Here is a 112,018-nt window from a genome sequence, read left to right on the forward strand (position 1 = left end):
TTGCGGACCACCACGTTGATGTGTTCTTTAGCCAGCGATTGAGTCGTCATGTCATACCTCCAGCGTTCTCGTCCTCGCACCGCCGGATCAGGTTGTTCGATCGTCTATTCCACCCTGAAAGTCTAGCACCGCGCGCTTAACCCTCCCGGACGGCGACTATGATGTTGGGGGGCCATGGCAGATAGCCTTCGGACAATACCTGACAAGCTTCGACAATTTGCCTAACCCACCACATCAATCAACTGCTCGCGCTGCGCCCCCGTCAGCATCGGACCGAAACCGGCACCGGCATTTTCCGCCATGTAACGCGGGTTGCCGGTGCCGGGGATCACGCAGGTCACCGCCGAATGCGTCAGCAGGAACTTGAGCGCCAGTTGCGCCCAGCTGTTGACCCCCACTTGCGCGGCCCAACCCGGTAGTGGTTTGCCCTTCAAACGGGCGAGCAAATCACCGCCGCCGAAGGGACGATTGCAGATCACCGCCACGCCCCGCTCGCGACACAGCGGCAAGATACGTTTCTCGACGCCGCGATCGTCCAGGGCATAGTTGATCTGCAAAAAGTCCAACGGCTCGGCCTTGAGCACCGCTTCCACCTCGTCATACGCCGACGCCGTGTAATGAGTGATGCCGATGTAACGAATGCGCCCTTCTTCCTTCCATTTACGCAGCGTAGGCAAATGGGTTTTCCAGTCCAGCAGGTTGTGAATCTGCATCAGGTCGATCCGGTCGGTCTGCAACAGTTTGAAGGACTGTTCCATCTGCGCGATGCCTTCTTCGCGGCCACGGGTCCACACCTTGGTGGCCAGGAAGGCCGGCGAGCGCGGCTCATGCACCGACAACAGTTCACCGGTGGTCTGCTCGGCGCGGCCGTACATGGGCGAACTGTCGATCACCTTCCCGCCCTTCTCGAACAACGCGCGCAGCACCGCAGGCAGTTGCTTGTAGTCCGGACTTGAAGGCTCGACATCAAAGCCGCGATACGTGCCCAACCCGACAATCGGTAGGAGTTCGGCGCTGGATGGAATGGCCCGGGTCAGCATGTTCTTGCCTCCTGTTTCGGTCGACGGCGTGGATGCTGCAAACGCTGGATCGAAGGTGAAAACCGCCGAAGCACCGGCAGCCAGTGTGAGTATTTTTCGACGCGAGTACCCATCAGTGTGGCTCATGGAATTGTCCTTCCACATTTTTGCTGTCAGCCCTTTGCGCCTGCTGCCTGGCCAGCCACACGCATAACCCGCCCCACAACCCGGCAAACGGCACGATCACCAGCGCCACCAGACCGAAACCCGCTCCCAGCGCCGTCAACCCGGCGGACAACCAGCCACTGGCGGCATCTCCACCGCGATACACCAAGGTCTCGATCACATTCTTGGCCTTGTACTTTTCTTCCCGGCTGACCACGGTCCACAGCACTTCCCGCGCTGGCCGCACGATGGCGAACTCGACCGCACGGCGCAGCCCCTGCGCCAGCGCCACGGTTGCCGGCACGGGCGCCAGGGCCATGGCAGCGAACGCCACGATCGTCGCCAATGGCAAGGCTGCCAGCGCCCCGCCGATGCCAATCAAGCGGATCAACGGCGCCGTCAACAGCAACTGAAAGACCAACGTCAGCGCCGACACGATCAAATCGACGACGGCGAAGAATTGCGTCCGGCTGGCCACATCAGCATAGCTACCAGCGACAATTCGTCCCTGTTCGAAATACAACAAGGTCGCTGCGCTGGTGTGCAACAGCATGAACAGCACCAGCCCCAGCAGATACGGCGAGCGCAGAATCAGGGTGATGCCGGCGAGCATGCCGCCGCCCATGCGCCGGTCCTCCAGCGACCGACGGCCGGATTGCGCTTCGGTACGGGACAGCAGCGCCCCGTAGCAGCGCACCGCAACTTCCAGCAGCACTGCGGCGGCGAGGGTCAATGCCACCGGGCCGAACCGGGTGGCCATGGTCGCCGCCAACAAAGGCCCGATGAAAGTGCCCAGCGTTCCTCCGGCCGCGACGAAGCCGAACAGCCGCCGCCCTTGTTCGCTGGAAAACCGATCCACCAACACGCTCCAGAAGATGGAGACGATGAACAGGTTGTAGATGCTGATCCAGACGAAAAACACCCGGCCGACCGCCACCGGCGCAACGTGGTTGGCAATCAACACGCCAAACACCAGCATAGACAAAGCGATCAACCGATAGATCAACGGCACGAAACGAGTGGCCGGCAACCGCGAAACCAATGCGCCAAACAACGGCACCATCAATAGCATCACCACGAAGGTCGCCGTGAACAGCCACTGCAACTTGTCGGCGCCGCCTTCCAGGCCCAAGGCATCGCGCAGCGGTCGCACCAGGTAATAGCTGGCCAGCACGCAGAAATGGAAGGCGAAACCCAGCCTCAGCGCCGCTCTTTCCGACGGCAGGACGTTGAGCCATTTCACAGCGATGGGCATTGGAGCCCTCCCGGTGCGTCGCGCAAGCGGTCTACTACACTCTGACAGCAATCAAGCGATCGCCGTCTTTCGGCCAGAGCCGTCAATGCCGCCCACTAAAGTTAGCCGAATGCCACGAATCCTGGTGTCAATCGTCGTCATCATCGCCGTCGTTTACCTGGCGCTCTGCGCTGCGCTGTTCGTGTTCCAGCGCGCACTCATTTACTTCCCGCAACCCCGCGCCATCGGCACCTCGGCAACGCTGCTCACGCTGTCGGTCGACGACGCGCAGGTGCTGGTGTCCGTCAGGCCGCACGAGGGGGCCAAAGCATTGATCTATTTCGGCGGAAATGCCGAGGACGTCTCCCGAAGCCTGCCTTCGTTTTCCGAAGCCTTTGCCGATCACGCCGTCTACTTGATGCACTACCGAGGCTACGGCGGCAGTTCCGGATCGCCTTCCGAGGAGATGATTTCGCGCGACGCCCTGACCTTGTTTGACTTGGTCTACGCCACCCATCCGCACATTACGGTGGTCGGTCGCAGCCTGGGCTCGGGGGTCGCCGTACGCCTCGCCAGCCAACGCCCGGCGGCGCGTCTGTTGCTGATCACGCCCTACAACAGTGTTGAAGAACTCGCTGCGCGACAATTCCCCATTTTCCCGGTGAAGTGGTTGCTCAAGGACACCTTTGCATCCTGGAAGTACGCCACCCACATCACGGTGCCGACGCTGTTGATCGCGGCGGAGCACGACGAAGTGATACCGCGTTCCAGCACCGAGCGGCTCTTCACACATTTCGCCAAAGGGGTGGCAACGCTGAAAGTCATACCGGGTACCGGGCACAACTCGATATCCGACAGCCCCGAGTACCTCAAGGTGCTGGGCGATGGGTTGTGAGTGGCCAGTAGCGGACTGTACTTTTCAAAACAGGTGGCGACGGGCGACTTCGGGCTAAGAATAAGCCCCAATCACCCACTTCACTTTTTCCAGCGCCTCCCGCAGTGCGCCCATCTCAGCCGACCCCAGCGCCAGGCGAATCGCATGCGGTACATGGGCAGAAGTGGCAAACGGCTCAGCGGTTGAAATCGCGACTTTTTCCCGCAGCAAGGCCGCGGCGATCTGGTCGGCCCTCGCATCTTCAGACAAAGGCAGCCAAAGAAAATACGACGACGGGTGGCGAATACATGGAAGGCCCGCCAGCACTTCTGCGGCCATGATTTGCCTGGCCTGCGCATCCTGGCGTTTTTCCGCTTCCAGTTGCATGACGGTGCCATCGTCGAGCCACGTGCTCGCGATGGCCGTCAGCACGCCTGGGGTATTCCAGGTGGTCGCCCTGATCGTGCGCTCCAGCGCGGGCACTTTTTCGATCGGGGCGGCGACGAAACCTACACGCAGCCCAGTGGCCACACTCTTGGAAAGCCCTGAAACGTAGACGGTCCGTTCGGGGGCGAGTTGCGCTATCGGTGCCGGCGGGTTCTCGGCAAGGAAGGCATAGGCGGCGTCCTCGATGATCAGCAAGTCATGCTTGCGCGCGATGGTCACCAGCAAATCGCGCTGATGGGCACTCATGACCCACCCCAGTGGATTGTGCAGCGTCGGCATCGAGTACACCGCCCGCACGCGGCGATTCCGGCACAGGCTGTCCAGCGCCTCCAGATCAGGTCCTTGTTCGGTCACGGGAATAGGCACGATTTCAAGGTGCAAGGCTTCGGCCAGCACGATGAAGCCTGAATAGGTCAGTGCATCCGCTGCAATCACATCACCGGGTTGCAGCAGCGCCATCATCGTCACGGCCAGCCCATGCTGGGCGCCACTGACCATCAACACTTGCTCGGCCTCCACCGTCAGGCCTCGGGCGAGCAGATGACGCGCCACCGAGGCGCGCTCATGCAGGCGCCCGGCGTGTGGCTGGTAGCGCAACAGGGATTCCAGATCACCGCCCGAGGCGAGCTGACGCAGCGCATTTCGCAAGAGTTCTGCCTGCCCTGGCAGGGACGGATAGTTAAAGTTGAGGTCGGTCATGCCCACGGCCACGCTTTTCTGGTCGATGCCCAAGCCCGGCGGCAACGACGTTTCCCGCACGAACGTGCCTCGCCCTGTCTCGCCGCTGACCAGCCCCATGGCTTCGAGCTCTGCATAGACGCGACTGGCGGTTACCAGCGCCAGCCCTTCTTTCGCCGCCAATTGCCGATGCGTCGGCAAACGCGTGCCCGGCAACAATCGGCCTGAGCGGATGTCAGCCGCCAAAGCATCCACTAATGACTTGTATCGTGAGCGAGGCATGTCGAGATGTATCCATGACAATTTTTTGATTGTAGTGATCGTCGCTCATACGATGGATCTCTGCAAATTCAGAGTGCCTTGAAATGGAACGGACCCTGCAAAACCCAATGACGGAAAAGACCGCGAGCGGATGGCTCAACGGGTTCATCGGCGTGCTGATTTTCAGCGGCTCGCTGCCGGCCACCCGGTTGGCCGTGCTGGAATTCGACCCGGTGTTCCTGACCGTTGCCCGAGCGGCGATTGCCGGGCTCCTGGCGCTTTGCATGCTGGTGCTGTTTAAAGAAAAACGCCCCGCCAAGCATCAGCTTATGCCTTTGGCGATCGTGGCAATGGGCGTTGTGGTGGGGTTTCCGCTGCTGACGGCGTTGGCGTTGCAGTACGTGACGTCGGCGCATTCTATCGTCTTCGTTGGTTTGTTACCGCTCGCCACTGCGGTGTTTGGTGTGTTGCGCGGCGGGGAACGACCACGGCCGGTGTTCTGGTTTTTCTCGGTGCTGGGCAGCACGTTGGTGGTGGGGTTTGCGCTCTCTCAGGGCCTGACCGCTTCGCCGACCGGCGACATCCTCATGCTGCTGGCCATCCTCGCCTGCGGGCTGGGTTATGCCGAAGGGGCGAAGCTTTCAAGAACCCTGGGCGGCTGGCAGGTGATTTCCTGGGCGCTGCTGCTGTCGCTGCCCGTCATGGTCCCGCTGACCTGGTTCATGGCTCCGGCTTCGTTCTCGGGAATTTCTACGTCGGCGTGGTTCAGCCTGGCGTACGTATCGATCTTCAGCATGCTGATCGGTTTTGTGTTCTGGTACCGCGGGCTGGCCCAAGGGGGGATTGCCGCCGTCGGCCAGTTGCAACTGCTGCAGCCGTTTTTTGGTTTGGCGCTGGCGGCCACGCTGCTTCACGAGCACGTCAGCATCGGCATGCTGGGGGTTACCGTCGCGGTGATCCTTTGCGTGGCCGGGGCACGAAAGTTTTCGAAGTGAGTGAGCGCGACAAGCGTTGCTGCCAGTTTCCGCCACTGGCGCGCTGGCATTCTTCTTTAGCCCGCTGGCCAGCGACTGCTCATTGGCGGACGCGCTGATCCCAGCGCAAATATGTCTCTTTCGTCCGTGAACCTTGTATTGAAGTGCCAGTCATAGCCGAGCCGTGAATTCCACTTGCCCGCTCAGAGCTATTCATCCATGCGCCAACCCCGCCTGTCTTTTCGCGTTGCCTCGCTCTGTTTCATTCCTTTGCTTTCCCTGTTCGCCAACCCCGCCCACGCCGGTGCCGAAAGGCAGTTGGTGGAAGCCATCAACGACTACCGCGCTCATCCCGATCGCTGCTTGGGGCGCGCGGGGCGAGCGTTAACGCCGCTGGCATTGAAGTCGAACCTGGCCTTACCGATCGGCTATGGCGGCGGTTTGCGCGATCGATTGAAGGCATCGGGCTATCAGGCGGTGACCGTGCGCACGATTCGCGTGGTCGGTGCGCAGGATGCCGATGAGGCCTTCGACATGCTCCAGAGCGATTACTGCGGGGCATTGCTCGATACTCAATATGCCGACATTGGCGTCAGCCGCGCCCGGAGTGAGTGGCAGGTGGTGCTGGCGCAGCCCGTGCTGGACAGTCGCGCGGGTGATACGCGAGCCGTCAGCAAAGCGTTGCTGGCCCAGGTCAATGCGGCACGTTCAAAACCGCGCCTTTGCGGTCGTCAGCGCTTCGCCGCCGCACGACCATTGGCCTGGAACGCAGCCTTGGGCACGGCGGCGCAAGGGCACAGCAAAGCGATGGCCTACGGCAACTACTTCGCCCACAAGGACCCCGACGGTGACATGCCCGCGGACCGGGCCAGAGCCGCAGGTTTCCGTGGCCGGCAGATCGGCGAGAACATCGCCGCCGGCCAGGGCTCACCGAGCAAGGCAATGTCGAGCTGGCTGGCCAGCCCCGGGCATTGCGCCAACCTGATGAACCCGATGTTTACTCAGATGGGTGCAGCCTATGCCACTGACGCACGCAGTGATCGAGGCGTTTATTGGACGATGCTGTTTGGCGCGCCTTGAGTGATTGCGCGGCGTCTTATTTAGGGCGCCGCACCGCCCTCACCTTTGCACTGCCTCCGCCGCCGCAGAAAAACTGATCGCCGCCATCCGATTCAAGCCCCGACACCCCGACGCCGGCCGGCAACTTCACACTCTCCAGCACCTCGCCAGTGGTCGAATCGATATGGCGTAACTCACTCTCGTCTTCTTCCCAGGTGCCATGCCACAGCTGGCCCTCGACCCAGGTCACCCCAGTGACAAAGCGGTTGGATTCAAGGGTGCGCAAAATCGCGCCGGTCTCGGGATCGATCTGATGGATCTTGCGATCCCGATATTCGCCGACCCACAACGTTCCCTCCGCCCACGTCAGCCCTGAGTCACTCTCGCCAGGCGCCGGGATTGTCGCGAGTACACGGCCGGTCTGCGGGTCAATTTTCTGAATGCGATTCTCGGCGATCTGGAACAGGTGCTGGCCGTCGAAGGCGGTGCCGGCATGGGCGGCGACATCGATTGAACGCAGTGTCTTGCCGCTCGCCGGGTCCAGGGCATTGAGTTTGTCGCCGGTGGCAAACCACACGTGCTGACCGTCCCAAGTGACGCCATGCACCTTGTCGACACCGGCAAAGGGTCCATATTCACGGAGGATTTGAGCTGCTGACTGTTTCATGTTGGCATTCCTCGTTACGGGTGTGTGGCGTTCATCCTAGTCACCCGGCAGTGGCCCCGGGAGTAACAAGGTCGTCGCGAAACCCGGCAGCGGCGGAGTCATCCAGCGCCGTGCCCGACCGCGACCGAACGACTGCACCTTGCCCGCGCGGGCCAGTTCGTCGAGTGCCCGTTGCACCGTGCGCTGGCTGGCACCGAGGGCCAGGGCCAGGGCCGAACTGGACCACGACTCACCGTCAACGAGGAACGCGAACACCTGCGCGTGTTTCTCTTCGACGTGTTGCGCCAGCACCACCACGTCAGAGGCAACCAGCGCCACCAGGGCAAACCCGCGTTTGGTTGCAATCACGCCGGCCAAGGGTTTCAACGCCGCACGCAGTCGCCCGATTTCGACTCGCAACCGTGCGCGAAGGGACTCGTCGGCGTGCTTCAAACGAAAGGCCCGGGCAACCAGCGCTTCCCTCGACACGTCGGCCGGCCATGCTTCGGCCAGTGCCCGCGCGAGGGTGAACAAGACCGGGCGTGAGGCGAGGGAAACCGACATGCCAGCGCCACGCACGACGTAGCGACAGGCGTCGACGACCAGCGACGTGGATGCGAGCAACGCTTCCACCTCCTCCAGCAACAGTGGCCGCTCTTCGCCATGGGCAAGCAAACGCGCGACGGGCGTGTTCAGGACAAGGGCTGCGTTTTCCACCTCGGCCGTCAGCGCAGGAATATCGGCGTCGCGCGCGGCATGCTCGGCCCTCATGAGTGCAGACCGCGCCTTGTTCGTCTCAAGTCGTCGCATCGCGATCCCTGCCACGACCAGTTCGTGAGCAGTGCGCAAGGCCGGCGGCAAAGGCGCGGGATCAAGCTCGGCGAGCAGCACGTCGGCCTCTTCAAGATGCCCGATCAGCAGCAAACGCCGAATCTGCAGATACCGCGCGTGAGCGGCGTTCACCCGATCGCCATGTGCCTCAAGCGTCACCCGCGCCGCCTCAAGTGCCTTCACCGGCCAGCCCAGTTCCCGGGAGGCCAGCGCGATCTCGGCCTCGGCGACCACACACCGCGCCCGAGCCAAGGCCTCCTTCGGTCCAAAGGCACGCGCCGCCCTCTGCACCAGCGCCTTGGCTCGCACCAGATCGCCGAGTTGCGCCATCGCAATCCCGCGCAACGCCAGCGCCGGCGCATCGTCGCGCAACGCGACCCGGTTCAGCGCACCGAGCGGATCACCCGCCGCCAGCGCCTGCGCTGCGGCCGTGATCAGCGAGTCCATCGCAATCCCGCCACCGTTGTCACTCCCACCGTCGGATGTTCGCTGTTGAGTCTATCTCACGACGCACAAGTACGAAGGAAGCCGCCTCCGCAAATCTTTAAGCAGGGATCGGTTGTTCTTATCGGTGATTTAAAACGGTTGCTCAGCCTGAGGAACGGCGCGCTTTGGCTTGTACAGCAAAACCACACACTCGCTGACGAAGGCGCCAGCCACCGCCAACGCCATGTCTTTCTGTGAATCCCAGGGATCGTTCTGCGCACCGACAAAGGCACGCGCGGTGTCGTCGCCGAGGAAGGCGCCACCAATCCATTCCACGATTTCGTAAATGGCCGACGTCGACAGAATGATGTTCAACGCCATAAACACCAACCAGAAACCCCGCAACGGAGTCAGGCGCAGCAACACTTCGCGAATGGGATAAGCCATCAACAGCCCGTAACTCAAATGAACCAGCCGATCAAAATGATTGCGCTGCCACCCCAGCGCTTTATCGAGGCTGATCCCGGTCAAGGCGGAACACCATTGGTCGTACGGCACCTTGGCATAGGTGTAGTGAGAACCCAGTTCGTGAATGCACAGGAAAACGAATACCAGGCTGATGGAAACCGCTGACAGGCGAAACCGGCCAGAGACGGCCACCAATGTGCCCACCAGTAACAGCACCAACAGGTTTTCCAGTGCCCAATCCACTCGACTGTGGGGTGAATACCCTGACACCACGACGATCAACACAAACAGCATCAGCAGCGTCAGGTCGTATCGCCGGTGCACGTTGGGGTGCATGGTTTGAGTTCCTCAATCGGAGAATGACGACGGCTCCGGAGTCCTTCTACATGGATCAACTCATCGCGAGTCCGGTTCAGGCACACCGACAAAAGGCTGCCTTCACAACGTCATAGTCCAGCCGTCGCAAAGAGGTCCGAACGAACAACAAAAAACCAGGCCTGAAAATACTCAGAGCCCCCCGTGGCTCCCGGTCTTTCTCAAATGTATAAGGGCCACACGACGCCCGTCCGGCGCCAATCGCTCCTCGACCCCGTACGGTACAAACCCGAGCTGCGGATACAGCAGCAACCCCGCCGTATTCTCGTTGAAGCATGAAAGCTGCACCTCACATGCCCGATGACGTTCGAACGCCAACTCCACCATCGTCTGCACCAAAAACTTCGCGACCCCTTTTCCCCGAGCCTTGGGCGACACGATCACATTGCCGATCGCGCAAATGCCATCGCGCTCGAACCTGTAAAAGTTAGCAAAGCCCATCACAGAACCGTCCGCCTCAACCACCGTTGAGTCGGAACGTTGAGCAATCGAAGCCTGCAGTTGATCTGCCGTCAGCGGGTACTGCGCCTTCGGGAACATAAAAAACAGCTCTTGGGGATTTTGAGGAAAATCGCAAATCGTCAGGACATCTTCAGCGCTTACGGGGCGGTAGGTGAGGTGCATGGTCTGGATCCATCCAAATGTCGGGATGACAGATTACTTTTTGCAGAGGATGGATAAAAGTTTCCTTTTCAGCTTCACCACAGCTTAGGTCCGGCTTTTGCGACCAATGGTGCAAAGACTCGGCAAGTCCCGTTTTCCAGAGCGAAAACCGTCTATTCCGCCAGTCTTCGCCACTCGATCAGATGCGGATCATCGACAACCCAGTACATCACAAACAATTGCTTACAAATTAGAAATTCATTAAATCCGATCTTGTACTACCGAGTGTTAGTTTGTGCGCTTTATCGGGCCATGAGATGCCAAAGCCGTAATGATGCGCATCAAACTTCCTAGCGTTCGTGCCCTCGGTGCATACCTTTCACTCTCTTGCCTGTTTGCGGCTGCATGGTTCGTTAATCCTGCCAATACGCATTCCTCCTTTGCCCTGTTAAGTCCAGTGATGGCAGTGGCTGGCCAAGTCGCCAAGCCCATTTATACCAGCCGCTTCGCCTCGTCCGGGCTGGTGGATTTCGTGCATTCCTCGGCAGTGACCGCCCTGCCCGACGGCAGCCTGATGACGGTCTGGTTCGCCGGCTCCCGCGAAGGCGCAGCCGATGTGCAGGTGCGCTCTGCCCGGTTCGACTCGAAAACCGGCGAGTGGGGGGCAGAAAAGGTATTGGCGACGCGGGATTCGACCCAACAGGGCACGCGAAAATACATTCGCAAGCTGGGCAATCCGGTGGTTGCCCTCGCGCCGGATAATCGCCTGTGGCTGTTCTACGTGTCGGTGTCCATGGGTGGCTGGGCCGGCAGCGCGGTCAATGTGATGGTGTCAGATGACTTCGGTGAAAGCTGGTCCGCCCCGCGGCAGTTGATCACTTCACCCTTTCTGAACATCAGCACTCTGGTCCGGTCGGCACCGGTGTTTCATGCCGACGGTTCCATCGGCTTGCCGGTCTATCACGAGTTCCTGGGCAAGTTTGCCGAGTACCTCTACTTGAGCGCAGACGGCGATGTGATCGACAAATTCCGCATCAGCCACGGCAAAAACTCATTGCAACCCACGGTGGTTCCACTGGACGGCCAGCGCGGCATCGCCTTGCTGCGCTATGCCGGCGACACCCACCACCGTGTGCTGGCGTCCCGCACCGAGGACGCCGGTCAAACCTGGAGCGAGCCTTATCCGCTCGATCCCTCGAACCCGAACTCTTCGTTGGCCGCCGTCGCGACGCCCGAACACGGATTGCTGGTGGCGCTCAACGACCTGCAGGAGGGGCGCTTCAAGCTGAGCCTGTATGGCACCGACGCAAAAATGGACGATTGGCGCTCGTTGCGGGACCTGGACAAGTCCCCTGACCCCGAAGGTGCTCCGTTTTCGCCCGAGGCCTACAAGGAAATCATCGGCAAAGAGTTTCGCGGTTCCAGCGGCGCGCTTCGCCAACCGCTGGAGGCACAGTTCCTGGACAACCTCGACAACCGTGTCTGTAAAAGCCAAGGGTGTGAATTTGAATATGAATACCCGTACTTCATCCGCAGCCCCGACGGGATGTATCACTTGGTTTATTCCTGGAACAACACCTTCATCAAGCACGTCACCTTCAACGATGCCTGGCTCAACGAGCGTCGCAAATGATCAGTCTGTGGCAAGCCCATGTCAGCTTCGCAATGATCATCTTCCTGATGCTGCCTTCTTTCGGCTTGCACAGGAGCTGGCGGATCGCCCTGTTGGCCGCATTGCTGGCCGTCAGCTTCATAGCGTTGGACGGGTTATCGTTGGCCGCCTATTTGCGCAGCTACATTGATGACCTGGCGATCACCTCCATGGTGTTCATGGCGTGGGGCTGCTTGCGTCGGCTGGATGTCTTGCCACCTGCGCGGGGTAAAACCGGGGTATTGATCCTCTTCGCCGCGATGGCCGTGGTGCTGTACCCAGCAACCCTGGGCATGAGTGATCTGGACCCCTATCGGTTTGGCTACAGCCCGCGCGTCATGTTGATCTTCCTCGGCGTGCTGACCCTGGGCCTGTTTTACCTGCGCAACGGCCTGGCCGTCGTGATGCTGGCCAGCGCGACCCTGGCCTTCATTGCCGGGATCAAACCTTCGCAAAACTATTGGGATTACCTGGTTGATCCGCTGCTGGGCCTGTATTGCTGCGTGGCACTGCTGATGCTTGCCGTACGCTGGACGTATGGCCGGGCAACCAAGCGCCGCGGTGCAGCGTCCGGTTCCGTTTGAGATTTAACGACTTTATTAACAGGGGAACAGGGATGGGTTGGCTGCACTCGAGACGTTTACATTATTGGCTGGGCGCGACAGCGATTACGTTCGCGCTGTTTGCTGTGCTTCGTGTCATGTTCTTTTTCGGCTATTCCGGTTTCGACGCCAACGCCCTCATCGACAAAAATGACGTCATGGAAACCCTGGGGATCGGCTTTCGTTTCGATCTGCGCCTGGCCATCCTGGCGATGTTGCCGTTGGCGTTGCTGGCCTGGATTCCGCGCTGGAACCTGATCAACAGCCGCCTGCTTCGCCGGATCGCCCGCGTGTATCTGGTCGCTGCACTGAGCGTCCTGCTGCTGATTTACATCATCGACTTTGGCCATTACGCCTACCTGGGCGTGAGGATCAACGCCACCGTGCTGCGCTTCATCGAGGATGCGCAAATATCCCGTGACATGGTCTGGCAGACCTACCCGGTGATCTGGATTTCACTGGGCTGGCTGGCAACAGTCGCGCTGGTGACACTGGCCTTGGTGCGCCTGGAACGCGTGACGCTGGACCGCCCCCGCAAAGTCATACGCCGACTCTCTGCGGTGTTGGGTGGCGCGGTGATGGTCGTGGTGGTGCTGCTGGGCATTTTAGGTCGTGTCGAAAACATGAACCTTGAAAACCCGGTCCCGTTGCGCTGGAGCGATGCGTTCTTCTCGGGCAATAACCAGATCGCTGCGTTGGGCCTGAACCCGGTGTTGTTCCTCTACGACACGGTCAAGGTCGGCCAGTCGCGCTATGACGAAGCGCAAGTGCGCGAACACTACGCGGTGATGGCCAACTACCTGGGCGTGGACAAGCCCGACCCGCAAACCCTTGATTTCGTTCGTCACCAGGCGCCACAAACTTACAAAATACCGGGCTCCCGGCCGCCGAACGTGATGTTCGTCATGCTCGAATCGCTGGGCACCAGCGCCGTCGGGGCCTACGGCAACCCGATCAATCCGACGCCCAATATCGATCGTCTGGCCACGCAGAGCTGGTTTTTCGAGCACTTCTATGTGCCGGTGACGGGGACCGCAAAAACCGTCTGGGCCAGCATCAGCGGTGTGCCTGACGTCACCCGCCAGGAAACCGCGACGCGCAATCCGTTGATCACCAAGCAAAACACACTGATCAATGCGTTCACCGGTTACGAGAAGATCTACACCATCGGCGGCAACTCCGGCTGGGCCAACATGAATGCCTTGATCCGCCAAAGCATCGATGGCGTTCGCTTGTTCGAAGAGCGGGACTGGAAGTCCCCGGTGGTGGATGTCTGGGGGATTTCCGACCTGGACCTGTTCAAGGAAACCGACCAGATCCTGCAAGCACTGCCCAAGGACAAACCGTTCTTCGCCTATGTGCAGACGGCTGGCAACCATCGTCCCTTCACGATTCCCAAGACCAACGATGGCTTCGAGGTCAAGCACCCTACCCTGGCCGAAGTTCAGGCCGCAGGGTCGCGCAGTGTCGAGCAATACAACGCCGTGCGCTTGCTGGACTTCAATATCGGTCGCTTGATGGAAATCGCCAAGGCCGGCGGCTGGTACGACAACACCATTTTCGTGCTGTTTGGCGACCACAACACCCGCATCGCGCAGATTCCGTTCCTGGCACCGGCCTACGAGCAATTGGGCCTGGAAAGCAACGCGGTGCCGATGATCATCCACGCACCGGGTTTGCTCGGGACGCGCAAGGTCGAAGAAGCGGTCGGCCTGGTGGACTTGCTGCCCACGGTGGCGGGCATGGCCGGTCTTGAGTTCCGCAACAGTGGCATGGGCCGTGACATTCAGCAGCCCGCGCCTGAGGGTGAACGCGTGGTGCCGTTGGTGCTGCGTGAGGGAACATTCCCGCTGATTGCCGGCGTGACTCAACACTACATGGTGCAGATGGAGCATGACGGCAGCTCGCCAAGCCTCCATGACCTGGCCTCACCGACGCCGCTGGACAACGTCGCCGAACAAAACCCGGAAGAGTTCAAACGCCTGTCGCAACTGACCCGCGCCATGCACGAAACCTCAAGGTTGATGCTGTACCAAAACGTGCGCAAGTAACGGCTTTCCCGCGTCTATGCTGCAAATAGACGCGGGGCCTTCCCCCGCCCCCCCGTAAAAGACTCTGCCTATTACGCCCTAATACTCCCCCTATTAGCTGACTTCCCAACTGGGGTCTAACCTTATCCGAGCGTCGGCACCATAAGCCGGCCGGTCAAAACTGATAAGGAGATAGGAATGGGTCAGAAGCCTGACTAAACCTGCCGTAGGCCACCGTGCAGGCAACTCGATTGCCGCTGTTCAGAATTCCCGTGCGATCAAAAACAATCAGTTGATCAAACTGCTGGCCCTGCAGCCTGTGTCATTGGTTTCGCCCGTTGCTGTTTAACGCCCACGCCGGGCCGGATAGCCGGATGAATACGACCAAAGGTAGCTCACACATGGCAAACGAATCGAAATGCCCGTTCATTAGCGCCGCTGGCGGTGGCACGACAAACCGCGATTGGTGGCCGAACCAACTGAATCTGAAGATCCTCCATCAGCACTCCTCCCTGTCCGACCCCATGGACAAGGACTTCAATTACGCCGAAGCATTCAAGAGCCTGGACTTTGAAGCGGTCAAAAGCGACCTGACAGCGTTGATGACCGATTCCCAGGACTGGTGGCCGGCGGACTTCGGTCACTACGGGCCACTGTTCATTCGCATGGCCTGGCACTCCGCCGGTACGTACCGCACCGGTGACGGCCGTGGCGGCGCCGGTTCCGGCCAGCAACGCTTCGCGCCGCTCAACAGTTGGCCGGACAACGTCAGCCTCGACAAGGCACGTCGGCTGCTCTGGCCGATCAAGCAAAAATACGGCAACAAAATTTCCTGGGCCGACCTGATCGTCCTCACCGGCAACGTCGCACTGGAGTCCATGGGCTTCAAGACCTTCGGCTTTTCCGGCGGTCGTCCAGACGCTTGGGAACCGGATGAAGCCGTCTATTGGGGCTCGGAAAACAAGTGGCTGGGCGGCGACACCCGCTACGGCAAAAAAGACGAGCCCATGCAAGAACCCGGCGAAGGCCCACTTGTAGCTGAGCCAGGGGAAAACGAGGCTAGCCGCACTGAACAGGGGCGCAACCTGGAGAACCCGCTCGCTGCCGTGCAAATGGGCCTGATTTACGTCAACCCGGAAGGCCCGGAAGGCAACCCGGATCCGGTCGCTGCGGGCAAGGACATCCGCGAAACGTTCGGTCGCATGGCGATGAATGATGAAGAAACCGTGGCACTGATCGCCGGCGGCCACGCCTTCGGCAAGACCCACGGCGCCGGACCTGCCGACAATGTCGGCGCCGAGCCCGAAGCCGCTGGCCTCGAACAACAAGGCTTTGGCTGGAAGAACAGCTTCGGCACCGGTAAAGGACCGGACACCATCACCAGCGGCTTGGAAGTGACCTGGACCACCACGCCCACGAAATGGAGCAACAACTATCTGGAAAACCTGTTCGGCTTTGAGTGGGAACTGAGCAAAAGCCCGGCCGGTGCGAACCAGTGGATACCGAAAAACAACGCCGGTGCCGGCATCATTCCGGATGCTCACGACCCGTCCAAGCGGCGTAATCCGACCATGCTGACCACCGACCTGGCGCTGCGGTTCGACCCGATCTATGAACCGATTTCGCGGCGCTTCCTGGCCAATCCAGACCAGTTGGCCGACGCGTTCGCCCGCGCCTGGTTCAAGCTGATCCACCGTGACATGGGCCCCCTCTCCCGCTACCTCGGCCCGGAAATGCCGAGCGAAGAGCTGCTGTGGCAAGACCCGATTCCAGCGGTCGACCATGCCTTGGTCAACGACAGTGACGTCGCTGCGCTCAAGAGCAAAATCCTCGATTCTGGCCTGAGCGTCTCGCAGCTTGTATCAACGGCTTGGGCGGCGGCTTCGACCTTCCGGGGCTCCGACAAACGCGGCGGCGCCAACGGTGGGCGCCTGCGCCTGGCTCCACAGAAGTTCTGGCAGGCCAACCAGCCTGAGCAACTGGCGAGCGTGCTGGCGAAACTCGAGGGTATCCAAAGCGAGTTCAACAACAGCGGCAAGAAAATCTCGCTGGCTGACCTGATCGTGCTGGCCGGTAACGCCGGCGTCGAACAGGCGGCGAAAAATGCCGGTCAAACCGTGACGGTGCCTTTCTCACCTGGGCGGATGGATGCCTCCCAAGAGCAGACGGACGTGGAGTCTTTCGGCTTCCTCGAACCCATCGCCGATGGCTTCCGCAACTACCTCAAAGGCAAATACAGCGTCCCGGCCGAGCATCTGTTGATCGACAAGGCACAACTGCTGACACTCACCGCGCCAGAAATGACCGCGCTCATTGGCGGCATGCGTGTGTTGAACACCAACGTCGGACAAACCAGGCACGGTGTCTTCACCCAGCAACCGGAAGCGTTGACCAACGACTTCTTCAAAAACCTGCTGGACATGGGCGTGGAATGGAAACCGGTGTCGGAGGCTAATGAGGAGTTTGAAGGGCGCGATCGCAACACCGGCGAATTGAAATGGACCGGCACCCGCGTCGATCTCGTCTTCGGCTCGAATGCGCAGTTGCGAGCGTTGGCTGAAGTCTATGCAACCGCTGATGCGCAGGAGAAGTTCGTGAAAGACTTCGTCGCCGCGTGGGCCAAAGTGATGGACCTGGATCGCTTCGACCTCAGGTAACACCAGCGGTATCGCTGAAACTGCAACGCCTCCCACTGTGGAGGCGTTGTGCTTTTTGTGTCGATGCCCTTGCGGTCTGTCTCAACCCGTACAGGCGTACATTCCTACCGTCTTGCCGAGGGAATTTTTTAAACCGCACACAATCATTCGTTCATGAGTGACAGGAGAGGATCGCGAAAATGAGCGAGCGAATTTCGAGCTTCACCGATGAGCGTTATTGGGACGATAAAATCGCCACCAATGCCGAACAATTCCACGAAGCCGATCGGCTCGATATGGAAGCGTACAAACTGATTCAAGACGACCGAAGCCCCGAAGCATGGGCACGATTCACCGAGGCAAAGGCCAAGGCTGACGCGAAGCGGGCCGCTGCATTCCAGGACTGGGTGCGCCTGAAACGCATGATGACAAATGAGGTGAGCGATTGAGGATTCGATTGAAAGAACAGGAGGATTGTTCGCTTTCTTGATCGAAGTGGCGAGCAATCCCCTGATAGTTCATCCCATTTCGTTGATGTCGCCACGCCGAGCCATCCCGAAAAGATCACCCGCATTGTTCAGGATTTCAAAATCTTGATACTTGCGAAGGTTGATTCATCACGTGCCTGATCCAGCAAGCTCATCGGCCTTGCCAAGGGCAATGCCTGCGCAATCGATCTTGCTGTCACGAGGGGTTGCGATTCCGCCACCAAGCGCTCGTCGCTGGGTGGAATGCCGAAACACTCGCGATAGCACTTGGAAAAATGGGGTGTGGACACGAAGCCACAGACCACCGACAACTCTACGATGGAGATCGGCGTTTGCTTGAGCAACTGACGTGCGCGAATCAGGCGCAGTTTGAGGTAATACCGCGAAGGTGAAGAATGCAGGTATTTCTGAAACAACCGCTCAAGCTGGCGACGGGACAAGCCGACGTAATTCGCCAGTTCGTCCAGATCAATCGGCTCTTCCAGATTGGCCTCCATCAAGGCGACCACTTCCTGCAGCTTTGGTTGATGGGTACCGAGCATGTGCTTGAGGGGCACGCGTTGGTGATCCTGCTCGTTGCGGATTCGCTCGTAGACGAACATCTCGGAGATGGCCGCCGATAGCTCATGACCATGATCACGACTGATCAGGTGCAGCATCATGTCCATTGGCGCGGTTCCACCAGAGCTGGTGAAGCGATCTCGGTCGAGGGTGAATAAGCTGGAGCTGAGGTTCACTAGCGGAAAAGCTTCCTGCATGGCGGCCAGAAATTCCCAGTGCACACTGCAATCGAAGCCATCGAGCAGGCCCGCCTTGGCCAAGGCCCAACTACCAGTGCACACGCCTCCGATCCGCTTCGAACGTCGCGCCAGGGTTCGCAACCAGGTTACGTGCTCCCGGGTTACAGCGCCTTGAATGCCAATGCCACCGCAGACGATCACGGTATCAAGCATCGGTGCGTTAATGATCGAGGTGTCCGGAGTGATCGGCATGCCGTCGCTTGCCCAGACCTGCTCTCCCCCCGAACTCAGAGTATGCCAACGATAGAGCTCTTGACCGGTCAACTGATTGGCCATGCGTAGAGGCTCTACTGCTGACGCCAGGGAGATCAACGTGAATTGGTCCAGCAGCAAGAAACCGACAGTTTGGGGAGGAGCGGCCTTGAAGGTGTCGTATGCCATCGAAGATTATTCTCGCAGTGACGGTAATGGCCCGTGGCGCAGACGGCTTTTGCCGCCTCGCCACTGCTCGAGCACCTGATTACGCTGGAGAACGCTGCTATGCAGTTTCCGCCGACACCGCCCGCTGCGGCTGCCCATGGTGACGCGTGGTCACGAGGCCGATAAAGGAAATGGCTAACGCAAGACCGATGGTCGAAGAAACCTCCATACGGTGCTCGGGCGTCACCATCATCACCGCCAACGCGGCGCAGATGAACACGATGACCAACCAGGTGAGCCAGGGAAACAGCCACATCTTGAAGGTCAGCGTGACATTCTGCCGACGCAGAATCTTGCGCATGCGCAATTGCGACACGGCGATAACCAGATACACCAGCAAGGCGATGGCGCCGGAACTGGCGAGCAGGAACTGGAACAGTCCGGCAGGCATGAAATAGCTGAACAAGGTCACGCCGGCACCCAGTATGGTGCTGGCGATCACCGCAGCTCTCGGCACGCCCGCCGATGACGTCACCTTCAGCGGCTTCGGTGCATCACCGCGTTTGCCCAGCGAGAACAGCATGCGCGAGGAAATATAGATCGAGGAGTTCATGCAGCTGGCCACGGCAATCAAGACCACCACATCCACCAGTAACTTGGCGTGGGGAATGTTCATCAGTTCCAGCGCTCGCTGGTACGAGCCCACCGACGCCAGCAACGGATCGTTCCAGGGCACCACGGAAATGACCACGAAAATGGACAGCAGGTAGAACACCCCAATGCGCCAGATCACCGAACGTGTGGCTTTGGCGATGTTCTGCGCAGGATTGCTGGATTCGGCGGCGGCGATGGTCACCGCTTCTGTACCGATGAAGCTGAACATGATGGTGATGAACGCGCCTACGACCGCTGACAAGCCATTGGGCGCAAATCCACCATGCTCCTCCATGATTCGGCTCAACCCGCTGGCTTCGCGCTCGGGAATCCAACCCATCAACACCGCAAAACCAAGGCCGATAAAGCCGATGATCGCCACGACCTTGGCCATCGCAAACCAGAATTCGAACTCGCCGTATTTGGACACGCTGAACAGATTGGTCACGACCAACAGGATGATCGACAGCAAGGCAAACAACCAGGTATCGATCTGCGGGAACCATTGGTTCAATACATGCCCGGCCGCGAGCGCCTCGATGGGTATCACCAGCACCCAGAACCACCAATAGAGCCAGCCGATGGTGAAGCCTGCCCAACGCCCGATAGCCTGGTCGGCGTAGGTGGAAAACGACCCGGTGTCCGGGTTGGCAACCGCCATTTCGCCCAGCATGCGCATGACCAGAACGACCAAAAGGCCGGAAAACAGATAAGCCAGCAATACCGCCGGACCAGAGGCCGCAATGGCATGTCCGGAACCAACAAACAAACCTGCGCCGATAATCCCCGCGATAGAAAGCATAGTGACGTGACGCGGTTTGAAACCCTGCGCCAACTGACCGTTCGAAACTGTGGAGTTCGGGTTATTCATCGTTATTTTTTGTTCTCTGGTGATCGACGTTAGGGCGTACTGACTGAGGGTCAGGCGATCATCATTGCTTCCTGTTGCCGCTTCACGAACGCGGCGCACCTCAAACGCTCCTGAGTTTCTAGATCAGGCATCACGGCTGCACACGGCCATGAAGTGACGCGCCACCTTACGCGTCTTGCCTCCAGCGAAAATAGCCTGAGTGCGCCACTTGCGAGTCTGATTTCGACATGCCCAAGCGCGCATCCGCGGTGATGCAAGCGGGCAGATCATCCTGCGCGAAGGTCATCGCGATGGTTGGGCAACAGCGACCTGATTACGTCCCAGAGCCTTGGCTCGATACAGTGCTTTATCGGCATTGTTCATCAAGCTGTGCAGATCGTGAATACCGGCATCCGTCGACGCTACGCCGAGGCTGGCCGTTATGCAGTGAACAGGCTCGATCATCAATCCAGCAACAGTCTGGATGAGCTCTTCTGCAATCTTGACGGCGACCTCAATGGAGGTGTCCGGGAGCAGAATGGCGAATTCTTCCCCACCTAGCCGGCCGTGGATATCCGTGGCACGAAAGGATGAACTGATGACCACACCCATTTGGCGCAACACCTGATCTCCAACCTGATGGCCGTAGGTGTCGTTGATATGTTTGAAGTGATCCATGTCCAACATCACGGCGCACAACCCTGACCGGTTGATTTCACATTCGTTGTACAACTGCTGGGCATGCTCGAAAAAAGCTCGTCGACTCTTCAGGCCGGTCAACTCATCGGTTTGTGCTGCTCGGGTGGAAATGCTGTTCGCCTGTTCCATTTCTCGGGTTAGTCGAAAGGCGGTTTCCAGTGCTTCGGACATTTTTCGTGTCGCACGGGCAACAAATGATGCGAACACCAGCACCGAAAGTGCCATGCCGACTTGAATCGTGGACGGTTGAAACAGCAACCAGGCGGTGCACGGCAACAGAACCAACCCAATGGACACTAGTGTCATGTAGCGGTAGGCCGAGTAGCAGGAGACCGCGCTGACAGACATTCCGACGGTAAAAAGCATGACCAGCGCCTGCGACAAAAGATCGTCTGCTGGCATGACAACGAATGCGCCGCCTCCCCAGATACTGGCGGACAGCACGAGCGTGCTCCAGTACTTGCCTTCCCAGCGTTGAGGCGTACGTTCACTTTCGTCGCTGCGAAAATAGGCAACAAACATCGAGATGCGTAATAGCGTCGACCCGCTCAGTATGGCCAGCCACCAAAAAATAACGCTGTGTTCAAAACGATCCCAACACAGCCAGCACAGCATGATGGCAGCGAGGCAACTACCAAAAACCGCAGAAAATGATTGGCGAAACAGTTGATGCAATCGGTCAGTTCGCACCTGTTCGGCGATGAAAAACTCTTGGTCATTCCCAGAGCCTGGGCCATCCATGTGATCCACCTGATCATGACTCAGCCAAAAGAAACTATTGTGGCACCCTGCCACCAACGCGAACAACCCAATTACGCTCGTGGTCGCGAGCACGGCAGCGCACTCGCGATGAACGTAGCCTGATAGCAGCGGGGAACTTGTCTTCCGGCATTCCAGACTTAACCGCCAAATTGGGCTCAACACCTTCTTTTCCGACGCACAACCTGTTCTTGTGGAATTACTTCTTCATCTTTCACTCCTTGCTGCCGATGCCTCTAGCATAGGGCATAGGAGCAATACAAATGAGAAACAACCAACCGGTTACGCAGCGCGAGGTTGCCCTTGGACCTCAACAAAAACTCATCTCGACAACGGATGCACGGGGCGTCATCACATACTGCAACGACGCCTTCGTTGATATCAGCGGTTTCAACAAGTCCGACCTGATCGGCGCGCCTCAAAACATCGTTCGTCACCCTGATGTACCCTCCGCCATCTTTGCCCATATGTGGGGCGCGCTGAAGCAAGGCAAGCCGTGGATGGGCATCGTCAAGAATCGCTCCAGGAATGGCGACCACTACTGGGTCAACGCCTACGTCACGCCGATTTTCGAAGGGCGTGAGGTCGTTGGCTATGAATCGGTCAGGGTCAAGCCGACGGCCGAGCAGATCCGTCGCGCCGAAGCTCTCTATAAACGCATCAGCCTTGGAAAATCAGCCATCCCTGCTAGCGATCAATGGCAACCCGCCCTGCTCGCTTGGTTGCCTGTTGTCACGATCGGGTTGGTGGGGACGCTGGGTGGCATGTTCCTCGGCGCACCTGAGGCTTTCATTTTGGCCGTCGGGGTATCGATTCCGATCGGGTTGCTTGTGTCCCGCAGGCAAAACCGAGGGGCGCTGCATCTGCTGGAAATGGCTGAGGCCTCTACCTCCGACTCGTTACTGGCCAAAATGTACAGCGATGAACGCGGTGCTCAGGCACGCCTTGAAACGGCATTTGTCAGTCAGGCGTCCAGGCTCAAGACCTGCCTCACGCGGCTACAAGACACGGCAGAACAACTGACCAGTCTGGCGGGGAGATCCGATGGCCTCGCCGCCGATAGCTCTCGGGGACTGGACCGTCAACGGGTCGAGACCGAGCAGGTGTCGGCCGCAGTCAATCAAATGGCGGCCACCACGCAGGAGGTCGCCAGCCACGTCCAGCGTACTGCTGACGCCACTCAAGAGGCCAATGTGCTGACCGGACGTGGACGCGAAGTGGCCCGAGACACTCGAGAAGCCATTCAGCGCCTCTCCGTCGTGGTGGGCGAGACAGGGCTGACGGTGGCGCAGTTAGCCAAGGACAGCCATGAGATCGGGGCGGTGGTGGATGTCATCAAAGGCATTGCCGATCAGACTAACCTGCTCGCGCTCAACGCAGCCATCGAAGCCGCCCGCGCGGGCGACATGGGTCGAGGCTTCGCGGTAGTCGCGGATGAAGTGCGTCAGTTGGCCCAGCGCACGACTCAGTCCACGATCCAAATCCATAACCTGATTTCCAAGTTGCAGGTCTCATCCAGCAACGCGGTTAAAACCATGGAAAGCGGACATCGACAGGCCGAAGAAGGCGTGACGTGGGTGCTCGAGGCAGACAAGGCATTAGTCGGCATCAGTGAGGCCGTCGCGAACATCACGGACATGACTACTCAGATTGCCGCTGCGACTGAAGAGCAGACCGCCGTCGCCGAGGAGATCAGCCGCAATATCACGACCATTGCCAATCTGGCGGACCAAACATCTGAACAAGCCAGGCATTCGGCAGAGCTGAGCAAGGAGTTAACCCAGACCGCTAAAACCCAGTATTCATTGGTCGAGCGGTTTAACCGATAACCCATCAACTTTCGTAAAAAAGCCCGCGCCTGCGGGCTTTACATTTCAGGCGCCTGGGATGGCGGTCAAAAGGCTAAATGCCGGGTCAGTTGATCAACCGGCGGTGACGGTCATGCCGCCGTCGGCCATGACCACGGAGCCGACGATGAAGCTTGCGCGGTCCGAGGCGAGAAATGCCACAACTTCGGCGATTTCCTCTGGCTGTGCAGCACGACCGATGGGGGCGGCTTCACCGTGCCGGGCCAAGAAGCCAGGGCCGTCGTCAACCACGTCGTTGAGGATATTGGTCACCACGTCGCCGACACCGATGGCATTGACTCGAATGCCATGCTCAATCACCTCGAGCGCCAGCGTGCGGGTCAACTGGGCCAATGCGCCTTTGGAAGCGGTGTAAGCGGCAATGGTTGGGAATGCGAAATAGGATGCGTAAGAGGCGATGTTGACGATAGCTCCCGATTTGTTGGGCATCATCGCCTTGACCGCTTCGCGGCAATGCAGGAAGGCCGCGGTTGCGTTGACCGCCTGGATGCGCTCCCAGTCTGCGCGGGTCATGTCGATGACTAACTTATTGATGATGATCCCGGCGTTGTTGACCAGAATGTCCAGCCGGCCGAACTTCTCAACGGCCATACCGACTGCGCGCTTGGCGACGCCGTCTTCGGTGATGTCGGCTACCAGCGGCACTAACCCGGGGCGGGCGAGTTCTTCGACGCAGGGATTGCGGTCTTCAGCAATGACCTTGGCGCCACGCGCGTGCAGCAACAGTGCGATAGCCTTGCCGATGCCACTGGCGGCGCCGGTGACCAGCGCAACCTTGCCTTCGACTTCGTTGGGAATGCTGTGATTGATCTCAGTCATGGTGCTCTCCTGCCTTGCAAGCCGACGAGATATTCGGCGGCTCAGCGCCCGTGAGGCGCTGTCGTTATCGACGGCTTCACTGTCTCGCAATGGGCAGGGTTGGGCTTTCGCAGGCTTGCCGAAGCTGTCGGAGTTTTGCGCCAACGTTAAAGCCTCTGATGGAAGCGGAGGCTACGGTATTCTATCGACGCCAGCCCCCCATCTGAGGGTGTTTCGATGGAGCCTCCTGTGCACCAGCCCGAAAATGAAGTCCTGAAACCGAAGGATGCTCAGCGCATCACGGCCGAATCGATGCCGCATCATCTGCCGGGAACACCGCAGGTATATCCGCGGCTCCCGCAGATGCAGGATGTGATGGTGCAGTTGTTCAGCCATCACAGCACCGTCGAGCCGATACTGGTGCCCGCGGTGGTCGAGCCTCTGCTGGTATTGGTCCTGGCAGGAACGGCCAGGGTCGAGGAGCGCTCCCTCGGTGGGGAATGGAAAGCCGTCAATGTGCAGGCTGGCGACTTCTTTCTCACCAACACAAGCGAGCCTTACGAGATGCGTTGGCAGACTATGGGGTGCGACACCTTCGAAGTGATGCATCTGTATCTCGGCCTTCCACTGATCGATCGGGCTGTCCGTGATCTTCTGGGCGAGCACACCGATCCGGTGACCTTCCTCGAGATCTCCGGTGCCCAGGATGAGCGGGTAAATTTCATGCTTGATCAGTTGCGCTTCGAGCTAACCGAGGAGCGTACGCCCAGCCTGTTGTTCGTACACAGCCTGGCTCAGGCGCTGACCGTTCATCTGTTACGCCGTTATCTCGATCCGCAGAGCACTACCCGACGCAGCAACGCACTACAAGCCTACAAACTGCGCCGCGTCATCGATGCCATGAACGAGCGCCTGGCCGATGACTTCCGCCTTGCCCATTTGGCTCATATCGCCGATTTGAGCGAGTATCACTTCAGCAGGATGTTTAAACGTGCCACGGGGCTGTCACCATCGCAGTACTTCATCCGCCTGCGCATGAGTCGCGCCCGGCATCTACTGCTTGAGACCAATCGCAGCATTATTGATGTCGGATTGGAAGTCGGTTATTCCAGCCCCGGCCATTTCTCCCAGGTTTTTCGTCGGGAGGTGGGGGTCACGCCCAGCGCCTACCGCCAAGCGTGACATGCCCTACCGTTTCTGCGAGGCGCTCGCTCGAATCGAGTATCCCGCCTGCGCATGTAAGCCGCCCCGCCTGCTCAGCCCCTGCGCGATTAGTGGATCTTGAGGTTTGTCGCCAGAAAGTCCATGAAGGCTCTGACACGTGTGGGCAACTTTCCTCCCTGCCCTACGTAAACCGCATGCACTTCAGTCTTCGCGATGGGCATGAAGTCCTCTAAAACCGGGACAAGGCGCCCGTCCGCCAGATCGTGCTCGACCTGGCAAAACCCTACGCGCGCGAGGCCGAGCCCGAGGATTGCAAGTTCTCGTACTCCATTGCCGTCACTGGTCCGTGCATTGCCGGTAACGGACACCGGTGTTAACTGGCCGTCTGCGCTTGCGAAGCTCCACTCCATCATCGGTGGGCTGAAGGTGAACCCCAGACAGTTGTGGTCTACAAGCTCGGCTGGAGTTTTGGGTATGCCGCGTGCTGCAAGGTAGGCCGGCGATGCCACGATAAGACCTCTCGTCTCGCCCAAACGCCTGGCCACGAGATTGGAGCTTTTGAGCGGTCCGCTGCGGATGGCCACGTCAGCCCGTGCGCTGATCAGGTCGACGACTTCGTCGCTGAGGAAAACCTCCACCGATACTCCAGGGTGGTGCTGCAAGAACGTCTTCAATAGAGGCAGCAGAAACAGACGCCCGATATCGACATTGCAATTGACCCGCACTGTTCCCTGAGGTGCGGAGCTGGCTGCTGCCTCCTGCTCAGCCTCATCGACCGCCGCCAGGATAGTCAGGCTGCGCTCATAGAACGCGGCCCCTTCAGGCGTGAGCAACTGCCGCCTTGTTGAGCGATTGAGCAAACGCGTTCCCAAGCGGTTTTCCAGCCTTGAGACGAGCTTGCTGACCGCTGATGGGGTCATCGCACAGTTCTTGGCGGCAGCCGTGTAGCCGCCATCTTCAACGACCCTGACGAACACGTTCATTTCGGCGAAGCAGTTTATGTCCAACCGTCTCATATGAATTCAAGTCACAAGTTGTATGCCCCAGGACCGGCTATATCTGCCGCGTTGCCACTCATACTCTAATCCAGAGCCTGAAAGGCGGACGTGAAATTCAGCAAACGACATGCCACCACTTGGATACCAAGTTTGGAGGGTGAGATGAATAGCGAGATAAAACTGGTCCTGATTCACGGTGCTCAGGATGAAGAAGGACTGAACACTGCACTGCTGAAATGGGTTTCTGATGTTTTAGCGCAACGTGCTGAGTTCGCGCCTTGGTATATGGAACCTGCCAACCTCATAGCCAAGCCAGACAATAAGGCCGTGATGCAGCGACAGGAAAGTCTTCGCCATTTGGCCGAGGCTGATGCATTCCTGATCATTACATCGGAACTGACCAATGTTTATCACTCCGAGCTGAAGGCATTCATTGAGCAGGTTTCGATTCGCTGGCACGCAAAACCGGTGGCATTCGTCGGCTACGGCGGGGCGTCGGGTGGACGTTACGCGATTGATCAGCTTCGCCATGCACTGGCCGAGCAACACGCGGTACCCATCTGCAATTTCGTGTCCTTCCCTAATCCTTGGGCGCTAATCGATGAGGCCGGGGTTATACGTCAGCCTGATCAAGCCAGGCTTCCAATGGCTCGAATGCTGGTACAGCTGAACTGGTGGGCGAGAGCCCTGAAGGCTGCGCGACAACAGATGCCCTATGAACGGGTGAGCTAAGGCTCAGTGCAAAGGCGTGCCGCAGAAATAGGCAAAAGTTACGGAGTATTCGACTAACGGAAAGTTGTTGCCTGTCCTTAACCTTCTTTCCAGACCCGCTTCCTGGGCAAACAGAAGAGGAAACCAATCATGTTGAACATCAAAGACAAAGTCATCGCAATCACCGGCGCAAGCAGCGGTATCGGTGAGGCTACCGCGCGACTGCTGGCTAGCCAAGGCGCGAAAGTAGTGCTCGGCGCCCGTCGTACTGACCGACTTGAAAGGATTGCTGGCGATATCAATGCCTCCTCCGGCAGCGCTGAATTCCGTGCTCTGGACGTCACGGACCGAAAGGATGTCCAAGACTTCATCGACTTCGCCGTTACCCGGTTCGGTCGTGTTGATGTGCTGGTGAATAACGCTGGCGTGATGCCTCTTTCCAAACTTGAGGCACTCAAGGTGGATGAGTGGGACCGTATGATTGACGTAAACATTCGCGGAGTTCTGCATGGTATCGCAGCCACGTTGCCGCTGATGCAGCGTCAACGGGCTGGGCAGATCATCAATATTGCCTCTATTGGTGCCTATGCGGTGAGTCCGACTGCGGCCGTTTACTGCGCCACCAAGTACGCTGTCCGGGCCATCTCCGAAGGCCTTCGTCAAGAGGTTGGAGGCGATATTCGGGTTACCGTCATCGCTCCTGGTGTTACTGAGTCCGAGCTGGCCGAGAGCATCTCTGATGAGGGCGGTCGCGCCGAGATGAAAGAGTTTCGCAAGATCGCGATTTCGGCCGACGCCATCGCACGAGCGATTGCCTATGCCGTGGAACAACCTGCGGACGTGGATGTAAGCGAGCTGATCGTTCGGCCCACGGCGAGCCCATTCTGACGGAGTGCGCAATGGCGGCGCGGGCATACCTGCTGGCCTTTTTGTACTCGGAATGTAAGCCCCGCGTGCCCTGCCTCACCCTGATGCGACGAGACATCGAGGGATCGCGGGCACAAGATTGCGCGAGGCCAACATTCAGGCACACGTTCAAAACGTTGTGCGTTTTCACACAACCTGAACCATCGCCAGATTCACCCGCTTCAGACTCGAGCAGGTGACACGATGATTTTCACGTTGTGCTCCTTGTTGTTGACCAGCTCCTCGAAGCCCTGCCCCACAATCTGTTCCAACTGAATGCGCCCGGTCACCAGGGGTGTGATGTCCAGCCGGCCGTCAGCGATAAATGCAATCACATCAGCGAACTCACCGTTATAGGCCAGCGCGCCCAGCACTTGTTTTTCAGTAGCCACCAACTCGAAGAAGTTGAACTCGCTGGGCTCCTCAAAGATCCCCACCAGTACGCACTTGCCGGCCTTGCGGATTAGATCGATCGCCAGTTTGGCCGTGTGTTTATTACCGATGCATTCGAAGCTGACATCTGCCCCGAGCCCACCCGTCAGGCGCCGTACCTCAGCCAAGACATCGCACTCATTGGGATCGAGCACGTGGTTCGCTCCCACTTCCAGGGCCTTGGCCTTGCGTGCTGCAGACATTTCCAGAGCGATCACCTGAGCCGCACCGGCAGCCTTGGCGCACATGATGGTGCACAGGCCAATGGTGCCTGCACCGACCACCACCACATTCTGCTCGAGCAGGCTCCCGGCTTTTTTCACCGCATGCATGCCCACCGCCAGCGGCTCGATCAGTGCCCCGGCTTCGGCAGGAAAGTTTGCCGGCAATTTGTACAGCAGATTGGCCGGCACGTTGACCAGTTCGGCGAAGGCGCCATTGTTCATCAGCCCGGTGAAGGCCAGGTTCTCGCAGATGTTGTACAGCCCATGGGTGCAGTAGTAGCAGGTGCCGCAATGTTGGCAGGCATCGGCCGCCACCGGTTCGCCGACAGTGAAACCCTGGACATCGGCGCCGAGTTCGACGATCTCACCGCAAAACTCATGTCCGAGAATGCACTGGCCCTTGATCCCGGTCAGCGGGTGCGGCGCGTCGACCGGTATGAACACCGGCCCGGCCACGTACTCATGCAAATCGGAACCACAAATTCCGCACCATTGCACACGGATTTGCACCCAGCCGGCGGGCGGTGCTATTGGCAGCGGAACGTCTTCGACGCGGATATCGTTGCGGCCATGCCAGACCGCGGCGCGCATGGTTCGTACCGGATTAATTGAAAGACTCATAGCAAAATCTCCTTGAATTCGTTGGTCCTGGCACCCCGTGAGAGGCTGCCAGGAGAAGGCGTCAGTGCTGTTGCACAAAGTCCAGGATCAATCGGTTGACCTGCTCGGCCGCTTCCATCTGCACCATGTGCGCCTGACCTGGCAGGACCTCGACCTGGGCCTTCAGCCCGGCGCTGTGGTTCATCGGAATAATTGCATCGTCACTGCCCCAGATCAGCAATACCGGCTGCTGGCCTTCTTGCACCACATGGCGCAGATCCAGTTGTTGCCTGCCCTCGGTAAACAGGCCCGAAACCAGCATTCTCAATGCCGCGTCCACCCCTTCCAGGCGCTTGTACTTGAGCATGTCTTCGAGCATCTGCCGGTTGACCAGCTCGGGGTTGGAGAACAGTTGCACCAACTGTGGCTTGAGGGCATTGCGGTTGCTAGCCTCGACAAAGCCTTGCAGGTAATCACCGTTGATGTCCTCGCCCAGACCGGCGCTGCCGATCAAGGTCAGGGACCGTACCCGCTGCGGGGCCAGACGCGCAGTGTTCAGCGACACCGCGCCGCCCATGGAGTGACCCACCAGATGCGCTGCGGGAATCTCCAGGTGATCGAGCAATGCCAGCACCACGCCGCTCAGCTCATCCAGGTCTCCGCGCGCCAGCTGTTTGGTCGACTCGCCATGGCCCGGCAGGTCCAGCGCAATCACCCGGTGGCCGGCGGCTAATGCTTCGTGATTGAACATCCAGTTGTTCAGGTCACCGCCAAAGCCATGTACCAGCACCAACGGCAACCCACCTTCGCCGCGCTCGAAGTAACGGATCAATCGCCCGTCCAGCTCGACCTTTTGCGGTTTCGGCCCGCTGTCTTCTTCGGCACCGTCACCGGGTACGAACGCGGCTTGAAACTGCTCGACCACCGCATCGATCTCCGCCTCGCTGGCTTCGCCGTCGACCACGATGCCGAGCAACGCACCCACCGCGAGGGTTTCATCCTGGCGGGCGATCTGCCGGCGCAGCACCCCGGAAAACGGTGCCTCGACACTGCTGGAAATTTTGTCGGTTTCGACGTCCAGCACTTCGTCACCCTTGGCGATAACCTGGCCCTCCTCCTTGAGCCAGACATCGACCCGTCCCTCGGTCATGGACAGGCCCCACTTGGGCATGGTCAGGGTATGGAGCTGGCTCATGAACGCTTGCTCCACTCAATCAGCTTGAGCACGGCGCTTTCGATCTTCGCCGCGTCGGGAATATAGAGGTCCTCCAAGGCATCAGAGAACGGCACCGGCGTGTGCGGCGCGGTTACCATCTCGATCGGCGCCTTGAGCGAGGCGAAGGCTTTTTGCGCCACCAGGGCCGAGATGTCCGTGGCCATGGAACAGCGCGGGTTGGCTTCGTCGATCACCACCAGGCGCCCGGTCTTTTCCACGCTTTCGAGAATGCTGTCTTCGTCCAATGGGCTGGTGGTGCGCAGGTCGATCACCTCGCAGTCGATGCCGCGTGCGGCCAGATTGCGCGCGGCGTCCATCGCCGTGTTGACGGTGCGGCCATAGGAGACCAGCGTCACGTCCTTGCCATCACGCAAAAAGTTGGCTTCGCCGAAGGGAATGGTATAGAGCTCTTCCGGTACTTCACCCTGCATGCTGTAGAGCATTTTGTGTTCACAGAAGATCACCGGGTCATTGTCGCGGATGGCCTGGATCAACAGGCCTTTGGCGTCATAAGGCGACGACGGGCAAACCACTTTCAGCCCCGGAATGTGGGTCCACAACGAGGTCAGCATCTGCGAGTGCTGGGCGGCGGCCCGCAACCCGGCGCCGACCATCGTGCGGATCACCAGTGGCGTGGAGGCCTTGCCACCGAACATGTAGCGAAACTTGGCCGCCTGATTGAGGATCTGGTCCAGACAGCAACCGGCGAAGTCGACGAACATCAACTCACACACCGGGCGCACACCACAGGTCGCGGCGCCCACCGCAGCACCGACATAGCCCAATTCCGACAATGGTGTGTCCAGCACTCGCCCAGGGAATTGGTGATAGAGGCCCTTGGTCACGCCCAGCACCCCGCCCCAGGCGTCGTTTTCACCGGGGGCACCGGCACCGCCGGCGACGTCCTCACCCATGATGAACACGCTGGGGTCGCGGCGCATTTCCTGGGCCAGCGCTTCGTTGATTGCCTGCTGATAACTGATTTTTCTCGCCATGATGAAGGTCTCGATTCTTGTTATAGGGGGCGTGTTCAGGGATAGGAAACGTAGACGTCGGAGAGCAGATCGGCCGCGCTCGGTTTGGGGTCGGACTTGGCCTTGCGCACGGCGTTCTCGATCAGCAGGTCGACCTCGCTGTCGATCTGGTCCAACTGGCTGGCCTGCACCCGCCCGGCACGGAGAGTGCGCTCGCGAAACTGCATCAGGCAGTCGTTGTGCTCACGGAAATGCTTGACCTCGTCCGGCGCCCGATAGGTCTGGGCGTCGCCCTCAAAGTGACCGTAATAGCGAGTCAGCTTGACCTCGATCAGTGACGGCCCCTCCCCGGCCCGGGCTCGCTCCACGGCGGCACCGGCGGCTTCGTGAACGGCGAAGAAGTCGAAGCCGTCCACCGTGACCCCGGGCATGCCGAAACCGGCAGCGCGGTCGGCGATGTGATCGCAGGCCACCGACCAGTTGGAGGCCGTGGCTTCGGCATAACCGTTGTTCTCGGCAATGAACAGGCACGGCAGATTCCACACCGAGGCCATGTTCATCGCTTCGAAGACCGCCCCTTCGTTGGAGCCGCCGTCACCGAAAAACACCACCGCAACGCTGTCAGTCCCCTTCAGTTTGGCGGCCAGGGCCGCGCCTACGATCAGCGGCGCACCGGCCCCCACTATGCCGTTGGCACCGAGCATGCCCTTCTCGAAATCGGCGATGTGCATGGAGCCACCCTTGCCTTGGCAGACCCCGGTTTTCTTGCCGTAAATCTCGGCCATCATCCCGTACACATCGACGCCTTTGGCGATGCAGTGGCCGTGACCACGGTGGTTGGAGGCAATGCAATCGTCATCACCCAAGTGGGCCATGACCCCGGCGGCTGAAGCTTCTTCGCCGGCATACAGATGGACGAAACCGGGAATCTCGCCGGTAGCGAATTCCACGTGCAAGCGTTCTTCAAAAACGCGGATGGTGCGCATCACCTGGTAGGCATGCAGCAATTGATCAGCGGTCAGCTGTGTCGACATTTTTATTCTCCAGGGTGTCTTGAGGCTCAAGTTTCAAGGTGCAAGGTTCAGAGGGTGTTGCGGGTGTTCACGGCCGATGGCCAGAAGTCGCTGTTGCGCGGCATAGGCCAGGGCCGCATTGACGTCGATGCTCAGCGGACCGCCGGCATCGAGGGTGACTGTGGGCCGGTCATGGGCGTTGAATTCAATCTCGCGCTCGCCATCCAGCGCCAGGGTGCCGCTGGTCAGGCACAGACCGTGGGCGACGCCGGGTTCAAGGCTTGCGGCAGCGAGTACGCCGCAGCCTTGCAGCAGGCCGGGAGCCAGAGGCACCAGCAGCGCTTCTGGAGATTGCGCATCGAGGCGCATCCAGGCCCCGCCCGGAGCCTGACGTGACACGGGAAACCACAAGCCGCAAAGGGCCGAGATGCCAATGGACTGCGGTTCAGCGAAGGTCACAAAGACCTCGGCCAGATCAGATCCGCGACTGATGACCCGGGCGCCGACGAAGGGCAGCGAGGACACCGCCACGTCCACCAGGGCCATTTCGCACAGGCCACGACCCGGCTCGCGCACCAGCAAGCGTTTGTTGCGGCGCAAGGCGATCTCGGGCGGGATCCGCCCACTGACAAACAGCCCGCCGGCCAACCCGGCGCTGGTGGCTTCACGCAGTTCCGGAAAGGCGTTGTTGGTGCCAGTGGACAGGGTCAGCAGCGGAATGTCGCCGACTTCGGCGGCCACCGCCTTGTGAGTACCGTCACCGCCCAGCACGGCGATCAGGGCAACGCCGCGTTCGGCCATCCAGCGCGCCGCGTGACGGGTATCCTCGACACTTTGGCGCAGGGTCAGGTCGAGGAAATCAAGGGCCGGCCAGTGACTGCTGCGAGCCTGGCGACCGTGGCTGTTTTTCAGCACGGCGGCGGCGATGCCGGTCATGTCGGTGGGCATCAGCACCCGTTCGATGCCAGTGGCGCCAAAGGCAGCCAGCAAGCGCTGGATCACCGAGACCTTGTCGGTGCTGGAAAACAGCCCGGCGCTGGCGGTCAGGCGCCGCATGTCCCGACCGGATGCCGGGTTGGCGATGATGCCTACGGTCAGCGGCGCACGACTCATGACGCCACCGCGGGCAGAACAGGGAAAGGGGCTGGGCAGGACATCGGGCACCTCTTTTTATTTTTGGGTTGCCAGTCGGGCTGGTTACCAGAGCTAGAGCAAGGCCGATGCCAGATCCGCCAAAATACCTGCACAAGCCCGTCGTAGAGCGGTCCGGCGAGAACCCGAGGGTGGTCGAATCAAGCCCGAATGAGACGCGTCATGTCAGGCTGCACGAGGTGGCGGCGAGACCGTGAGACGTTGCGTCTCACCGCCAGCCCTCGGAGACCCGGCCCTTGTCGGCGACCAATGAACGGCGCTTAATAGCCGCACAACTAAAAGAAGATGGAACCGGAGGCCTTAATGCTTTCCGCACACTCGAAGGCGCATGTGGATTGCGTCAGCCGTGTTTTGAAAAATGCCGAACACCTGCCGCAGTTGCCTGTGCCGGGCTTGATACTCGACTCCTGGCGCCGCTCCATGGAGCAACACCATCTGGACCCTGGCTCATTGCAAGGGCCACGGATCCTTTCGCAGAACGTGCTGCAGGAATGCCGCGAGCGTTCCGAGTTGTTCTTGCGCATTGCCAGCGAAGAAGTCGCCCGCCTCCACGGTCGCGTGCGTGACGCTAACTACTGCGTGCTGCTGACCGATGCCCAGGGTCAGACCATCGACTATCGCGTGGAAACCTCCATCCGCAATGACTGCCGTAAAGCCGGCCTGTACTTGGGCACTTGCTGGTCAGAAGGCGAAGAAGGCACCTGTGGCGTGGCTGCGGTGCTGACAGCGAGAACACCGATCACGGTGCACAAACGCGATCACTTTCGCGCCGCGTTCATCGGCCTTACCTGCTCGGCCGCGCCGGTCTTCGACCCGCGAGGCGAATTGCTCGGAGTGCTCGACGTGTCCGCAGTGAGTTCCCCGGACGACCGCCGCTCCCAACATTTGATCCGGCAGATGGTGGTGCAAAGCGCACGGGAAATCGAACAGGCGTTTTTCATGAACAGCGCCCAGGGTTACTGGGTGCTGCGAGCCCACAACAGCCCCGGCTACGTCGACAGCCAACCCGATTACTTGCTCGCCTGGGATGATGACGGCCGTTTGCAGGCACTGAACCCGGCAGCAAGGCAGCTGCTGCTGCAAAGCTTTGGCCAACTGCCGGAACACATCGGCCAGGTGTTCGATCAGCAGTTGTTGCATCGGGCCAGCGACGAGTCGCTCTGCGTGCTTCACGGCCAAGGTGGCCACCCTGCGCTGCACGGACGGCTCCGCGGGCCACGTCGGGTGAAACGCAACCCATCGCGCTCGGTATTGACCCCCGCCGAGCTCGATCCGCGACTGGAAGAAAGCCTGCGCCTTGCAGTGCGGGTCAAAGACCGCAACCTGCCGGTGCTGATCCAGGGCGAGACCGGCTCCGGCAAAGAAGTCTTCGCCCGTCAGTTACATCAGGCCAGCCAGCGCCGTGAGCGTCCGTTCGTTGCAGTGAACTGCGCGGCGATCCCGGAGAACCTGATCGAAAGCGAATTATTTGGCTATGTCGCCGGTGCCTTCACGGGTGCCTCGAGCAAGGGCATGCAAGGTCTGCTGGAGCAGGCCGACGGCGGCACGCTGTTTCTCGATGAAATCGGCGACATGCCCCTGCCCTTGCAAACCCGCCTGCTGCGGGTTCTGGCCGAAGGTGAAGTGGCACCACTGGGCGCTTCACGGAGCAAAGCGATAGACCTTCAGGTCATCTGCGCCAGTCACCGCAATCTGGAAGCACTGGTCGCCGCGGGCGAATTTCGCGAAGACCTGTACTTTCGTTTGAGTGGAGCCCGCTTCCAGTTACCGCCGCTGCGCGAACGCAGTGACCGCTTGGCGCTGATCAACAGGATTCTCGATGAGGAATCGACGCTTTGCGCAGACCCCATGCACCTGGGAGGCGCGGCGCTGGAATGCCTGCTTGGCTACCGCTGGCCAGGTAACGTTCGCCAGTTACGCCACGTGCTGCGTTATGCCTGTGCGGTGTGCGATTCAAACCTGATTCAGGTCAGTCATTTGCCCGAGCAACTGCAAGGCCACAGGCTTAACGGCCCAAGTTTCAGCGACACCAACGATTGCGGCGCGAGCCCCGAACGCCAAGCACTGCTCGATGCCCTGGTGCGTCATCGCTGGAAACCCACCGCCGCCGCCAAGGCTTTGGGCATCTCTCGGGCAACGCTGTATCGGCGGGTGCATCAGCACGGTATAGAGATGCCGGGTAGAAGCCAGGTTGAATGAGCCTGAAAGCCAGCAGAAAGAACGATTAACTAACGTTTTTTGTGCGTTCTTCTAGCGATTTCCAAAGCCTTCTTTTCAACCCTTTTTTATGGTTCAGTGCCCCGCAACAACAGGCCTTCCAGCCGCACGCGCGCCCGATTTGAAGCCATGAACCCGAGCCCCCCAGACAATCACGAACCCCACCCCGACCAACACCACCATTGCCCATGGAAAAGAGGCGGCGCCCCACCTGTCCAACAACACTCCGCCCACGACACCACTCGCGGCAATCGCACTATTCCAGGCCACTACATTCAGCGACAACGCCACATCTGCCCCATCCCCCGCGGCATCCGCCAGCGCCGTTTGCAGCAACGTCGCCGCTCCGCCGAAGCTCACCCCCCAAACCGCTGCGCCGACATAGATCATCTCCGGCACGCGGCCCAAAAGGCCAAACATTACACACACCGCCGCAAACGCTGCCAGGCTCACCAACACCGTTTTGCGCAACGATACCTCAACCCTTTTGGCAGTCAGCCAAATCCCCACCAACGCCGCAATACCAAACACCAACAACACCACCTCCACCCGATCCGCCAACCCCGCCGGTGCCACGAAGGGTGCGATGTAGGTGTAGAGAATGTTGTGCGCCAGCATCCAGCTGATGACCACTGCCAGCACGGGTCGCACGCCTGGCGTGGTCATCACGGTACGCAATGACATGCGCTGGCTGGCGGCTTGAGGTGGGTAGTCCGGGACTTTCACCAGTACCCAGGCGATCAGCACCAGTGTGAGGACGGACATGATGCCGAAAGTGGTGCGCCAACCTACGAGAGCGCCCAGCCAGGTGCCGAGTGGTACACCCAGTGAAAGGGCAATCGGTGTGCCGACCATGGCCAGCGCTAGCGCCTTGCCTTGTTGATGGGGCGCGACCATACGCCTGGCGTAGCCGGCCAGCAGGCTCCAGGCCAGGCCAGCCGCGACGCCGGCAAAAAAGCGCGCCACCAGGATCACGCCGTAGTGCGATGACAACGCGGTGATGGAGTTGAACAGCAAGAAACCGACGATAGTCAGCAACAGCACATTACGGCGGCGCCAGCCGCGGGTGGCGATGGTCATGGGGATGACCGCCAGCACCGAGCCCAACGCATAAGCGGTGACCATCTGGCCAGCCATCGAAGGGGAAATTGCCAGGCCTTCGCTGATCAGCGGCAACAGGCCGGCGGGCAATGTTTCGGTGACGATGCAGATGAAGCCGGTCATGGCCAGCGCGAGCAACGCACCGATGGGCAGGCGGTCGGGCGCTGCCGATAATGTAATTGAGGGTGTCATGGGAGGCTCCTGAGTGAGGATTCAGATTTAAATACTGATCGATACAAATGTTGAGGGCTGCCCGTGTCCGTTGTCAACGACTTATGTATCGACTAGTATTTATCTCGTCATCCAGAGGAGCCTTGAAATGGCGCAAATGGGCCGCCCCCGCACCTTCGACCGCGACCACGCTGTGGAACAGGCCATGCATTTGTTTTGGCAACACGGCTACGACGCGACCTCGCTCGCACAGTTGAAAGCCGGACTGGGCAGCGGGATTTCCGCGCCAAGTTTTTACGCAGCGTTCGGTTCCAAGGAAGCGTTGTTTGATGAGTGTGTGCAGCGTTACCTGGCGACCTTCGCTCAGGTCACCGAATGTCTGTGGGACGAGAGTCTGCCGCCGCACCAGGCCATCGAGACTGCGCTACGCCAGTCGGCGCGCATGCAATGTGAGGACAGTCATCCCAAGGGCTGCATGGTGACCCTCGGTGTGATGAGCGCACCCAGCCCGGAGAATGCTCGGGTGGTCGATGCCCTGACCCAATCTCGCGCCCGGACGCACGCGGGGATTTTGGCGTGTGTCGAGCGGGGAGTCAGTGCCGGTCAGTTGCCGGGCAATACTCACGCGCCCGCGATGGCTGCGGTGTTCGACAGTTTCTTGCAGGGCATTTCCATCCTCGCTCGTGATAACACGCCGCATGAGGTCATTGATGCGGCCATTACCCAGATAATGTTGACGTGGGACATTGCAGCCTCCTGCTAGAAGCCAGCAGATGTAAACCATCATCAATACGACACAGCAGACGAAAAAAAGCCCCGCCACCGAATGCGGTGCGGGGCAAAAACTGGTTGGTTGCGGCCAACCAAAGGAGCACGGTGAGAAGCGTTTACGGGCCAGGATCAGATGCAATCCTGCGCGGCGCGTTCAAAACTTGAAGGCAGGAAGTTCGAGGCCAGCAAATGCCGTTCGTAGATGAACACCTTGCCGCCGTTCCCGGTCTTGTAGGCTTCCAGCACGTTATCCGCCGAGACTTTGCTCGGCACGACGATCCGGTAGCTGCGCTGGGTCTGCGAGACAGTCGGGTTCAACGCACTGCCCTGCAATTTCGGCACGACGCAGTCGGCGTATTGGGCCGGGGTCTTGCTGGTCTGCAAGGTCAGGGTCGGATCGTTCGGCGTGGAGGCACAACCGGCGAGCAAAGCGGCAAACACCATGGCGGGCGCGAATAAAGGGCGCATCGGTCTCATCCTGAAAATAAAAGGTTCGGTACAACAAGCAACGGGACTTCGTCACGAACGTCGTCATGGAGGCGATTTTCCGCCTGCTGCCGAGAAAGCAGAACTTGCGTTTCGTAATGTTCACTATTACTTCTAGCAATAGTTGCGCGCCGTACCGACGGATGCACACTCAATCACAACCAGAAAGATTGATGAGGATCTCTCCTTGAGAACATTTGACCTGATACGCGACGCCGTTTTGCCCGATTTCCGAGACCGGGTGGCCGAGTACCTGACCCAATACGAAACCGTACTGTTGTGCGAAAAAGCGCCCGACCGGGAGCTTGTACAGGCCACCGCCAATCAGTTACGCGGCTATTTGCGCGGGTTGAACACTACACGTGTATTGGGCATGGCGGATTGGGAGGAGCTGGATAGACGAGTGGTGAATACGTGGCTTTAGCCTCTGCACGCGCTCTTTGGACTCGACATCCAGGGGATGAATCGGCAATCGCATGTGCAGCAGCATTCTTATCAGCGCGGCAGCGAACAGGCAGGCGAAAACGATGGCGTCGATAATGACGGCGCTCAATGCGTGACCTGCCTCGTCATTGCTCGTATCAAAAGTACCGTCATCACTGCATGCAAGATAACCACTGGCCACAAGAGAATCCCGCTCGCGTCACCGGAGAAGCCAACGTAGGTGAGATACAACGCAACGGCTGCGTTATAGATCAACATGCCGAGCATGGGAGGGCCTGGCCAGCAGGTGACTGCCAGGGCAATGAGGGCAATGCCGGCCACGCGGACGATGACACCGGTCAGTTCGATGCCAAGCAGCAGATGCCCGACCAGAGACGGGACAAACAACAGCCCCACGCCAGTGGCGGCCTCGATAATCGCGGCGAAAACCAGCAGTCCTTTCATCATACGGACGCTCCAGTCCGGGCTGCGCAGCCACGTAACTGCACTACCCGGTGAACAGGTTAATCCGATTGCGACTAACGCTTAGTGCCTATCGTGATTAACCTTGGTGGAAAGTTCCAATCCAGCAGCAATACTCCACTCTGCTTAGAAACTATCCGAGTATAGCGTGGGGCAATAAGTCATGAACTTAACCGTCTCCGAACTTAAAGCATCTCGACTTTCGTCATTCAAACGATGCCTTCGCCAGCCATTACTGCACTTTTTAATCGCCGGTTTTGCACTCTTTGTGTTGTACGAAGGTTTGCACCGTTCCACCGTCGATCAAAATCCCCAACGCATCGAAATCACGCCTGAAGTTGTCCAACGTATCGCGATCTCGTGGCTGGCGCGATGGCAAAGACCGGCATCGGAGCAACAGTTGCAGGGCCTGATCGATGACTATGTGAAAGAGGAAATCCTCTATCGCGAAGCGCTGAAACTTGGCCTGGATAAAGACGACACCATCATTCGCCGCCGACTGGCGCAAAAGATGGATTTCCTCGCCGAAGATGTCGCGTCACTTCGCGAGCCTGCACCCGGTGAACTTGAGGCTTGGTATAACCAGCGTCAGGACGCGTATGCCCTGCCGCCATTGGCGACTTTCCGTCATTTATTTTTCGCCCCGGACAAACGCGGTGCTGATGCACAAACGCAGGCTCAGGCCGCGTTAAGTGGCCTGACTGATCAGAACAGTGGAGAAGGCGATGCCTTCATGTTTAAAAACACCTACTCAGAACAATCCCAGGATCAGGTGGCGCGGGTCTTTGGTTCAAAATTTGCCATTTCATTGTTCAAGCAAACACCCGGAAGTTGGGTAGGCCCTGTGGAGTCCGGTTTTGGCTGGCACCTGGTGTGGATTGATTCGCTGGCCAAACCACCACCACCGCCCTTCGAAACCGTGGCCCGGCAGCTCAAGTCCGATTGGTTGTCCGAGCAACGCAGCGCATCGAAACGCGCGAGTTTCGATGCACTGAAAGCACGCTATGACGTCGTGGTGATGATGCCGACGTCCACCAGCGGGATTGTCGCTGCTCAAACGGAGCGGCCGTGATGAAACACATGGTCTGGCTGTTGTTGCTCTGGTTCATGGGGCTGACGGCCATGGCCCATGAGTCCCGCCCTGCTTACCTGGAAATCAACGAAACGACCACCGGGCGCTATGACGTCATGTGGCGCACCCCGGTGCTTTCAGGCATGCGCTTGCCGATTGCGCTGAAGTTTGCCGACGGTGTGCGCACTGTCGTTGAGCCGGTTGAAAGCGAACTGAACGATTCACTGATCGAGCGCCGAATCATTGATGCGGGTCCCACGGGACTGGTTGGGCAACGCATTGAATTTATCGGCCTGCAAGCGAGCATCACCGATGTGCTGGTGCGTGTCTCGCGCCTGGACGGCAGCCTGACGACCACCCTCGTCCACCCCGCACAACCCTGGATAGACATCACTGGCACGCCGGGAATGCTCTCGGTGGCCGGTGCGTTTCTGGTCCATGGCATCCAGCACATCCTCGGGGGGGTCGATCACCTGTTGTTCGTCTTCGGCCTTCTGCTGCTGGTGAGTAACGGGTGGATGCTGGTGAAGACCATCACCGCGTTTACCCTCGCCCACTCCATCACGCTGGTGCTTGCTGCACTGGGCGCAGTGCGGCTTCCCGGCCCGCCTGTGGAAGCGACGATTGCACTGAGCATTCTGTTGCTAGCGGTGGAAATCGCCCGCAAGAATCGTGGTGAAACCAGCTTCACCATTCAATGGCCCTGGGTCGTGGCGTTCTTTTTTGGTCTGTTGCACGGCTTTGGTTTTGCGGGGGCGCTGGCGCAAATCGGCTTGCCCCGGCACGACCTGCCTTTGGCGCTGTTCACCTTCAACGTCGGCGTCGAGATCGGCCAACTGATGTTTGTCGCCGCCGCGCTGAGCCTTCGCGCACTGTTGCTGCATTGTCGATTGCCACGGTCCGCGCTTCTGTATGCCCAACCGGTTGCGTCCTACGGGTTGGGCACGCTGGCTGCCTTCTGGTTTTTCGAGAGAGTTTGGAGTTTCTGGACCTGAGTTGCCCCCTATCACTGCCGTATTCCCAAGAGGTGGAATATGAAACCCCATACACCCATCATCGTGCCGTCACTGTTAAGTAGCGCCGTGCTTGCTTTCAGCACACTAGCCTTGGCAGAGGGAATCCCTGATCGCGAGGTTTACTTTGGCCAGACGCACTCGCATACCTCCTGGTCGATTGATGCCTACCTGATCGGCAACCATCAGGTCGATCCCGAGCAGACGTATCAATACTCACTTGGGATGCCGGTCAGGCATCCGATGGGGGTTGAAGTGCAGCTCAAAGGCAGACCGCTGGATTTCCATGGCGTGACCGACCACTCGGAATACGTGGGCGTGATCGCCCTGGCCAATGATCCGAAATCGGACTTCAGCAAGCAGCCCATCGCGCAAAAGCTGATTGCCAAGACCCCGGAAGATTTCAACCGAGTGTTCAAATGGATCGCCGGCAGCTTGAGCCACCCGATCAAGGAGCTGATTGATCCGAAGGTGGCCGGCAACATCTGGCAGCAGAACATCGCCATCGCCGACAAGTACTACAAGCCCGGCAAGTTCACCACGTTCGTCGCCTATGAATGGACCTCGGCACCGAACAATCAAAACATGCACCGCAATATATTTTTCCGCGATTCGAAGAAGGTGCCGGACCTGCCCTTCACGGCCCTCGACTCGGACAAACCGGAGGATTTGTGGGGCTGGATGGACGATCAACGCAAAAAGGGCAATGAGGTGCTGGCGATCTCCCACAACGGCAACCTCAGCAACGGCCTGATGTTTCCGGTGGATGTTGATGATCGTGGTCGCCCCATCGATGCCGCCTGGGCCGAAACGCGGATGCGCAATGAATCCCTCACCGAAATTCATCAGGTCAAGGGCACCTCCGAAACCCACCCCGAACTGTCGCCAACCGACGAATTTGCCAATTATGAAATCATGAGTTTCCTGCTTGGTATCGACAACAGCACGTCGAAACTCAATGGCAGTTACATCAGGCAAGCCTGGCAGAACGGCATGGCCTTGCAGGAAGCCCGCGGATACAACCCCTACAAAATGGGCGTGGTCGGTGCCAGCGACTCGCACAACGGGGTGATTCCCTATTCGCAGAGCAACAACTTCGGCTCCCACGGGTTTACCGACAGCACCCCGGCGGCGCGTATTTCCGGCAAGGAAAACTCCGGCATGGTGGCCTTGCAAACCAGCACGTCGGGATTGGCCGGTGTCTGGGCGGAGGAAAACACCCGTGAATCGATCTTCGATGCCATGAAACGCAAGGAAGTCTATGGCACCAGCGGCGTGCGCATCCCCGTGCGCCTGTTTGGTGGCTGGGGTTTCGACAGCAGTGTCTGGAACGAAAAAGACTGGGTTCAAACCGCTTACGCCAAGGGCGTGCCCATGGGCGGCGACTTGCCGGCAAAACCGGGTAAAGCGGCGCCGTCCTTTGTAGTGTGGGCGGTCAAGGATGCAGACGACGGCAACCTCGACCGCATCCAGATCATCAAGGGCTGGACCAAAAACGGCCAGACCTTCGAGAAGATCTATGACGTCGTCTGGTCCGGTGATCGCCAACCGGACCAGGCGACCGGCAACGTACCGTCGGTGGGCTCGACAGTTGACGTTTCCAAGGCGACTTACACCAACACCATTGGTGCCACCGAGCTGAAAAAAGTCTGGGTCGATCCGGATTTCGATCCGGCGCAGCACGCGTTCTACTACGCCCGCGTGCTACAGATCCCGACACCGCGCTGGAGCACCTATGACGCGGCCAAGCTGCAAGTACCGCCGCCGGCGGATGTCTCGGCCACCGTCCAGGAACGCGCCTGGACCTCACCGATCTGGTACACGCCGAATGCTGAGGACAGCAAGTCCATCGCCGGCGGTAAAACCATCGATCAACTGAAAACCGAAGGGGCCAAAGCACTCACCAACGAGCAACTGCAAACCTACGTGGTGGGCAAAACCATCAAGGTGCGCAATACCGTCACCGGCCAGACGTTTGAGATCGTCTATGGCACCGACGGCCAACGTCTGGTCACCAGCGTCGACGGCAAGCCGCCTGCACAAGGGGAATACCTGAACATGCTGCATGCCGGCCAGTTTGGCGTTCCGGCCAAGTATGAAATCAAGGACGGCCATCTGCTGACAACACTCGGCGGCACGCCCTTCGAGGCCACGGTGTTCGAGCAAAACGGCAAATACGTGGCGGCTCGCAGCAACGAGTTTGGCTATGCGAATTATGAGGTCGAGGTGGTCAAGTAGTGTCGAGGCCAGCATCGATGCGCTGCATTCATCGATGCTGGCCGATTGACGAGCAATGGCAGTTGTTGCCCACAGGAACTACTGGTCCGCAGTGGATGCAACTGAAGATCGACAAGCCTCAGCCCATTGCCTGCAGCCATTTAAGTAAATCCATTTCCAGGCTGCCTGGCTTAGGAGCTGTGGGAGATAACAGGCAGTAGCGGGAGCCGTCTTCAACAAATCCCAATGGCGCGGCCAACACACCGCTCTGGATATCGTCGCGCACCAAGTGCCACGGGCCAATGGCTACTCCGAGGCCTGCGACAGCCGCCTGGATGCTGAAATAAAAGTGCTCAAAAGATTGCATGTCCATCTCAGGAATGGGCAGTCCTTTTGCGCCAGCCCACTCCTGCCAAGCGGTAGGCCGGCTAGTTGTCTGAAGCAATGGGGCCGAAGAGCGCAGACCTTTCCTGCTTTTGCCGAACCACTGATCTGCCTTTTCTGGCCTGCATACAGGGCCGACCTTCTCTGTGAATAGAGTCTCGGCATGATATCCGGGGGGGCGAGGAAAATCGTCCCGTCGAATGGCCAAATCTATGCCATGGTCGAATGAAAAGATGCCGCCGCCAGCCACTAAATGGATTTCTAACCCTCGATGATGTGTTTTGAAGTCGCTCCAACGAGGGATCAACCATCGCATTAAAAGCGTTGGCTCACAGGACAGGACAAGCTGACGAGCACGACGGGCATCGGTGCGTATCTCGCCAACTGCCTGGTTCATCAACCCAAGCCCTTCACTAACCGCTTTCGCCAGGTGTCTTCCGGCATCCGTCAAAAAAACCCTTCGGCTACGCCGCTCGAACAGGTCAACGCCCAAATCCTCTTCAAGCAAGCGCACTGCGCGGCTAATGGCACCCGGGGTCAGATGCAGTTCGTCAGCCGCTCGGGCGAAGTTTTCGAACCGTGCGGCTGATTCGAAGCAACGCAACGCAAGTAGAGAAGGCATGCGAGCCTTAGAAATTAGTGAATCGTAGTCACTATTTCCTTCAGAAATCATCGTTAGTACCAAGGTAAATGATCTGTAAATATCGCTCTCTATCACCACAATTCGAAGGGTACAGCATGAGCGAATGGATAGCCGTAATCACCATTACAATACTTGCATGCATCAGTCCAGGACCGGATTTCGCCATGGTTTGCCGCAACGGATTGCTATTGTCTCGACGAGCAGGCGTCCTCACAGCGGTGGGAATTGGTATGGGGGTGCTTGTCCACGTGTGCTATACGCTGCTCGGACTAGGGTTAGTGCTTCAACAAACGCCTTGGTTGTTCAATGCGCTGAAGCTGGCTGGAGCGGCGTATCTCGTCTACCTAGGCATCAAAATGCTTCGTTCCAAGCCGGCTATTGAACAGCTAGACGCACCGCCACCCGCCATGTCAGATCTGGCAGCTCTGCGTACGGGATTTCTCACGAACGCGTTGAATCCTAAAACATCGATCTTCATCGTTAGTGTGTTCATTGGTGTAGTACGGCCGGACACCGCCTTGACAGTGCAAATTGCATATGGACTGTTCATCGCTGGGGCGCACGCGGTGTGGTTCAGCCTCATCGCGCTGTGCTTCTCAGCCGGGAGGGTGCGCGAGAAATTGATGGCCGCACGACAATGGATTGACCGGATTTTTGGCGGCCTACTCGTGAGCTTCGCAATATTACTGACAATCGCTCAGCGTTCAGCTTGAGTTGAATGGGCCTTTGCGCAGGGATGGCGGGATGTGATTGTTATCGACGGCCGTCACGCGACACTCCAATGGCCCAGGCTGGCATTGCTCATGCGGATTGAGTACGCGCATCCACATCACTTGCAGACTCAGCTCTGATCTTGAACCAGAGGGAGTACATCGCTGGCAGGGTTCTCATCATGGGACTAGCCGCCAAGACCTCGCGCACCTGCGCGGCAATAGCGCGCAACCCTGTCCGCTCCGCGCCCATAACCCGAAAGGCCACCGGGTATGGCGCCCAAGCAACATCACGCAGAGCGCGAGCATCTCGCAGGTTAATTTTAGCCAGTGTGACCGGCAGTACTCCGGGCAACGGGCAATACCTCCCTCCCTTTTATCGCCTTTGAACCAGAAACTCATTTCAAGGACTTGTGCTTCCGATATTATGGTATACCATCATACGCACAGACACTCTTATCCCCAACGGAGCAGCCCATGAGTTTCGAAATTCGCAAGATCGTCAGCTATGTCGAAGAAACCTTTATCGAAGGCGGCAAGGCTACGGACAAGCCTGTGACCATGGTCGGGCTGGCCGTGGTGATGAAAAACCCTTGGTTGGGTCGCGGCTTTGTCGAAGACCTGAAGCCGGAAATTCGCGCCAACTGCTCTGACCTCGGTGCGCTGATGGTCGAGCGCCTGGTGGGCATCATCGGCGGCGCCGAGAAGATCGAGGCTTATGGCAAGGCCGCCGTAGTGGGCGCCGACGGTGAAATCGAGCACGCCTCCGCCGTGATCCATACCCTGCGCTTCGGCAACCATTACCGCGAAGCGGTGAAAGCCAAGAGTTACCTGAGCTTCACCAACAAGCGCGGCGGCCCGGGCACCTCGATTCAGATCCCGATGATGCACAAGGACGACGAAGGCCTGCGTTCGCACTACATCACCCTGGAAATGCAGATCGAAGACGCGCCGCGCGCCGATGAAATCGTCGTGGTTCTGGGTTGCGCCGATGGCGGCCGCCTGCACCCACGTATCGGCAACCGTTACATCGATCTCGAAGAGCTGGCCGCTGAAAACGCCCAGTAATCAAGGTCGGTAAGAACAACAAAAAGGCATGCAGGAGCGCTCCATGATTCGGCTCACCGCTGAACGCACCCCGGCTGGCACCAGTTACCTGGCGACCGGCCAAGGCCAGCCCGTGGTTTTGATCCACGGCGTGGGCCTGAACAAAGAAATGTGGGGCGGCCAGGTCGTTGGCCTGGCCACGAAGTACCGTGTGATTGCCTACGACATGCTGGGTCATGGCGCCAGCCCGCGCCCGGAAAGCGGCACGCCCCTGCTCGGCTATGCCGACCAGTTGCTTGAACTGCTCGACCACCTGCAACTGCCTCAGGCGACGGTGATCGGCTTTTCCATGGGCGGGCTGGTGGCACGGGCTTTTGCCTTGCATTACCCGCAACGCCTGCAAGGCCTGGTGGTGCTCAACAGCGTGTTCAATCGCAGCCCCGAACAGCGTGCCGGCGTTATCGCCCGCACTGCTCAAGCCGCCGAGCACGGACCGGACGCCAACGCCGAAGCCGCCCTGTCGCGCTGGTTCAGCCGTGAGTATCAGGCGGCCAACCCGGCGCAGATTGCGGCCTTGCGCCAAACCCTGGCAGACAATGACCCGCAGGGATACCTGACCACCTATGAGCTGTTTGCGACCCAGGACATGTACCGCGCTGACGATCTGGGCTGCATCCAAGTGCCGACGCTGATCGCCACCGGTGAACTGGACCCGGGCTCCACACCGGAAATGGCCGAGCAATTGGCCGCACGCATTCCCGGCGCGACAGTTGCCGTGCTCGCCGAGCAGCGGCATATGATGCCCGTAGAATCACCGCGCCTGGTCAACCAGCTGCTGCTGGAGTTTCTCGACACGGTGCACTCCCGACAAAATCAAATAAAGGGGATCGTTGCATGACACTCGCACGCTTCCAGATGTGCATCGGCGGTGAATGGGTCGATGCCCTCTCCGGCAAGACTTTTGAAAGTTTGAACCCCGCCCTGGCTCAAGCCTGGGCTGAATTACCCGATGCCGACGAAGCCGATGTCGAGCGCGCCGTGCAGGCTGCGCAGACGGCTTTCGACAGCCCGGCCTGGCGCGGTCTGACCGCCACCGCTCGCGGCAAACTGTTGCGCCGCCTCGGTGACCTGATCGCTGAAAACAAGGAGCATCTTGCGCAGCTGGAAAGCCGCGACAACGGCAAGCTGATTCGCGAAACCCGTGGTCAGGTCAGCTACTTGCCGGAGTTCTTCCACTACACCGCAGGCCTGGCGGACAAACTCGAAGGCGGCACCCTGCCCCTCGACAAGCCGGACCTGTTTGCCTACACCGTGCACGAAGCCATGGGCGTGGTCGCCGCGATCATTCCCTGGAACAGCCCGCTGTACCTGACCGCGATCAAACTTGCCCCGGCCCTGGCGGCGGGCAACACCATCGTGATCAAACCGTCGGAGCACGCCTCCGCCACCATTCTCGAACTGGCCCGTCTGGCGCTGGAAGCCGGCATCCCGCCGGGCGTGGTCAACGTCGTTACCGGCTACGGCCCAAGCACCGGCGCCGCCCTCACCCGCCATCCGCTGGTGCGCAAAATCGCCTTCACCGGCGGTGCTGCCACTGCCCGGCATGTGGTGCGTAGCAGCGCTGAAAACTTCGCCAAGTTGTCGCTGGAACTGGGCGGCAAATCACCCAACATTATCTTTGCCGATGCCGACCTCGACAGCGCGATCAACGGTGCGATTGCCGGGATCTATGCAGCATCAGGCCAGAGCTGCGTTTCCGGCTCGCGGTTGTTGGTGCAGGACGAAATCTACGATGAGTTCGTCGATCGTCTGGTCGAACGTGCCAAGCGCATCCGCATCGGTAACCCGCAGGAAGACAGCAGCGAAATGGGCCCCATGGCCACCGCACAGCAACTGGCTGTGGTCGAAGGCCTGGTCGCCGATGCCATCGCCGAAGGTGCGCGCCTGCGCCTGGGCGGCAAGCGTCCGCAAAATCTGGGCGATGGCTGGTTCTACGAGCCGACCCTGTTCGAATGCGACCGCAACTCCATGAAGATCATGCAGGAAGAAGTCTTCGGTCCGGTGGCCTCGGTCATCCGTTTCAAAGATGAAGCCGAAGCCCTGGCGATTGCCAACGACTCGCAGTTCGGCCTCGCCGCCGGTATCTGGACTCGTGATTTGGGCCGTGCCCATCGCCTGGCCCGGGACGTGCGCTCGGGGATTATCTGGGTCAATACCTACCGAGCCGTCTCGGCTATGGCGCCGATCGGCGGCTTCAAGAACAGCGGCTATGGACGCGAGAGCGGCATCGATTCGGTGCTGGCCTATACCGAACTGAAAACGGTGTGGATCAACCTCTCTCAGGCACCCATGCCTGACCCCTTCGTGATGCGCTAGGAGACCGCCGACATGATCGAACCCGGCATTTACAAAGACGTCATGAGCTCGTTCCCATCCGGGGTCACGGTGGTCACCACCCTGGACCCGGACGGTGGCATCGTCGGCATCACCGCCAGCGCCTTCAGTGCGCTGTCGATTGATCCGGCACTGGTGCTGTTCTGCCCCAACTACGCCTCGGACACGTACCCGATCCTGCGTGACAGCAAGCAGTTCGCGATTCACCTGCTATCGGCCGACCAGACTGCCGAAGCGTATGCGTTTGCGGGCAAAGGCAAGGACAAGGCCAAAGGCATCGACTGGCACCTCAGCGAGCTGGGCAACCCGCTGTTGCGCAAAGCCACGGCGATCATCGAGTGCGAACTGTGGCGTGAATACGACGGCGGCGATCACGCGATCATTGTCGGCGCGGTGAAGAACCTGATTCTGCCCGAGCAACCGGTCACGCCGATGATCTATCACAAAGGCAAGCTGGGCCCGCTGCCCACCCTGGCCTGATGTTTATCTTCAGGGCGCAGGTCCATGTGGGAGCGAGCCTGCTCGCGATGACGGCAGCACATTCAACATCAATGTGAGTGACACACCGCTATCGCGAGCAGGCTCACTCCCACATAGAGCGCCTCGACTTTCTTGGGAGCCGGCATGAACCCAGCAACCTCGCAACTGTTCCGCCAGCAAGCCTACATCGACGGCCAATGGCTGGATGCGCCCGATGGCGCCTGTCAGGACATTTTCAACCCGGCCACCGGCGAAAAGATCGGCCAAGTGCCGAACCTTGGCGCCGCAGAAGCTCGTCAAGCCATCGCCGCCGCCAACAAAGCCTGGCCGACCTGGCGTGCTCTGACCGCCAAGGAACGCAGCCAGACGCTGAAACGCTGGCACGCGCTGATGATTGAAAATGCCGATGCGCTGGCAGAAATCCTCACCCTCGAACAAGGCAAGCCACTGGCCGAAGCCAAGGGCGAAATCCTCTACGCGGCGAGTTTCATCGAGTGGTTCGCCGAAGAAGCCAAGCGCATCTACGGCGACACCATTCCCAGCCACAAAGGCGATGCACGCATTGTGGTCAGCAAGGAACCGATCGGCGTGGTTGCGGCCATCACCCCGTGGAATTTTCCGGCGGCGATGATCACCCGCAAGGCCGGCCCGGCGCTGGCGGCCGGTTGCCCGTGCATCGTCAAACCGGCACCGGAAACCCCGTTTTCGGCGCTGGCCATGGCCGCGTTGGCGGAACAGGCCGGGATTCCACCGGGCATTTTCAATGTGATCACCGGCGACGCCGTGGCCATCGGTGGCGAGCTGACCGCCAGCCCGCTGGTGCGCAAACTGTCGTTCACCGGTTCCACCGCCATAGGCAAGTTGCTGATGGCGCAGTGCGCACCAACGCTGAAAAAAGTCTCACTGGAACTGGGAGGCAACGCGCCCTTCATCGTGTTCGACGATGCTGATCTGGAGCGTGCCGTAGAAGGTGCGCTGATCGCCAAGTTTCGCAATGCCGGGCAAACCTGTGTCTGTGCCAATCGCTTCCTGGTGCAGAGCGGCATTCATGATGCTTTTGCCACGCGACTGGCCGAGCGCGTGGCGCAACTGAACGTCGGCAGTGGCTTCGAGGCAGGTGTCACTCAAGGTCCGCTGATTAACGAACGCGCGGTGGCCAAAGTCGAAGACCACGTTCAGGACGCCCTCTTCCAAGGCGCCCGACTGCTTTGCGGCGGCGAACGCCATGCGCTGGGACACGGCTTCTTCCAGCCAACCGTGCTGGCCGGCGTGACCGGTGACATGAAAGTCGCTCAAGAAGAAACCTTCGGCCCGCTGGCTGCCGTGTTCCGCTTCGACACCGAAGCCGAAGCTGTGCAGTTGGCCAACGACACCGAGTTCGGCCTTGCGGCTTACTGCTACACCCGCGATCTGGGGCGCGCCTGGCGCATGAGTGAAGCGCTGGAATACGGCATGGTCGGGATCAACGAAGGGCTGATTTCCACTGAAGTCGCGCCCTTTGGCGGGATCAAATCCTCGGGTCTCGGTCGTGAAGGATCCAAGTACGGCATCGAAGATTATCTGGAGCTCAAGTACACCTTGATGGGCGGGCTTGACGATTTTGGGAGCACACCGCGATGAGCAATGAAAAGTACGAAAAAGGCCTGAAAATCCGCACCCAGGTGCTGGGCGAAGCCTACGTGAACCGCTCCATCGAAAACGCCGACGACTTCACCCGGCCTCTTCAGGAGATGGTCACCGAGTACTGCTGGGGCCACGTCTGGGGCCGTGAGGGCTTGTCGCTTAAAGAACGCAGCATGATAAACTTGGCAATGATTTCGGCCCTCAACCGGCCTCACGAACTCAAGCTGCATGTACGCGGTGCCTTGCGTAACGGGCTGAGTCGTGAACAAATACGCGAAATTTTGCTTCAAGTCGGTATTTATTGCGGTGTCCCCGCTGCCGTAGACAGTTTCCGGCTCGCCCGTGAAGCCTTCGCCGAAGCCGAAGCCGATGCCGATGCCGAGGCCTCCAGTTAACCCTTGGCTGTTTTTGATGACCTGAGCACGATGATCCTGGATCGAAGTGCTCTTTTTGCATGGACAGCCACACTCAGAGCGGACCCCATGAAACGCCTGCCACTCGACGACAGCTTCAAGGTCAATCGCAACCCCGTTACCCTGCGCGAAATCGTGCTGGATAAGCTGCGAAGCGCCATCATGAATTTCCAGCTTTTGCCGGGAGATCGTCTGGTCGAACGCGATCTGTGCGATCGCCTGGGCGTCAGCCGCACGTCCGTACGCGAAGCCTTGCGTCACCTGGAATCCGAAGGCCTGGTGGAATTCGCCGACGCCAAAGGGCCCAGTGTCGCGATCATTACCCTGGCCGATGCCGTCGATATCTACGAACTGCGTTGTGTGCTCGAAGGCCTGATCGTCCAGTTGTTCACCCTGCGTGCCAAGGCCAAGGACATCAAGGCCCTGGAAAAAGCCCTCGAGGAAAACCGCAAGGCCCTCAAGGAAGGTGAACTGCAACAGGTGATCGATTCGGTTCAGGGTTTCTACGACGTCCTGCTCGAAGGCTCCGGCAATCATGTGGCGGCCACGCAGTTGCGTCAGTTGCAGGCACGGATCAGCTACCTGCGGGCGACGTCGGTGTCCCAGGAAAATCGCCGTGGCGCGAGCAATCAGGAAATGGAACGCATGGTCGAAGCGATCAAGAGCGGCGACCCTCTGGCCGCCCACCAGGCTTGCGTCGACCACGTCCGCGCCGCCGCAACCGTTGCACTCGATTACCTCAAGCGCAAACAGGAAGAGACCGGAAAAATCCCCGAGATCACCCTGCCCATCGCGCTCAAAGAACCTCGCATAGGTCGCTAACCATGTTCAGCCCGAGCTTTTGTCCAAAGTGCGGTGGCGGTGACCTCGGTCACCAGCTGCCACCGGGCGATACGCACGAGCGCCTGATGTGCCGCGGCTGCGGCTATATCCATTACGTCAATCCGAAAATCATCGCCGGCTGCATCATCGAGCAAGACGGCAAGTACCTGCTGTGCCAACGCGCGATCCCGCCGCGTCCCGGTACCTGGACGCTGCCGGCGGGTTTCATGGAAGGCGGCGAGACCACCGAGCAGGCGGCGCTGCGCGAAGTCTGGGAAGAGAGCGGCGTGCGCGCGGAAATTCTCTCGCCCTACTCGATCTTCAGCGTGCCGAAGATCAGCGAGGTGTACATCATCTTCCGCGCCATCGCGCTGGAGATCACCGGCCAATACGGCCCGGAAACCCTGGACTACAAATTCTTCGCGCCCGAGGACATTCCTTGGGACAGCATCTATTACCCGGCGATCCGGCAGATCCTCGAACGCTATATCGAGGAACGCCAGGCCGGGGTTTACGGCATCTACATCGGCAATGACGATACCGGCAAGATCCACTTCATCCGCTGACATCTCCTAGGGCGCCACGCCCTCGACAATGATCACCTCGGCCCGGGCCACGCCCGCGCGGTGCCGTTTCGCCTCTTGATATTGCTCACTGTGATAACAGGCCAGCGCCTGCTCGTAAGAATCGAACTCGATGACCACGCTGCGTTGTGGGGTCGGCCGACCTTCCATCGCTTCGCTGCGCCCGCCGCGTGCCAACAGCTTCCCGCCATATAAAGCGAACGCCGCCGGGGCGCGTTGGGTGTATTGGCTGTATTGATCGGGGTCGGTGACATCCACGTGAGCAATCCAGTACGCCTTCATAGTGACCTCTTGGTTCAGTTTGTATTATGGTATACCAATAAATATACCCACCCAACACTGAGAGTTCCAGCATGGCCTTCAACAGCATCGAAGAAATCATCGAAGATTACCGACAGGGCAAGATGGTGCTTCTGGTCGATGACGAGGACCGGGAAAACGAAGGCGATCTGCTGCTCGCCGCCGACCGTTGCACCGCCGAGGCCATCAGCTTCATGGCCCGCGAAGCCCGGGGCCTGATCTGCCTGACACTGACCGACGCGCACTGCCAGCGCCTCGGTCTGGAGCAGATGGTGCCGAGCAATGGCAGTGTGTTCAGCACCGCGTTCACTGTATCCATCGAGGCCGCCGTGGGCGTGACCACCGGTATTTCCGCCGCCGATCGGGCGCGTACCGTTAGCGCCGCCGTCGCTGCCAATGCAGGTCCCACGGACATTGTGCAGCCCGGCCATATCTTCCCGCTTCGCGCCAAGGAAGGCGGCGTGCTGACCCGCGCCGGCCACACCGAAGCCGGTTGCGACCTCGCGCGCCTGGCCGGCTTCACTCCCGCCTCGGTGATCGTCGAGGTAATGAACGACGACGGCACCATGGCCCGCCGCCCTGACCTGGAAGTCTTCGCGCGCAAGCACGGAATCAAGATCGGCACCATCGCCGACCTGATCCACTATCGCCTGAGCACCGAGCACACCGTGGTGCGCATCGGTGAACGCGAATTGCCCACGGTGCACGGGACGTTCCGGCTGATCACCTTTGAGGATCGCATTGAAGGTGGCGTCCACATGGCGATGGTCATGGGGGACATTCGTCGGGAAGAACCGACCTTGGTGCGGGTGCACGTGATCGACCCGCTGCGGGACCTGGTGGGCGCCGAATACAACGGCCCGTCCAACTGGACATTGTGGGCGGCGCTGCAACGAATCGCTGAAGAAGGCTGCGGCGTGGTGGTCGTACTGGCCAATCATGAGTCATCGCAAGCGCTGCTGGAACGCGTGCCCCAACTCACACAGCCGCCACGGCAATTCAACCGATCGCAATCGCGCATCTATTCTGAAGTAGGGACCGGTGCGCAGATTCTGCAGGATCTGGGCGTGGGCAAGTTGCGTCATCTCGGCCCACCGCTGAAATACGCAGGCTTGACCGGTTACGACCTGGAAGTGGTCGAGAGCATCCCGTTCACCGGATGAATCTGGAGCTTTCGGAGGGCTTTTGTGGCGAGGGAGCTTGCTCCCGTTGGAGCTGCGCAGCAGTCCTATTTTTTGGGGCCGCTTCGCAGCCCAGCGGGAGCAGGCTCCCTCGCCACAGGGCAAGCCCTCCACCACAAAAAACCGCTTTTTGGCTGATAGCCGGTAAGGCAAAGTGCTTGCACAAAGTTTGGAATACCATAATATGATATTCCATAGACCGGACGATCATAATCGACCAGATGGACCTACTGCTCCCGATAGGCGGGCATCAACAGCCCGCTCACAAACACAACAAATGAGGGCGTAAAAATGGTGTTGAACAAAGGTGTAACCGCAATGCTTTTTGCGGGTTTGTTGAGCATGACCAGTCAGGCGCTGATGGCGGCTGAAAGCGTCAACTTCGTCAGCTGGGGCGGCAGCACCCAGGATGCACAGAAGCAGGCCTGGGCCGATCCGTTCAGCAAGGCCAGCGGCATCACCGTGGTCCAGGATGGTCCTACCGACTACGGCAAACTCAAAGCCATGGTCGAAAGCGGCAACGTGCAATGGGACGTGGTCGACGTCGAAGCTGATTTCGCCCTGCGCGCGGCGGCTGAAGGCTTGCTCGAACCCCTCGATTTTTCGGTGATCCAGCGCGACAAAATCGACCCGCGTTTCGTCTCTGACCATGGCGTCGGCTCGTTCTACTTCTCCTTCGTCCTCGGTTACAACGAAGGCAAGCTCGGTGCCGGCAAACCTCAGGATTGGTCCGCGCTGTTCGACACCAAGACCTATCCCGGCAAACGCGCCCTCTACAAATGGCCAAGCCCCGGCGTACTCGAACTGGCTTTGCTGGCCGACGGCGTTGCCGCCGACAAGCTGTATCCGCTGGACCTGGATCGCGCCTTCAAGAAACTCGACACCATCAAGAAAGACATCGTCTGGTGGGGCGGCGGCGCGCAGTCCCAGCAGTTGCTGGCCTCGGGTGAAGCGAGCCTGGGGCAGTTCTGGAACGGCCGCATCTACGCCCTGCAACAGGATGGCGCGCCGGTGGGCGTGAGCTGGAAACAGAACCTGGTCATGGCCGACATTCTGGTCATCCCAAAAGGCTCGAAAAACAAGGCCGCAGCCATGAAGTTTTTGGCCCATGCCAGCAGCGCCAAAGGACAAGCTGACTTCTCCAACCTGACCGCCTATGCGCCGGTCAACGTCGACAGCGTAGCGCGCCTGGATAAGGTGCTCGCCCCCAACCTGCCGACTGCCTACGCAAAGGATCAAATCACTCTTGATTTCGCGTACTGGGCCAAAAACGGTCCGGCCATCGCGACACGGTGGAACGAATGGCTGGTCAAATGAAAATGACGGCAACAGCGTCCCGTCAACCTACTCCGACCGGGAGCGCAGCTGGCGCTACCGGGACGGTTTCCGGCAAGGCGGCTGTGATGAACCAATCCCCTTCCCTGGCACAGCGCTGGCGCGGTTCAAGCAACCTGATCCCCGCCCTGCTGTTTCTCGGCCTGTTCTTTCTGGCGCCGCTGATTGGTCTGCTGCTGCGGGGCGTACTGGAGCCGGTTCCGGGCCTGGGTAACTACGAACAACTGTTCGCCAACTCGGCTTACGCCCGGGTCTTGCTCAACACCTTCTCGGTGGCCGGGCTGGTGACCCTGTTCAGCCTTCTGTTGGGCTTTCCTCTGGCCTGGGCGATCACGCTGGTGCCTCGTGGCTGGGGCCGCTGGGTCCTCAACATTGTGCTGCTGTCGATGTGGACCAGCCTGCTGGCGCGGACCTACTCCTGGCTGGTGCTGTTGCAGGCGTCCGGTGTAATCAACAAAGCGCTGATGGCCATGGGCATCATCGATCAACCACTGGAAATGGTGCACAACCTGACCGGCGTGGTGATCGGCATGAGTTACATCATGATCCCGTTCATCGTGCTGCCGTTGCAGGCAACCATGCAGGCCATCGACCCGATGATTCTGCAGGCCGGTTCGATTTGCGGCGCCAGCCCCTGGACCAACTTCTTCCGGGTGTTCCTGCCGCTGTGCCGGCCAGGGCTGTTCTCCGGTGGCTTGATGGTGTTCGTGATGTCCCTCGGTTACTACGTGACCCCGGCGCTGCTGGGCGGCGCGCAGAACATGATGCTGCCCGAATTCATCATTCAGCAGGTGCAGTCGTTCCTCAATTGGGGACTGGCCAGCGCCGGCGCAGCCTTGCTGATCGTGATCACGCTGGTGTTGTTCTACTTCTACCTGAAGCTCCAGCCGGAATCCCCGGTTGGTGCCAGCAACGCGAGGTAAACCGTCATGCTCCTGACCCCCAATGCCATGAGCCGGCGCATGCGTTTCGGCCTGTATTTCACGACTGGTTTGATCGCACTGTTCCTGCTGTTGCCGATCGTGTTCATCGTGCTGCTGTCCTTCGGCTCCTCCCAGTGGCTGGTGTTTCCACCGCCGGGCTGGACGCTGAAATGGTACGGCCAGTTCTTCTCCAATCCCGATTGGATGAACGCCGCCATGGCCAGCCTCAAGGTAGCGGTGCTGACCACGATCTGCGCTGTCGCCCTGGGTTTGCCAACTGCTTTTGCCTTGGTGCGCGGGCGCTTTCCGGGACGGGAAATGCTCTACGGTCTGTTCACCCTGCCGATGATCGTGCCGCTGGTGATCATCGCCGTGGCGGTGTACGCGCTGTTTCTCAAACTCGGCTACACCGGGACGATGTTCGCTTTCGTGGTCAGCCACGTCATCGTGGCGTTGCCGTTCACCATCATCTCGATCATCAACTCGCTGAAGCTGTTCGATCAGTCGATCGAGGATGCCGCGGTGATCTGCGGCGCTTCGCGACTGCAAGCGGTGTTCAAGGTGACCTTTCCGGCGATTCGTCCGGGCATGGTCGCCGGTGCGCTGTTCGCGTTCCTGGTGTCGTGGGATGAAGTGGTGCTGAGCGTGATGATGGCCAGCCCGACCCTGCAAACCCTTCCCGTGAAAATGTGGACCACCCTGCGCCAGGACCTGACGCCCGTGATCGCCGTCGCTTCGACGCTGCTGATCGGCCTCTCGGTATTGGTCATGGTCATCGCCGCCGCCGTTCGCCGGCGCAATCAAATCAGCGCCTGAGCGCACAGGAGTACGACATGAGTGCCGTCATCAAAGATTCCGCGCAGCAGAACGACAAACCGCTGGTCAGCCTGCGCAACCTGAACAAGTACTACGGCGACTTCGCTGCCGTGGACGACATCTCGCTGGACATCAAGGACGGTGAATTCCTGACCTTCCTCGGCTCCAGCGGTTCTGGCAAAAGCACCACCCTGTCGATGCTCGCCGGGTTCGAAACCCCGAGCAGCGGCGAGATCCAGGTCAATGGCCAATCACTGGTCAACGTACCGCCGCACAAGCGTGACATCGGCATGGTGTTCCAGCGTTATTCGCTGTTCCCACATTTGTCGGTGCGCGAGAACATCGCGTTCCCCCTGGCCATCCGCAAACTGGCCGCCAGCGAGCGTGAGCGCCGGGTCGACGCCATGCTCAAACTGGTACAGCTTGAGCAATTTGCGCATCGCCGCCCTTCACAACTTTCCGGTGGTCAGCAGCAACGGGTGGCGATCGCTCGGGCGCTGGTTTATGAGCCACGCATTCTGTTGATGGACGAACCCCTCGGTGCCTTGGACAAAAAGCTGCGCGAAGACTTGCAAGATGAACTGCGCCAGCTGCATCGGCGTCTGGGCATCACCATCATCTACGTGACCCACGACCAGGAAGAAGCCATGCGTCTGTCTCAGCGCATCGCGATTTTCAGCCACGGCAAGATCGTTGGATTGGGCAGTGGTTTTGACCTTTATCAGAATCCGCCGAATGCTTTCGTTGCTTCGTTTCTGGGCAACTCCAACTTCCTCAAACTCAAGGCTCAGGGTAATGCGGTGGCTTCGTTTGAAGGTCAGCCTCTGTCGATTCGCCTGACCGCAGGGTTGCAGACCGATCAGGATGTTTTGCTGATGGTGCGGCCGGAGAAAGCGTTGGCCTTGAGCGTCGAGCAAGCCGCCCAGGAACCCTTGGCGGCGGGCTGGAATGAAGTGTCGGCCACGGTCGTTGAAGTGCTGTTTCTTGGCGAAAGCCAGACTTGCAGTGTGGTGACCTCGGGCGGCACATCGATGACCGTCAAGGCCCTCTCTGCCGCCGGTATGCCGCTCAAGGCTGGCGACCCGGTGCGAGTGCGCTGGGCGACGGCGGATGCGTGCGTGTACACCGAATGGGCGGAAAGCGATCTGAACAAGGCCGCTGGCGCGCATTAATGCAAAAGCCCACCCCGGTGGGTCCGGATTTGCGTATCACCCTCGGGTCACCACAGCGTCGGGCTGTGGTGACCTTTTTTTTGCCGAGCATTTTGGATCAAAGGAAGCTCACCTAAAATTCCCCGGCGACACTTCGTAAATAACGAATCATTGATAAGGAATAATCGATTTTTCTAAACCCTCATCCTCTCGCTAGCATGGCCCTGTCGGCTCCAGAATACGTCCAGCCAAGGATAACGACATGCAGCCCATAAGCATCGGCGAACCCTGGATGTGGGTCGCCTTCATCGTCTTCGTCGTCGCCATGCTGGCTTTGGATCTGTTTGTCTTCGGCGGGCGCAAGGCGCATCGGGTATCGTCGCGCGAGGCGACATGCTGGGTAATTGCCTGGTGCGCGCTGGCGCTGGTCTTTGCAGGATTGCTGCGCTGGTACTTGAATGACGAGCTCGGTCCCGAAATCGCCCAGCGCAAAATGCTGGAGTTCCTCACCGGTTACCTGATCGAACAGTCGCTGTCGATCGACAACATGTTCGTCTTCGTGATGATTTTCGGCTACTTCGCCGCGCCGCCGGAGTTGCAGCGCCGGATGTTGCTGTACGGTGTGCTCGGGGCAATCGTGATGCGGGGGGCGATGATTTTCGCCGGCGTGTGGCTGGTGTCGCAGTTCGCGTGGTTGCTGTATGTGTTCGGTGTGTTATTGATCATCACCGGGATCAAGATGTTGGCATTCGCGCATCAGCGGCCAGATCTCGAAAAAAACCCTATATTGCGCTGGATACGCGGCCATCTGCGTGTCACTGGTGAGTTTCATGGCGAACGTTTTTTTGTGGTGCAAGACGGTCGACTCTGGGCGACGCCATTGTTTCTGGTACTGGTGCTGATCGAAGCCAGCGACCTGATGTTCGCGATCGACAGCATCCCGGCGATCTTCGCTATCACCACCGATCCGTTCATTGTGTTCACATCGAACATCTTCGCGATCATGGGCCTGCGGGCGCTGTACTTCCTGCTGGCCGACATGGCTGACCGCTTTCACTTACTCAAATACGGCTTGGCGATCGTACTGGTGTTCATCGGCACCAAGATGACGCTGATGCCGTGGTTTCACCTGCCTGTTGAATGGTCGCTGGCGATTGTCGGCGGGGTCATTCTGACTTCGGTGCTGTTGAGCCTTATCATGCCCCCCAAGGAAGATCGAATGCGATCCCTGTAGGGTCAGTCCGTGTATCCCCACCGCGCAGCTCTGCTCTGCCGGGTTTGCCCGCGGGTAGCCAAGCAGTAATACAACGGACACGTCACCACCAGCCCCACCAGCCACGAAAGATCCGCACCCTCGACCAGGTTGGCGTAGGGCCCGACATACAACGAAGTATTGGCAAACGGCAACTGCACAAGGATGCCGATGAAGTACGCAACGATTGCATGCGGATTGAAACGCCCATAAATCCCGCCATCCGCCCGAAAGATCGATGCGATGTCGTAGCTGCCGCGCTTGATCACATAAAAGTCGATCAGGTTGATCGAAGCCCATGGCACCAGTACCAGCAACAGCGCCAGGATCAAGCCGATGAACTGCGTGATGAAATCCGCCGAAGCCCCCAACGCCACCAGGCAGCAGCCCACCAACACCACGCTGGACAACACCACCCGCAGCTTGATGCTCGGCGTCCATTGGCTGGCGAAGGTTTGGATCGAGGTAATAATCGACAGCACCGCGCCATACAGATTCAAGGCGTTGTGGCTGATGATATTGAGCAAAAACAGCACCATCAGAATCGGCCCCAGCCAACCGGTGGACTGTTTCACTGCATCCATCGCTTCAGTGCCTTCCGGCGTCGCCAGTACCGCCACCGCGCCGAAGGTGAACGACAGAATGGTGCCCAGGGTCGCGCCCAGATAAGTGGCCCAGAACGGCTTGGCAAGGCCGATATCCGCCGGCAGGTAACGTGAGTAATCAGAGACATAAGGCGAGAAACTGATCTGCCAGATGACCCCCAGCGACACCGTGGCCAGCCAGCCCGACAGGTTAAAACCGCCGCGACTGTAAAAGTCCGCCGGCAATTCATGGGCGAAGATGTAAAAAAAACCGGTGAGCAAGGCGCTGCCCATGACCCAGGTGCCGATGCGATTGAGGGTATGAATGAAGCGGTAACCGATCACTCCGATCGCAGTAGCACTGAGGGCGCCGATGATGATGCTCGCCGGCACCGGAACCGAAGGCACGATGCCGACAATCGATTTGCCGGCCAGCACGATGTTGGAGATGAAAAAACCGATGTAGATCAGCGCAGCGAAGAACACGATCAGCAGCGCACCATAACGGCCGAACTGACCACGGCTCTGCACCATTTGCGGAATTCCCATGCGCGGACCCTGGGCCGATGCGAGGGCAATCACCAAACCGCCGACCATATGCCCGAGGACAATCGCCAGCAGCCCCCAGAACAGGTCAAGGTGAAATACCTGAACCACCATCGCGCCGGTGACGATCGGCAACGGCGCAATATTGGTGCTGAACCATAGAGTGAACAGATCGCGGGCCTTCCCATGGCGTTCCGCGAGAGGGACGTAATCGACCGTGTGATTCTCGATCAACGGGTCTTGCCGGGACATCTGGGACATGTGCATGAACTCGAGTTTGTCTGATCTTATATTTGTATGAAGCCAAACCGGGGGCGCTCTTTGGCAACCCCGCAGATGCGCACCATATTATGGTATTCCAATATTTTCACAAGACTGATCCGTTGCTTGAAAGGCAAACTGATCCGCTTTTCCAAGGGCTTCCGGCTCTCAACCTTGCGTTAAAAGCCCCGTAAACATTAAGCCTTATCGCCGCAGGACGCGTTTATCGGCAAAGATAAAAAGCCCTTGCAAACTATGTATTACGGTATACCATCAGACCTATAAATTCATAAAAACCATGCCGCAGCGCCCGAGGACCCTCCAATGATCGATGCCGCCATCTACAAACAAGTCATGGGCTCGTTCCCGTCCGGGGTGACGGTGATCACCACGCTGGATGATGAGGGGCAAATTGTCGGCCTCACCGCCAGCGCGTTCAGCTCGCTGTCCATGGACCCGGCCCTGGTGCTGTTCTGCCCCAACTACAGCTCCGATTCCTATCCGGTACTGATCAAGAACAAACGCTTTGCCATTCACGTGCTTTCTGGCGGCCAGCAAAGCGAAGCCTATGCCTTCGCCCGTAAAGGCAAAGACAAAGCTCAAGGAATCGAATGGACGTTGAGCGAGCTGGGCAATCCGATTCTGGCCAACGCCACGGCCGTCATCGAATGTGAGCTATGGCGTGAATATGAAGGTGGCGACCACGCGATCATGGTTGGCGCCGTGAAGAACCTGATAGTGCCGCAGCACACCGCCGGTCCGCTGGTGTACTGCCACGGCAAAATGGGCGCCCTGCCCGTCCTCGCCTGAACCGACAGTCAATAACAAAGATCCGAGGTAAGCGTCATGAAGTTTTCCCTGTTCGTGCACATGGAACGTTGGGACGAAAGTGTCAGCCACCGCCAGTTGTTCGAAGACCTGACCGAACTGACCCTGATGGCCGAAGCCGGTGGTTTCAGCACCGTCTGGATCGGCGAACACCACGCCATGGAATACACCATCTCGCCAAGCCCGATGCCATTGCTGGCCTATCTGGCCGCCAAGACCACCACCATTCACCTTGGCGCCGGCACCATCATCGCGCCGTTCTGGCATCCGTTGCGGGTAGCTGGCGAGTGCGCGTTGCTGGACGTGATCAGTAACGGTCGCATGGAAGTCGGCCTGGCCCGTGGCGCCTACCAGGTGGAATTCGACCGTATGGCCGGCGGCATGCCCGCTTCCTCAGGCGGTCAAGCCCTGCGGGAAATGGTTCCGGTAGTGCGCGCCCTGTGGCAAGGCGACTATGCCCACGACGGTGATATCTGGAAATTCCCCACCTCCACCAGCGTGCCAAAGCCGATCCAGAAGCCCAACCCGCCGATGTGGATTGCCGCCCGCGACCCGGACTCGCACAACTTCGCCGTGGCCAACGGCTGCAACGTGATGGTCACGCCGCTGATGAAGGGCGACGAAGAAGTCCTCGACCTGAAGAACAAGTTCCAGGCCGCCCTCGACAACAACCCGGACGTACCGCGCCCGCAATTGATGGTGCTGCGTCACACCCACGTGCATGCGGCCGATGACCCGGAAGGCTGGAAAGTCGGGGCCAAGGCGATCTCGAAGTTCTACCGCACCTTCGATGCCTGGTTCGGCAACAAGGAAGTGCCGGTCAACGGCTTCCTGGCGCCGAGCCCGGAAGAGAAATTCGCCGCTCGCCCGGAGTTCGAACTCGAAAGCCTGCACAAAACCGCCATGATCGGCACGGCAGAGGAAATCATCCCGCGCATCAAGTACTACCAGGAACTGGGCGTCGATGAGTTCAGCTTCTGGTGCGATAACAGCTTGCCTCACGCCGAGAAGAAAAAATCCCTGGAGCTGTTCATCAAGCAGGTGGTGCCGGCGTTTCGCTAAGCTCGCCCGTCAGGCTTTGCGATAAAACCCAGTAAGCAAAACGCCGGCTCATGCCGGCGTTTTGCTGTCCGCACCAGATCTTAATGGTTGTAGACACGCTAATAGTGTTCGGCCGGTGGTATCCGCTGGAACACGTTTTCTATTTTGTGATGGGCTGGAAACGAAGGCAGCAATCGGCCTGCGTTGAAATGGCATCAGTAATTGAAGTCATGTCCTAACTCATTCTGCATCCACTCCAGAAATCTTCTCACCCGAGGGAAATTTGCATGGGCTCTGGGGAAAACCAGGTGGTGTGCAGTGATTGGGGCGCTCAACTCTTGCGCTACCTCGACTAACGTTCCACACGCTAGATAGTCCTGCGCCAGCAGCGTGCTTTCCAAGGCAAATCCAAGACCGTGGCTGGCTGCCTCCAGCGTCATGTAGGAGCGGTCAAAGCTAAGCGTGTAGGGTTTTTCCGGACGAGACAGCCCATGTTGGGCAAACAGCTGCGGCCACTTTATCAGCGTGGCCTCCGACAGGATCAGATTGCAGTCCAGTAAATCCGCGACCGCCAGGATGGGGCGTTTTTCCAAGAGTTTCGGGGACGCCAGCACGGCAATCTTTTCATTGCGGATCGTCCGTACTTCGTAGCTGGGCCAGTTGGGCATGCCGTGGCGAATGTCCACATCGATCTTGTCGCGACTGAAGTGCAGCGACTCGTAGGAGCACGAGAGGTTGAGCTGGATATCGGGATGACTCTGGCGAAATTGCTCCAGGCGCGGCATCAGCCACAACAGGCCGAAACTGGGCGACGAGTGCAGTCGCAGGCAATCGAGGCTGACATCGCTGGTGGCCCGTTCGGTGGCCACCGCCAGACTGTGCAGAATGCCGGAAACCTCAGTGAGATATTGCTCGCCGACCGGGGTCAATGTCACTCCCCTGGCCGTTCTGATAAACAACTGCCGCCCGATCATTGCCTCGAGTTTGGCCAACTGATGACTGACTGCCGAGGGCGTCAGGTCGAGCAGTTCGGCGGCGCGGGCAACGTTGCCAAAGCGTGCCGTCTGCTCAAAGGCCTGAATGGCTTTCAGTGGTGGAAGGATCGGAGGTGCATCGCCAGGTGAACTCATGATTATTGCTATTCCGCTGCAGGTGGCTTGTGCCGGGCGTTCAGCTATTCAAACATTGGAAGAGTTGGTTGGCGAGTGCTGAATTTTTTTCAGCATCGAGTGACATTCGCGTTATTGCTCAGGGTCAGCGTGGAGAACAAGCTGAGTCATCGGTTCTTCGAGGATCGACCCAATAAAAACAATCAGAGGTACTCTTCCATGCTTCTTCAAGGCAAAGTCGCGATCATCACCGGTGCAGCTTCCGCACGTGGTATCGGCCGCGCTACAGCGACCACCTTCGCGCAACAAGGCGCACGTGTGGTGATCCTCGATCTGGACGAATCCGCCGCACGGGATGCCGCCGCCTCCCTGGGTGAAGGTCATCTCGGCCTCGCCGCCAACGTCGCAGACGAATCCCAAGTGCAGCAGGCTGTCGCGAAAATCATCGAGCACTTCGGTCGCATCGACATCCTCGTCAATAACGCCGGCATCACCCAACCCCTCAAGACTCTGGACATTCGCCCTTCGGATTACGACAAGGTGTTGGACGTCAGCCTGCGCGGAACCTTGCTCATGTCCCAGGCGGTGATTCCGCTCATGCGCCAGCAGTCCGGCGGCAGCATCGTGTGCATGTCGTCGGTTTCCGCTCAACGCGGCGGCGGCATTTTCGGTGGCCCTCATTACAGCGCCGCCAAGGCCGGTGTGCTGGGCCTGGCCAAGGCCATGGCTCGGGAACTGGGGCCGGACAAGGTGCGCGTCAACTCCATCGCCCCCGGCCTGATTCACACCGACATCACCGGCGGCCTGATGCAGGATGAACGCCGCCACGCGATCATCGACGGCATCCCGCTGGGTCGTCTCGGCGAAGCACAGGATGTGGCCAATGCGGCGCTATTCCTGGCCAGCGACCTATCCTCATACCTGACCGGCATCACTCTGGATGTGAACGGCGGCATGCTGATTCACTGAGTACACCTGGGCGGGCCTGCAAGGCCCGTGCGGTTCTGGATCGATGACACAGCCAGGCTTGATTGCCTGGCGGTCAATAAAAACAAGAGATCAGACCATCATGACTACCCTGTCGCTCGAAGCGGTTTCGACCGTGCGCTCCAACGCCTACCGTAAAACCGCGTGGCGCCTGATGCCGTTCCTGATGCTGTGCTACCTATGCGCCTATCTCGATCGCGTCAACGTCGGCTTTGCCAAGCTGCAAATGATGAACGACCTGGCGCTCAGCGAAACGGTCTACGGGCTAGGCGCGGGCATGTTCTTCATCGGCTACTTCCTCTGCGAAGTTCCCAGCAACATCATCCTGCATAAGGTCGGGGCGCGAGTCTGGATCGCGCGCATCATGATCACCTGGGGCATCGTCTCCGCCCTGTTCGCCTTCGTCGAAACCGCGTGGCAATTCTATGTGTTGCGCTTTCTGCTCGGGATTGCCGAAGCCGGCCTGGCACCGGGTCTGCTGTTGTACCTGACCTATTGGTTCCCGTCTTACCGTCGTGCCCGCATGACTGTACTGTGGTTCATCGCGATTCCGTTGTCGGGGATGGTGGGCGGCCCGATCTCTGGTTGGATCATGACTCACTTCGCCGGTGTACACGGCTGGGCCGGGTGGCAGTGGATGTTCGTGCTGGAGGCTGTGCCCACCGTTGTGGTTGGACTGCTGGTGTTGAGCTATCTCAAGGATGGCGTGCATCAAGCCAGCTGGCTCAACGACGACGAAAAAGCGTTGATCACCCGCGAGCTGGCCGAGGATGACCAGAAGAAAGTAACGCATGCCTCTATTGGCGAATTCATCCGCGACCGTCGTCTCTGGTTACTGGCCGCCATCTACTTCTGTGTCGTGATGGGTCAGTACGCAATCACCTTTTGGTTACCTACCCTGGTGCGCAACGCAGGGGTATCCGACCCGATGAAAATCGGACTGCTGACCAGCCTGCCCTACCTCTGTGCAATTGCTGCCATGTTGTATGCCGGACGCAGTGGCGACAAACACCGCGAGCGCCGCTGGCACCTGATTGTTCCGATGATTGCCGGGGCCATCGGCCTGAGCCTCGCGGCCATGATGGGGGGCAATGTGATGCTCTCCATCCTGAGTCTTTGCCTGGCCGCTTCAGGAATCCTGTCCGCGACGTCGATGTTCTGGATGCTGCCCACCACGCTGCTCGGTGGGGTATCCGCTGCCGCCGGCATTGCGGCGGTCAACAGCTTCGCCAACCTCGCCGGCTTCTGCTCGCCCTACCTGATTGGCTGGATAACCACACTGACCGGTTCCAGCGCTATCGGCATGTATCTGATCACTGGCGTACTGCTCGCCGGAGCCACCCTGGTGCTGCGCATTCCCGCCGCCTTGGTCAATCGTTGATTTACGGAGTTTTCACCATGACGACTAATCCTTCATACGTTTCATCCAAGACCCTGGTGGAGCGCGCTCATAACATTCGCCACCACGCGCTGCGAATGGGGAAAGTTCAGGGACAAGGCTACGTCGGCCAGGCCCTCGGTGCCGCCGACCTGTTGGCAGTAACCTACTTCCATGCCCTGAGCTATCGGCCCGAAGATCCTGAATGGGAAGAGCGCGATCGCTTTTACCTGTCGATCGGTCACTACGCCATTGCGTTGTACGCGGCCTTGATCGAAGCCGAAATCATCCCGCTCGACGAGCTGGAAACCTACGGTGCGGACGACAGCCGCCTGCCGATGTCGGGCATGGCCGCCTACACGCCGGGCATGGAAATCACCGGTGGTTCACTGGGTCAGGGTCTTGGCATCGCGGTCGGTGCCTGCCTGGGCCTCAAGCGCAAAGGGTCGCCCTCCTTCGTCTACAACTTGCTGTCGGACGGCGAACTGAATGAAGGCTCAACCTGGGAAGCCGTGATGTCGGCGTCACACTGGAAGCTCGACAACCTGATCGCCATCGTCGACGTCAACAACCAGCAAGCCGACGGTTACTCCAGTGAAATCCTGTCCTTTGAACCCATCGTCGATCGCTGGCAAGCGTTCGGCTGGTTCACCCAGCGCATTGACGGCAATGATCTGGAGGCGCTGGTCAGCGCGTTCGATGCCGCCCGCAATCATCCTGGCACTCAGCCTCGGGTGATCATCTGCGACACCAAAATGGGCAAAGGCGTGCCCTTCCTCGAAACCCGGGAGAAGACCCACTTCATCCGCGTGGAAGAACACGAATGGGATCTGGCACTGAACAATCTTGAAGAAGGAAAAAACCAATGAGCAACGCCGCCAACACTCCGACTTCGGTTGCCGAACCGACCAAGAAACGCCTGACCACCTCAGCGATGATCGCTTCGATTGCCTCGGAAGGCCAAGCCACGAAATCCGCGCCTTTCGGTCATGCGCTCGCGGCGCTGGCAGAACAGCGTTCAGACATCGTCGGCCTGTCCGCCGACCTGTCCAAATACACCGACCTGCATATCTTCGCCAAAGCACATCCCGACCGTTTCTATCAAATGGGCATGGCCGAACAGTTGCTGATGAGTGCGGCCGCGGGTATGGCCCGCGAAGGCTTCGTGCCTTTCGCCACCACCTACGCGGTGTTCGCTTCGCGCCGCGCCTATGACTTCATCTGCATGGCGATTGCCGAAGAAAACCTCAACGTCAAAATCGTTTGTGGGTTGCCCGGCCTTACTACCGGTTACGGCCCAAGCCACCAGGCCACCGATGACCTGGCAATCTTCCGCGCCATGCCTAATCTGATGATCGTCGACCCGTGCGATGCCCTGGAAATTGAACAAGCCGTGCCCGCCATCGCCGCGCATCAGGGGCCGGTGTACATGCGCTTGCTGCGCGGCAATGTACCGCTGGTGCTGGACGAGTACGGCTATAAATTTGAGATCGGCAAGGCCAAGACCCTGCGCACCGGTAACGATGTGCTGATTATCTCCACCGGTCTGATGACCATGCGTGCACTGGAAGCAGCCAAAGAACTGCAAGCGGACGGCGTCGATGTCGCCGTATTGCACGTACCGACGATCAAACCACTGGATGAACAAACCATTCTTGCCGAGGCTAGGAAGTCAGGTCGACTGGTGGTCACCGCAGAAAACAGTTCGATAATTGGCGGTCTCGGTGAGGCCGTTGCCGGAGTGCTGCTGCGCAACGGAGTGACGCCAACCTTCAGGCAGATCGCCTTGCCCGATGCGTTCCTCGATGCCGGGGCGCTGCCGACGCTGCATGATCGTTACGGCATTTCAACTCAAGCCGTTTGTGCGCAAATCAAAGCCTGGCTTTAACGGGCGAGTACAAGGCACCTGGAAGCGGGTGCCATTCAACCTATAGGGCTCAGCAAAACAGCGCATAGGAAGAGCGATGGATAACGGTAGATGAAGAGCTTCTGCGCCTGTGTCTTTACTGACTGGAGGTAATCGCAAACAGATTTTTGCAAAAATAGGCATCTTCTCTTGGGATGACAGTCTGTCGAACTACATCCGCTCCCTGAAGCTGGGGAAAATGATGAAGTACGAATATGTGCCTGAGTTCCAGAGCACGCTCTATGCGCCAAAACCACTTGCCACCCTGGTTGGCGAGCGCTGAAACCTGTTGCGCCTGTCAGGCCCCGGAAGCCTGACGGGCTGTTTTTTTCCTGGAAGACGCTGCATCACGGCGGCCTGAAGTGGCTGCCACACCCTCATCGCGCAGACGATGCAACAACAATTGCGCATTGTCTGCACACGCCATGCCCTCGGGCTTACCCTCGATGCCTTTGATGACCAGCAGAAGTTGCGCTTTGTTCTGGGCCAACCGCTGCTGCAGGACTTCGATTTCCTCAACCTTTTGCTTGAGGCCACTGAGCAACTCTTCGTGCTGCCAACCACTCGCATTCATCGGCATCAATTGCCGAATTTCTTCCAATGAAAAGCCCGCCGCCTGCGCGCCGGTGATGATCTCCAGAACCCACTGGATGTCAGGTGCGTAATCTCGATAACCATTGGCTTTACGCTCGACCGACTTGATCAGGCCGCTCGCTTCGTAGAAGCGAATGCGTGAAGGCGCCAACCCGCTGATTTTCGCCAGTTCGCCTATTCTCATATTCCACCTCAAAAAGTCTATTGACCTTAAAGTTGACTTTAAACCTAAAGTCTTCGGGTGGCCAAGCGGCTCGAGCGCCACGTGTTGCTCAGCCGTCATGGAAATCATGGGGCAGACAGATCCAGAAACACGCGCCCTCTGAACCGCCTATTGGATGGGCTGCACTTTGTTCATTCAGGGCCTTGATCGAAACACGATTCGGTTTAGGCCTTCCTTCATTCAGGAGATGCGAACATGGGGTATGTCACTACGCGAGACGGTGTTGAGATCTTTTACAAAGACTGGGGGCCGCACGATGCCCAGGTAATCTTTTTCCATCATGGATGGCCACTGAGCGCGGACGATTGGGACGCGCAAATGCTCTTTTTCCTGGCCAACGGTTACCGGGTTGTTGCACACGACCGACGTGGTCACGGGCGCTCCAGTCAGGTGTGGGACGGACACGACATGGATCACTATGCTGACGACGTCGCGGCCGTGGTTGATCACCTCGGCGTACAAGGAGCAGTCCATGTCGGCCACTCCACCGGCGGGGGTGAAGTTGTTCATTACATCGCGCGACACGGCGAAGACCGAGTGTCGAAGGCCGCCATCATCAGTGCCGTCCCACCGCTGATGGTCCAGACCCCGAGTAATTCTGGCGGCCTGCCTAAGTCAGTTTTCGACGACTTGCAGGCACAACTGAAGGCCAACCGCGCACAGTTCTACCACGACGTTCCAGCGGGACCTTTTTACGGCTACAACCGGCCAGGTGCAAAATCCTCTGAGGGCATCATCCGGAACTGGTGGCGGCAAGGCATGATGGGCTGTGCAAAGGCACACTATGACGGGATCGTGGCTTTTTCTCAGACCGACTTCACCGAAGATTTGAAGAGCATCAAGATCCCCGTTCTGGTGATGCATGGTGATGATGACCAGATCGTGCCTTATGAAAATTCCGGGGTTCTGTCAGCCAAGCTTCTGCAAAACAGTACGCTGAAAATTTACCCTGGCTTCCCGCATGGAATGCCTACAACCAACGCCGATACGATTAACGCCGATCTGCTCGCTTTCGTTCGGAGCTAAACAATGGAGGGCGGGTAAAAATCCCGCCCTTACCCATTTCAAGGCCACTAGATCGACAGCGATTAAGCAATCGCTACAAACTTTCCATTACTGATATTTTTCAAGAACTGCATCCAGTTTGTCCTCCAATGGGTAGTACAGGTAGTAGCCAACGCTGCTGAACTGATTACCTTTCTGGAGAGACTTGTATGAACGCTAAACGATTTCTGGGCATTGTCAGTACTACGCTTGCTGCCTCCTGCTTGTTAGTCACATTGCCAGCTGCCTACGCCCAGTCAGATCTGCCCGACAGCATCAAGGTTCCTGACGGTTATAAGGTCGCGCTGGAAACCGTGGGCGTAGGCGAAATCACGTATGAGTGTCGCTCCAAAACAAACGCCACCGGCCAGACTGAATGGGCTTTCGTCGGGCCCAAAGCAGTACTAAATGATCGCAGCGGCAAACAGGTCGGCACCTACTTCGGACCGCCTGCCACCTGGCAAGCTAATGACGGGTCTAAAACTACCGGGACCCAACTGGCAGTTGCCCCCTCAGGTACTGGCGACCTCCCTTATCAGTTGGTCAAGGCTACCCCTGCGGAAGGCAATGGCGCGATGAGCGGTGTCAGTTATATCCAGCGGGTGGCCGTAAAAGGCGGCGTAGCGCCCACGACTGAATGCTCCACCGCTGACAAAGGCAAACGTGAGGTAGTGAAATATCAGGCTGACTATATTTTTTGGGCAACCAATTAAGCCAACTACCTGGAACAGGTTGTTATCGCACAAAGTCGTCTACTCTGCTCCGATGGAACTCCAGCCAATGGCTGGGAAATTTCTACCAGCTGGCGGCTGAAAACTTTGTCCCTACCTGAGCCCTGTTTTGACTATGAAGCCTGCCTGGCTGCTTGCTCCCGGGGCGAGCAGCAGGCACTGCGAGACTTGTATGAGCAGGAAAGTGCTCGACTTTTGGGGGTTGCCAAGCGAATCGCTCGCAATAACTCCTTGGCGGAAGACATTGTGCACGATGCCTTCATCAAAATATGGACCCGTGCCGCCAGTTTTGATCCGGCACGAGGCTCTGCCCGTGGCTGGATCTTCAGCGTGACGCGACATCTGGCGCTCAATTTCATGCGAGATAACGCCAGAGAGGTACAAGTCAGCGAGCAAAGTGAAATGGCACTGCAAGCTTTGTCATCCATGGAGACATCGTCAGAGAGTGTGGAGGCCTTCGATTTTCGAACCCGTTCAGGACGTATTTATTTATGCCTTGAACAACTGGAGCCGGTACGTCGCAACTGCATCCTTCATGCATATGTAGACGGCTATTCGCATTCTGAAATATCGCAGAAACTGGACGCACCGCTGGGGACCGTCAAAGCCTGGATCAAACGCAGTCTGGTTGTATTGCGGGAGTGCATGGGATGACCATAAGCCCGGAGGATGACCATCCCGAGAACATTGACGAACTGGCGAGTGAGTATGTATTAGGCACGTTGCCGGCTGAGCAACGCATCGAGATACAAAAGCGTCTCGCTCAGGAATTCGATTTGCGATCTGCTGTAGATGCGTGGGAACAGCGCTTGCTTACGTTGACCGAATTGGCTGAACCGCAGAATCCTACCCCGCTGCTCTGGAGGCGAATCGAGCGTAGCTTGAATAGCAATGACCGGCGAGCATCAGCAGTGGCAGCCGCCGCGAAGCCAACTTCATGGTGGAACCTTCTTCCCCTATGGCGTGGGCTCGCGGGATCAGGTCTTGTCGCAACGCTCTTGCTCGGATCAGTACTACTGACACGAACAGCTCCGGTAAATCCGACCACCTACCTGGTCGTTCTGGTGGCTCCACAAAGCCAGGCGCCCGGCTGGGTCATTCAGGCGAGCAACCCAAGGGAAATCCAACTGATACCCTTGGTGGTAGCGCAAGTCCCAACCGATAAAGCACTTGAGTTCTGGACCAAAGCGGACGGCTGGCAAGGACCGGTATCCCTTGGATTGGTCAAACCAGGGCAAACGCTTTCAGTCCCTCTGGATAAATTACCCCCGCTGGAACCCAACCAGCTCTTCGAATTGACTCTGGAAAGTCCAAATGGATCGCAGACCGGCAAACCCACGGGTCCGGTGCAGTTCATTGGCCGGGCCATTAAAGTGATCTGATCATGAGCGCCTTTGAAGGAAAAGGCCGCAGAGGCGGCATTCCCCTTCCCTCACCTCTCTACCTGAGTTCCCAATGAAGTCCTCTCTTTCCCCTAAACGGCCGTAGATGATCCCTTTGTCCGCCGCCCCTTGCATAGGCATAGGGGGTATACCTATCATTTGCGCAACATAGGTGGGGGGGTATCCAATGGGCCATATCGCTGCAAACAAAGACGATCTTCTCAAGCGTGTTAAACGCATCGCCGGACAAATTCAGGCCGTTGAACGGGCACTGGAGTCGGACCTCGATTGCGCAAAGACACTGCACCTTGTTGCTGCCACTCGCGGAGCCATCAACGGCTTAATGGAGGAAATCATCGAGGATCACGCGCGTGAGCATGTTGCGAACCCTGGGCTCAGTGAAGAAGAACGCAATACGGGCGTCGAAGAGCTTCTTGAAGCCATTCGCCGTTACTCCAAGTGAACACATCCCGGCACACACTCATGAACAGTACGAACATCAACTACACGCACGACCACGTGTTCCTTGGCTCAGCGCATGACGAAAACGCAAAGCGTACGCTTTGGGTAGTGGCTCTAACTGTTGTGATGATGGTTAGTGAAATCACCACCGGGTATATCACAGGCTCGATGGCGTTATTGGCCGATGGGTTTCACATGGCAACTCATGCCGGCGCATTGGGCATCGCGGCAGCCGCGTACGGATATGCTAAACGCCACGCCTCCAGCCAGCGTTACAGTTTCGGTACCGGCAAGGTTGGAGATTTGGGCGGGTTCGCTTCGGCGTTGATTCTCGGTATGGTTTCCCTGGGCATTGGCGTTGAGTCCGTCATGCGCCTCTTGCAGCCAACGGACGTTCAGTTCGGCATCGCTACGCTCATCGCAATTGCCGGTTTGATCGTCAACATCGTCAGTGCCCTGCTGCTGGGCCGCGGGCACAGTCATGGGCACGATCATGATGATCATGGCCATACCCATGCTCATCATGGAAACGACAACAACCTGAAATCGGCCTATGCCCACGTCATCGCAGACGCGCTGACTTCGGTACTGGCCATCGCTGCACTGCTCGCCGGTCGGTATCTGGGTTGGGTATGGCTGGACCCGGTCATGGGCATCGTCGGCGCCATCGTTATCGCGCGGTGGGCATGGACCTTGATGGGGGCCACCGCAGGTGTATTGCTGGATCAAACAGACGCCCACGTTGCCGAGGAAATCCGCGAACTGGTTGAAAAACCGGGGGATGCCACCATCACGGACTTGCACGTCTGGCGGGTTGGACCGCAAGCCCATGCCGCCATCGTCAGCGTCCTTGGTGAAGCCACTGCGAACGCCGACAGCATTCGTGAACGTCTCAAGCCGGTTCACGAGGTCAGCCATCTGACGGTCGAATTTCGACCTGCCTGATCAGGACCTCCCCCATTAACTCCAAAGGAAATTGCGATGCCTCCGGGGAAACGTGAACTGGCGCGAATTGAACGCCGGTTGATAACCGCGCTGACCGAAGCGTGCGAAACAGCAAAAGGTAAAATCAAAGGCTTTATCTGGCTCACCCACATTGCTGACCTGAACGCGTTGGCTGAAACCCTGAAGGTAATCTGGGTGTTCGAAACCCTGGCTGACAGAAAGCTCGCCCAAGTTGACGCGAAGGCTCACATCTTTGAGCTGACGGCCATCGCGTTGAATGAGGTCGGCATCGATCTGAACCTTTCAGATCGCAATGTCTGCCTTGACTCTGAAGAAGAATGCCAGCGTATCCATGGTGGTGATTGGCAGAAGCGCCTGGCTAGGGGTTATTGACGATGGCTAAAGAAATCGAAAATCCCTGCGTCTCGGTGTGCCAACTTAGGGGGGATCTGTGTGTGAGTTGTGGGCGGAGCAAGGAAGACATTAGAAAGTGGAAACGCATGAAGCGGCCTGAAAAAATGGCCGCGGTTCAAAGGGCGAATGTACGTATGAAAGGGCTGAGCTAAGCAGACCTCGGATCTAATTACACCGAAAGCCAGAAAAAGCTGATGTGGGATTAACTGGCAGGAAGGCGACTCTCTCAGCCCATATCCCAGTGTTCCAGGTCAGGCTCTGTATCAACTCTTGGCAGGATCTGGATGAAGTTTGCAATGCAGTTTGAGATAACCCTCCTTAGCTGGAATGACTGGATTCAAATTTGCAGTGTTCCCCTTACCAAGGCTTCCAGCCTGGGCAAAATACTCGCTTCGTCATTGCCCAAAATGGCAATCGAAGAACCCCGCAACCCTGCCGACGAAGCGGCAGCCGCGTCGCCGGCCAAGGCTACTGGGCACGTAACGCCCATTTGAAGGGCGCGCAGTCGCTTGAGCGCATCTTCCTGCAGTGGCGCCTGGACCAATAGCACCAGCGCGGCGGGCTGAATTGCTTCACATAGCAACGGCAGTTCTTCCAGAGGCTGGCCCGTGCCCAACACCTCGATGCGAAGCTGGTCGCTGCTCATCAACAAACCAGCACACAACAGCTCCAATTCGCGCGCATGGCCCGAGCCGTCTGCCAGCAGCACGCAAGCACCGTTGCTCTGGTTCATCTGCAGTCGCAATAACATCCGCGCACGCAAGAAGGCGTCAAGGAACAACCACTGGCTGCGTCGACCGAAATTATTACCGGATGCCAGGCTGCGCCAAACCGGCAGCAGAATAGCCTCCAGTGCAGTTGCTTTCGGATAGATCGTAAATAGTTGCCCGTGCAGGCGCTCCAGCTCAGCGCCGTCAAAAGCCTGCGTGGCACGATAAACGGCCTCTTGCCACTGGACCAGGGGAGCTTCCGCCGAGCCAGATACAGTGACATCGGGTGTGTCCTGCTGCCGGACGAGCAAAGCGCCTATCTTGCTGATGGGCAGGCCCCGGCTGGTCCAGAGCATGATGCTACGAATATGTTCGATGTCCTGTTGCGAATACAGGCGATGCCCTCCCACAGTGCGTACGGGTCGGATCAGCCCGTGGCGGCGCTCCCATGCCCGCAAGGTGATCGGGTTGACGCCAGTCAGGCTGGCGACTTCCCGCATGGGGAGCAATGCGTCGTCGGAGGTGGATTCGATGGGCTCGGTCATTGAAAGTCGTTGCATCCTGAGTGTGTCGGCATTCTAAACCAGGCATGACGCTTTTTAACCAGCACCAATCGATGTCCGACGGTCCTGCGTCCTGCCATCTAGGCATGGCTGTCGCTGGCGACTACGCTGTGGGGCAACCCCATGAATCACAATGAGCCCAGATCATGATTGACGCCAAACTCCTGCAACTTATGGTCGAAGCCTCCAATGACGGCATCGTCGTGGCCGAGCAGGAAGGCAATGACAGCATCCTCATCTATGCCAACCCTGCCTTCGAGCGCCTGACCGGCTACAGTTCAGACGAAATTCTCTACCAGGATTGCCGCTTCCTGCAGGCAGACGATCATGCCCAGGCCGGGCTGGAGGCAATCCGTGACGCCATCCGCCTCGGTCAGCCCTGCCGTCAGGTGCTGCGCAACTATCGCAAGGATGGCAGCCCGTTCTGGAACGAGCTGTCTATCACTCCCGTGCACAATGATGCCGACCAGTTGACCTACTACATTGGCATACAGCACGACGTCAGCGACAAGATTGCCGCTCTGGAAAGGATACAGTCACTTGAGATCGAAGTGGCCGAGCTTCGCAGTAAACTGGCAAGGCTTGGTGGCTAACGACGAGTAGCACTAAAACCTACACAAAAAGTGTACAAGAATATTGACTTGTACAATTTTCCCCGTAGGCTTCAAATAAATATGTACAGTTTTCTCGAATTGTACAACTTTACCTGGAGCCTGCCATGTCTGCATATCTCCACCATTTCGCGGATACGTTCGCAACGCTGAACGCTGATTGCCTGGACCGCCTGGGCGAGCTATACCGCAACGACGTTCAGTTTCGTGACCCGTTGCATCAGCTGGATGGCTTGCCCGCACTGCGCACGTACTTTGAAAAGCTGTACACCAACGTCCAGGATATCCGCTACGACCTCCTTGACGCGGATGAAACCGCCCCCGGGCAGGGTTATCTGCGCTGGATCCTGCATTTCCGTCATCCGCGCCTGTCCCGCGGTCAGCCGATCAGTCTGCATGGCTGCAGCCACCTGCGCTGGACGACACATGTCTACCTGCACCACGACTACTTCGATGCCGGCGCCCTGCTCTACGAGCACGTTCCCGTACTGGGCGGAGTGATTGGCTGGATCAAGGGCAGGCTCGCATGAGCCGCTGCTGGCTGACAGGCGCCAGCAGCGGCCTCGGTGCTGCCCTGGCTGAACGGCTGCTGGAGCAAGGCCATGAGGTGGCCTTGGGTGGCCGGCGGGCGGAGGCACTGATGCCGCTAGTGCTGCGCTACCCTGGGGCCCTGCTCACTACCGGCGACGTGACTGACCCACGACACGTCTCGGCTATCTGCGAAAACATCGAGCATGCCTGGGGCGCACTCGACCTGGTGATCCTGAACGCCGGTACCTGCGAATACCTTGTGCCGGGCAGGTTCGAAGCCGAGACCGTCGAGCGGATGATGCGCACCAACCTGCTGGGGGTCAGCTACTGCCTGCAGGCGGCCCTTCCACTGCTGCGCCGGGGGCATAGACCACATCTGGTAGTGATCGGCAGCTCGGTAACCTGGCTGGCGCTACCCCGGGCTGGAGCCTATGGCGCGTCCAAGGCGGCTCTGCGTTATCTGATCGAATCCCTGCGCCTGGATCTACATGCCGAAGGCATCGATGTAACGCTGGTCAGCCCCGGCTTCATCGACACCCCCCTGACTCAGCGCAACACCTTTGCCATGCCCCAACTCTGGACGGCCGACCGCGCCGCGCGGCATGTCGTCGCGCGCCTGACGCGACGACCGTTGGAGATCAACTTTCCACGCTTCTTCATTCTCATTCTGCGCTTGCTTGGCGCCCTGCCAGCGCGTTGGCGCCTGGCCCTGGGCCGTCGACTGGCGCGAACCGAAAAGGAATAGCGTCATATGCGTATCGCCATTATCGGCAGCGGGATCTCTGGGCTGACCTGTGCCTATCTGTTGTCACGTCGCAATGAGGTGACCGTGTTCGAAGCGGCTGATTGGATCGGCGGTCATACCCACACTGTCGACATAGAATGGCAAGGCCAGCGTTATGCAGTAGACACCGGTTTCATCGTATTCAACGACTGGACCTATCCCAACTTCATCCGCTTGATGGATCGCCTTGGAGTCGTCTCACGCCCCACCGAGATGAGCTTTTCCGTGAACGATCCGGAGAGCGGCCTGGAATACAACGGCAACAACCTGGACACCCTCTTCGCCCAGCGCGGCAATCTGCTGTCGCCGGGCTTCTGGGGTATGTTGCGCGATATCGTGCGCTTCAACCGCCAGGCGGTGGCCGACCTTGACGGCCACCGCATTGAGCCGGGCATGAGCCTTGGCGATTACCTGCACACGCGACGCTACGGGCAGCGTTTCATCCATCACTACATCGTCCCCATGGGCTCGGCCATCTGGTCGGTATCACGGGCCGATATGCTGCGCTTCCCGTTGCACTTCTTCGTCCGCTTTTTCCGTAACCATGGACTGCTCTCGATCAGCCAGCGACCACAATGGCGAGTGATCGAGGGTGGCTCGCGCAGCTATGTGGAGCCGTTGTGCAAGACCTTCAGCGAACGCATACGGCTCAGCTGCCCGGTGATGAGCGTCCGCCGGGACGACAACGGCGTGGTGATCACAAGTGCGGCAGGCCAGGAGCGTTTCGACAAGGTCGTATTCGCCTGCCATAGCGACCAGGCTTTGGCGCTGCTGGAGAAACCGACCGCCACCGAGCACGAGGTGCTAGGCGCCCTCAACTATGCCGCCAACGAAGTATTGCTTCACACCGACACCCGCCTGCTGCCCAGCCGGCGCAAGGCTTGGGCCAGCTGGAACTATCGCCTCGGTGGACCCGCGCACGCCCCGGCGGCCGTGACCTACAACATGAACATACTGCAAGGCCTCGACGCCCCGGTAACCTTCTGCATAAGCCTCAATCAGGGCGATTGCGTGGACCCGTCGCAGGTGCTGGCTCGCTTCGAATATGCACATCCTCAATACAGCCTTGCCGCCATGGCGGCCCAAGCGCGCCAGGGCGAGCTACAGGGAAACCAGCACAGCTACTTCTGCGGCGCTTATTGGGCAAACGGCTTCCATGAGGATGGCGTGGTCAGCGCACTGGACGTCGCTCAGAGATTCGGGGAGCGCCTGTGAACAGCAGCCTTTGCTACGGTTGGGTCATCCACCGGCGTCTGGCGCCGCGATTCCATGGGTTCCGTTATCGCATTGGCATGCTTTATCTGGATCTGGACGAACAGGATCTGCTGCTGGGCCTGTCTCCGTTACTCGGTGCTTCTCGCCTGGCGCCGTTGTGTTGGCGAGAAACCGATTACCTGCCAGCCTGGACTCGTCGCGGTATCCCCTTGAAGGAAGCGGTGCGCGAAGTGGTGGCCAAGGCCTTGGGCCAGGCGCCCTGCGGCACCATTCATTTGCTGACCCAGCCGCGCAGTTGGGGGATTTCATTCAATCCGGTCAGTTTCTATTTTTGCCACGACAGTGACGGTCTCCTGGCGGCGATTGTGCTGGAGGTACGCAACACCCCTTGGCGAGAACGTTTTCATTACGTGTTGCCTGTGCTGCCCGGGCAGCCCCGTCAGTTCTCGGTCACGAAGGCATTCCATGTCTCGCCATTCCTGCCAATGGATATGCAGTACCACATGCGCTTTTCCATTGATGAGGCGCACATGCGCATCCACATGGAAAACCGCCGCGAAGGACAAAAAGTGTTCGTGGCCGACCTGTCCCTGCACCGACAGCCGCTGGATGCCGCCGCACTACAGCGTCACGTACTGGCCTTCCCCTGGATGAGCCTGCGCACCCTCGGTGCGATTTATTGGCAAGCCATGCGCCTGTTACTCAAACGAACCCCGCTCTATGCCCACAAGACCAGTCAGAGCAGCCAAAACCTTCGCCATCACATCCACGAGGAGCCCAAGCATGTCCGATCCAACTCTGAGCGTTAGCAAATCGTGGGGCCTGGCGCCGTTATTCGGCGGCCTGGCCAGGAGCGCCGTGCTCACTCAGCTTCGCAACTTGCGCCAAGGCCGGCTGCGCCTGATCTACCAAGACCAGCAGTGGCTGTTTGGCGACGTCGGTAGCGCGCTGCACGCTGAGGTTGAGATCTTCGACGAGGCAGCTTGGGGGATGGTGGCTGCCAACGGCTCTATCGGTGCCGGCGAAGCTTACATCCATGGCTACTGGCGCAGTCCGGACCTGGCCGCGGTCACTCGCCTCTTCGTCGCCAATCTGGAAGTGCTCGACGCCCTTGAAGGCGGGTTGGCGCGCCTGGGCCGTCCGATCCTACGCCTGCTGCACTGGGTAAACCGCAACAGCCGGCGCGGCGCGCGACGCAACATTCTCGCCCATTACGATCTGGGCAATGCCTTGTTCGAGCGGCTGCTGGACCCGACCATGATGTACTCGGCAGCCATGTTCGACAGTCTGGAGCAGAGTCTGGAGCAGGCCCAACTGAACAAGCTCGAGCGTATCTGCGCCAAACTTGCGCTACGCCCCGATGACCACCTGCTCGAGATCGGTAGCGGATGGGGTAGCCTGGCGATCCATGCCGCTACCCACCACGGGTGCCGGGTGACCACCACCACGTTGTCCGAGGCGCAGTACGCCCATACCCTGCAGCGCGTCCAGGATCTTGGTCTGCAACACCGCATTACCGTCCTGCGCGAGGACTACCGTGACCTTGGCGGACGCTTTGACAAGCTGGTCTCTATCGAGATGATCGAAGCGGTCGGGCACCGCTATCTGCCTGTTTACTTTCAGCGCTGCGCGTCGCTGCTCAAGGATGACGGCTTGATGCTGCTGCAGGCCATCACCATCCGTGACCAGCGTTATGAACAGGCCCGGCGGTCGGTAGATTTCATTCAGCGCTATATCTTTCCCGGTGGTGCCCTGCCCTCCCTGAGCGTCATGCTGCAGACCGCCAGTAGCCATACCGCGTTGAACCTGGTGCACATGGAGGACTTCGGCCTGGACTATGCGCGGACTCTGCAGCACTGGCGGGACAACTTGCGTCAGTCGCGCACCGCCTTGACCGAGCTGGGCTATGACGACACCTTTCAACGCCTCTGGGAGTTCTACCTTTGTTACTGCCAGGGTGGTTTCGAGGAGCGTACTATCGGCGTCGCGCAACTGCTCTGGGCAGCTCCGGCCGCACGCCGCGCAGCGCTGCCGGGCGCCTGATTTGAGCCGGGCCTGGTTGATCGGCAACGCGCTATGGATGCAGGCCGCCTGGTGGGCTTGCGTACTGAGCGAGCGGCATCCTTGGCTGCTACTCCCCGTGGCGGCAGGCCTGTTGGTGCATGTGGCTGCTTGCCCACGACCAGGCGACGAAGCAATCACTCTGGCCTGTGTGGGGATGGCAGGCTGTTTACTGGACGCCAGCCTGGGTGCACTGGGAGTCTTCGATTTTGCCCAGCAACCCCTTCCCCTGTGGCTTGCCATGCTGTGGCTGGTACTGGCCAGTGGGCTTCGCCACAGCCTGGCGTGGGCTCGACGTCCCATCTGGTACGGGGCGCTACTGGGTCTGTGCGGTGGACCTCTGGCTTACATCGCCGGCGCAACGCAGGCCGGTGTAGGCCTGCCCTTGGGCACCCTTTGCACGGCCCTGCTACTTGCGGCGCTGTGGGCTGTATGGATGCCAATCATCCTGCGACTGGCTGCGTCCCGCTGATAAGCAACGGCCTGCGTGAATATCGCCTGCTTTGCCGGTTTTGTGGGTTTACGGAAGCGACTCCGGCTGACGGCGGAAGAACAGGATCACTTCTCCCAACTCGACTCCAAGCTTGCTCATACTCGAGCGATTTATCATCGTGTCTTCGTCCATCAGGTACATCCAGTCGTCCAGATCCACTTCCCAATGCCTGCCGTCAACCGGCAGGTCAAGGCGATAGCGCCAGCGCAGCGCGTTGCCAGCGACCTCGCCGCTAGCCTCACCGACTACATCGTCCGCACGACCACGCCAACGCCCGGCGCCGACCGGTTGCAGCGTCCAGACGCGCCGCTGACGCGTGCCATCGCTGTAGAGAAATCGCTCGTCGAGGATCAATTGCTGGCCCTCGACGCGGCTTTCAATCTGGACATGGAAACGCTTGACCACCTCGCCCGAGCGATTCTGGAACAGGCCCCAAGCCTGTACCGGCCGAGAGAAGAACGCCACGAGATCCAGCGTGGGTCGCTCCTTTGCGTAGTGCTCCACGCCAACGTTGTTACAGCTGACCAGCAACAGGCTAACGAGCACTACCAGTATTTGACGCATCCCAACCTCCTCACTCCGCCGGCCCGGCCATCCCCAGCAGTCGTTGACGCAGTTGCTTGTCCCGAGTGCGCGGATCAAGCCAGATATTGAAGAAGGCGCGGGCGAATGCAGGGTCGTCGACCCGATGGTGCAACTGGCCGTCGACGAAGAACGTGCAGCCTTTGCCGGGATGGTAGACCCCGGTGATGCGCATTCCGGGCCGAACATCGACGAAGGCTTCACGCATTTCATTGGACCAGCGCTGGAGGGTGGACTCCTCTAGACGAGCCTCTGCCATGCGCGCCATTTCAGTGAGGCTGGCCTCCACCAGCGTGTCCCGGGAAAAGACACGGTGATAAGTCAGTTCGAGGGCAAAGGGCTGATCCCAGGTCAGCGGCAACCCAGAGCTCCACAAACGCGCGGTGTATAGACTCACGCCGAACCAGGTAAAGTCGCCGCTGCCCACCAAACGCCTATCGGGCAGCGCGGGATGCCAATCCGCCCAGGCAGGTACGGCGAGTAACATCGCGAATAGCCAGCATATCGACAGGCGATGTACGAGAAAGCGTCTGGACTCAGCCACGTTCATCAACGTCTCGGCCTTTTTTAAAATTCTATACAAGATTAGCTCAATGTATAGTTTTTACGCCATCAGAGCAGATCGCGTACAACTTTTTACCCCAAGGGACGCGGTTGAGAACGCAGGCCCCGTTGGCAACCCACTGGAGGTCTCCAACTTTATGCGCTAGAGGTTTCTTTGATGATCGTCTTTATTGGGTCGTTTTAAGCCGGTCACGACAAGTAGAAATCGGTCATTTGCAGTCGTCAAAAGGCTGCAATAAGGCGTTCAATTCCGTTTGCGACAGATAGCAATCGGCCAGAAGCACTGGGTCAGCAAATCACCACCAATCGTGACAGCTATCTGTCACGTATTGACTTAATGCCAGAAAACACGCATTTTCTTTCGTAAGCGCTGAAAAACAACAGGAAGCAGCCTTGAGCCAGCCCATCAAACAACGCCTTGAAAGCAGTCTTTCAACCGCCGCCGCCTCTGGCCGGGCGATTGCTAACTATATGCTGGCCAACCTCTATGAACTGCCGTTCCAGACCGCCGCTGATATTGCCGCGAAATTGAACGTCAGTGAATCCAGTGTGGGGCGCTTCTGTCGCTCACTCGGATACAGCCACTTCAAAGACCTGAAAAACGACCTCAAGGTCGACCTGGGCGATGGCCCATGGCTGGTGGGCGATCGCTTGCAGGAGTTTCGCCATCAAGCCAGCCAGGGCCCGCAAGGCCTACCGCGCAGTTTCGAGTTGGAAGTCGCGGCCCTGGTTAAGGTTTACGAATATAGCCTCACCCCGACCTGGCACAACGTCAGCCAGCGCCTGGCCACCCGGCGCAAGGTGTTCGTCGCCGGGTTCCAGACAGAGCGTGGCATCGCGGCATCCATGGTGCATCTGCTGCAGTACCTGCGCGATGACACGCACTGGGTCGACGGTGCCGCCGGGCATTACGCCGACGTGTTACTCAGTGCTCCTGATGACAGTGCGCTGGTGGTGTTCGAAGCCCGCCGCTATTCGCGCCACGCCCTGACCCTGTGCCGCAAGGCCCGTGATGCCGGAATCCCTGTGACGCTGATTACCGACACCTTTTGCGACTGGGCCGAACAGAACGCCGATGAAGTGTTCCGCGTGCCCACCGAGTTCAACCTGTTCTGGGAATCGACAGCGGCGATGCTGTCGCTGGTCCACCTGCTGGTCAACGACGTCTGCAAACAGCTGGGTCCCGAGGTCGAAAAGCGTCTTGAAGCCATCGCGACCTTACACAACGAGTTCGTTGGATACACATCATCACCAAACTCAAAACAATAAAACGAGGTGCTAGATGAAACACGTCATTCGCTTTGCCGGTGTATGCGCAATGGTCCTGGCCGGGGCCACCAGCGCGCAGGCTGAAGTACTGAAGATCGCTACCGAAGGCGCTTATCCGCCGTTCAACTATGTTGACTCGGACAACAAGCTGCACGGTTTCGATGTGGATATTGCCAACGCGCTGTGCGAACGGATGAACGTGAAGTGCAGCATCGTCGCCCAGGACTGGGAAGGGATTATCCCGGCGCTGATGGCGAAGAAATACGATGCGGTCGTGGCTTCGATGATCGCCACCGATGAACGCAAGCAGAAAATCGATTTCACCCACCACTACTACCGCACCCCCCTGTCCGTGGCGGTATCCAAGGATTCGAACATCACCGACGCCCAGACGAACTTCAAGGGCCGCACGGTCGGTGCCCAGGCCTCCTCGACCCAGGCCATCTATGCCGAAGATCATTACGGCCCAGCCGGCGCCGACGTGAAGTTCTACCCTACCCTCGATGAAGCCAACAGTGACTTGGCAACTGGCCGGATCGACGGGGTGATTGCCGACAAATTCCCGCTGCTGGCCTGGGTCGAAAGCGCTGGCAAGGAGTGCTGCAAGATCATCGGCGACGTCAACGGCACCACCGCCGATGCCTCGATCGCCGTGCGCAAGGGTGACGATGTTCTGCGCGAACGCTTCAACAAGGCCCTGGATGAGATCATTGCCGACGGCACCTATAAGAAGATCTCCAGTCGCTACTTCGCCTTCGATATCTATTGATCCCCTGGCCCTCAGCCGCGCCTGAGGGTCATTCCTTGCCGACATGTTGCACCGCACCCACACACGGGCGCGGTGAGAGCGTGCGAGCGTAATTGACCGAGAGGGTTCGAGCATGTTCGAAAACCTGTCATTGCTATCCTTCGCCAGCGGCGGCTGGGGTTCAGCCTTGCTGGCCGGCGCTCTGGTGACCATTGTCCTGGCCCTGAGCTGCCTGCCGATTGGCCTGCCGCTGGGCCTGGGCCTGGCCTTGGCCGCCCGTTCCCGACGACGCTCGTTGCGCTCCATGAGCACGGTGTTTGCCACCGTGTTCCGCGGGCTACCCGAGCTGCTGACGCTGTTGATAATCTATTACGGCTGCCAGATCGGTGCGCAAAAACTGTTGGCCGCGATGGGCTACGAGGCCGAAGTCGCGATCAACCCCTTCGTCGCCGCTATGATCGCCTTCAGCCTGGTGTTCGCCGCGTTTTCCAGCCAGATCTGGCTGGGCGCTTTCAAAACCGTGCCCAAGGGCCAGTTCGAAGCTGCAGCCGCCCTGGGCCTGTCTCGACGCACAACCTTTACCAAGGTGGTACTGCCGCAATTGGTACGCATTGCTTTGCCGGGCCTGTCGAATAACTGGCTGTCGCTGCTCAAGGACACCTCGCTGGTGTCAACCATCTCCCTGGTCGACCTGATGCGCCAGACCAACCTGGCAGTCAGCGTCACCAAGGAACCAATGCTGTTCTACACAGTGGCCTGCTTTGGCTACCTGTTTTTCTCGGCCATTTCCGGCCGCCTGTTCCAGTTCCTGGAGAAGTATTTCAGCCGCCATCAACGGAGCGTTCGCCAATGAGCTTCGATGATTTGCAAAATCTGTTCCTCAGCCCTGACTTGTTGGAGCGTTACGGTCCCCGCTTCATCGAAGGTCTGTTGGTGACTGCCAAGCTGGTGGCCATTTCCTTCACCCTTGGCGCTCTGCTCGGCCTGCTGATCGCCTTGGGCCGGTTGTCGAGTAACCGCTTTATCAGCCGTTTTACCGGCGTCTATGTGTATTTCTTCCGCGGCTCGCCGCTGCTGGCACAGCTGTTCATGCTCTATTACGGCCTGGGCTCGTTCAAAGGCTTCTGGCAGGACGTGGGTTTGTGGTGGTTCTTCCGTGACGCTTGGTTCTGCACGCTGCTGGCCTTCACCCTGAACACCGCGGCCTATCAGGCCGAGATTTTGCGCGGCAGCATCCTGGCCGTGACCCAAGGCCAGCGCGAGGCCTCGAAAGCCCTCAGCCTGTCGCGCTGGACCACCTTTCGCAAAGTCATCTTGCCGCAATCCCTGCTGGTCGCCATTGGGCCGCTGGGCAATGAACTGATCCTGATGATCAAGGCCAGCGCCATTGCCTCGCTGGTGACCATCTACGACTTGATGGGAGTGACGAAGTTGGCCTTCTCGCGCAGTTTCGACTTCCAGATCTACCTCTGGGCCGCCGTGCTCTATCTGCTGATTGTGGAAGTCGTGCGGCGCAGCCTGAACGCGCTCGAGGGCCGCCTCGGCCGTCACCTTCAGTAAACCAATTTTCTCGGGGTGCCATGCGCGCCCCAGCATCAGGGATACACCATGCATTGCGAAACCATCGTTCTGGGCGCAGGGATTGTCGGCGTCAGTACCGCGCTCCAGTTACAGGCCCGTGGCCGTAAGGTCGTGCTCATCGACCGCCAGCAGCCGGGTAACGGTACCAGCCACGGCAACGCCGGGCTGATCGAGCGCGCCAGCGTAATTCCGTACGCGTTCCCGCGCCAACTGTCGACCCTGTTGCGCTATGCGGGCAACCAGCAGTCGGACGTGCGCTACAGCCTGAAATACCTGCCCAAGGCCAGTCCATGGCTGCTGCAGTACTGGCGGCACTCCGGGACCAAAGGCTTGGCCGCCGCAACCCGGGCCATGCTGCCGTTGGTGGAGCACTGCGTCAGCGAACACGACCTGCTCTCTGCACCGGCCGGCATGGATCACTTGATCCAGGCCAGTGGCTGGGTCGAGGCCTACAATTCTCCACTGGCGTTTGCCAAGGCCCAACGCGACGCTGCTGCGCTCATGGACTATGGCCTCAATTACGAAGTGCTCGACCACGACCAAATGCATGCCCGTCAACCGGGCTTGCACAGTTGCGTGGTCGGCGGCATTCACTGGCTTGACCCCAAGACCGTCAGCGACCCCGGCGGCCTGACACGCGGTTATGCCGAACTGTTCGTCAAACGCGGCGGCGTGTTCGTCCTTGGTGACGCCCTATCCTTGCGCCAGCGCGTGGGTAAATGGGAAGTGCAGAGCGAACAAGGCCTGGTGATTGCAGACGAAGCCGTGGTCGCCCTCGGCCCGCAAGCCCGGGGCATTTTCGAGCCACTAGGGTATGACATTCCACTGGCGATCAAGCGCGGTTATCACATGCACTATGCCGCCCTGCCTGGTACGCGCTTGCAACGACCGCTGCTTGACCCGGTGGGCGGTTATGTCCTGGCACCGATGGTCGGCGGCATTCGCCTGACCACCGGGATTGAGTTCGCCGACAGCCAGGACCCGGTCAACGAAATCCAGCTACGTCGCTGCGAAGAGCTGGCGCGCGCCTTTTACCCGCTGGGCGAACGCTTGGATGCCGAGCCTTGGCTGGGACGCCGTCCATGCTTGCCCGACATGTGCCCGGTGATCGGTCCGGCGCCACGACACAAAGGTTTATGGTTCAACTTCGGGCATGCCCACCATGGCCTGACCCTCGGCCCGGTCTGCGGCCGTCTGCTGGCCGAGTTGATGACCGGTGCCACCCCCTTTACCAACCCAGCCCCGTACAGCGCCGAGCGCTTTCACTGATTGCCGGAGACAAGACCATGCATGCCCTCTCTGCCCTTCTAAACACGCCGCTCGCCGCAAGCCCGGACACCCGTAAGGTGGTGGTTGATATCGCCGGCCTGAATAAGTTCTATGGCGCCTTCCATGTGCTGCAAAACATCGATCTGAAAGTGCGCGAAGGCGAGCGCATCGTGCTCTGTGGGCCTTCCGGCTCTGGAAAATCGACGCTGATCCGCTGCATCAACCGCCTGGAAATCGCCGAAAAAGGCCGCATTCTGGTCAACGACACCGACTTGGCCCAGACCAGCCGCGAGGCCGCCAAGGTCCGCAGTGAAATTGGCATGGTGTTCCAGCATTTCAATCTGTTCCCGCACATGAGCGTGCTCGATAACTGCACCCTGGCCCCGATTTCGGTGCGTGGTCTGAGCCGCAAGAAGGCCGAGGAACTGGCCCAGCACTTCCTGCAAAAAGTTGGTATCGCCAGCCAGGCCAGCAAGTACCCCAGCCAGCTCTCGGGGGGACAGCAACAGCGCGTGGCCATCGCCCGGGCGTTGTGCATGGAACCCAAAATCATGCTGTTTGACGAACCCACCTCGGCGCTTGATCCGGAGATGGTAAGCGAAGTGCTGGATGTGATGGTCAACCTGGCCGGCAGCGGTATGACCATGCTCTGCGTGACCCACGAAATGGGCTTTGCCCGGCAAGTGGCCGAGCGCGTGCTGTTTCTCGATGGCGGCCAGATCATTGAGGACGCGCCGCCTCAGGACTTCTTCAGCGCACCGAACAGCGCGCGGGCCAAGGCCTTTCTTGCGCAAATTTTACACTGAGGACACATAAGAGCACGGCTTGCCTTCGCTGGCTGTGCCGTCCCTACGCCAGGCGTAGGCGTTTATCAACACACTTGCGCGCACAGCAGTTTCTTTTAGACATCCGCCACTACTGATATCAGCAAAAGGAATATTCAATGACTAATATGCTGGCGAATAATGCCGCCCCGAAAACCTCTTCGGTTACCGTCTGTGATCAAGCGCAGACAGCGGCACTGCTAGATTTCAAAAAACTCGTTGACGCTATTGCCCAAGCCGCAACCGAGCTCGAAGCAGGTTCAATTCTCAGCCCTGAGCGCATGGTTGTACCCTTGGGTGACGGCGGTGTTTTGCTGAGCATGCCCGCCACCGCCAAGGACATCGGCATCCACAAGCTGGTTAACGTCCAGCCGGGGAATGTGCAGCGTCAGCTTCCCACGATCAACGGCATGGTAACTGTATGTGATGCCGTGACCGGACAAATAAAGTGCTTGCTCGACGGCCCAGAGGTCACGGGGCGTCGTACTGCGGCAGTAACTCTTTTAGCGATTCGGACGCTGTTGCAGCGTGAACCGGAACAGATCTTACTGTTCGGGACCGGCGCACAAGCACGTCATCACGTACAAGCTATCAATGCCCTGCACCCACAGTGCAAGCTGTGGGTCCGAGGAATTGACGCGCAAGCGACGGCAGACTTCTGCAACAAAAATCGAGACCTGCACGAGCATTTGCAACCGTGCGGCGACAGCATTCCCGACGTGGATGTGGTAATCACCGTAACCACCAGCACAGAACCGGTCTACAACGAGCCAGCCAAGCCTGGTCGATTGATTATTGGTGTAGGTGCATTCAAGCCAGAGATGGCGGAGCTTGGCAAAGTCACTTTAGACGGTAGCGTTCTCTATGCGGACGATACTGCCGGTGCGCAGCACGAAGCAGGCGACCTGCTGCGGGCAGGTGTGGATTGGTCTCAAGTCAGATCGCTGGCCGCAGCCATTCGCGGTCCAATCGACTCGTCACGACCCCTAGTATTTAAAAGCGTTGGTACCGCGGCTTGGGACCTGGCCGCTTCGCGGGTCGCGCTCCACTCCCTTGCCAGCCAATAGCCCGATTCGGGCGGTGCGGTCGGCGGGACGATGCCCTTGTTCGCGCCCATCGGCGCGGCGCACCCAATCGTTCTCGGCCACGCCGCGCCAGCACGTCCATGTCCCAGAGGCTGTAATTTTTTACGAGTTTTTTTGCGTGGCCGATTGCAGCCAGTCGTGGATATCAGCTATCGGCCGGCCAGAAGCAGCCATTCAGTACGTTTACGAAAGTAGGTCGATTCTGTAGTTCCAACCTTGTTTGAATTGACCGCAGGCCAGCAGCGATTACTACTCCTTTTCAAAACAATCTCACTATGGACCAAGGAACATGAACTCCCGACGGCCTGAAGCTCCTTCATTTGAGTTTTGGACCCGATCCGTCGTATTTCCAGCCGCTTTCCATCCGATAACTCACCGCGCGTAAAAATTACCGCGAGCTCCTAGTCATGGATTGATATCCATTGGGTATAGCAGCCTCAATCAAAACACATCAGTGACCACCGCCGGGTCGATTGCTGCTCTTAGTAATAGGCCGAGATCGTCCAAAAGCCGTCACTCGTGAGCCGCAGCTTTCGACCCAAAATTGACTTTCTGGTCCGAGCATAAAATTGAACTTCATCCGAAAACTACGCTTTGAATAATCCGCCCTTCTAAACCGCTTCCACATCATCGTTCGGCAACGAAGCAAACATTTCAGCGCGGCACACCTCAAGGATCTCATCCGCCAGCGCGGAATCATCCGGGCAGGCACGCGACAAAATAATCGCGCCGACAGCACGTGACAGCAGGTCGATCATTTTCTTTCTTCCCTCACCCGCCGCGGAGTCCGGCCCCGTCGGATATTTTTCCCCCAGCGTTTGGAGAGTGTGTTCGATCCCTTCGGCAAACGTCGCTTTCAAATCATCCGATTGACGCGCCGCGTCGCCACACAACGCGGCCATGGTGCAACCGCTGCCACGTCCGTCCCGATGTTCCCTCGTCACATAGACGTCGATGAAGCCGGGAACGTCGAGAGCTTTGGCGCCTGTCAGCGACTTGGCAAGACTGCAAGCAGAGGCTTCGGCCATCAGGTCGGCCTTCGAACCGAAATGCTTGTAGAAACCTCCATGGGTGAAACCGGCAGCCGCCATGAGATCCGACACACCGACGCCGTCAAAGCCACGCTCACGGAACAGCTCAGAGGCTGTCTCGACGATGTGCTCTCGATTGGCCTGCGCCTGGGCCTTGGTCACTCTCACGTGCAATACCTCATGTTCACTGGGAAATCATGCGGCCAAGCATACATAGATGCTGGTCATAATCAAAGCCGTTGACAGCTTAGATTAAGATCATCATCCTAATTGCACGCACCACCGACCTCCATCAACGGGCACGGAAGAAATACCAGATGACCGATCAGAATCTGTTCACCTCTTACACGCTTGGCGCCCTCACGCTGTCGAACCGCATCGTCCTGGCGCCGCTGACACGTAACCGCGCCGGTCAAGGCTTTGTCCCCAGCGAGTTCGCGGCCACTTATTACAGCCAACGTGCCAGCGCAGGCTTGCTGATCAGCGAAGCCACGCAGATTTCCCAACAGGGCCAGGGCTATCAGGACACCCCCGGGATCTACACGCAGGCGCAGATAGACGGCTGGCGCACAGTGACCGATGCCGTCCATGCCAAGGGCGGAAAAATCTTTCTGCAACTGTGGCATGTCGGCCGCGTGTCGCACGTTGATCTGCAAGAAAACGGCGCCGCACCCGTGGCCCCTTCTGCGCTGCGCGCCGCCACCAAAGTATTCGTCAACAACCGCTTTGAAGACGTCTCCGAGCCGCGCGCACTGGACATCAGCGAACTACCAGGGATCGTCTCCGATTTCTGCCAGGCCGCGGCAAACGCGCTCGATGCTGGGTTCGATGGTGTAGAGATTCACGGTGCAAACGGCTATTTGCTGGATCAATTCCTCAAGGACAGCGCCAATTTGCGTACCGATGCTTACGGCGGTTCGATTGAAAATCGAGCGCGTCTGTTGCTCGAAGTGACGGCGGCCGTCGTCAATGAAATCGGCGCGGATCGCACTGGTGTGCGCTTATCGCCGGTGTCGCCGGCCAATGGCGTTTCCAGCAGTGATCCGCAGGCGCAATTCGATTACGTCGTCGACCAACTCGACGCGCTCGGCGTGGTTTATCTACACGTGGTCGAAGGCGCGACCGGTGGCCCGCGTGACGTGGCGCCATTCGATTTCGGCGCCCTGCGCCAGCGCTTCAAAAATACCTACATCGCCAACAACGGCTATGACCTGAATCTGGCGACATCAAGGCTCGCCGAAGACCAAGCCGATCTGATCGCATTCGGTCGCCCGTTCATTGGCAATCCGGATCTGGTAGAGCGCCTCAAAAGTGGCGCGCCGTTGTCCGCCTTCAATCCCGCCACGCTCTATGGCGGCGGTGCAGCAGGCTACATCGACTACCCGACGTTGGCTGAATCGAACGCTACCGCAAGCTGAACAATCAGTGATCGCGCTTTCTGTTTCACACATCCTCAAAGAGAGATAACCCATGAGCACTCGCCCTGCTGTTCTCATCACTGGCGCCTCCACCGGCATTGGCGCCGTCTACGCCGAGCGCTTCGCGCAACGCGGACACGATCTGGTACTGGTCGCCCGAGACCAGGCACGTCTGGACGCACTTGCAGCCCGATTGCGCAGCGAACACGGCGTCGCCGTCGATATCATTCCGGCGGACCTGACCCAACTCGGCGATCTGACAACTGTTGAAACCCGCCTGCGCGACGACGCCCGTATCGGCATCATTGTCAATAACGCCGGTGCCGCGCTGTCCGGTAACTTTATCGACCAAAGCACCGACAGCGTTGCGCAACTGGTCGCCCTCAACACCACAGCGCTGGTGCGCTTGGCCAGCGCCATCGCCCCACGCCTGGCCAAAGCAGGCGAAGGCGCGATCATCAACATCGGTTCGGTGGTGGGTCTTGCTCCGGAGTTCGGCATGTCGGTCTATGGTGCAACCAAGGCGTTTGTGCTGTTTCTTTCCCAAGGCCTGAGCCTGGAACTTTCGCCTCAGGGCGTCTACGTGCAGGCCGTGCTGCCGGCGGCCACCCGCACGGAGATCTGGGATCGCTCCGGCGTCGACATCAACACCTTGAGCGAAATCATGGAAGTGGACGATCTGGTGGATGCCGCACTGGTCGGTTTCGATCGTCGCGAACCGGTGACGATCCCGCCGCTGCACGAAGCTGAACGCTGGGATGACCTGCAGAGCGCACGTCAGGGCTTGCTGGGGCAAATCCGCCAGGCTGCGGTTGCCCAGCGCTACCTAACCCAACAGTGATCTTTTGGTAGCGAGCATTCGCGCCGGATTTGATGCAGGCGCGTCAGGCTCGCTGTCCGGAGTAGAAATGAATCCAACGAAGACAAATACCCCCTCGGGTTCGCAGATGTCGTTCATCAACGCGGCGAACCTGTCGATCACGGTCAACGGCATTCCCTTCGCCTACCGCGATACCGGTCCCACAACCGGTGTGCCTCTCGTACTGTTCAACCATTGGGGCGCGGTGCTGGATAACTTCGATCCCGCGATCATCGATAGCCTGGCACAAACCAGGCGCGTCATTACCACCGACTATCGTGGTATTGGCGGCTCAGGTGCAACCGCACCACTGACGGTCGGCGAAATGGCTGACGATGCCATCCAACTGATGCATGCGCTGGGGTTCGACACCGTTGATATGCTCGGTTTTTCGCTCGGCGGTTTCGTTGCTCAAGACATCGCCCTGAAAGCGCCAGCATCCCAAGTTCTACCTGTTCTTTACTTCGACGCCCAACGGCCGTCGATCCGCCTCGCAGTATTTGCAACGCTTGAAAGCGCGGAAAAAAAATCGCGACAAAGGCCCGACGCCCTACGCTTTCCTGCGGCAGTTGAAAGCCATCACCGCGTGGGGCAATCAGGCACCGCAAGACCTCGAGCGCTTGCGGACGCCGACGCTGATCGTCAACGGCGACAACGACATCATGGTGCCCAGTGAAAACTCGCTGACACTGGCCAACCGCGTCCCGAACGCACAGTTGGTTATTTATGAAGATGCCGGGCACGGCGGAATTTTCCAGAACTACGCTGACTTCGTGGCCAAGGCACTGGCGTTCCTCGATGCCTGACAACGCGGCACATCAACGCCGAATACGTACCGCCCACCCTCCCTCCAACCGACAAGAGCCGCACCACGATGAAGGCATTTCTAATTGATCGCTATGGCAAGAACACTGGGCGCATTGGAGAAGTGCCCGTCCCTGAAGTGGGCGCCCACGACGTATTGATTGAGGTACACGCCAGCAGCGTCAACGTTCTGGATTCGAAGATCAGGAAAGGCGAATTCAAACTGATCCTGCCCTATGCATTTCCGCTGGTGCTGGGCAATGACCTGGCGGGCGTAGTGGTTCAGATTGGAGCACAGGTGACGGGGTTCAAGCCGGGAGACGAGGTCTACGCTCGCCCGCCTGAAGCGCGGATCGGAACGTTCGCCGAATTGATCGCAGTGGACGAAAACGCGGTCGCACGCAAACCCGCCAATACCACCATGGCACAAGCCGCGTCCCTCCCCTTGGTTGCACTGACCGCCTGGCAAGTGCTGGTCGAAACCGCCCAACTGAAAAAGGGCCAGAAAATACTGATCCACGCCGGCTCCGGCGGCGTCGGCACCCTTGCCATCCAGCTCGCCAAACACCTCGGCGCCTTTGTCGCGACCACCACCAGCACCGCGAATGTCGAATGGGTGAAGGCTCTCGGGGCCGATGCAGTGATCGATTACACACAGCAGAACTTCGAAAGTGTCTTGCACGACTATGACGTGGTGTTGAACAGCCTTGGCGCCGATGTACTGGAGAAGTCACTCAAGGTCCTCAAGCCCGGCGGCCAACTCATTTCCATCTCAGGTCCACCCACTGCACAGTTCGCGCAAGAGCAAAGGTTGTCCTGGCCATTGCAGCAAGTCATGCGCCTGTTGAGCCTTGGCATTCGTCGCAAAGCGCGCAAGCAGGATGTCAGCTATGCATTCGTGTTCATGCGGGCCAATGGTGCTCAACTGCAACAAATCACCGCGCTCGTTGAGGACGGCATCATCAAACCTGTGGTTGATCGCGCCTTCACCTTTGAATCAACGGCAGAGGCGTTGAAGTACGTCGAGCAGGGACGAGCCAAGGGCAAGGTCGTTGTTACGCTCAGATGACGACGCCACATATCGATGAGCTAACCGATTGGTCTGTACTGGCGCTTAAGGACTTCAATGAGCAACGCAGTACGGATACGCGCAAACTTCCCTCCAGGCGGATCTGCGACCGCTTTGCTCTGCTGGCGAGCCTCACTCAGTAGGCGCTCGTTATCTCTGTTTGCTCGTCGCCCTCCTGCGCAGTACTTAAATAAGTGCCTGATTCCGACACCCCTTGCCGGCAGACGACAGACGCTCCGAACTTGTTTTCTTAGTCTCCCCTGGACCGACGTTCAACGCTTCACGTCGGCTTAACCAGTCTTGCCACTGCACATCCCGCCATAGGCTCTAGCCGAGCGCACCAGGGATGGGTTCAAGGAGAATAAGAATAATGAATCCGGCTTTCACTTCATCAATCAATAACCTGCTCGATACCGTCACCGCGGGACAACAGCGCGTGCCAGGCGTAGTTGCAGCAATAACCGGGCGAGATGGTTTGCTCTACGAGGGTGCTTCAGGACAACGAACGCTCGGTCAAACTGATGCAATGACGACCGACAGTGTTTTCGCCATGTTTTCCACGACTAAAGCGATCACCGCCACGGCGGTGCTTCAGTTGGTCGAGGACGGCCGACTGGATCTCGATGCGCCTGCCAGGAACTATGTGCCGATGATCGGCGAACTTAAGGTGCTTGACGGGTTTGATACCGACGGCACCCCGCGGCTTCGCGCGCCCAAAAAACACATCACCACGCGGATGCTTCTGCTTCATACAGCAGGCCTGGGTTATGAATTCTTTAACGAAAACTACAACCGGCTAGTCCAGGAAGGACGCCAACCCAGCATCATCAGTGGATCGTTGGCGGCACTTATAACGCCCTTGCTGTTTGAGCCTGGTGAACAGTGGGAATACGGTTCCAACATGGATTGGGCCGGTCTGGTGGTCGAGGCCATTACCGGCAAACGTCTGGGTGAAGTCATGCGACAGCGTATTTTTGAGCCGCTGGGCATGACCGATACCGCCTTTAGCATGAGCGCATCGATGATCCAGCGACGGGCTGGAATGCATCAGCGTGAAGAAGATGGATCGCTGACCGCGGTCGAGGGCTCCCTCCTTCCAGAGGAACCAGAAGTGCACATGGGAGGCCATGGCCTGTTCTCGACAGTGAAGGATTATTGCCTGTTCATCCGGGCCTGGCTAAACGATGGACAGGGTGATCACGGACGAATTCTGAAGCCTGAGACGATTCGTTTCGCTGAAAAAAACGGGCTCGACAACCTGAAAATAAAAGCCCTTCCCTGCGTGATTCCGAGTATCTCCCACACTGCGGAATTCTTCCCTGGCATGCCAAAGTCATGGGCGTTGAGTTTCATGATCAACGAACAAGACGCACCCACCGGTCGTCCTGCGGGCTCTTTGGCGTGGGCTGGATTGGCCAATCTTTTCTATTGGATCGATCGCAAGAATGGCATCGGTGGTTTTTGGGCCACTCAGATATTGCCATTCATAGACCCTGTTTCGACCAATGGATATCTGGATTTCGAAACGGCGGCCTACCGCAATCTGACCACCTGAACCCGTACCTGATTCGATTCGCATGAGAGCCCCCCAAGGGCTCCAGGCGATGGCGCAAGAAAACTATCCCCTTCTCCGAAAACAACAAAAACAAAACAGGTGACTCATGGAGATCTCCACACGTACCCCTGCGCGCGCTCGATCCACAGAATGCGCATTTGGCACTTCAACAATCAGTGCCGGCCTCCTGCTGGCGACTCTGGCGGGCAACGCCGGAGCCGTCGATGTGGACGCCGGCGAATACGCCGCTGCGCTTCCAGCCGGCAGCAATATCGGCTTGCTTTACCTCCAGCATGCCGAACGGCGGTCACTTTACGGTAATGGTCACAAGGTTGCGATCAAAGCGGGACTCGACTCGGATATCGGCATATTGCGCGTCGCGAATTACCAGCAGTTGGGTGACTACACGATTAATACGCAGTTCCTGTTGCCATTCGGGCGCCTGGAAGGAACACGCGATAACGACTCGTTGGGACAAACCAATGGCGTGGGCGACTTGGTCCTGGCGTCCACTCTGTGGCTCGTGAATGATCCGGCGAAGAACCGATATTGGGGCATTGCGCCCTACCTGTTCGTGCCGACCGGTAACTATGACCGAAACGATGCACTCAACCTTGGCGAAAATCGTTGGAAGATGACGTTGCAGACAGGCTATGTGACCGGCCTCACTGAAAAGTTGTCTCTGGACCTCACCGCCGATGTAACCCTGTTTGGCAAAAATGATGACCTCACGAGTCAAGGCCTGACGTTGCGACAGAAGCCTCTATGGCAAGCCCAGTCCTACCTGAGATACGCCGTGACACCCAAGCTGTCGGTGCATGTCGGCGCGTCTCAACTCTGGGGTGGTGAGACGCGCGTTGACGGTCAGGATCTGAACGATGAACCCAACACCAGCAAGTACCGTGTCGGGGGATCGTACTGGTTGACCCCTACGTTCCAGACCCTGCTCAATTACGGCCAGGACGTATCGGTCGACAACGGCTTCAAGGAAAAGCAGCGGGTTAACCTACGGCTGTTGTGGGTGTTCTGACCCACAGCAAGTGGTTGGTTTCCTGGGCACCGAGAGCGTCTTGGACGTCACTCTCGGTGCCCTTTTCTGCCTCGCATCGCTAACGCAGTCGGCGCTGCAAGGTTTGGGAGGGTAATTCACTGAAACGCTTGCGATAGATTCCCGCAAATTCACCCAGGTTTAGATAACCCCACCGAAAGGCGATGGTGGAAACAGTCGTACCCGACTCCGGACCCGTTGCCAATAAATCGCGGCGCACACCCTGCAACCGCTGCTCGCGCAAGAACGCACCGGGCGTCATGCCGCGAAAACGCGAGAAGGCTCCACTCAATGCCCGCACACTGGTCCCGACGGCACTGGCAACCTCTGCCATCGTCGGCAGGCTCGCTGCGTTGGCACTCATGAACTCTTCAGCGGCCCTGACATAACGCGGTGCAATCCGGTTCATTGGACTATTGAAATCAAGCCCTGCTTGCTCGGCGCGGCCAGCCCACTCTCGCAATAAATGAACGCAAAGACTTTGCTCCAGGTGAGCCCCCATACGTCCTTCAGCCATGTGCTCGGAAGCCTCGGAAACACAACGAACCGTGTACTCCAGCAGGCTTAGCCAGCTAGAACCGACTCCGCCGATAATGCATTTATGTCTCCAGAACCGATCATCGGGCACGAACCCAAACCATTGCTGCGCCATCCGTTCCAGAACTGCATGAGGAATAGTCAGATTCAGTTGCAGGTGATCCGGGTCGAGGTCAATCCGGTAATCGACACGACTGCAATTGGCAATGAAGGATTGACCTACTGCCGTATCCTCAGTGACCGAACGTTGAGCCCAGTGCCGGGCATTGCCGCGAATGGTCGTCAGCAGTAATGCATTCCCCGACTCGGGCGAAAATTCATCGACGCTCACGGCGACTCCATAGGCAAAACGAGTCAGCGTCAACTCGCCAATCCTGGACGAATGCATGGTTGCGTGCGGCTTGATGGCATGCCCGATGGGGGCCACACGATAGGGCATGTAAACGCGATCCGACCAGTCGCTGATTTCATCCCAATCGGTTGAAAAAATTTTGTGCTGCTGACGTATCGGTTTGCCGCTGACATCGGTTAACAACGCATGGTCGAGACGCATGGAGACACCTGTTTTTATTATTTTAGGGTGAACCGCTGATCAGAGTAGCAACCTCAGGGCGATGGCAAGTAGGCCATCGCTTGCGACTCGCCCATCAGCAGCGGGCGATTGAGATCCGCACAGGCGCGCAAATAGTCGGCTACCAAGGTGATCCGCTTGAGCTTGCGCAGGTCCTCGCTGTAGTACATCCAGAACTGTCGAGTGACCTCCACCTGATCCGGTAGCACTTCGCACAGGCGCGGGTCGGGACCGGCGAGGAAGCAGGGCAGGATGGCCAGCGCGCGCCCTTCCAACGCCGCATGGTACTGGGAAACTACGCTGGTGCTGCGCAGGCGGCTGTGCGCGCCGGGCAGCAGGTCGTTCAGGTAGAGCAACTTGAAGCTGAAGGCCAGATCCTCGACATAGGTCACGAATGGGTGACCGGCCAGGTCCTCGCGACTGGCAATCGGCGAATGATTGGCCAGGTACTCCGGTGTCGCATACAGACGCAGACGGTAGTCGCACAGCCGCGAGCACACGTACGGACCGCGCTCAGGCCGCTCCAGGGTGATGGCGATGTCTGCCTCGCGCCGTGACAGGTTGACGAAGTGCGGGACCGGCAGGATGTCCACGGAGATATGCGGATAGTGGATGATGAAGTGGCTCATCTGCGTGGTGACGAAACAGGAGCCGAAAGCTTCGGTACAGCCAATACGCAGGTGCCCGGCGAGCCCCCCGGTGGTTCCGGAAACCTGCTCGCAGGCTGCCAGCAGCGTACTTTCCAGAGTTTCGGCGTGACTGACCAGGCGCTGCCCCTCGATGGTCATGACGAAGCCCGACGCTCGGGACTTCTCGAAAAGCAGCGCACCAAGGCTTTGCTCAAGGGCGCGGATGCGCCGCGACACCGTGGTGTAGTCCACTCCCAAACGGCGTGCTGCGCCACTCGCGGTATGAGCACGGGCGACTTCGAGAAAGAAGCGCATATCGTCCCAATTCACATGACTTTGGGTTGTGCGTTTTTGCATATTCATCAGGCTTTTCTGCCAATACATATTGGAAATTAGCCAACATATACTCGCATTCAGCCTGGTTTGACCAGCATCGTTTTTCAACCGAAAAGGCCCAATTTTCAATCAAGGCTGACGGCATGAATGCAGGGTAAAAACACTGTTTTCAAGCCGAAAACAGGCAGTTGTGCGACAGCGCAATCACTGCCACATTCGGACCCGTCGAGAGCTCATAGGCGGGTTCCCTGTCGGCACCTGACCGACGTCATTTCAACACCCCTTGCCTCCGGAAGATCGCCAGGGCAGATACGACTCCAGCAGCATTCAGGTGACGCTCCGCTTCGGGACGTCGCCCGGGTACCCGTACGCCTCTCAAAAGGCGACATACAACAACAATTAAAAGCGGAGCCTCATCATGACGACTGACCATCCGAACCACGCCCAGACCTGCGCCCAGGTCAGGGCCAATCCCAAGTTCCAGCGACTCACCCGCCAGCGCGCACTGCTGGCCTGGTCACTGAGCGCCGCGGTCCTCGCTGTCTATTACAGCTTCATCATGGTAGTGGCCTTCGCACCTGCCTGGCTGCACCTGCCGCTGTACGACGGCAGTCATCTCAGCCTCGGCATGCCAATCGGCGTGGCAATTATCCTGCTGTCCTGGCTGCTTACCGCCTGGTACGTGAACACCGCCAACACACGTTTCGACGCGCTCAGCGCGCAGATCCTCCAGGAGACCCGCGCATGAAACGCCTACTCGCCCTTCTCGCCCTCAGTCCCCTGCTGGCCAACGCCGCACCCATCACCGCAGAGAAGCAACCGCTCAATGTGCATGCCATCGGCATGTTCTTCATCTTCGTCCTCGCCACTTTGCTGATCACTTGGTGGGCGTCCCGTCGCACGCGCTCCGCTGCTGACTTCTACAGTGCCGGCGGCGGTATCACGGGCTTTCAGAATGGCCTGGCGATCGCCGGTGACTACATGTCGGCGGCCACTTTGCTGGGCCTCTCGAGCCTGGTGTTCGCCAAGGGCTATGACGGCTTCATCTATATCATTGGCTTCTTCGTCGGATGGCCCATCGTCACCTTCCTGATGGCCGAGCGCCTGCGCAACCTGGGCCGCTATACATTCGCCGACATCGTCTCCTTCCGCCTGGATCAAACTCGCGTGCGCAGCTTTGCCGCCCTTGGTTCGCTGACGGTGGTGTGTTGCTACCTGGTGGTACAGATGGTCGGTGCTGGCCAGTTGATCAAGCTGCTGTTCGGCCTCGACTATCGCACGGCGGTGGTGGTGGTCGGCCTGCTGATGCTGGTCTACGTGATCTTCGGCGGCATGCTCGCCACCACATGGGTGCAGATCACCAAGGCGGTCCTGCTGCTGGCGGGCGGCACGACCCTGATGCTGATGGCCCTGAGCCGTTTCGGCTTCAGCTTCGAGACGCTGGCTGCCCAAGCCGTGGCGGTGCATGCCAGCGGCGTGCAGATTATGGGCCCGGGCACCTTGCTGGCCGACCCGATCAACGCGGTGTCCCTGTCCCTCGGACTGGTCTTCGGCATCGCCGGCCTGCCGCACATTCTGATGCGCTTCTTCACCGTGCCCAACGCCAAGGAGGCGCGCAAATCGGTGCTATTCGCCACGGTGTTCATCGGCTTCTTCTTTCTGGTGGTCTGCATCCTGGGCTACACCGCCATCGTCATCGTCGGCACAGACCCGCAGTACTATGTCGACGGCAAGCTCGGCGGCACCATGATCGGCGGCGGCAACATGGTTGCCATGCATCTGGCTAAAGCGGTGGGCGGCAACCTGTTTCTAGGATTCCTCTCCGCCGTGGCCTTCGCCACCATTCTTGCAGTGGTGGCCGGCCTGGCCCTGGCCGGCGCCTCGGCCATCTCTCACGACCTTTATGCCTCAGTACTGAAGAAGGGCCAGGCCGACGAGAAGCAGGAAATGCGTGTATCGCGCATCGCCACTGTCGGTCTCGGTATCGTCGCGATTTCCCTCGGCATTCTGTTCGAGGGCCAGAACATCGCCTTCCTGGTCGGCCTGACGTTTGGCATAGCGGCCTCGGCGAATTTCCCGGTATTGATCATGGCCATGTACTGGGGTGGCCTGACCACCCGTGGCGCCCTCTATGGCGGTATGACTGGCCTGATCAGCGCCCTGGCCCTGGTCATCGGCTCTCCGTCGGTATGGGTCGGCGTATTGGGCCATGCCCAGGCAATCTTCCCCTACGACCAGCCGGCGCTGTTCTCCATGCCTTTGGCCTTCCTGGTCATCGTGGTGGCGTCCAAACTGGACCGTAGCGAGCGTGCCGACCGCGAGCGCGCTGCCTATGCCGATCAGTTCGTCCGCGCCCAGACTGGCCTGGGCGCTGCTATGGCCAGCAGTCACTAACGCTGCAGCTTCCCGGGGTCTATGCCCCGAGCGCGAGTTCGCCCCTTAGCGTCGCGCTCTTTTACTCCCGCCCTGCGCCGCCCGGCGCAGGGCACCTCCAACGAGTCTTCCCTCCACCGGCCCCGGCCAGTGCGGGAAAGGCTTGCTTATAACAACAAGAGGCATGCAATGAAACCCACCCTTTTTACCCTGCTCCTGGCAAGCAGCAGCGTTGCCACCCAGGTCCACGCGGACTTCCTCGCAGACAGTAAAGCCAGCCTGGAACTGCGCAACTTCTATTTCAACCGTGACTATCGCCAGGACAACGCCGCCCAATCCAAACAAGAGGAATGGGCGCAGGGGTTCCTGCTGCGCTACGAATCGGGATACACCGACGGGTTGATCGGTGTCGGCTTCGATGCCATCGGCCTGCTCGGCGTCAAGCTCGATTCCAGCCCTGATCGCGCAGGCTCCGGCCTGCTCAAACGTCACCGTGACACGAGCAAAGGGGCGCAGGACGAGTACGGCGAACTGGGCCTGACCGCCAAAGTGCGTGCCTCAAAAAGCACACTGAAACTCGGCACGCTGCTGCCGAAACTGCCGACGGTACTGGCCAACGATTCACGGCTGTTGCCACAAACCTTCAAGGGCGGTCAGTTGACGTCGCTGGAACTCGAAGGCCTGACCGTGGATGCCGGGCGACTGACGCAAGTCAATCAGCGCGACTCCTCGGACTACGAGGACATGGGCATCACCCGCACCGGCGCCAAGGGCATCACCACGCGTCATCTCGACAGCGACAGCTTCGATTTCGCCAGCCTGAACTACAAATGGACCAGCAACCTCGCCACCGGCTACAGCTACGGCCACCTCGACAACTTCTACAGCCAGCACCTGGTCAACCTGACCTACGTCTTGCCAGTCACCACCGGCCAGTCGCTGAAGACCGATCTGCGCTTCGCCCGCTCCACGGACGATGGCGGCAGCAATGTCGATAACAACGCCATCGGCGCGATGTTCACCTACAACCTCGGAGGGCATGCGGTGGGCCTGGGTTATCAAGGCATGAGCGGCGACACCGGCTACGCCTACGTCAACGGCACCGATGCCTTCCTGGTGAACTTCGTGCAGATCGGCGACTTCGCCAGCAAGGACGAACAGTCCTGGCAGGCGCGCTACGACTACAACTTTGCGGCCATCGGCATTCCGGGCCTTACCTTCATGACCCGCTACCTCACCGGTGACAACATCGATCTGGGCGGCAACCGCCCGGAAGGCAAGGAATGGGAACGTGATACCGACATTGGTTATGTCGTGCAAAGCGGGCCGCTGAAAAATGTCGGGGTGAAGTGGCGCAACGCGACGGTGCGCTCGACCCACTTCGGCAGCGACCTGGATGAAAACCGCCTGATCCTCAGCTATACCCTGGCGCTCTGGTAAATCCCCCCGCCAGACGGGGGCCGCTCGCATCGCCTGAGAGTGCGAGCGGCCCTCCATCCAACGCGCCACCTCTATGATTTTTTTGCACAACGCACCGGTTTTTATGAGCATTTTTAATTGATTTTTGCATGCATATACTGGGCTCAAGCGCCTGATCATGAACCGCGCCAGACCCAACAAAAACAAACAAGGGCATACACCGTGAAGACATCCATGCTTGCCGCCGTCTCCCCGCTCTCAGGTACCTGCACGCGTCTAGTACGCATTGCTGCCCGCAGCGAAGCCCCCCTCGCTGCCTGACCATCCCGTACCTGTACCCGCGCCGATCGTCACCACGATCGATGGAGACTCCAATGAACAGCAACTGCCAACCGTTCCTCGCCGCTCGAGACTTCCTGCTGGCCCACCGTACCGACTACGCCACTGCCGTGCGTGACTTCCGCTGGCCGCAACTGAACGAGTTCAACTGGGCACTGGATTACTTCGATGCCATGGCCGAGGACAATCACGCCAACGCCTTGTGGATCGTCGAAGAAGACGGCAGCGAACAGCGCTACAGCTTCCAGCAACTGGCCTCGCGCTCTAACCAGGTGGCCAACCACTTGCGTGCCCTCGGCGTGCGCCGCGGCGAGCGCATCCTGCTAATGCTCGGCAATGATGTCGCCTTGTGGGAAACCATGCTGGCCGCCTTCAAAATCGGCGCCGTGGTCATTCCCGCCACCGCCCTGCTGACCCCCGATGACCTGGGCGACCGCATCGAGCGCGGCCAGGTTCGTCACCTGGTGGTCGGCAGCGCCCATGTCGACAAGTTCGTCGGCCTGGGAGAAGGCTGCAGCCGCATCTGCGTCGGCCCGGCCCCCGCCGGCTGGACCCCGCACAGTGCCGCCAGCGAGTATTCCGAGCAGTTCGACGTCGAGGACCGCACGCTAGCCACCGACCCGATGCTGCTGTACTTCACCTCTGGCACTACCTCCAAGCCAAAGATGGTGCTGCACAGTCACCAGAGCTACCCGGTCGGCCACCTGTCAACCATGTACTGGATCGGCCTGCAGCCGGGTGACCTGCACTTGAACATCTCGTCACCGGGCTGGGCCAAACATGCCTGGAGCTGCCTCTTCGCACCATGGAACGCCGGCGCCTGCATCTTCATCCACAACGTCGCGCGCTTCAGCGCCCCGGCCCTGCTTGGCGCGCTGGAGCGCTATGGCGTCACTAGCCTGTGCGCCCCGCCCACCGTGTGGCGCATGCTGATTCAGGAGGATCTGGCCAGTTACAAGGAGCGCCTGAACCTTCGCGAACTGGTGGGTGCCGGTGAGCCACTGAACCCGGAGATCATCGAGCAGATCCTGCATGCCTGGGACTTGCCGCTGCGTGATGGTTTCGGTCAGTCGGAAACCACCGCTCTGGTCGGTAACACACCCGGCCAACTGCTCAAACCCGGCTCCATGGGCCGTCCTCTGCCGGGCTACAGGGTGACCATGCTTGACCCCGATGGCGTACCCGGCAACGAGGGAGAAGTAGCTCTGCCATTGGATGTGCGTCCGCTCGGCCTAATGTTGTGCTACGAGGACAGCCCGGAAAAAACCGCAGAAGTAATGCGCGACGGTTACTACCGCACCGGCGATACCGCACAGATCGATGAAGAGGGCTACATCACCTTCGTCGGCCGTGCCGACGATGTGTTCAAAGCCTCCGACTACCGCATCAGTCCCTTCGAGCTGGAAAGCGCACTGATCGAGCACCCGGCGGTGATGGAAGTGGCCGTGGTGCCAAGCCCGGACCCGCTACGCCTGGCCGTGCCCAAGGCGTTCCTGATCCTGGCCCATGACGAACCCGGCAGTGCTGAACTGGCCGGCAACATCCTCGCCTTCGCTCGCGAGCACCTGGCGCCCTACAAGCGGGTGCGGCGTATCGAATTCGTCAGCGAACTGCCCAAGACCATCTCAGGGAAGATTCGTCGGGTGGAATTGCGGCAAATGGAAGTGCAGCGCCGCCAGAGCGATGCACGCGGCGCGCAAGAGTACTTCGAAGAAGACTTCCCTCACCTCAAGGGCTGAACCCGGGCCGGTACGCCGGCCCTCCTGAATTCAAACGCGACCGCTCGGCCAATCAGGCCGAGGGGCCTCACTCGACTCAAAGAAAGTAGACAGGACCCGAAAATGACCTCCTCCAGCATTCCTAGCGTCAAGCTTCTCATCAACGGCGAATTCGTCGAATCGCGCAGCACCCAATGGCGCGACGTGATCAACCCGGCTACCCAGGAAGTCCTGGCCCGCGTGCCCTTCGCCACCGCCGAGGAAATGGACGCCGCCGTGGCCAGCGCCAAGGAAGCCTTCAAGACCTGGCGCAAGACTCCGATCGGCGCCCGCTCCCGGATCTTCTTCAAATACCAGCAACTGATCCGCGAGAACATCAAGGAACTGGCCGCTCTGCTCACCGCTGAACAGGGCAAAACCCTGCCGGATGCCGAAGGTGATGTGTTCCGCGGCCTGGAGGTGGTCGAGCACGCCGCCTCCATCGGCAATCTGCAGATGGGTGAGTTGGCCAACAACGTGGCCAATGGCGTCGACACCTACACCTTGATGCAGCCGCTGGGCGTGTGTGCCGGCATCACCCCGTTCAACTTCCCGGCGATGATCCCGCTGTGGATGTTCCCGATGGCCATCGCCACCGGCAACACCTTCATCCTCAAGCCATCCGAGCAAGACCCGCTGGTGACCATGCGCCTGGTCGAACTGGCCCTGGAAGCCGGTGTACCCAAGGGCGTGCTCAACGTCATCCACGGCGGCGTCGACGCGGTGAACCTGATCTGTGACCACCCGGACATCAAAGCCGTGTCCTTCGTTGGTTCGACCAAGGTCGGCACCCACGTCTATAACCGCGCGACCCAGAATGGCAAGCGTGCACAGTGCATGATGGGCGCGAAGAACCACGCCATCGTCCTGCCCGATGCCAACAAACAGCAGACGTTGAACAACCTGCTGGGCGCCTCCTTCGGCGCCGCCGGTCAGCGCTGCATGGCCCTGCCGGTGGTCATTCTGGTGGGTGAAGCGCAGACCTGGTTGCCGGACCTGATCGAGCGGACCAAAACCCTCAAGATCAATGGCGGCACCGAACCTGGCACCGACATCGGCCCGGTGATCTCCTGCGCGGCTCTGGATCGCGTCAACAGCCTGATCGCCAGCGGCATCGAAGAAGGCGCCAAGCTCGAATTGGATGGGCGCAACCCGAGTGTGCCTGGCTACCAGGACGGCAACTTCGTCGGCCCGACCATCTTCTCCGGCGTCACGGCACAAATGTCCGTGTACCGCGAAGAAATCTTCGGCCCGGTGCTGTGCGTCATGCATGCCGCCAACCTTAGCGAGGCGATCGAGATCATCAACGCCAACCCGAATGGCAACGGTACCGCCCTGTTCACCCGCTCCGGCGCTGCGGCCCGGCACTTCCAGGAAGAAATCGACGTCGGCCAGGTAGGCATCAACGTGCCGATCCCGGTACCGGTCCCGCTGTTTTCCTTCTCTGGTTCCCGCGCCTCCAAGCTGGGCGACCTGGGCCCCTACGGCAAGCAAGTGGTGACCTTCTACACCCAGACCAAGACGGTCACCCAGCGCTGGTTCGATGAAGACGACACCAGCGGTGCGGTCAACACCACCATCACCCTGAAATGACCTTTGCTGGCCGGCGCCCAGCGCCGGCCAGTCAGGGCGTACGTTTCGAGCGGCGGCTGTTCCATTCGCTATTTGCCAGCCACGACCAAAAGGAAGGCATGCAAGCCTTCGTCGACAAGCGCGTGCCGAATTTCCTGCACCGCTGATCCCCACTCGCAAAAGGTAGTCATCATGCATATCGGATTTCTCGGCCTCGGTAACATGGGCGGCCCAATGGCCCGCAACCTGCTCAAGGCTGGACACAGCCTGACCGTCTTCGATCCTTTCCCGCAGGCGGTCGCGACCCTGGTGGAGGCCGGTGCCAGCGCCGCTGACTCACCCGCCGCCGTGGCCAAAGCCAAGGTTGAGGTGATCATCACCATGTTGCCGACCGCCGACCATGTGAAGCAGGTCTATCGCGGCAAGGACGGCCTGTTGGCCAATATTGGCCAGGGCGTGCTGTTGATCGACAGTTCAACCATTGACCCGCTCAGTGCCCGCGAGGTGGCCAAATTCGCCCTTGCCCAAGGCAACCCGATGCTCGACGCGCCCGTATCCGGCGGCACCGGTGGCGCGACGGCAGGCACCCTGACCTTTATGGTCGGCGGCCCGGTCAGCGTATTCGACCAGGCCCTGCCAATCCTCTCGGCCATGGGCAGGAACATCGTGCACTGCGGCGCAGCAGGTAACGGCCAAGTGGCCAAGATCGCCAACAACATGCTGCTCGGCATCTCCATGGTTGGCGTCGCCGAGGCCATGGCCCTGGGTGTGGCCCTGGGCATGGACGCCAAGGTGCTGGCCGGTGTCATCGGCACCTCCACCGGTCGGTGCTGGAGCTCGGAGATCAACAATCCGTTCCCGGGCGTGCTGGAAAACGCTCCGGCCTCGCGTGGTTACAGTGGCGGCTTTGGTACCGACCTGATGCTCAAGGATCTCGGCCTCGCCACCGAAGCAGCAAAACATGTGCGTCAGCCGGTGGTGCTCGGTGCTGCCGCCCAGCAGCTGTACCAGACCTTCAGCCTGCAAGGTAATGGCGGCCTGGACTTCTCCGCCATCATCAAACTGTTCCGTGGGGAAGCAAAAGCATGAGCGAGCAGCAAGCCCCGGTGCTGGCCAGTGTGCGCAACCGCATCGGGCACCTGACGCTGAATCGACCAAGTGCGTTGAACACCCTGGACCTGCCCATGGTGACACTGTTGTGCCGGTACCTGTGGGTCTGGGAACAGGACCCGGAGATCGTCGCCGTGACCCTTCGTGGCGCCGGGGAAAAAGCCTTCTGTGCGGGTGGCGACATCCGCATGCTGTACGACAGTCACAAGGCCGGCGACAACCTGCACGAGCTGTTTCTCGAGGAAGAGTACGCCCTGGATGAGTACCTGCACGGCTATTCCAAACCGGTGCTGGCGCTGCTCGATGGTTTCGTCCTCGGCGGCGGCATGGGCCTGGCCCAGGCCGCCTCGTTACGGGTGATCACCGAGCGCACGCGGATGGGCATGCCGGAAGTCGGCATCGGCTTTTTCCCCGATGTCGGCGGCAGCTATTTCCTGCCGCGCCTTCCGGGTGAGCTGGGTATCTATCTGGGGGTCACAGGTTGCCAGGTACGTGCCGCCGATGCCCTCTATGCCAACTTGGCTGACTACTGCATGCCCAGTGAGCAAATGGCCGAACTGGATGCCGCCCTGGATCAATTGAACTGGACCGGTGCGCCCGACCAAGACCTGCAAAACCTGCTCGCCCGCATGTCCACCGAACGTATTGCGGGATCGGAACTCAAGGCCTATCGCCAGGTGATCGATGAATATTTTTCCCTGCCCGATGTGCCGGCCATTCTCACCGCCCTGCAGCGCGAGCAACGTCCCGAGCTGCGCGACTGGGCCGAGCAGACGGCCAAACTGCTCGACAGTCGTTCGCCACTGGCGATGGCCGTGACCCTGGAGTTGCTGCGTCGCGGCCGTTACCTGAGCCTGGCCGACTGCTTTGCCCTGGAGTTGCACCTGGACTATCAGTGGTTTGACAAAGGTGACCTGATCGAGGGCGTGCGCGCGTTGATCATCGACAAGGACAAAACCCCGCGCTGGAACCCTCCAACCCTGGCGGAACTGGCACCACCGCGGGTGCAATCCTTTTTCAGCGGCTTCCACCCGGCCTCTGCAAACCCTCTTCGCACCGCCTGATCGGCAGGAGACACCGCAATGCACGATATCGAATTGACCGAAGAACAACGCATGATCCGCGACATGGCGCGCGACTTTGCCCGCAGCGAAGTCGGCCCGCATGCCCAAGCCTGGGAGAAGGCCGGCTGGATCGATGACGCCGTGGTGGCGCAGATGGGTGAACTGGGCCTGCTGGGCATGGTAGTGCCGGACACTTGGGGTGGCAGTTACACCGACTATGTGGCCTACGCCCTGGCCGTGGAGGAAATCTCGGCCGGCGACGGTGCCCTCGGCGCATTGATGAGTATCCACAATTCAGTGGGCTGCGGCCCCCTGCTGAAATATGGCAGCCCGACTCAGCAAGACGACTGGTTGCCGCTTCTGGCCAGCGGCCAGGCCATAGGCTGCTTCTGCTTGACCGAGCCTCAGGCCGGCACCGAAGCACACAACCTGCGCACCCGCGCCGAGCTGCATGATGGGCAGTGGGTGCTCAACGGTGCCAAGCAGTTCGTCAGTAACGGCGAGCGCGCCAAGCTGGCCATCGTTTTCGCCGTCACCGATCCGGAACAGGGCAAGAAGGGGCTGTCGGCCTTCCTGGTACCGACCGACAACCCTGGTTTCGTGGTCGACCGCCGTGAGCACAAAATGGGGATCAAGGCCTCGGATACCTGCGCGGTGACCCTGGACAATTGCACGATCCCCGAGGCTAACCTGCTGGGCGAACGCGGCAAGGGCCTGGCCATTGCCCTGTCCAACCTGGAAGGTGGCCGCATTGGTATCGCCGCCCAGGCCTTGGGCATCGCCCGCGCCGCTTTCGAAGCCGCGCTGGGGTATGCCCGCGAACGCGTCCAATTCGGCAAGCCGATCATCGAACACCAAAGCGTATCCAACTTGCTCGCCGATATGCACACCCGGCTCAATGCCACCCGACTGCTGGTGCTGCATGCCGCACGCCTGAAAAGCGCCGGGCAACCGTGTCTATCAGAAGCCTCGCAGGCCAAGCTGTTCGCCTCGGAAATGGCCGAGCGCGTGTGTTCCAGCGCCATGCAGATCCATGGCGGCTACGGCTACCTGGAGGATTATCCGGTTGAGCGTTACTACCGCGATGCACGCATCACCCAGATCTACGAAGGCACCAGCGAGGTCCAACGCCTGTTGATCGCCCGCGAGCTGGCCCACTACGCGCTCTGAGTCCCCCGTCCGGACGCGCCTGCCGCGTCCGGCCGCCCTCTTTTCTGCCCCTCCTTGTGGAGTTGCCCATGCCCCGCTTGCGCAATATTCCCATCAACTGCCGACTGTGGTTGATCCTGCTGACGTCCATCCTGATGCTGCTGATTCTTGCCGGCATGATGCTCAAGCAGAGCTATGACAACTTGTATGCAGCCAAGGTGCTGAAAACCCGTCACGTGGTCGAGACGGCCAGCGGGATCCTGCGCCACTTCCAAAACCTGGAAGAACACGGGCTCAGTCGGGAACAGGCGCAGCAGCAGGCTATCGCGGTCATACGCGATCTGCGCTATGACCACGGGGACTACTTCTGGCTCGAAGACCTCGACACGCGCATGATCCTGCATCCCAATGCCAAGCTTGAAGGCAAGCGCATGACAGGCACCCTCGACCCTGATGGCAAGGCGCTGTTCGACGAGATGGTGGCCGTGGCAAAACGCGACGGCTCAGGCCTGGTGAGTTACCGCTGGCCCAAGCCGGGTTCCGACGCGCCAGTGGAGAAGGTTTCCTACGTCGAACTGTTCAAGCCCTGGGGCTGGATCGTCGGCTCGGGTATCTACATTGACGACGTGCAAGTCGAGTTCCGCCGCCAGCTGGTACACACCTTCGTCATCCTGATAATGATCACGCTGCTGCTCAGCGCGCTGATCCTGCTGATTGCCCGCAGCATCGCCTCGCCACTGGCGCAAGCGGTCGATGCCATGCAGAACATCGCCAGCGGCGATGCCGACCTGACCCGCAATCTGGACAGCCAGTGGCGCGACGAGCTCACTGCCCTCAACGTCCACTTCAACGTGTTCACCAACAAGCTACGCACGGTGATCGGCCAGTCTATGCAGACCGCAGGCAGCCTGGACCAGGCCTCGCAATCACTCGCTGAGATTGCCAGCGATAGCCAGCGCCACAGCCAACAACAGTCCCAGCAGATGGAGTTGGTGGCCACCGCCATTCACGAGGTTTCTTACGCCGTGCAGGAAGTGGCGAAGAACGCCGAACACGCCGCCAACGAAGTACGCCAGGCCGATGAGCAGGCACGCCAGGGTCAGCACAATATTGACAACAGCCTGAGCCAGATCGACCAGTTGTCCGAGACCATCGGCCAGGCTGTCGAGGTGATCCAGAGCCTGGCCCAGGAAAGCACCCAGATCGGCAGTGTGCTGGAAGTCATTCGCGCCATCGCCGAGCAGACCAACCTGTTGGCGCTGAATGCCGCCATTGAGGCGGCGCGCGCTGGCGAACAGGGCCGCGGCTTCGCCGTGGTAGCAGACGAAGTGCGCCTGCTGGCCCAGCGCACTCAGCAGTCCATCGCACAGATCCAAGGCATGATCGAGCGCCTGCAGGGCAACTCGGAAGCGGCGGTGAAGGTCATCAATACCAGCAGCCAAGCCGCTCAACAAACCGTGGAACAGGCCCGCCGAACCGGTGAAAGCCTGCACCAGATTCTCAGCGCGCTGCGCAATCTCACCGAACTGAACGCCTCGATCGCCAGCGCCACCCTGGAGCAGTCCCATGTGGTCGAGGACATCAACCAGAATGTCACCCGTGCAGCTTCGCTGGCCCACGAAAATGCCCAGGCAGCAGGCCGGTCCAACGAGGCCAGCCAGCAACTGGGCCAACTGGCGGGTCAGCTGAATCGGCTGTTGGGGCAGTTTCGCGTATGAAGGTGATGGCGCTACCTGTCGAACAAGGGCACCACTCGCGCTACCTGGAAACCCGCCACAAGGCTCTCGAGCTGTTCGCCAGGTGTGGCTTCAGCCGGGTAAGCATGCGCGACCTCGCCACTTATCTGGGGATCAATGTCGGCTCCATTTACAACCACATCGATAGCAAGGAAGCCCTGCTGTTCGAGCTGATCGAGGAACTCTACGAACAGTTGCTTCACGGCGCCAGCCTGGTGAATCGTCGCAAATCCGCACCGGCGGTACGACTGCATGGCCTGCTTGAGGCGCACCTCCTGCTACACGAGCGCATGGGGGCGCATTTCCGCCTGGCAGAGTACGACCTCCATTGCCTGAGCAGCGAACAGCATGCCTTGATCCTGACCCTGCGCCGACGCTACGAGGAGCACCTGGTGGAAACTATAGAGCAGCTCACCGGTAAACCGACCAATGCCACCCGGCGCGCCACCTTGAGCGGCATCGTGTCCCTCCTCAACCAACTGCCAGCCTGGGTTGGGGAGCCGCACGCAAGCAAGGGAGTACGCCGCAAGTTGCTGCATGACATGGTGATGAGTACCCTCCAGGGTGCGTTGCAGGCGACTCATACCTCAGGCTCTGAACTCTCGTCAAAGCCGGGCTAATGGCCGGACGCTGAACATTAATCTCATGCACAAAAAACGC

General features: G+C 59.3%; 110 protein-coding genes and 4 pseudogenes (1 of these 114 only partly in view). 81 read left to right on the forward strand and 33 right to left on the reverse strand.

All coding sequences use genetic code 11. The features are described from left to right. The 3 genes from ACQ4OB_RS02655 to ACQ4OB_RS02665 all read right to left on the reverse strand — a co-directional run. On the reverse strand, positions 1 to 50 hold the start of the coding sequence (locus ACQ4OB_RS02655; protein WP_074877212.1) for a nuclear transport factor 2 family protein. It extends 322 nt beyond the left edge of the window; 50 of the gene's 372 nt are visible here — the first part of the coding sequence; it begins with the start codon at positions 48 to 50; the stop codon falls past the left edge of the window. Between the two features lie 171 nt (positions 51 to 221). Beyond that, positions 222 to 1,166 (reverse strand): aldo/keto reductase, encoded by a 945-nt coding sequence (locus ACQ4OB_RS02660; protein WP_430955067.1) that lies wholly within the window; start codon positions 1,164 to 1,166, stop codon positions 222 to 224. Continuing rightward, positions 1,153 to 2,439 carry an NTP/NDP exchange transporter gene (locus ACQ4OB_RS02665; RefSeq protein WP_430955068.1) on the reverse strand — a complete coding sequence of 429 codons (1,287 nt, stop codon included), beginning with the start codon at positions 2,437 to 2,439 and terminating at the stop codon, positions 1,153 to 1,155. Before ACQ4OB_RS02665 ends, ACQ4OB_RS02660 begins: the two co-directional genes overlap by 14 nt. An 85-nt stretch (positions 2,440 to 2,524) precedes the next feature. Between ACQ4OB_RS02665 and ACQ4OB_RS02670 the strand changes: the two genes are divergently transcribed. Next, positions 2,525 to 3,313 (forward strand): alpha/beta hydrolase, encoded by a 789-nt coding sequence (locus ACQ4OB_RS02670; protein ID WP_430955069.1) that lies wholly within the window; start codon positions 2,525 to 2,527, stop codon positions 3,311 to 3,313. Between the two features lie 54 nt (positions 3,314 to 3,367). Here ACQ4OB_RS02670 and ACQ4OB_RS02675 read toward each other — a convergent pair whose 3' ends face one another. Then, positions 3,368 to 4,699, reverse strand: a complete 1,332-nt coding sequence (locus ACQ4OB_RS02675) for a PLP-dependent aminotransferase family protein (protein ID WP_430955070.1) — start codon at positions 4,697 to 4,699, stop codon at positions 3,368 to 3,370. A gap of 83 nt (positions 4,700 to 4,782) precedes the next feature. On the opposite strand from ACQ4OB_RS02675, the gene ACQ4OB_RS02680 reads away from it, so the two are divergent. Next, entirely contained in the window at positions 4,783 to 5,673 is an 891-nt protein-coding gene (locus ACQ4OB_RS02680) for a DMT family transporter (RefSeq protein ID WP_074877223.1), read from the forward strand. A gap of 198 nt (positions 5,674 to 5,871) precedes the next feature. Continuing rightward, positions 5,872 to 6,732 (forward strand): CAP domain-containing protein, encoded by an 861-nt coding sequence (locus ACQ4OB_RS02685; RefSeq protein WP_430955071.1) that lies wholly within the window; start codon positions 5,872 to 5,874, stop codon positions 6,730 to 6,732. A 16-nt stretch (positions 6,733 to 6,748) separates the two neighbouring features. Here ACQ4OB_RS02685 and ACQ4OB_RS02690 read toward each other — a convergent pair whose 3' ends face one another. From ACQ4OB_RS02690 to ACQ4OB_RS02705, 4 genes are all read right to left on the reverse strand, one after another. Then, positions 6,749 to 7,378, reverse strand: a complete 630-nt coding sequence (locus ACQ4OB_RS02690; RefSeq protein WP_074877226.1) for a Vgb family protein — start codon at positions 7,376 to 7,378, stop codon at positions 6,749 to 6,751. A 36-nt stretch (positions 7,379 to 7,414) separates the two neighbouring features. Continuing rightward, positions 7,415 to 8,635, reverse strand: coding sequence for a helix-turn-helix domain-containing protein (locus ACQ4OB_RS02695; RefSeq protein ID WP_430955072.1), 1,221 nt, complete (start codon positions 8,633 to 8,635; stop codon positions 7,415 to 7,417). A gap of 129 nt (positions 8,636 to 8,764) precedes the next feature. Beyond that, positions 8,765 to 9,418, reverse strand: coding sequence for a DUF2238 domain-containing protein (locus ACQ4OB_RS02700; protein ID WP_102614453.1), 654 nt, complete (start codon positions 9,416 to 9,418; stop codon positions 8,765 to 8,767). Positions 9,419 to 9,589: 171 nt separating this feature from the next. Beyond that, positions 9,590 to 10,081, reverse strand: coding sequence for a GNAT family N-acetyltransferase (locus ACQ4OB_RS02705; protein WP_430955073.1), 492 nt, complete (start codon positions 10,079 to 10,081; stop codon positions 9,590 to 9,592). A gap of 313 nt (positions 10,082 to 10,394) precedes the next feature. Between ACQ4OB_RS02705 and ACQ4OB_RS02710 the strand changes: the two genes are divergently transcribed. The 5 genes from ACQ4OB_RS02710 to ACQ4OB_RS02730 all read left to right on the forward strand — a co-directional run bounded on the left by ACQ4OB_RS02710 (position 10,395) and on the right by ACQ4OB_RS02730 (position 17,428). Further along, positions 10,395 to 11,693: a sialidase family protein gene (locus tag ACQ4OB_RS02710; protein ID WP_430955074.1), complete on the forward strand. Its 1,299-nt coding sequence runs from the start codon at positions 10,395 to 10,397 to the stop codon at positions 11,691 to 11,693. Continuing rightward, positions 11,690 to 12,295: a hypothetical protein gene (locus ACQ4OB_RS02715; RefSeq protein ID WP_074877231.1), complete on the forward strand. Its 606-nt coding sequence runs from the start codon at positions 11,690 to 11,692 to the stop codon at positions 12,293 to 12,295. Before ACQ4OB_RS02710 ends, ACQ4OB_RS02715 begins: the two co-directional genes overlap by 4 nt. 32 nt (positions 12,296 to 12,327) lie before the next feature. Then, positions 12,328 to 14,364 carry an LTA synthase family protein gene (locus ACQ4OB_RS02720; protein WP_430955075.1) on the forward strand — a complete coding sequence of 679 codons (2,037 nt, stop codon included), beginning with the start codon at positions 12,328 to 12,330 and terminating at the stop codon, positions 14,362 to 14,364. A gap of 380 nt (positions 14,365 to 14,744) precedes the next feature. Further along, positions 14,745 to 17,000 (forward strand): catalase/peroxidase HPI, encoded by a 2,256-nt coding sequence (gene katG / locus ACQ4OB_RS02725; RefSeq protein WP_074877234.1) that lies wholly within the window; start codon positions 14,745 to 14,747, stop codon positions 16,998 to 17,000. Positions 17,001 to 17,179: 179 nt separating this feature from the next. Next, positions 17,180 to 17,428 (forward strand): hypothetical protein, encoded by a 249-nt coding sequence (locus tag ACQ4OB_RS02730; protein WP_076030907.1) that lies wholly within the window; start codon positions 17,180 to 17,182, stop codon positions 17,426 to 17,428. 128 nt (positions 17,429 to 17,556) lie between these two features. Here the strand turns inward: ACQ4OB_RS02730 and ACQ4OB_RS02735 are convergent, their stop codons facing one another. The 3 genes from ACQ4OB_RS02735 to ACQ4OB_RS02745 all read right to left on the reverse strand — a co-directional run bounded on the left by ACQ4OB_RS02735 (position 17,557) and on the right by ACQ4OB_RS02745 (position 21,571). After that, a complete protein-coding gene (locus ACQ4OB_RS02735; RefSeq protein WP_430955076.1) occupies positions 17,557 to 18,648 on the reverse strand; it encodes a GlxA family transcriptional regulator in 1,092 nt (363 codons plus the stop codon). Between the two features lie 97 nt (positions 18,649 to 18,745). Then, positions 18,746 to 20,152: a GABA permease gene (gene gabP / locus ACQ4OB_RS02740; RefSeq protein ID WP_430955077.1), complete on the reverse strand. Its 1,407-nt coding sequence runs from the start codon at positions 20,150 to 20,152 to the stop codon at positions 18,746 to 18,748. A 282-nt stretch (positions 20,153 to 20,434) separates the two neighbouring features. Next, entirely contained in the window at positions 20,435 to 21,571 is a 1,137-nt protein-coding gene (locus ACQ4OB_RS02745; protein ID WP_430955078.1) for a diguanylate cyclase, read from the reverse strand. Positions 21,572 to 21,852: 281 nt separating this feature from the next. Here ACQ4OB_RS02745 and ACQ4OB_RS02750 point away from each other — a divergent pair. Further along, positions 21,853 to 22,119 (forward strand): annotated as a pseudogene (locus ACQ4OB_RS02750) (PAS domain-containing protein); the annotation flags it as partial. Between the two features lie 234 nt (positions 22,120 to 22,353). Then, positions 22,354 to 23,418, forward strand: coding sequence for a methyl-accepting chemotaxis protein (locus ACQ4OB_RS02755; RefSeq protein WP_418329261.1), 1,065 nt, complete (start codon positions 22,354 to 22,356; stop codon positions 23,416 to 23,418). A 93-nt stretch (positions 23,419 to 23,511) separates the two neighbouring features. On the opposite strand, the gene ACQ4OB_RS02760 is transcribed toward ACQ4OB_RS02755, so the two are convergent. Further along, positions 23,512 to 24,276, reverse strand: a complete 765-nt coding sequence (locus ACQ4OB_RS02760) for an SDR family NAD(P)-dependent oxidoreductase (protein ID WP_430955079.1) — start codon at positions 24,274 to 24,276, stop codon at positions 23,512 to 23,514. A 216-nt stretch (positions 24,277 to 24,492) separates the two neighbouring features. Here ACQ4OB_RS02760 and ACQ4OB_RS02765 point away from each other — a divergent pair, with 216 nt between their 5' ends. Further along, positions 24,493 to 25,437, forward strand: a complete 945-nt coding sequence (locus ACQ4OB_RS02765; RefSeq protein ID WP_102614461.1) for a helix-turn-helix domain-containing protein — start codon at positions 24,493 to 24,495, stop codon at positions 25,435 to 25,437. Between the two features lie 89 nt (positions 25,438 to 25,526). Here the strand turns inward: ACQ4OB_RS02765 and ACQ4OB_RS02770 are convergent, their stop codons facing one another. Further along, the gene (locus ACQ4OB_RS02770; protein ID WP_430955080.1) at positions 25,527 to 26,435 is read right to left on the reverse strand and encodes a LysR family transcriptional regulator; all 909 of its coding nucleotides are present in this window, start codon (positions 26,433 to 26,435) and stop codon (positions 25,527 to 25,529) included. A gap of 144 nt (positions 26,436 to 26,579) precedes the next feature. Here ACQ4OB_RS02770 and ACQ4OB_RS02775 point away from each other — a divergent pair, with 144 nt between their 5' ends. Together ACQ4OB_RS02775 and ACQ4OB_RS02780 are read left to right on the forward strand one after the other, a co-directional pair. After that, the gene (locus ACQ4OB_RS02775) at positions 26,580 to 27,149 is read left to right on the forward strand and encodes an NADPH-dependent FMN reductase (protein ID WP_430955081.1); all 570 of its coding nucleotides are present in this window, start codon (positions 26,580 to 26,582) and stop codon (positions 27,147 to 27,149) included. Positions 27,150 to 27,278: 129 nt separating this feature from the next. Continuing rightward, complete coding sequence (locus ACQ4OB_RS02780; RefSeq protein ID WP_102614463.1) at positions 27,279 to 28,016, forward strand: SDR family oxidoreductase; 738 nt, start codon at positions 27,279 to 27,281, stop codon at positions 28,014 to 28,016. Between the two features lie 200 nt (positions 28,017 to 28,216). Here the strand turns inward: ACQ4OB_RS02780 and ACQ4OB_RS02785 are convergent, their stop codons facing one another. From ACQ4OB_RS02785 to ACQ4OB_RS02805, 5 genes are all read right to left on the reverse strand, one after another. After that, a complete protein-coding gene (locus tag ACQ4OB_RS02785) occupies positions 28,217 to 29,281 on the reverse strand; it encodes a 2,3-butanediol dehydrogenase (RefSeq protein ID WP_430955186.1) in 1,065 nt (354 codons plus the stop codon). Between the two features lie 91 nt (positions 29,282 to 29,372). Beyond that, positions 29,373 to 30,485, reverse strand: a complete 1,113-nt coding sequence (locus ACQ4OB_RS02790; protein ID WP_430955082.1) for an acetoin dehydrogenase dihydrolipoyllysine-residue acetyltransferase subunit — start codon at positions 30,483 to 30,485, stop codon at positions 29,373 to 29,375. Then, a complete protein-coding gene (locus ACQ4OB_RS02795; RefSeq protein WP_054597393.1) occupies positions 30,482 to 31,501 on the reverse strand; it encodes an alpha-ketoacid dehydrogenase subunit beta in 1,020 nt (339 codons plus the stop codon). The genes ACQ4OB_RS02790 and ACQ4OB_RS02795 overlap by 4 nt, the downstream gene beginning before the upstream one ends. Positions 31,502 to 31,536: 35 nt before the next feature. Next, positions 31,537 to 32,514: a thiamine pyrophosphate-dependent dehydrogenase E1 component subunit alpha gene (locus tag ACQ4OB_RS02800; RefSeq protein ID WP_008153706.1), complete on the reverse strand. Its 978-nt coding sequence runs from the start codon at positions 32,512 to 32,514 to the stop codon at positions 31,537 to 31,539. A gap of 33 nt (positions 32,515 to 32,547) precedes the next feature. After that, complete coding sequence (locus ACQ4OB_RS02805; protein WP_430955083.1) at positions 32,548 to 33,606, reverse strand: ATP-NAD kinase family protein; 1,059 nt, start codon at positions 33,604 to 33,606, stop codon at positions 32,548 to 32,550. Positions 33,607 to 33,948: 342 nt separating this feature from the next. Between ACQ4OB_RS02805 and ACQ4OB_RS02810 the strand changes: the two genes are divergently transcribed. Continuing rightward, positions 33,949 to 35,844, forward strand: a complete 1,896-nt coding sequence (locus ACQ4OB_RS02810) for a sigma-54-dependent Fis family transcriptional regulator (protein WP_430955084.1) — start codon at positions 33,949 to 33,951, stop codon at positions 35,842 to 35,844. 93 nt (positions 35,845 to 35,937) lie between these two features. Here ACQ4OB_RS02810 and ACQ4OB_RS02815 read toward each other — a convergent pair whose 3' ends face one another. Next, complete coding sequence (locus ACQ4OB_RS02815) at positions 35,938 to 37,155, reverse strand: MFS transporter (RefSeq protein ID WP_430955085.1); 1,218 nt, start codon at positions 37,153 to 37,155, stop codon at positions 35,938 to 35,940. A gap of 127 nt (positions 37,156 to 37,282) precedes the next feature. Here ACQ4OB_RS02815 and ACQ4OB_RS02820 point away from each other — a divergent pair, with 127 nt between their 5' ends. Beyond that, positions 37,283 to 37,897 carry a TetR/AcrR family transcriptional regulator gene (locus ACQ4OB_RS02820; protein WP_430955086.1) on the forward strand — a complete coding sequence of 205 codons (615 nt, stop codon included), beginning with the start codon at positions 37,283 to 37,285 and terminating at the stop codon, positions 37,895 to 37,897. Positions 37,898 to 38,034: 137 nt separating this feature from the next. On the opposite strand, the gene ACQ4OB_RS02825 is transcribed toward ACQ4OB_RS02820, so the two are convergent. Then, positions 38,035 to 38,373 (reverse strand): hypothetical protein, encoded by a 339-nt coding sequence (locus ACQ4OB_RS02825; protein ID WP_102615822.1) that lies wholly within the window; start codon positions 38,371 to 38,373, stop codon positions 38,035 to 38,037. A 205-nt stretch (positions 38,374 to 38,578) separates the two neighbouring features. On the opposite strand from ACQ4OB_RS02825, the gene ACQ4OB_RS02830 reads away from it, so the two are divergent. Beyond that, a complete protein-coding gene (locus ACQ4OB_RS02830) occupies positions 38,579 to 38,815 on the forward strand; it encodes a hypothetical protein (protein ID WP_074877267.1) in 237 nt (78 codons plus the stop codon). 125 nt (positions 38,816 to 38,940) lie between these two features. On the opposite strand, the gene ACQ4OB_RS02835 is transcribed toward ACQ4OB_RS02830, so the two are convergent. After that, entirely contained in the window at positions 38,941 to 39,282 is a 342-nt protein-coding gene (locus tag ACQ4OB_RS02835; protein WP_235865012.1) for a hypothetical protein, read from the reverse strand. A gap of 178 nt (positions 39,283 to 39,460) precedes the next feature. On the opposite strand from ACQ4OB_RS02835, the gene ACQ4OB_RS02840 reads away from it, so the two are divergent. Genes ACQ4OB_RS02840 through ACQ4OB_RS02850 form a run of 3 tightly spaced genes read left to right on the forward strand, consistent with a single transcriptional unit; the run spans position 39,461 to position 43,620 of the window. After that, positions 39,461 to 40,369 (forward strand): peptidyl-prolyl cis-trans isomerase, encoded by a 909-nt coding sequence (locus ACQ4OB_RS02840; protein WP_430955087.1) that lies wholly within the window; start codon positions 39,461 to 39,463, stop codon positions 40,367 to 40,369. Further along, a complete protein-coding gene (locus ACQ4OB_RS02845; RefSeq protein ID WP_074877273.1) occupies positions 40,369 to 41,364 on the forward strand; it encodes a HupE/UreJ family protein in 996 nt (331 codons plus the stop codon). The genes ACQ4OB_RS02840 and ACQ4OB_RS02845 overlap by 1 nt, the downstream gene beginning before the upstream one ends. A gap of 39 nt (positions 41,365 to 41,403) precedes the next feature. After that, positions 41,404 to 43,620, forward strand: coding sequence for a DUF3604 domain-containing protein (locus tag ACQ4OB_RS02850; RefSeq protein WP_430955088.1), 2,217 nt, complete (start codon positions 41,404 to 41,406; stop codon positions 43,618 to 43,620). 118 nt (positions 43,621 to 43,738) lie between these two features. Here ACQ4OB_RS02850 and ACQ4OB_RS02855 read toward each other — a convergent pair whose 3' ends face one another. Beyond that, entirely contained in the window at positions 43,739 to 44,656 is a 918-nt protein-coding gene (locus ACQ4OB_RS02855; protein WP_430955089.1) for a LysR family transcriptional regulator, read from the reverse strand. 65 nt (positions 44,657 to 44,721) lie between these two features. On the opposite strand from ACQ4OB_RS02855, the gene ACQ4OB_RS02860 reads away from it, so the two are divergent. Continuing rightward, positions 44,722 to 45,339 carry a LysE family translocator gene (locus tag ACQ4OB_RS02860; RefSeq protein ID WP_074877279.1) on the forward strand — a complete coding sequence of 206 codons (618 nt, stop codon included), beginning with the start codon at positions 44,722 to 44,724 and terminating at the stop codon, positions 45,337 to 45,339. A gap of 88 nt (positions 45,340 to 45,427) precedes the next feature. On the opposite strand, the pseudogene ACQ4OB_RS02865 reads toward ACQ4OB_RS02860, so the two are convergent. Further along, positions 45,428 to 45,619 (reverse strand): annotated as a pseudogene (locus ACQ4OB_RS02865) (hypothetical protein); the annotation flags it as partial. A gap of 194 nt (positions 45,620 to 45,813) precedes the next feature. On the opposite strand from ACQ4OB_RS02865, the gene ACQ4OB_RS02870 reads away from it, so the two are divergent. From ACQ4OB_RS02870 to ACQ4OB_RS02905, 8 genes are all read left to right on the forward strand, one after another. Next, on the forward strand, positions 45,814 to 46,404 hold the full coding sequence (locus ACQ4OB_RS02870; protein ID WP_003182108.1) for an amino acid synthesis family protein: 591 nt from the start codon (positions 45,814 to 45,816) through the stop codon (positions 46,402 to 46,404). 43 nt (positions 46,405 to 46,447) lie between these two features. Continuing rightward, a complete protein-coding gene (locus ACQ4OB_RS02875) occupies positions 46,448 to 47,281 on the forward strand; it encodes an alpha/beta fold hydrolase (RefSeq protein ID WP_074877281.1) in 834 nt (277 codons plus the stop codon). Next, entirely contained in the window at positions 47,278 to 48,759 is a 1,482-nt protein-coding gene (locus ACQ4OB_RS02880) for an aldehyde dehydrogenase (RefSeq protein ID WP_102615829.1), read from the forward strand. Before ACQ4OB_RS02875 ends, ACQ4OB_RS02880 begins: the two co-directional genes overlap by 4 nt. A gap of 12 nt (positions 48,760 to 48,771) precedes the next feature. Further along, complete coding sequence (locus tag ACQ4OB_RS02885; protein WP_074877285.1) at positions 48,772 to 49,257, forward strand: flavin reductase family protein; 486 nt, start codon at positions 48,772 to 48,774, stop codon at positions 49,255 to 49,257. Between the two features lie 144 nt (positions 49,258 to 49,401). Next, a complete protein-coding gene (locus ACQ4OB_RS02890; protein ID WP_074877288.1) occupies positions 49,402 to 50,877 on the forward strand; it encodes an NAD-dependent succinate-semialdehyde dehydrogenase in 1,476 nt (491 codons plus the stop codon). Then, positions 50,874 to 51,275, forward strand: a complete 402-nt coding sequence (locus tag ACQ4OB_RS02895) for a carboxymuconolactone decarboxylase family protein (RefSeq protein ID WP_430955090.1) — start codon at positions 50,874 to 50,876, stop codon at positions 51,273 to 51,275. The genes ACQ4OB_RS02890 and ACQ4OB_RS02895 overlap by 4 nt, the downstream gene beginning before the upstream one ends. Before the next feature lie 87 nt (positions 51,276 to 51,362). Continuing rightward, positions 51,363 to 52,115 (forward strand): GntR family transcriptional regulator, encoded by a 753-nt coding sequence (locus ACQ4OB_RS02900; RefSeq protein ID WP_074877291.1) that lies wholly within the window; start codon positions 51,363 to 51,365, stop codon positions 52,113 to 52,115. Between the two features lie 2 nt (positions 52,116 to 52,117). Further along, complete coding sequence (locus tag ACQ4OB_RS02905; RefSeq protein WP_074877293.1) at positions 52,118 to 52,681, forward strand: NUDIX hydrolase; 564 nt, start codon at positions 52,118 to 52,120, stop codon at positions 52,679 to 52,681. Positions 52,682 to 52,687: 6 nt separating this feature from the next. On the opposite strand, the gene ACQ4OB_RS02910 is transcribed toward ACQ4OB_RS02905, so the two are convergent. After that, complete coding sequence (locus tag ACQ4OB_RS02910) at positions 52,688 to 52,981, reverse strand: DUF1330 domain-containing protein (protein WP_074877294.1); 294 nt, start codon at positions 52,979 to 52,981, stop codon at positions 52,688 to 52,690. Between the two features lie 71 nt (positions 52,982 to 53,052). Between ACQ4OB_RS02910 and ribBA the strand changes: the two genes are divergently transcribed. From ribBA to ACQ4OB_RS02940, 6 genes are all read left to right on the forward strand, one after another. After that, positions 53,053 to 54,162: a bifunctional 3,4-dihydroxy-2-butanone-4-phosphate synthase/GTP cyclohydrolase II gene (gene ribBA, locus ACQ4OB_RS02915; RefSeq protein WP_430955091.1), complete on the forward strand. Its 1,110-nt coding sequence runs from the start codon at positions 53,053 to 53,055 to the stop codon at positions 54,160 to 54,162. Positions 54,163 to 54,471: 309 nt separating this feature from the next. Then, positions 54,472 to 55,497, forward strand: a complete 1,026-nt coding sequence (locus tag ACQ4OB_RS02920; protein ID WP_074877300.1) for an ABC transporter substrate-binding protein — start codon at positions 54,472 to 54,474, stop codon at positions 55,495 to 55,497. Further along, positions 55,494 to 56,438, forward strand: a complete 945-nt coding sequence (locus ACQ4OB_RS02925) for an ABC transporter permease (protein WP_430955187.1) — start codon at positions 55,494 to 55,496, stop codon at positions 56,436 to 56,438. Before ACQ4OB_RS02920 ends, ACQ4OB_RS02925 begins: the two co-directional genes overlap by 4 nt. 6 nt (positions 56,439 to 56,444) lie before the next feature. Continuing rightward, the gene (locus ACQ4OB_RS02930; RefSeq protein ID WP_074877303.1) at positions 56,445 to 57,254 is read left to right on the forward strand and encodes an ABC transporter permease; all 810 of its coding nucleotides are present in this window, start codon (positions 56,445 to 56,447) and stop codon (positions 57,252 to 57,254) included. 17 nt (positions 57,255 to 57,271) lie between these two features. After that, entirely contained in the window at positions 57,272 to 58,426 is a 1,155-nt protein-coding gene (locus ACQ4OB_RS02935) for an ABC transporter ATP-binding protein (RefSeq protein WP_102615837.1), read from the forward strand. Between the two features lie 241 nt (positions 58,427 to 58,667). Next, on the forward strand, positions 58,668 to 59,639 hold the full coding sequence (locus ACQ4OB_RS02940; protein ID WP_430955092.1) for a TerC family protein: 972 nt from the start codon (positions 58,668 to 58,670) through the stop codon (positions 59,637 to 59,639). Positions 59,640 to 59,641: 2 nt separating this feature from the next. Here the strand turns inward: ACQ4OB_RS02940 and ACQ4OB_RS02945 are convergent, their stop codons facing one another. After that, positions 59,642 to 61,048 carry a purine-cytosine permease family protein gene (locus ACQ4OB_RS02945; protein ID WP_430955093.1) on the reverse strand — a complete coding sequence of 469 codons (1,407 nt, stop codon included), beginning with the start codon at positions 61,046 to 61,048 and terminating at the stop codon, positions 59,642 to 59,644. A gap of 324 nt (positions 61,049 to 61,372) precedes the next feature. Between ACQ4OB_RS02945 and ACQ4OB_RS02950 the strand changes: the two genes are divergently transcribed. Next, complete coding sequence (locus tag ACQ4OB_RS02950) at positions 61,373 to 61,858, forward strand: flavin reductase family protein (protein ID WP_074877311.1); 486 nt, start codon at positions 61,373 to 61,375, stop codon at positions 61,856 to 61,858. A gap of 36 nt (positions 61,859 to 61,894) precedes the next feature. Further along, positions 61,895 to 62,938, forward strand: a complete 1,044-nt coding sequence (locus ACQ4OB_RS02955; RefSeq protein ID WP_076030855.1) for an LLM class flavin-dependent oxidoreductase — start codon at positions 61,895 to 61,897, stop codon at positions 62,936 to 62,938. Positions 62,939 to 63,132: 194 nt separating this feature from the next. Here ACQ4OB_RS02955 and ACQ4OB_RS02960 read toward each other — a convergent pair whose 3' ends face one another. Continuing rightward, the gene (locus ACQ4OB_RS02960; RefSeq protein WP_074877315.1) at positions 63,133 to 64,047 is read right to left on the reverse strand and encodes a LysR substrate-binding domain-containing protein; all 915 of its coding nucleotides are present in this window, start codon (positions 64,045 to 64,047) and stop codon (positions 63,133 to 63,135) included. A gap of 198 nt (positions 64,048 to 64,245) precedes the next feature. Between ACQ4OB_RS02960 and ACQ4OB_RS02965 the strand changes: the two genes are divergently transcribed. The 5 genes and pseudogenes from ACQ4OB_RS02965 to ACQ4OB_RS02985 all read left to right on the forward strand — a co-directional run. Beyond that, positions 64,246 to 64,995 (forward strand): SDR family NAD(P)-dependent oxidoreductase, encoded by a 750-nt coding sequence (locus ACQ4OB_RS02965; protein WP_074877317.1) that lies wholly within the window; start codon positions 64,246 to 64,248, stop codon positions 64,993 to 64,995. A gap of 100 nt (positions 64,996 to 65,095) precedes the next feature. After that, positions 65,096 to 66,394, forward strand: a complete 1,299-nt coding sequence (locus ACQ4OB_RS02970) for an MFS transporter (protein ID WP_074877319.1) — start codon at positions 65,096 to 65,098, stop codon at positions 66,392 to 66,394. Positions 66,395 to 66,411: 17 nt separating this feature from the next. Beyond that, the gene (locus ACQ4OB_RS02975) at positions 66,412 to 67,260 is read left to right on the forward strand and encodes a transketolase (protein WP_430955094.1); all 849 of its coding nucleotides are present in this window, start codon (positions 66,412 to 66,414) and stop codon (positions 67,258 to 67,260) included. Further along, positions 67,257 to 68,279, forward strand: a complete 1,023-nt coding sequence (locus ACQ4OB_RS02980; protein WP_074877323.1) for a transketolase family protein — start codon at positions 67,257 to 67,259, stop codon at positions 68,277 to 68,279. The genes ACQ4OB_RS02975 and ACQ4OB_RS02980 overlap by 4 nt, the downstream gene beginning before the upstream one ends. Positions 68,280 to 68,451: 172 nt before the next feature. Next, positions 68,452 to 68,580: pseudogene (locus ACQ4OB_RS02985) on the forward strand (acetoacetate decarboxylase (ADC)); the annotation flags it as partial. A 15-nt stretch (positions 68,581 to 68,595) separates the two neighbouring features. Here the strand turns inward: ACQ4OB_RS02985 and ACQ4OB_RS02990 are convergent. Continuing rightward, entirely contained in the window at positions 68,596 to 69,075 is a 480-nt protein-coding gene (locus ACQ4OB_RS02990; protein ID WP_430955188.1) for a MerR family DNA-binding transcriptional regulator, read from the reverse strand. A gap of 234 nt (positions 69,076 to 69,309) precedes the next feature. On the opposite strand from ACQ4OB_RS02990, the gene ACQ4OB_RS02995 reads away from it, so the two are divergent. The 8 genes from ACQ4OB_RS02995 to ACQ4OB_RS03030 all read left to right on the forward strand — a co-directional run bounded on the left by ACQ4OB_RS02995 (position 69,310) and on the right by ACQ4OB_RS03030 (position 74,244). Next, complete coding sequence (locus ACQ4OB_RS02995; RefSeq protein ID WP_102615858.1) at positions 69,310 to 70,140, forward strand: alpha/beta fold hydrolase; 831 nt, start codon at positions 69,310 to 69,312, stop codon at positions 70,138 to 70,140. Positions 70,141 to 70,328: 188 nt separating this feature from the next. Further along, positions 70,329 to 70,871, forward strand: a complete 543-nt coding sequence (locus tag ACQ4OB_RS03000; RefSeq protein ID WP_430955095.1) for a DUF3455 domain-containing protein — start codon at positions 70,329 to 70,331, stop codon at positions 70,869 to 70,871. Positions 70,872 to 70,976: 105 nt separating this feature from the next. Then, entirely contained in the window at positions 70,977 to 71,543 is a 567-nt protein-coding gene (locus tag ACQ4OB_RS03005; RefSeq protein WP_413037965.1) for a sigma-70 family RNA polymerase sigma factor, read from the forward strand. Continuing rightward, positions 71,540 to 72,271 carry an anti-sigma factor gene (locus ACQ4OB_RS03010; protein WP_102615860.1) on the forward strand — a complete coding sequence of 244 codons (732 nt, stop codon included), beginning with the start codon at positions 71,540 to 71,542 and terminating at the stop codon, positions 72,269 to 72,271. The genes ACQ4OB_RS03005 and ACQ4OB_RS03010 overlap by 4 nt, the downstream gene beginning before the upstream one ends. 187 nt (positions 72,272 to 72,458) lie before the next feature. Then, positions 72,459 to 72,734, forward strand: coding sequence for a metal/formaldehyde-sensitive transcriptional repressor (locus ACQ4OB_RS03015; RefSeq protein ID WP_074877333.1), 276 nt, complete (start codon positions 72,459 to 72,461; stop codon positions 72,732 to 72,734). Positions 72,735 to 72,754: 20 nt separating this feature from the next. Beyond that, a complete protein-coding gene (dmeF, locus tag ACQ4OB_RS03020; protein ID WP_430955096.1) occupies positions 72,755 to 73,678 on the forward strand; it encodes a CDF family Co(II)/Ni(II) efflux transporter DmeF in 924 nt (307 codons plus the stop codon). A 36-nt stretch (positions 73,679 to 73,714) separates the two neighbouring features. Next, positions 73,715 to 74,071, forward strand: coding sequence for a hypothetical protein (locus ACQ4OB_RS03025; RefSeq protein WP_430955097.1), 357 nt, complete (start codon positions 73,715 to 73,717; stop codon positions 74,069 to 74,071). Positions 74,072 to 74,073: 2 nt separating this feature from the next. Continuing rightward, the gene (locus tag ACQ4OB_RS03030; protein ID WP_430955098.1) at positions 74,074 to 74,244 is read left to right on the forward strand and encodes a DUF1289 domain-containing protein; all 171 of its coding nucleotides are present in this window, start codon (positions 74,074 to 74,076) and stop codon (positions 74,242 to 74,244) included. Positions 74,245 to 74,429: 185 nt separating this feature from the next. Here the strand turns inward: ACQ4OB_RS03030 and ACQ4OB_RS03035 are convergent, their stop codons facing one another. Beyond that, the gene (locus tag ACQ4OB_RS03035; RefSeq protein ID WP_102615862.1) at positions 74,430 to 75,347 is read right to left on the reverse strand and encodes a MerR family transcriptional regulator; all 918 of its coding nucleotides are present in this window, start codon (positions 75,345 to 75,347) and stop codon (positions 74,430 to 74,432) included. A gap of 164 nt (positions 75,348 to 75,511) precedes the next feature. Here ACQ4OB_RS03035 and ACQ4OB_RS03040 point away from each other — a divergent pair, with 164 nt between their 5' ends. The 7 genes from ACQ4OB_RS03040 (at position 75,512) to ACQ4OB_RS03070 (ending at position 81,039) form a co-directional block, all read left to right on the forward strand. Beyond that, entirely contained in the window at positions 75,512 to 75,958 is a 447-nt protein-coding gene (locus tag ACQ4OB_RS03040; protein WP_430955099.1) for a PAS domain-containing protein, read from the forward strand. Between the two features lie 125 nt (positions 75,959 to 76,083). After that, a complete protein-coding gene (locus tag ACQ4OB_RS03045) occupies positions 76,084 to 76,506 on the forward strand; it encodes a nuclear transport factor 2 family protein (RefSeq protein ID WP_102615863.1) in 423 nt (140 codons plus the stop codon). Beyond that, positions 76,503 to 77,252 carry an SDR family NAD(P)-dependent oxidoreductase gene (locus ACQ4OB_RS03050; RefSeq protein WP_074877345.1) on the forward strand — a complete coding sequence of 250 codons (750 nt, stop codon included), beginning with the start codon at positions 76,503 to 76,505 and terminating at the stop codon, positions 77,250 to 77,252. Before ACQ4OB_RS03045 ends, ACQ4OB_RS03050 begins: the two co-directional genes overlap by 4 nt. Before the next feature lie 6 nt (positions 77,253 to 77,258). Continuing rightward, positions 77,259 to 78,506: an NAD(P)/FAD-dependent oxidoreductase gene (locus ACQ4OB_RS03055; protein ID WP_430955100.1), complete on the forward strand. Its 1,248-nt coding sequence runs from the start codon at positions 77,259 to 77,261 to the stop codon at positions 78,504 to 78,506. Further along, a complete protein-coding gene (locus ACQ4OB_RS03060) occupies positions 78,503 to 79,315 on the forward strand; it encodes a DUF1365 domain-containing protein (protein ID WP_430955101.1) in 813 nt (270 codons plus the stop codon). The genes ACQ4OB_RS03055 and ACQ4OB_RS03060 overlap by 4 nt, the downstream gene beginning before the upstream one ends. Beyond that, entirely contained in the window at positions 79,290 to 80,549 is a 1,260-nt protein-coding gene (locus ACQ4OB_RS03065) for a class I SAM-dependent methyltransferase (RefSeq protein WP_430955102.1), read from the forward strand. Before ACQ4OB_RS03060 ends, ACQ4OB_RS03065 begins: the two co-directional genes overlap by 26 nt. A 1-nt stretch (position 80,550) precedes the next feature. Further along, a complete protein-coding gene (locus ACQ4OB_RS03070; RefSeq protein ID WP_076030841.1) occupies positions 80,551 to 81,039 on the forward strand; it encodes a DUF2878 domain-containing protein in 489 nt (162 codons plus the stop codon). Between the two features lie 48 nt (positions 81,040 to 81,087). On the opposite strand, the gene ACQ4OB_RS03075 is transcribed toward ACQ4OB_RS03070, so the two are convergent. Further along, on the reverse strand, positions 81,088 to 81,624 hold the full coding sequence (locus tag ACQ4OB_RS03075; protein ID WP_074877352.1) for a DUF3833 domain-containing protein: 537 nt from the start codon (positions 81,622 to 81,624) through the stop codon (positions 81,088 to 81,090). 10 nt (positions 81,625 to 81,634) lie between these two features. Next, on the reverse strand, positions 81,635 to 82,129 hold the full coding sequence (locus ACQ4OB_RS03080) for a chalcone isomerase family protein (RefSeq protein WP_076031593.1): 495 nt from the start codon (positions 82,127 to 82,129) through the stop codon (positions 81,635 to 81,637). Positions 82,130 to 82,599: 470 nt separating this feature from the next. Between ACQ4OB_RS03080 and ACQ4OB_RS03085 the strand changes: the two genes are divergently transcribed. From ACQ4OB_RS03085 to lhpI, 7 genes are all read left to right on the forward strand, one after another. Beyond that, positions 82,600 to 83,475 carry a MurR/RpiR family transcriptional regulator gene (locus ACQ4OB_RS03085; protein WP_074877354.1) on the forward strand — a complete coding sequence of 292 codons (876 nt, stop codon included), beginning with the start codon at positions 82,600 to 82,602 and terminating at the stop codon, positions 83,473 to 83,475. A 13-nt stretch (positions 83,476 to 83,488) separates the two neighbouring features. After that, entirely contained in the window at positions 83,489 to 84,244 is a 756-nt protein-coding gene (locus ACQ4OB_RS03090; RefSeq protein WP_074877355.1) for a transporter substrate-binding domain-containing protein, read from the forward strand. A 112-nt stretch (positions 84,245 to 84,356) separates the two neighbouring features. Beyond that, a complete protein-coding gene (locus ACQ4OB_RS03095) occupies positions 84,357 to 85,076 on the forward strand; it encodes an ABC transporter permease (RefSeq protein WP_430955103.1) in 720 nt (239 codons plus the stop codon). Next, on the forward strand, positions 85,073 to 85,783 hold the full coding sequence (locus tag ACQ4OB_RS03100; protein ID WP_430955104.1) for an ABC transporter permease: 711 nt from the start codon (positions 85,073 to 85,075) through the stop codon (positions 85,781 to 85,783). Before ACQ4OB_RS03095 ends, ACQ4OB_RS03100 begins: the two co-directional genes overlap by 4 nt. A gap of 48 nt (positions 85,784 to 85,831) precedes the next feature. Beyond that, the gene (locus tag ACQ4OB_RS03105) at positions 85,832 to 87,073 is read left to right on the forward strand and encodes an NAD(P)/FAD-dependent oxidoreductase (protein WP_430955105.1); all 1,242 of its coding nucleotides are present in this window, start codon (positions 85,832 to 85,834) and stop codon (positions 87,071 to 87,073) included. Positions 87,074 to 87,090: 17 nt separating this feature from the next. Then, the gene (locus ACQ4OB_RS03110; RefSeq protein WP_074877362.1) at positions 87,091 to 87,879 is read left to right on the forward strand and encodes an amino acid ABC transporter ATP-binding protein; all 789 of its coding nucleotides are present in this window, start codon (positions 87,091 to 87,093) and stop codon (positions 87,877 to 87,879) included. A gap of 137 nt (positions 87,880 to 88,016) precedes the next feature. Beyond that, positions 88,017 to 88,964 carry a bifunctional Delta(1)-pyrroline-2-carboxylate/Delta(1)-piperideine-2-carboxylate reductase gene (lhpI, locus tag ACQ4OB_RS03115; protein ID WP_074877364.1) on the forward strand — a complete coding sequence of 316 codons (948 nt, stop codon included), beginning with the start codon at positions 88,017 to 88,019 and terminating at the stop codon, positions 88,962 to 88,964. Positions 88,965 to 89,593: 629 nt separating this feature from the next. Here the strand turns inward: lhpI and ACQ4OB_RS03120 are convergent. Next, on the reverse strand, positions 89,594 to 90,181 hold the full coding sequence (locus ACQ4OB_RS03120) for a TetR/AcrR family transcriptional regulator (RefSeq protein ID WP_174553772.1): 588 nt from the start codon (positions 90,179 to 90,181) through the stop codon (positions 89,594 to 89,596). A gap of 149 nt (positions 90,182 to 90,330) precedes the next feature. Between ACQ4OB_RS03120 and ACQ4OB_RS03125 the strand changes: the two genes are divergently transcribed. The 7 genes from ACQ4OB_RS03125 (at position 90,331) to ACQ4OB_RS03155 (ending at position 96,748) form a co-directional block, all read left to right on the forward strand. After that, positions 90,331 to 91,431 (forward strand): alkene reductase, encoded by a 1,101-nt coding sequence (locus tag ACQ4OB_RS03125; protein WP_430955106.1) that lies wholly within the window; start codon positions 90,331 to 90,333, stop codon positions 91,429 to 91,431. Between the two features lie 52 nt (positions 91,432 to 91,483). After that, positions 91,484 to 92,272, forward strand: coding sequence for an SDR family NAD(P)-dependent oxidoreductase (locus ACQ4OB_RS03130; RefSeq protein ID WP_430955107.1), 789 nt, complete (start codon positions 91,484 to 91,486; stop codon positions 92,270 to 92,272). A 67-nt stretch (positions 92,273 to 92,339) separates the two neighbouring features. Further along, on the forward strand, positions 92,340 to 92,966 hold the full coding sequence (locus tag ACQ4OB_RS03135; RefSeq protein WP_430955108.1) for an alpha/beta fold hydrolase: 627 nt from the start codon (positions 92,340 to 92,342) through the stop codon (positions 92,964 to 92,966). Beyond that, the gene (locus ACQ4OB_RS03140) at positions 92,860 to 93,096 is read left to right on the forward strand and encodes an alpha/beta fold hydrolase (RefSeq protein WP_430955109.1); all 237 of its coding nucleotides are present in this window, start codon (positions 92,860 to 92,862) and stop codon (positions 93,094 to 93,096) included. Before ACQ4OB_RS03135 ends, ACQ4OB_RS03140 begins: the two co-directional genes overlap by 107 nt. A 68-nt stretch (positions 93,097 to 93,164) precedes the next feature. Then, positions 93,165 to 94,163: an NADP-dependent oxidoreductase gene (locus ACQ4OB_RS03145; RefSeq protein ID WP_430955110.1), complete on the forward strand. Its 999-nt coding sequence runs from the start codon at positions 93,165 to 93,167 to the stop codon at positions 94,161 to 94,163. A 370-nt stretch (positions 94,164 to 94,533) separates the two neighbouring features. Beyond that, a complete protein-coding gene (locus tag ACQ4OB_RS03150; RefSeq protein WP_430955111.1) occupies positions 94,534 to 95,718 on the forward strand; it encodes a serine hydrolase domain-containing protein in 1,185 nt (394 codons plus the stop codon). A gap of 106 nt (positions 95,719 to 95,824) precedes the next feature. After that, entirely contained in the window at positions 95,825 to 96,748 is a 924-nt protein-coding gene (locus ACQ4OB_RS03155) for a transporter (RefSeq protein WP_430955112.1), read from the forward strand. Between the two features lie 79 nt (positions 96,749 to 96,827). Here the strand turns inward: ACQ4OB_RS03155 and ACQ4OB_RS03160 are convergent, their stop codons facing one another. Both ACQ4OB_RS03160 and ACQ4OB_RS03165 read right to left on the reverse strand, forming a co-directional pair. Further along, positions 96,828 to 97,856, reverse strand: coding sequence for an AraC family transcriptional regulator (locus tag ACQ4OB_RS03160; RefSeq protein WP_074877442.1), 1,029 nt, complete (start codon positions 97,854 to 97,856; stop codon positions 96,828 to 96,830). A gap of 53 nt (positions 97,857 to 97,909) precedes the next feature. After that, positions 97,910 to 98,860, reverse strand: a complete 951-nt coding sequence (locus tag ACQ4OB_RS03165; RefSeq protein ID WP_074880749.1) for a LysR family transcriptional regulator — start codon at positions 98,858 to 98,860, stop codon at positions 97,910 to 97,912. Between the two features lie 397 nt (positions 98,861 to 99,257). Between ACQ4OB_RS03165 and ACQ4OB_RS03170 the strand changes: the two genes are divergently transcribed. The 11 genes and pseudogenes from ACQ4OB_RS03170 to ACQ4OB_RS03220 all read left to right on the forward strand — a co-directional run bounded on the left by ACQ4OB_RS03170 (position 99,258) and on the right by ACQ4OB_RS03220 (position 111,978). Then, positions 99,258 to 99,587 (forward strand): DUF485 domain-containing protein, encoded by a 330-nt coding sequence (locus ACQ4OB_RS03170; protein WP_074877444.1) that lies wholly within the window; start codon positions 99,258 to 99,260, stop codon positions 99,585 to 99,587. Beyond that, positions 99,584 to 101,233, forward strand: a complete 1,650-nt coding sequence (locus tag ACQ4OB_RS03175; protein WP_076030821.1) for a cation acetate symporter — start codon at positions 99,584 to 99,586, stop codon at positions 101,231 to 101,233. The genes ACQ4OB_RS03170 and ACQ4OB_RS03175 overlap by 4 nt, the downstream gene beginning before the upstream one ends. Positions 101,234 to 101,401: 168 nt before the next feature. Beyond that, a complete protein-coding gene (locus ACQ4OB_RS03180; protein ID WP_430955113.1) occupies positions 101,402 to 102,652 on the forward strand; it encodes an OprD family porin in 1,251 nt (416 codons plus the stop codon). 353 nt (positions 102,653 to 103,005) lie between these two features. Beyond that, on the forward strand, positions 103,006 to 104,709 hold the full coding sequence (locus ACQ4OB_RS03185; protein WP_076030819.1) for an AMP-binding protein: 1,704 nt from the start codon (positions 103,006 to 103,008) through the stop codon (positions 104,707 to 104,709). A 102-nt stretch (positions 104,710 to 104,811) separates the two neighbouring features. Beyond that, complete coding sequence (locus tag ACQ4OB_RS03190; protein WP_102616559.1) at positions 104,812 to 106,320, forward strand: CoA-acylating methylmalonate-semialdehyde dehydrogenase; 1,509 nt, start codon at positions 104,812 to 104,814, stop codon at positions 106,318 to 106,320. Positions 106,321 to 106,349: 29 nt separating this feature from the next. Further along, a pseudogene (locus ACQ4OB_RS03195) lies at positions 106,350 to 106,466 on the forward strand (enoyl-CoA hydratase); the annotation flags it as partial. Positions 106,467 to 106,491: 25 nt separating this feature from the next. After that, entirely contained in the window at positions 106,492 to 107,388 is an 897-nt protein-coding gene (gene mmsB, locus ACQ4OB_RS03200) for a 3-hydroxyisobutyrate dehydrogenase (protein WP_076030818.1), read from the forward strand. Beyond that, a complete protein-coding gene (locus ACQ4OB_RS03205) occupies positions 107,385 to 108,473 on the forward strand; it encodes an enoyl-CoA hydratase/isomerase family protein (protein WP_430955114.1) in 1,089 nt (362 codons plus the stop codon). The genes mmsB and ACQ4OB_RS03205 overlap by 4 nt, the downstream gene beginning before the upstream one ends. An 18-nt stretch (positions 108,474 to 108,491) precedes the next feature. After that, positions 108,492 to 109,643 carry an acyl-CoA dehydrogenase family protein gene (locus tag ACQ4OB_RS03210; RefSeq protein ID WP_076030816.1) on the forward strand — a complete coding sequence of 384 codons (1,152 nt, stop codon included), beginning with the start codon at positions 108,492 to 108,494 and terminating at the stop codon, positions 109,641 to 109,643. Between the two features lie 68 nt (positions 109,644 to 109,711). Next, positions 109,712 to 111,340 (forward strand): methyl-accepting chemotaxis protein, encoded by a 1,629-nt coding sequence (locus ACQ4OB_RS03215; RefSeq protein ID WP_430955115.1) that lies wholly within the window; start codon positions 109,712 to 109,714, stop codon positions 111,338 to 111,340. Next, entirely contained in the window at positions 111,337 to 111,978 is a 642-nt protein-coding gene (locus ACQ4OB_RS03220) for a TetR/AcrR family transcriptional regulator (RefSeq protein ID WP_430955116.1), read from the forward strand. The genes ACQ4OB_RS03215 and ACQ4OB_RS03220 overlap by 4 nt, the downstream gene beginning before the upstream one ends. Positions 111,979 to 112,018 lie beyond the last annotated feature (40 nt).

Source organism: Pseudomonas sp. ES4 (assembly GCF_050586665.1).
Classification (GTDB): domain Bacteria; phylum Pseudomonadota; class Gammaproteobacteria; order Pseudomonadales; family Pseudomonadaceae; genus Aquipseudomonas; species Aquipseudomonas frederiksbergensis.

Coding starts and splice junctions, on each gene's coding strand:
- ribBA (WP_430955091.1), top strand. CDS start 53,053: ATGGCCTTCAACAGCATCGAAGAAATCATCGAAGATTACCGACAGGGC.
- ACQ4OB_RS02770 (WP_430955080.1), bottom strand. CDS start 26,435: ATGAGACGGTTGGACATAAACTGCTTCGCCGAAATGAACGTGTTCGTC.
- ACQ4OB_RS03170 (WP_074877444.1), top strand. CDS start 99,258: ATGACGACTGACCATCCGAACCACGCCCAGACCTGCGCCCAGGTCAGG.
- ACQ4OB_RS03000 (WP_430955095.1), top strand. CDS start 70,329: ATGAACGCTAAACGATTTCTGGGCATTGTCAGTACTACGCTTGCTGCC.
- ACQ4OB_RS03150 (WP_430955111.1), top strand. CDS start 94,534: ATGAATCCGGCTTTCACTTCATCAATCAATAACCTGCTCGATACCGTC.
- ACQ4OB_RS02965 (WP_074877317.1), top strand. CDS start 64,246: ATGCTTCTTCAAGGCAAAGTCGCGATCATCACCGGTGCAGCTTCCGCA.
- ACQ4OB_RS02760 (WP_430955079.1), bottom strand. CDS start 24,276: ATGACTGAGATCAATCACAGCATTCCCAACGAAGTCGAAGGCAAGGTT.
- ACQ4OB_RS02800 (WP_008153706.1), bottom strand. CDS start 32,514: ATGTCGACACAGCTGACCGCTGATCAATTGCTGCATGCCTACCAGGTG.
- ACQ4OB_RS02720 (WP_430955075.1), top strand. CDS start 12,328: ATGGGTTGGCTGCACTCGAGACGTTTACATTATTGGCTGGGCGCGACA.
- ACQ4OB_RS03050 (WP_074877345.1), top strand. CDS start 76,503: ATGAGCCGCTGCTGGCTGACAGGCGCCAGCAGCGGCCTCGGTGCTGCC.
- ACQ4OB_RS02980 (WP_074877323.1), top strand. CDS start 67,257: ATGAGCAACGCCGCCAACACTCCGACTTCGGTTGCCGAACCGACCAAG.
- ACQ4OB_RS03065 (WP_430955102.1), top strand. CDS start 79,290: ATGTCCGATCCAACTCTGAGCGTTAGCAAATCGTGGGGCCTGGCGCCG.
- ACQ4OB_RS03205 (WP_430955114.1), top strand. CDS start 107,385: ATGAGCGAGCAGCAAGCCCCGGTGCTGGCCAGTGTGCGCAACCGCATC.
- ACQ4OB_RS03125 (WP_430955106.1), top strand. CDS start 90,331: ATGACCGATCAGAATCTGTTCACCTCTTACACGCTTGGCGCCCTCACG.
- ACQ4OB_RS03075 (WP_074877352.1), bottom strand. CDS start 81,624: ATGCGTCAAATACTGGTAGTGCTCGTTAGCCTGTTGCTGGTCAGCTGT.
- ACQ4OB_RS02705 (WP_430955073.1), bottom strand. CDS start 10,081: ATGCACCTCACCTACCGCCCCGTAAGCGCTGAAGATGTCCTGACGATT.
- ACQ4OB_RS03030 (WP_430955098.1), top strand. CDS start 74,074: ATGGCTAAAGAAATCGAAAATCCCTGCGTCTCGGTGTGCCAACTTAGG.
- ACQ4OB_RS02955 (WP_076030855.1), top strand. CDS start 61,895: ATGAAGTTTTCCCTGTTCGTGCACATGGAACGTTGGGACGAAAGTGTC.
- ACQ4OB_RS02870 (WP_003182108.1), top strand. CDS start 45,814: ATGAGTTTCGAAATTCGCAAGATCGTCAGCTATGTCGAAGAAACCTTT.
- ACQ4OB_RS03040 (WP_430955099.1), top strand. CDS start 75,512: ATGATTGACGCCAAACTCCTGCAACTTATGGTCGAAGCCTCCAATGAC.
- ACQ4OB_RS02890 (WP_074877288.1), top strand. CDS start 49,402: ATGAACCCAGCAACCTCGCAACTGTTCCGCCAGCAAGCCTACATCGAC.
- ACQ4OB_RS02990 (WP_430955188.1), bottom strand. CDS start 69,075: ATGAGAATAGGCGAACTGGCGAAAATCAGCGGGTTGGCGCCTTCACGC.
- ACQ4OB_RS03210 (WP_076030816.1), top strand. CDS start 108,492: ATGCACGATATCGAATTGACCGAAGAACAACGCATGATCCGCGACATG.
- ACQ4OB_RS03100 (WP_430955104.1), top strand. CDS start 85,073: ATGAGCTTCGATGATTTGCAAAATCTGTTCCTCAGCCCTGACTTGTTG.
- dmeF (WP_430955096.1), top strand. CDS start 72,755: ATGAACAGTACGAACATCAACTACACGCACGACCACGTGTTCCTTGGC.
- ACQ4OB_RS02805 (WP_430955083.1), bottom strand. CDS start 33,606: ATGAGTCGTGCGCCGCTGACCGTAGGCATCATCGCCAACCCGGCATCC.
- ACQ4OB_RS02730 (WP_076030907.1), top strand. CDS start 17,180: ATGAGCGAGCGAATTTCGAGCTTCACCGATGAGCGTTATTGGGACGAT.
- ACQ4OB_RS02710 (WP_430955074.1), top strand. CDS start 10,395: ATGCGCATCAAACTTCCTAGCGTTCGTGCCCTCGGTGCATACCTTTCA.
- ACQ4OB_RS03055 (WP_430955100.1), top strand. CDS start 77,259: ATGCGTATCGCCATTATCGGCAGCGGGATCTCTGGGCTGACCTGTGCC.
- mmsB (WP_076030818.1), top strand. CDS start 106,492: ATGCATATCGGATTTCTCGGCCTCGGTAACATGGGCGGCCCAATGGCC.
- ACQ4OB_RS02905 (WP_074877293.1), top strand. CDS start 52,118: ATGTTCAGCCCGAGCTTTTGTCCAAAGTGCGGTGGCGGTGACCTCGGT.
- ACQ4OB_RS02745 (WP_430955078.1), bottom strand. CDS start 21,571: ATGGATGGCCCAGGCTCTGGGAATGACCAAGAGTTTTTCATCGCCGAA.
- ACQ4OB_RS02945 (WP_430955093.1), bottom strand. CDS start 61,048: ATGTCCCAGATGTCCCGGCAAGACCCGTTGATCGAGAATCACACGGTC.
- ACQ4OB_RS02680 (WP_074877223.1), top strand. CDS start 4,783: ATGGAACGGACCCTGCAAAACCCAATGACGGAAAAGACCGCGAGCGGA.
- ACQ4OB_RS02930 (WP_074877303.1), top strand. CDS start 56,445: ATGCTCCTGACCCCCAATGCCATGAGCCGGCGCATGCGTTTCGGCCTG.
- ACQ4OB_RS03010 (WP_102615860.1), top strand. CDS start 71,540: ATGACCATAAGCCCGGAGGATGACCATCCCGAGAACATTGACGAACTG.
- ACQ4OB_RS02675 (WP_430955070.1), bottom strand. CDS start 4,699: ATGCCTCGCTCACGATACAAGTCATTAGTGGATGCTTTGGCGGCTGAC.
- ACQ4OB_RS02885 (WP_074877285.1), top strand. CDS start 48,772: ATGATCGAACCCGGCATTTACAAAGACGTCATGAGCTCGTTCCCATCC.
- ACQ4OB_RS03080 (WP_076031593.1), bottom strand. CDS start 82,129: ATGTTACTCGCCGTACCTGCCTGGGCGGATTGGCATCCCGCGCTGCCC.
- ACQ4OB_RS02700 (WP_102614453.1), bottom strand. CDS start 9,418: ATGCACCCCAACGTGCACCGGCGATACGACCTGACGCTGCTGATGCTG.
- ACQ4OB_RS03145 (WP_430955110.1), top strand. CDS start 93,165: ATGAAGGCATTTCTAATTGATCGCTATGGCAAGAACACTGGGCGCATT.
- ACQ4OB_RS02900 (WP_074877291.1), top strand. CDS start 51,363: ATGAAACGCCTGCCACTCGACGACAGCTTCAAGGTCAATCGCAACCCC.
- ACQ4OB_RS02895 (WP_430955090.1), top strand. CDS start 50,874: ATGAGCAATGAAAAGTACGAAAAAGGCCTGAAAATCCGCACCCAGGTG.
- ACQ4OB_RS03130 (WP_430955107.1), top strand. CDS start 91,484: ATGAGCACTCGCCCTGCTGTTCTCATCACTGGCGCCTCCACCGGCATT.
- ACQ4OB_RS03090 (WP_074877355.1), top strand. CDS start 83,489: ATGAAACACGTCATTCGCTTTGCCGGTGTATGCGCAATGGTCCTGGCC.
- gabP (WP_430955077.1), bottom strand. CDS start 20,152: ATGAATAACCCGAACTCCACAGTTTCGAACGGTCAGTTGGCGCAGGGT.
- ACQ4OB_RS02775 (WP_430955081.1), top strand. CDS start 26,580: ATGAATAGCGAGATAAAACTGGTCCTGATTCACGGTGCTCAGGATGAA.
- ACQ4OB_RS03185 (WP_076030819.1), top strand. CDS start 103,006: ATGAACAGCAACTGCCAACCGTTCCTCGCCGCTCGAGACTTCCTGCTG.
- ACQ4OB_RS02835 (WP_235865012.1), bottom strand. CDS start 39,282: ATGATGAAAGGACTGCTGGTTTTCGCCGCGATTATCGAGGCCGCCACT.
- ACQ4OB_RS02690 (WP_074877226.1), bottom strand. CDS start 7,378: ATGAAACAGTCAGCAGCTCAAATCCTCCGTGAATATGGACCCTTTGCC.
- ACQ4OB_RS02790 (WP_430955082.1), bottom strand. CDS start 30,485: ATGAGCCAGCTCCATACCCTGACCATGCCCAAGTGGGGCCTGTCCATG.
- ACQ4OB_RS02845 (WP_074877273.1), top strand. CDS start 40,369: ATGAAACACATGGTCTGGCTGTTGTTGCTCTGGTTCATGGGGCTGACG.
- ACQ4OB_RS03180 (WP_430955113.1), top strand. CDS start 101,402: ATGAAACCCACCCTTTTTACCCTGCTCCTGGCAAGCAGCAGCGTTGCC.
- ACQ4OB_RS03215 (WP_430955115.1), top strand. CDS start 109,712: ATGCCCCGCTTGCGCAATATTCCCATCAACTGCCGACTGTGGTTGATC.
- ACQ4OB_RS02925 (WP_430955187.1), top strand. CDS start 55,494: ATGAAAATGACGGCAACAGCGTCCCGTCAACCTACTCCGACCGGGAGC.
- ACQ4OB_RS02960 (WP_074877315.1), bottom strand. CDS start 64,047: ATGAGTTCACCTGGCGATGCACCTCCGATCCTTCCACCACTGAAAGCC.
- ACQ4OB_RS02855 (WP_430955089.1), bottom strand. CDS start 44,656: ATGATTTCTGAAGGAAATAGTGACTACGATTCACTAATTTCTAAGGCT.
- ACQ4OB_RS03155 (WP_430955112.1), top strand. CDS start 95,825: ATGGAGATCTCCACACGTACCCCTGCGCGCGCTCGATCCACAGAATGC.
- ACQ4OB_RS02880 (WP_102615829.1), top strand. CDS start 47,278: ATGACACTCGCACGCTTCCAGATGTGCATCGGCGGTGAATGGGTCGAT.
- ACQ4OB_RS03220 (WP_430955116.1), top strand. CDS start 111,337: ATGAAGGTGATGGCGCTACCTGTCGAACAAGGGCACCACTCGCGCTAC.
- ACQ4OB_RS02670 (WP_430955069.1), top strand. CDS start 2,525: ATGCCGCCCACTAAAGTTAGCCGAATGCCACGAATCCTGGTGTCAATC.
- ACQ4OB_RS02695 (WP_430955072.1), bottom strand. CDS start 8,635: ATGGACTCGCTGATCACGGCCGCAGCGCAGGCGCTGGCGGCGGGTGAT.
- ACQ4OB_RS03105 (WP_430955105.1), top strand. CDS start 85,832: ATGCATTGCGAAACCATCGTTCTGGGCGCAGGGATTGTCGGCGTCAGT.
- ACQ4OB_RS02765 (WP_102614461.1), top strand. CDS start 24,493: ATGGAGCCTCCTGTGCACCAGCCCGAAAATGAAGTCCTGAAACCGAAG.
- ACQ4OB_RS02785 (WP_430955186.1), bottom strand. CDS start 29,281: ATGCGCGCCGCGGTCTGGCATGGCCGCAACGATATCCGCGTCGAAGAC.
- ACQ4OB_RS03175 (WP_076030821.1), top strand. CDS start 99,584: ATGAAACGCCTACTCGCCCTTCTCGCCCTCAGTCCCCTGCTGGCCAAC.
- ACQ4OB_RS02815 (WP_430955085.1), bottom strand. CDS start 37,155: ATGACACCCTCAATTACATTATCGGCAGCGCCCGACCGCCTGCCCATC.
- ACQ4OB_RS02755 (WP_418329261.1), top strand. CDS start 22,354: ATGTTCCTCGGCGCACCTGAGGCTTTCATTTTGGCCGTCGGGGTATCG.
- ACQ4OB_RS03035 (WP_102615862.1), bottom strand. CDS start 75,347: ATGACCGAGCCCATCGAATCCACCTCCGACGACGCATTGCTCCCCATG.
- katG (WP_074877234.1), top strand. CDS start 14,745: ATGGCAAACGAATCGAAATGCCCGTTCATTAGCGCCGCTGGCGGTGGC.
- ACQ4OB_RS02780 (WP_102614463.1), top strand. CDS start 27,279: ATGTTGAACATCAAAGACAAAGTCATCGCAATCACCGGCGCAAGCAGC.
- ACQ4OB_RS02850 (WP_430955088.1), top strand. CDS start 41,404: ATGAAACCCCATACACCCATCATCGTGCCGTCACTGTTAAGTAGCGCC.
- ACQ4OB_RS02970 (WP_074877319.1), top strand. CDS start 65,096: ATGACTACCCTGTCGCTCGAAGCGGTTTCGACCGTGCGCTCCAACGCC.
- ACQ4OB_RS02995 (WP_102615858.1), top strand. CDS start 69,310: ATGGGGTATGTCACTACGCGAGACGGTGTTGAGATCTTTTACAAAGAC.
- ACQ4OB_RS02810 (WP_430955084.1), top strand. CDS start 33,949: ATGCTTTCCGCACACTCGAAGGCGCATGTGGATTGCGTCAGCCGTGTT.
- ACQ4OB_RS02920 (WP_074877300.1), top strand. CDS start 54,472: ATGGTGTTGAACAAAGGTGTAACCGCAATGCTTTTTGCGGGTTTGTTG.
- ACQ4OB_RS03110 (WP_074877362.1), top strand. CDS start 87,091: ATGCATGCCCTCTCTGCCCTTCTAAACACGCCGCTCGCCGCAAGCCCG.
- ACQ4OB_RS03135 (WP_430955108.1), top strand. CDS start 92,340: ATGAATCCAACGAAGACAAATACCCCCTCGGGTTCGCAGATGTCGTTC.
- ACQ4OB_RS03015 (WP_074877333.1), top strand. CDS start 72,459: ATGGGCCATATCGCTGCAAACAAAGACGATCTTCTCAAGCGTGTTAAA.
- ACQ4OB_RS02715 (WP_074877231.1), top strand. CDS start 11,690: ATGATCAGTCTGTGGCAAGCCCATGTCAGCTTCGCAATGATCATCTTC.
- ACQ4OB_RS02875 (WP_074877281.1), top strand. CDS start 46,448: ATGATTCGGCTCACCGCTGAACGCACCCCGGCTGGCACCAGTTACCTG.
- ACQ4OB_RS03045 (WP_102615863.1), top strand. CDS start 76,084: ATGTCTGCATATCTCCACCATTTCGCGGATACGTTCGCAACGCTGAAC.
- ACQ4OB_RS02685 (WP_430955071.1), top strand. CDS start 5,872: ATGCGCCAACCCCGCCTGTCTTTTCGCGTTGCCTCGCTCTGTTTCATT.
- ACQ4OB_RS02860 (WP_074877279.1), top strand. CDS start 44,722: ATGAGCGAATGGATAGCCGTAATCACCATTACAATACTTGCATGCATC.
- ACQ4OB_RS02940 (WP_430955092.1), top strand. CDS start 58,668: ATGCAGCCCATAAGCATCGGCGAACCCTGGATGTGGGTCGCCTTCATC.
- ACQ4OB_RS02935 (WP_102615837.1), top strand. CDS start 57,272: ATGAGTGCCGTCATCAAAGATTCCGCGCAGCAGAACGACAAACCGCTG.
- ACQ4OB_RS02660 (WP_430955067.1), bottom strand. CDS start 1,166: ATGAGCCACACTGATGGGTACTCGCGTCGAAAAATACTCACACTGGCT.
- ACQ4OB_RS02910 (WP_074877294.1), bottom strand. CDS start 52,981: ATGAAGGCGTACTGGATTGCTCACGTGGATGTCACCGACCCCGATCAA.
- ACQ4OB_RS03190 (WP_102616559.1), top strand. CDS start 104,812: ATGACCTCCTCCAGCATTCCTAGCGTCAAGCTTCTCATCAACGGCGAA.
- ACQ4OB_RS02665 (WP_430955068.1), bottom strand. CDS start 2,439: ATGCCCATCGCTGTGAAATGGCTCAACGTCCTGCCGTCGGAAAGAGCG.
- ACQ4OB_RS02820 (WP_430955086.1), top strand. CDS start 37,283: ATGGCGCAAATGGGCCGCCCCCGCACCTTCGACCGCGACCACGCTGTG.
- ACQ4OB_RS02840 (WP_430955087.1), top strand. CDS start 39,461: ATGAACTTAACCGTCTCCGAACTTAAAGCATCTCGACTTTCGTCATTC.
- lhpI (WP_074877364.1), top strand. CDS start 88,017: ATGACTAATATGCTGGCGAATAATGCCGCCCCGAAAACCTCTTCGGTT.
- ACQ4OB_RS02975 (WP_430955094.1), top strand. CDS start 66,412: ATGACGACTAATCCTTCATACGTTTCATCCAAGACCCTGGTGGAGCGC.
- ACQ4OB_RS03165 (WP_074880749.1), bottom strand. CDS start 98,860: ATGCAAAAACGCACAACCCAAAGTCATGTGAATTGGGACGATATGCGC.
- ACQ4OB_RS02735 (WP_430955076.1), bottom strand. CDS start 18,648: ATGGCATACGACACCTTCAAGGCCGCTCCTCCCCAAACTGTCGGTTTC.
- ACQ4OB_RS03160 (WP_074877442.1), bottom strand. CDS start 97,856: ATGCGTCTCGACCATGCGTTGTTAACCGATGTCAGCGGCAAACCGATA.
- ACQ4OB_RS02795 (WP_054597393.1), bottom strand. CDS start 31,501: ATGGCGAGAAAAATCAGTTATCAGCAGGCAATCAACGAAGCGCTGGCC.
- ACQ4OB_RS03095 (WP_430955103.1), top strand. CDS start 84,357: ATGTTCGAAAACCTGTCATTGCTATCCTTCGCCAGCGGCGGCTGGGGT.
- ACQ4OB_RS03025 (WP_430955097.1), top strand. CDS start 73,715: ATGCCTCCGGGGAAACGTGAACTGGCGCGAATTGAACGCCGGTTGATA.
- ACQ4OB_RS02825 (WP_102615822.1), bottom strand. CDS start 38,373: ATGCGCCCTTTATTCGCGCCCGCCATGGTGTTTGCCGCTTTGCTCGCC.
- ACQ4OB_RS02950 (WP_074877311.1), top strand. CDS start 61,373: ATGATCGATGCCGCCATCTACAAACAAGTCATGGGCTCGTTCCCGTCC.